The organism is Hydrogenovibrio halophilus DSM 15072 (assembly GCF_000384235.1).
GTDB classification, from domain to species: Bacteria; Pseudomonadota; Gammaproteobacteria; order Thiomicrospirales; family Thiomicrospiraceae; genus Hydrogenovibrio; species Hydrogenovibrio halophilus.
Window position 1 is genome coordinate 1208208 of the sequence record NZ_KB913033.1, and the last position, 113718, is coordinate 1321925.

General features: G+C 53.3%; 109 protein-coding genes, 3 tRNA genes, 2 pseudogenes and 1 riboswitch (2 of these 115 running past the window's edge). Of the genes and pseudogenes, 51 read left to right on the forward strand and 63 right to left on the reverse strand.

What is annotated here, in order from left to right; translation table 11 throughout:
* Both A377_RS0105800 and A377_RS0105805 read right to left on the reverse strand, forming a co-directional pair.
* Window positions 1-756, reverse strand: partial view of a glucosaminidase domain-containing protein gene (locus A377_RS0105800; RefSeq protein WP_019895277.1) — the 5' portion only. 12 nt of this gene lie to the left of the window's left edge; only the first 756 of its 768 coding nucleotides appear in the window; it begins with the start codon at window positions 754-756; the stop codon falls past the left edge of the window.
* A gap of 111 nt (window positions 757-867) precedes the next feature.
* Window positions 868-2082: a Calx-beta domain-containing protein gene (locus tag A377_RS0105805; protein WP_019895278.1), complete on the reverse strand. Its 1215-nt coding sequence runs from the start codon at window positions 2080-2082 to the stop codon at window positions 868-870.
* A 111-nt stretch (window positions 2083-2193) separates the two neighbouring features.
* Here A377_RS0105805 and A377_RS0105810 point away from each other — a divergent pair, with 111 nt between their 5' ends.
* The 3 genes from A377_RS0105810 to A377_RS12010 all read left to right on the forward strand — a co-directional run bounded on the left by A377_RS0105810 (window position 2194) and on the right by A377_RS12010 (window position 6838).
* On the forward strand, window positions 2194-3549 hold the full coding sequence (locus A377_RS0105810) for a TolC family protein (protein WP_019895279.1): 1356 nt from the start codon (window positions 2194-2196) through the stop codon (window positions 3547-3549).
* A gap of 46 nt (window positions 3550-3595) precedes the next feature.
* Window positions 3596-5302, forward strand: a complete 1707-nt coding sequence (locus tag A377_RS0105815) for a type I secretion system permease/ATPase (RefSeq protein ID WP_019895280.1) — start codon at window positions 3596-3598, stop codon at window positions 5300-5302.
* Between the two features lie 81 nt (window positions 5303-5383).
* Window positions 5384-6838 carry an HlyD family type I secretion periplasmic adaptor subunit gene (locus tag A377_RS12010; protein ID WP_019895281.1) on the forward strand — a complete coding sequence of 485 codons (1455 nt, stop codon included), beginning with the start codon at window positions 5384-5386 and terminating at the stop codon, window positions 6836-6838.
* Window positions 6839-7324: 486 nt separating this feature from the next.
* On the opposite strand, the gene A377_RS0105825 is transcribed toward A377_RS12010, so the two are convergent.
* The 3 genes from A377_RS0105825 to A377_RS12020 all read right to left on the reverse strand — a co-directional run bounded on the left by A377_RS0105825 (window position 7325) and on the right by A377_RS12020 (window position 9608).
* Window positions 7325-7525 carry a DUF6447 family protein gene (locus A377_RS0105825; protein WP_019895282.1) on the reverse strand — a complete coding sequence of 67 codons (201 nt, stop codon included), beginning with the start codon at window positions 7523-7525 and terminating at the stop codon, window positions 7325-7327.
* 73 nt (window positions 7526-7598) lie between these two features.
* The gene (locus A377_RS12015) at window positions 7599-8393 is read right to left on the reverse strand and encodes a SapC family protein (RefSeq protein ID WP_019895283.1); all 795 of its coding nucleotides are present in this window, start codon (window positions 8391-8393) and stop codon (window positions 7599-7601) included.
* Between the two features lie 294 nt (window positions 8394-8687).
* Entirely contained in the window at window positions 8688-9608 is a 921-nt protein-coding gene (locus A377_RS12020) for a hypothetical protein (protein WP_019895284.1), read from the reverse strand.
* Between the two features lie 24 nt (window positions 9609-9632).
* On the opposite strand from A377_RS12020, the gene A377_RS0105840 reads away from it, so the two are divergent.
* Both A377_RS0105840 and A377_RS12025 read left to right on the forward strand, forming a co-directional pair.
* Window positions 9633-10199: a site-specific integrase gene (locus tag A377_RS0105840; RefSeq protein ID WP_019895285.1), complete on the forward strand. Its 567-nt coding sequence runs from the start codon at window positions 9633-9635 to the stop codon at window positions 10197-10199.
* A 132-nt stretch (window positions 10200-10331) separates the two neighbouring features.
* Entirely contained in the window at window positions 10332-11204 is an 873-nt protein-coding gene (locus A377_RS12025; RefSeq protein WP_019895286.1) for an Abi family protein, read from the forward strand.
* Window positions 11205-11237: 33 nt separating this feature from the next.
* Here the strand turns inward: A377_RS12025 and A377_RS13105 are convergent, their stop codons facing one another.
* Window positions 11238-11408, reverse strand: a complete 171-nt coding sequence (locus tag A377_RS13105) for a hypothetical protein (protein WP_019895287.1) — start codon at window positions 11406-11408, stop codon at window positions 11238-11240.
* A gap of 14 nt (window positions 11409-11422) precedes the next feature.
* Window positions 11423-12337: an RpnC/YadD family protein gene (locus A377_RS0105855; RefSeq protein WP_019895288.1), complete on the reverse strand. Its 915-nt coding sequence runs from the start codon at window positions 12335-12337 to the stop codon at window positions 11423-11425.
* A gap of 306 nt (window positions 12338-12643) precedes the next feature.
* Here A377_RS0105855 and A377_RS0105860 point away from each other — a divergent pair, with 306 nt between their 5' ends.
* Window positions 12644-12847, forward strand: coding sequence for a hypothetical protein (locus tag A377_RS0105860; protein ID WP_019895289.1), 204 nt, complete (start codon window positions 12644-12646; stop codon window positions 12845-12847).
* A gap of 10 nt (window positions 12848-12857) precedes the next feature.
* Window positions 12858-13454, forward strand: coding sequence for a hypothetical protein (locus A377_RS0105865; RefSeq protein WP_019895290.1), 597 nt, complete (start codon window positions 12858-12860; stop codon window positions 13452-13454).
* 28 nt (window positions 13455-13482) lie between these two features.
* On the opposite strand, the gene A377_RS0105870 is transcribed toward A377_RS0105865, so the two are convergent.
* Together A377_RS0105870 and A377_RS0105875 are read right to left on the reverse strand one after the other, a co-directional pair.
* A complete protein-coding gene (locus A377_RS0105870; protein ID WP_019895291.1) occupies window positions 13483-13824 on the reverse strand; it encodes a hypothetical protein in 342 nt (113 codons plus the stop codon).
* Window positions 13824-14630 carry a hypothetical protein gene (locus A377_RS0105875; protein WP_157760768.1) on the reverse strand — a complete coding sequence of 269 codons (807 nt, stop codon included), beginning with the start codon at window positions 14628-14630 and terminating at the stop codon, window positions 13824-13826. The genes A377_RS0105870 and A377_RS0105875 overlap by 1 nt, the downstream gene beginning before the upstream one ends.
* 248 nt (window positions 14631-14878) lie before the next feature.
* Between A377_RS0105875 and A377_RS0105885 the strand changes: the two genes are divergently transcribed.
* Window positions 14879-16068 (forward strand): IS3 family transposase gene (locus tag A377_RS0105885; protein WP_096777468.1). Its coding sequence is split into 2 segments (ribosomal slippage): window positions 14879-15125 and window positions 15125-16068, totalling 1191 coding nucleotides; the frame shifts between segments, so codons are not numbered across the junction.
* Between the two features lie 425 nt (window positions 16069-16493).
* On the opposite strand, the gene A377_RS0105890 is transcribed toward A377_RS0105885, so the two are convergent.
* From A377_RS0105890 to A377_RS0105950, 13 genes are all read right to left on the reverse strand, one after another.
* Window positions 16494-17564, reverse strand: coding sequence for a transposase (locus tag A377_RS0105890; protein WP_028485308.1), 1071 nt, complete (start codon window positions 17562-17564; stop codon window positions 16494-16496).
* Window positions 17565-17712: 148 nt separating this feature from the next.
* Window positions 17713-18018, reverse strand: coding sequence for a transposase (locus A377_RS13265; RefSeq protein ID WP_019895298.1), 306 nt, complete (start codon window positions 18016-18018; stop codon window positions 17713-17715).
* A 321-nt stretch (window positions 18019-18339) separates the two neighbouring features.
* Window positions 18340-21321: a beta strand repeat-containing protein gene (locus tag A377_RS0105900; RefSeq protein ID WP_019895299.1), complete on the reverse strand. Its 2982-nt coding sequence runs from the start codon at window positions 21319-21321 to the stop codon at window positions 18340-18342.
* Window positions 21322-21630: 309 nt separating this feature from the next.
* Entirely contained in the window at window positions 21631-22701 is a 1071-nt protein-coding gene (locus A377_RS0105905; protein ID WP_019895300.1) for an acyltransferase family protein, read from the reverse strand.
* 6 nt (window positions 22702-22707) lie between these two features.
* Window positions 22708-23604 (reverse strand): NAD-dependent epimerase/dehydratase family protein, encoded by an 897-nt coding sequence (locus tag A377_RS0105910; protein WP_019895301.1) that lies wholly within the window; start codon window positions 23602-23604, stop codon window positions 22708-22710.
* Window positions 23605-23606: 2 nt separating this feature from the next.
* The gene (gene gmd, locus A377_RS0105915) at window positions 23607-24665 is read right to left on the reverse strand and encodes a GDP-mannose 4,6-dehydratase (RefSeq protein WP_019895302.1); all 1059 of its coding nucleotides are present in this window, start codon (window positions 24663-24665) and stop codon (window positions 23607-23609) included.
* On the reverse strand, window positions 24662-28489 hold the full coding sequence (locus A377_RS0105920) for a glycosyltransferase (protein ID WP_019895303.1): 3828 nt from the start codon (window positions 28487-28489) through the stop codon (window positions 24662-24664). The genes gmd and A377_RS0105920 overlap by 4 nt, the downstream gene beginning before the upstream one ends.
* Window positions 28486-29730: a class I SAM-dependent methyltransferase gene (locus tag A377_RS12030; protein ID WP_083919112.1), complete on the reverse strand. Its 1245-nt coding sequence runs from the start codon at window positions 29728-29730 to the stop codon at window positions 28486-28488. Before A377_RS12030 ends, A377_RS0105920 begins: the two co-directional genes overlap by 4 nt.
* On the reverse strand, window positions 29727-30926 hold the full coding sequence (locus A377_RS0105930) for an ABC transporter ATP-binding protein (RefSeq protein WP_019895306.1): 1200 nt from the start codon (window positions 30924-30926) through the stop codon (window positions 29727-29729). The genes A377_RS12030 and A377_RS0105930 overlap by 4 nt, the downstream gene beginning before the upstream one ends.
* Entirely contained in the window at window positions 30923-31708 is a 786-nt protein-coding gene (locus tag A377_RS0105935) for an ABC transporter permease (protein ID WP_019895308.1), read from the reverse strand. The genes A377_RS0105930 and A377_RS0105935 overlap by 4 nt, the downstream gene beginning before the upstream one ends.
* On the reverse strand, window positions 31702-32877 hold the full coding sequence (locus A377_RS0105940) for a glycosyltransferase (protein WP_019895309.1): 1176 nt from the start codon (window positions 32875-32877) through the stop codon (window positions 31702-31704). The genes A377_RS0105935 and A377_RS0105940 overlap by 7 nt, the downstream gene beginning before the upstream one ends.
* 9 nt (window positions 32878-32886) lie before the next feature.
* On the reverse strand, window positions 32887-34281 hold the full coding sequence (locus tag A377_RS0105945; protein WP_019895310.1) for a mannose-1-phosphate guanylyltransferase/mannose-6-phosphate isomerase: 1395 nt from the start codon (window positions 34279-34281) through the stop codon (window positions 32887-32889).
* 63 nt (window positions 34282-34344) lie between these two features.
* Entirely contained in the window at window positions 34345-35712 is a 1368-nt protein-coding gene (locus A377_RS0105950) for a phosphohexomutase domain-containing protein (protein ID WP_019895311.1), read from the reverse strand.
* 126 nt (window positions 35713-35838) lie between these two features.
* Between A377_RS0105950 and A377_RS0105955 the strand changes: the two genes are divergently transcribed.
* The 6 genes from A377_RS0105955 (at window position 35839) to A377_RS0105975 (ending at window position 42017) form a co-directional block, all read left to right on the forward strand.
* The gene (locus A377_RS0105955; protein WP_051083146.1) at window positions 35839-37194 is read left to right on the forward strand and encodes an undecaprenyl-phosphate glucose phosphotransferase; all 1356 of its coding nucleotides are present in this window, start codon (window positions 35839-35841) and stop codon (window positions 37192-37194) included.
* A 56-nt stretch (window positions 37195-37250) separates the two neighbouring features.
* On the forward strand, window positions 37251-39251 hold the full coding sequence (locus tag A377_RS12035; RefSeq protein ID WP_051083147.1) for a DUF6311 domain-containing protein: 2001 nt from the start codon (window positions 37251-37253) through the stop codon (window positions 39249-39251).
* 8 nt (window positions 39252-39259) lie between these two features.
* Window positions 39260-40234 carry a glycosyltransferase family 2 protein gene (locus A377_RS0105965; RefSeq protein ID WP_019895315.1) on the forward strand — a complete coding sequence of 325 codons (975 nt, stop codon included), beginning with the start codon at window positions 39260-39262 and terminating at the stop codon, window positions 40232-40234.
* The gene (locus tag A377_RS12970) at window positions 40231-40602 is read left to right on the forward strand and encodes a GtrA family protein (RefSeq protein ID WP_157760770.1); all 372 of its coding nucleotides are present in this window, start codon (window positions 40231-40233) and stop codon (window positions 40600-40602) included. Before A377_RS0105965 ends, A377_RS12970 begins: the two co-directional genes overlap by 4 nt.
* Before the next feature lie 148 nt (window positions 40603-40750).
* Window positions 40751-41188 (forward strand): Hsp20/alpha crystallin family protein, encoded by a 438-nt coding sequence (locus A377_RS0105970; protein ID WP_019895317.1) that lies wholly within the window; start codon window positions 40751-40753, stop codon window positions 41186-41188.
* A 373-nt stretch (window positions 41189-41561) separates the two neighbouring features.
* Window positions 41562-42017: a PAS domain-containing protein gene (locus A377_RS0105975; RefSeq protein ID WP_019895319.1), complete on the forward strand. Its 456-nt coding sequence runs from the start codon at window positions 41562-41564 to the stop codon at window positions 42015-42017.
* A 45-nt stretch (window positions 42018-42062) separates the two neighbouring features.
* Here A377_RS0105975 and A377_RS0105980 read toward each other — a convergent pair whose 3' ends face one another.
* From A377_RS0105980 to A377_RS0106010, 7 genes are all read right to left on the reverse strand, one after another.
* On the reverse strand, window positions 42063-42908 hold the full coding sequence (locus A377_RS0105980; RefSeq protein WP_019895320.1) for a MerR family transcriptional regulator: 846 nt from the start codon (window positions 42906-42908) through the stop codon (window positions 42063-42065).
* A gap of 100 nt (window positions 42909-43008) precedes the next feature.
* Entirely contained in the window at window positions 43009-44481 is a 1473-nt protein-coding gene (locus A377_RS0105985; protein WP_019895321.1) for a cryptochrome/photolyase family protein, read from the reverse strand.
* Window positions 44482-44526: 45 nt separating this feature from the next.
* Entirely contained in the window at window positions 44527-45042 is a 516-nt protein-coding gene (locus A377_RS0105990) for a chalcone isomerase family protein (RefSeq protein ID WP_019895322.1), read from the reverse strand.
* A complete protein-coding gene (locus A377_RS0105995) occupies window positions 45042-45605 on the reverse strand; it encodes a DUF3833 domain-containing protein (RefSeq protein ID WP_033422840.1) in 564 nt (187 codons plus the stop codon). Before A377_RS0105995 ends, A377_RS0105990 begins: the two co-directional genes overlap by 1 nt.
* 14 nt (window positions 45606-45619) lie before the next feature.
* Complete coding sequence (locus tag A377_RS0106000) at window positions 45620-46837, reverse strand: SAM-dependent methyltransferase (RefSeq protein WP_019895324.1); 1218 nt, start codon at window positions 46835-46837, stop codon at window positions 45620-45622.
* Complete coding sequence (locus A377_RS0106005; protein ID WP_019895325.1) at window positions 46806-47672, reverse strand: DUF1365 domain-containing protein; 867 nt, start codon at window positions 47670-47672, stop codon at window positions 46806-46808. The genes A377_RS0106000 and A377_RS0106005 overlap by 32 nt, the downstream gene beginning before the upstream one ends.
* A complete protein-coding gene (locus A377_RS0106010; RefSeq protein ID WP_019895326.1) occupies window positions 47669-49132 on the reverse strand; it encodes an NAD(P)/FAD-dependent oxidoreductase in 1464 nt (487 codons plus the stop codon). Before A377_RS0106010 ends, A377_RS0106005 begins: the two co-directional genes overlap by 4 nt.
* Before the next feature lie 455 nt (window positions 49133-49587).
* Between A377_RS0106010 and A377_RS0106020 the strand changes: the two genes are divergently transcribed.
* From A377_RS0106020 to A377_RS12040, 3 genes are read left to right on the forward strand one after another with little or no spacing between them, the layout of a single operon-like run.
* The gene (locus A377_RS0106020; RefSeq protein ID WP_245546788.1) at window positions 49588-50418 is read left to right on the forward strand and encodes an SDR family NAD(P)-dependent oxidoreductase; all 831 of its coding nucleotides are present in this window, start codon (window positions 49588-49590) and stop codon (window positions 50416-50418) included.
* The gene (locus A377_RS0106025; protein ID WP_019895329.1) at window positions 50411-50971 is read left to right on the forward strand and encodes a nuclear transport factor 2 family protein; all 561 of its coding nucleotides are present in this window, start codon (window positions 50411-50413) and stop codon (window positions 50969-50971) included. The genes A377_RS0106020 and A377_RS0106025 overlap by 8 nt, the downstream gene beginning before the upstream one ends.
* Window positions 50955-52259, forward strand: coding sequence for an MFS transporter (locus A377_RS12040; protein WP_019895330.1), 1305 nt, complete (start codon window positions 50955-50957; stop codon window positions 52257-52259). The genes A377_RS0106025 and A377_RS12040 overlap by 17 nt, the downstream gene beginning before the upstream one ends.
* Before the next feature lie 65 nt (window positions 52260-52324).
* On the opposite strand, the gene A377_RS0106035 is transcribed toward A377_RS12040, so the two are convergent.
* Both A377_RS0106035 and A377_RS0106040 read right to left on the reverse strand, forming a co-directional pair.
* A complete protein-coding gene (locus tag A377_RS0106035; protein WP_019895331.1) occupies window positions 52325-52576 on the reverse strand; it encodes a GlsB/YeaQ/YmgE family stress response membrane protein in 252 nt (83 codons plus the stop codon).
* A gap of 15 nt (window positions 52577-52591) precedes the next feature.
* Window positions 52592-52807, reverse strand: a complete 216-nt coding sequence (locus A377_RS0106040) for a DUF3185 family protein (RefSeq protein ID WP_157760772.1) — start codon at window positions 52805-52807, stop codon at window positions 52592-52594.
* Window positions 52808-53043: 236 nt separating this feature from the next.
* Here A377_RS0106040 and A377_RS0106045 point away from each other — a divergent pair, with 236 nt between their 5' ends.
* Both A377_RS0106045 and A377_RS0106050 read left to right on the forward strand, forming a co-directional pair.
* Window positions 53044-53487 (forward strand): hypothetical protein, encoded by a 444-nt coding sequence (locus A377_RS0106045; RefSeq protein WP_019895333.1) that lies wholly within the window; start codon window positions 53044-53046, stop codon window positions 53485-53487.
* 30 nt (window positions 53488-53517) lie between these two features.
* Window positions 53518-54381, forward strand: coding sequence for an alpha/beta hydrolase (locus A377_RS0106050; protein WP_019895334.1), 864 nt, complete (start codon window positions 53518-53520; stop codon window positions 54379-54381).
* Between the two features lie 24 nt (window positions 54382-54405).
* Here A377_RS0106050 and A377_RS0106055 read toward each other — a convergent pair whose 3' ends face one another.
* The 8 genes from A377_RS0106055 to A377_RS13385 all read right to left on the reverse strand — a co-directional run bounded on the left by A377_RS0106055 (window position 54406) and on the right by A377_RS13385 (window position 60609).
* Window positions 54406-55266 carry a DUF6279 family lipoprotein gene (locus A377_RS0106055; RefSeq protein WP_019895335.1) on the reverse strand — a complete coding sequence of 287 codons (861 nt, stop codon included), beginning with the start codon at window positions 55264-55266 and terminating at the stop codon, window positions 54406-54408.
* Window positions 55263-55796, reverse strand: coding sequence for a tetratricopeptide repeat protein (locus A377_RS12725; RefSeq protein ID WP_019895336.1), 534 nt, complete (start codon window positions 55794-55796; stop codon window positions 55263-55265). Before A377_RS12725 ends, A377_RS0106055 begins: the two co-directional genes overlap by 4 nt.
* 19 nt (window positions 55797-55815) lie before the next feature.
* Window positions 55816-56193, reverse strand: coding sequence for a thiol-disulfide oxidoreductase DCC family protein (locus A377_RS0106065; protein ID WP_019895337.1), 378 nt, complete (start codon window positions 56191-56193; stop codon window positions 55816-55818).
* A gap of 45 nt (window positions 56194-56238) precedes the next feature.
* On the reverse strand, window positions 56239-56679 hold the full coding sequence (locus tag A377_RS12050) for a hypothetical protein (protein WP_019895338.1): 441 nt from the start codon (window positions 56677-56679) through the stop codon (window positions 56239-56241).
* The gene (locus tag A377_RS0106075) at window positions 56679-57491 is read right to left on the reverse strand and encodes an FAD-binding domain-containing protein (protein WP_028485314.1); all 813 of its coding nucleotides are present in this window, start codon (window positions 57489-57491) and stop codon (window positions 56679-56681) included. The genes A377_RS12050 and A377_RS0106075 overlap by 1 nt, the downstream gene beginning before the upstream one ends.
* Window positions 57492-57878: 387 nt before the next feature.
* Complete coding sequence (locus A377_RS12055; RefSeq protein WP_211209285.1) at window positions 57879-59600, reverse strand: putative bifunctional diguanylate cyclase/phosphodiesterase; 1722 nt, start codon at window positions 59598-59600, stop codon at window positions 57879-57881.
* Window positions 59601-59693: 93 nt separating this feature from the next.
* A complete protein-coding gene (locus A377_RS0106090; RefSeq protein WP_028485315.1) occupies window positions 59694-60398 on the reverse strand; it encodes an SDR family NAD(P)-dependent oxidoreductase in 705 nt (234 codons plus the stop codon).
* 49 nt (window positions 60399-60447) lie between these two features.
* On the reverse strand, window positions 60448-60609 hold the full coding sequence (locus A377_RS13385) for a homocysteine S-methyltransferase family protein (RefSeq protein WP_083919115.1): 162 nt from the start codon (window positions 60607-60609) through the stop codon (window positions 60448-60450).
* Between the two features lie 32 nt (window positions 60610-60641).
* On the opposite strand from A377_RS13385, the gene A377_RS0106100 reads away from it, so the two are divergent.
* A protein-coding gene (locus A377_RS0106100) for an IS3 family transposase (protein WP_096777466.1) occupies window positions 60642-61819 on the forward strand; the annotation gives its coding sequence in 2 pieces (ribosomal slippage) (window positions 60642-60939 and window positions 60939-61819; 1179 coding nt in all).
* 161 nt (window positions 61820-61980) lie between these two features.
* On the opposite strand, the gene A377_RS0106105 is transcribed toward A377_RS0106100, so the two are convergent.
* The gene (locus tag A377_RS0106105; protein ID WP_157760774.1) at window positions 61981-62610 is read right to left on the reverse strand and encodes a hypothetical protein; all 630 of its coding nucleotides are present in this window, start codon (window positions 62608-62610) and stop codon (window positions 61981-61983) included.
* Between the two features lie 226 nt (window positions 62611-62836).
* Between A377_RS0106105 and A377_RS13390 the strand changes: the two genes are divergently transcribed.
* Window positions 62837-63073 carry a Y-family DNA polymerase gene (locus A377_RS13390; RefSeq protein ID WP_019895344.1) on the forward strand — a complete coding sequence of 79 codons (237 nt, stop codon included), beginning with the start codon at window positions 62837-62839 and terminating at the stop codon, window positions 63071-63073.
* Here the strand turns inward: A377_RS13390 and A377_RS12060 are convergent.
* A pseudogene (locus tag A377_RS12060) lies at window positions 63066-63770 on the reverse strand (ISNCY family transposase); the annotation flags it as partial. The gene A377_RS13390 and the pseudogene A377_RS12060 overlap by 8 nt on opposite strands.
* Window positions 63771-63919: 149 nt before the next feature.
* On the opposite strand from A377_RS12060, the gene A377_RS0106120 reads away from it, so the two are divergent.
* Both A377_RS0106120 and A377_RS0106125 read left to right on the forward strand, forming a co-directional pair.
* The gene (locus A377_RS0106120; RefSeq protein ID WP_157760776.1) at window positions 63920-64180 is read left to right on the forward strand and encodes an AbrB/MazE/SpoVT family DNA-binding domain-containing protein; all 261 of its coding nucleotides are present in this window, start codon (window positions 63920-63922) and stop codon (window positions 64178-64180) included.
* Window positions 64180-64542, forward strand: coding sequence for a type II toxin-antitoxin system PemK/MazF family toxin (locus A377_RS0106125; RefSeq protein WP_019895348.1), 363 nt, complete (start codon window positions 64180-64182; stop codon window positions 64540-64542). Before A377_RS0106120 ends, A377_RS0106125 begins: the two co-directional genes overlap by 1 nt.
* Before the next feature lie 292 nt (window positions 64543-64834).
* Here the strand turns inward: A377_RS0106125 and A377_RS0106130 are convergent.
* Window positions 64835-65176 (reverse strand): annotated as a pseudogene (locus tag A377_RS0106130) (transposase); the annotation flags it as partial.
* A 7-nt stretch (window positions 65177-65183) separates the two neighbouring features.
* Between A377_RS0106130 and A377_RS12980 the strand changes: the two are divergent.
* The 7 genes from A377_RS12980 to A377_RS0106160 all read left to right on the forward strand — a co-directional run bounded on the left by A377_RS12980 (window position 65184) and on the right by A377_RS0106160 (window position 68064).
* Window positions 65184-65366 carry a helix-turn-helix domain-containing protein gene (locus A377_RS12980; RefSeq protein WP_083919116.1) on the forward strand — a complete coding sequence of 61 codons (183 nt, stop codon included), beginning with the start codon at window positions 65184-65186 and terminating at the stop codon, window positions 65364-65366.
* A 119-nt stretch (window positions 65367-65485) separates the two neighbouring features.
* Window positions 65486-65561, forward strand: a tRNA-Phe gene (locus A377_RS0106135).
* 40 nt (window positions 65562-65601) lie between these two features.
* Window positions 65602-65686 (forward strand) — tRNA-Leu (locus A377_RS0106140).
* A 112-nt stretch (window positions 65687-65798) separates the two neighbouring features.
* The gene (locus A377_RS0106145; RefSeq protein ID WP_019895350.1) at window positions 65799-65984 is read left to right on the forward strand and encodes a hypothetical protein; all 186 of its coding nucleotides are present in this window, start codon (window positions 65799-65801) and stop codon (window positions 65982-65984) included.
* Window positions 65985-66169: 185 nt separating this feature from the next.
* Window positions 66170-66412: a helix-turn-helix domain-containing protein gene (locus A377_RS0106150; RefSeq protein ID WP_019895351.1), complete on the forward strand. Its 243-nt coding sequence runs from the start codon at window positions 66170-66172 to the stop codon at window positions 66410-66412.
* A gap of 22 nt (window positions 66413-66434) precedes the next feature.
* Window positions 66435-67748, forward strand: coding sequence for a type II toxin-antitoxin system HipA family toxin (locus A377_RS0106155; protein ID WP_028485317.1), 1314 nt, complete (start codon window positions 66435-66437; stop codon window positions 67746-67748).
* Between the two features lie 100 nt (window positions 67749-67848).
* Window positions 67849-68064 carry a hypothetical protein gene (locus tag A377_RS0106160; protein ID WP_019895353.1) on the forward strand — a complete coding sequence of 72 codons (216 nt, stop codon included), beginning with the start codon at window positions 67849-67851 and terminating at the stop codon, window positions 68062-68064.
* 177 nt (window positions 68065-68241) lie between these two features.
* Here the strand turns inward: A377_RS0106160 and A377_RS0106165 are convergent, their stop codons facing one another.
* Both A377_RS0106165 and A377_RS0106170 read right to left on the reverse strand, forming a co-directional pair.
* Window positions 68242-68697 carry a nucleoside deaminase gene (locus tag A377_RS0106165; protein WP_245546790.1) on the reverse strand — a complete coding sequence of 152 codons (456 nt, stop codon included), beginning with the start codon at window positions 68695-68697 and terminating at the stop codon, window positions 68242-68244.
* A gap of 3 nt (window positions 68698-68700) precedes the next feature.
* A complete protein-coding gene (locus A377_RS0106170) occupies window positions 68701-69246 on the reverse strand; it encodes a cytochrome b (RefSeq protein WP_019895355.1) in 546 nt (181 codons plus the stop codon).
* Window positions 69247-69489: 243 nt separating this feature from the next.
* Here A377_RS0106170 and A377_RS0106175 point away from each other — a divergent pair, with 243 nt between their 5' ends.
* The 8 genes from A377_RS0106175 to A377_RS0106210 all read left to right on the forward strand — a co-directional run bounded on the left by A377_RS0106175 (window position 69490) and on the right by A377_RS0106210 (window position 81352).
* Window positions 69490-71841 (forward strand): putative bifunctional diguanylate cyclase/phosphodiesterase, encoded by a 2352-nt coding sequence (locus A377_RS0106175; RefSeq protein ID WP_245546792.1) that lies wholly within the window; start codon window positions 69490-69492, stop codon window positions 71839-71841.
* A 35-nt stretch (window positions 71842-71876) separates the two neighbouring features.
* Window positions 71877-72809 (forward strand): ATP-binding response regulator, encoded by a 933-nt coding sequence (locus A377_RS12065; RefSeq protein WP_019895357.1) that lies wholly within the window; start codon window positions 71877-71879, stop codon window positions 72807-72809.
* Window positions 72799-75222 (forward strand): ATP-binding protein, encoded by a 2424-nt coding sequence (locus tag A377_RS12070; RefSeq protein ID WP_019895359.1) that lies wholly within the window; start codon window positions 72799-72801, stop codon window positions 75220-75222. The genes A377_RS12065 and A377_RS12070 overlap by 11 nt, the downstream gene beginning before the upstream one ends.
* 340 nt (window positions 75223-75562) lie before the next feature.
* A complete protein-coding gene (gene doeB2 / locus A377_RS0106190; protein ID WP_019895360.1) occupies window positions 75563-76738 on the forward strand; it encodes a N(2)-acetyl-L-2,4-diaminobutanoate deacetylase DoeB2 in 1176 nt (391 codons plus the stop codon).
* 24 nt (window positions 76739-76762) lie between these two features.
* A complete protein-coding gene (gene ectB / locus A377_RS0106195; protein ID WP_019895362.1) occupies window positions 76763-78016 on the forward strand; it encodes a diaminobutyrate--2-oxoglutarate transaminase in 1254 nt (417 codons plus the stop codon).
* A 6-nt stretch (window positions 78017-78022) separates the two neighbouring features.
* Window positions 78023-79318: an ectoine hydrolase gene (gene doeA, locus A377_RS0106200; protein WP_028485318.1), complete on the forward strand. Its 1296-nt coding sequence runs from the start codon at window positions 78023-78025 to the stop codon at window positions 79316-79318.
* A gap of 10 nt (window positions 79319-79328) precedes the next feature.
* Entirely contained in the window at window positions 79329-80702 is a 1374-nt protein-coding gene (locus A377_RS0106205; RefSeq protein ID WP_019895364.1) for an NAD-dependent succinate-semialdehyde dehydrogenase, read from the forward strand.
* Between the two features lie 563 nt (window positions 80703-81265).
* Window positions 81266-81352, forward strand: a tRNA-Leu gene (locus A377_RS0106210).
* A gap of 50 nt (window positions 81353-81402) precedes the next feature.
* Here the strand turns inward: A377_RS0106210 and A377_RS0106215 are convergent.
* The 3 genes from A377_RS0106215 to A377_RS12730 form a co-directional block, all read right to left on the reverse strand.
* Window positions 81403-81732 carry a helix-turn-helix transcriptional regulator gene (locus A377_RS0106215; RefSeq protein ID WP_019895365.1) on the reverse strand — a complete coding sequence of 110 codons (330 nt, stop codon included), beginning with the start codon at window positions 81730-81732 and terminating at the stop codon, window positions 81403-81405.
* Between the two features lie 355 nt (window positions 81733-82087).
* Complete coding sequence (locus tag A377_RS0106225; protein WP_083919117.1) at window positions 82088-83686, reverse strand: sensor domain-containing diguanylate cyclase; 1599 nt, start codon at window positions 83684-83686, stop codon at window positions 82088-82090.
* A 114-nt stretch (window positions 83687-83800) separates the two neighbouring features.
* Window positions 83801-87112 carry a putative bifunctional diguanylate cyclase/phosphodiesterase gene (locus tag A377_RS12730; RefSeq protein ID WP_019895368.1) on the reverse strand — a complete coding sequence of 1104 codons (3312 nt, stop codon included), beginning with the start codon at window positions 87110-87112 and terminating at the stop codon, window positions 83801-83803.
* A 181-nt stretch (window positions 87113-87293) separates the two neighbouring features.
* Between A377_RS12730 and A377_RS0106235 the strand changes: the two genes are divergently transcribed.
* The 3 genes from A377_RS0106235 to A377_RS0106250 all read left to right on the forward strand — a co-directional run bounded on the left by A377_RS0106235 (window position 87294) and on the right by A377_RS0106250 (window position 90551).
* On the forward strand, window positions 87294-88175 hold the full coding sequence (locus tag A377_RS0106235; RefSeq protein ID WP_019895369.1) for an SMP-30/gluconolactonase/LRE family protein: 882 nt from the start codon (window positions 87294-87296) through the stop codon (window positions 88173-88175).
* A gap of 918 nt (window positions 88176-89093) precedes the next feature.
* Window positions 89094-89555: a CopD family protein gene (locus A377_RS0106245; protein ID WP_019895371.1), complete on the forward strand. Its 462-nt coding sequence runs from the start codon at window positions 89094-89096 to the stop codon at window positions 89553-89555.
* 12 nt (window positions 89556-89567) lie between these two features.
* Complete coding sequence (locus A377_RS0106250; RefSeq protein WP_019895372.1) at window positions 89568-90551, forward strand: phosphotransferase; 984 nt, start codon at window positions 89568-89570, stop codon at window positions 90549-90551.
* Here the strand turns inward: A377_RS0106250 and pnuC are convergent.
* The 6 genes from pnuC to rimK form a co-directional block, all read right to left on the reverse strand.
* Window positions 90466-91152: a nicotinamide riboside transporter PnuC gene (gene pnuC / locus A377_RS0106255; RefSeq protein ID WP_019895373.1), complete on the reverse strand. Its 687-nt coding sequence runs from the start codon at window positions 91150-91152 to the stop codon at window positions 90466-90468. The genes A377_RS0106250 and pnuC overlap by 86 nt on opposite strands.
* Window positions 91149-91424: a YkoF family thiamine/hydroxymethylpyrimidine-binding protein gene (locus A377_RS0106260; RefSeq protein ID WP_033422843.1), complete on the reverse strand. Its 276-nt coding sequence runs from the start codon at window positions 91422-91424 to the stop codon at window positions 91149-91151. The genes pnuC and A377_RS0106260 overlap by 4 nt, the downstream gene beginning before the upstream one ends.
* A 955-nt stretch (window positions 91425-92379) precedes the next feature.
* Window positions 92380-93027, reverse strand: a complete 648-nt coding sequence (locus A377_RS0106270; protein ID WP_019895376.1) for a class I SAM-dependent methyltransferase — start codon at window positions 93025-93027, stop codon at window positions 92380-92382.
* A gap of 11 nt (window positions 93028-93038) precedes the next feature.
* Window positions 93039-95120: a TonB-dependent receptor gene (locus A377_RS0106275; protein ID WP_019895379.1), complete on the reverse strand. Its 2082-nt coding sequence runs from the start codon at window positions 95118-95120 to the stop codon at window positions 93039-93041.
* Window positions 95121-95207: 87 nt separating this feature from the next.
* Window positions 95208-95314, reverse strand: a riboswitch (TPP riboswitch).
* 77 nt (window positions 95315-95391) lie between these two features.
* Window positions 95392-96459: a succinylglutamate desuccinylase/aspartoacylase family protein gene (locus A377_RS0106280; RefSeq protein ID WP_019895381.1), complete on the reverse strand. Its 1068-nt coding sequence runs from the start codon at window positions 96457-96459 to the stop codon at window positions 95392-95394.
* Window positions 96460-97365, reverse strand: coding sequence for a 30S ribosomal protein S6--L-glutamate ligase (gene rimK, locus A377_RS0106285; RefSeq protein ID WP_019895382.1), 906 nt, complete (start codon window positions 97363-97365; stop codon window positions 96460-96462). It abuts the gene before it with no gap.
* Window positions 97366-97598: 233 nt separating this feature from the next.
* Between rimK and A377_RS0106290 the strand changes: the two genes are divergently transcribed.
* The 3 genes from A377_RS0106290 (at window position 97599) to A377_RS0106300 (ending at window position 99737) form a co-directional block, all read left to right on the forward strand.
* Window positions 97599-99044, forward strand: a complete 1446-nt coding sequence (locus A377_RS0106290) for a magnesium transporter (protein WP_019895383.1) — start codon at window positions 97599-97601, stop codon at window positions 99042-99044.
* A 119-nt stretch (window positions 99045-99163) separates the two neighbouring features.
* Window positions 99164-99421, forward strand: a complete 258-nt coding sequence (locus A377_RS0106295; protein WP_019895385.1) for a hypothetical protein — start codon at window positions 99164-99166, stop codon at window positions 99419-99421.
* On the forward strand, window positions 99402-99737 hold the full coding sequence (locus A377_RS0106300) for a type II toxin-antitoxin system PemK/MazF family toxin (RefSeq protein ID WP_028485320.1): 336 nt from the start codon (window positions 99402-99404) through the stop codon (window positions 99735-99737). Before A377_RS0106295 ends, A377_RS0106300 begins: the two co-directional genes overlap by 20 nt.
* A 57-nt stretch (window positions 99738-99794) precedes the next feature.
* Here A377_RS0106300 and A377_RS0106305 read toward each other — a convergent pair whose 3' ends face one another.
* The 6 genes from A377_RS0106305 to A377_RS0106330 all read right to left on the reverse strand — a co-directional run bounded on the left by A377_RS0106305 (window position 99795) and on the right by A377_RS0106330 (window position 106081).
* Window positions 99795-100409 (reverse strand): FMN-dependent NADH-azoreductase, encoded by a 615-nt coding sequence (locus tag A377_RS0106305; RefSeq protein WP_019895387.1) that lies wholly within the window; start codon window positions 100407-100409, stop codon window positions 99795-99797.
* A gap of 118 nt (window positions 100410-100527) precedes the next feature.
* The gene (gene adk / locus A377_RS0106310) at window positions 100528-101175 is read right to left on the reverse strand and encodes an adenylate kinase (protein ID WP_019895388.1); all 648 of its coding nucleotides are present in this window, start codon (window positions 101173-101175) and stop codon (window positions 100528-100530) included.
* Between the two features lie 62 nt (window positions 101176-101237).
* Entirely contained in the window at window positions 101238-102116 is an 879-nt protein-coding gene (locus A377_RS0106315) for a fructosamine kinase family protein (protein ID WP_019895390.1), read from the reverse strand.
* A gap of 61 nt (window positions 102117-102177) precedes the next feature.
* A complete protein-coding gene (locus tag A377_RS0106320) occupies window positions 102178-104706 on the reverse strand; it encodes a penicillin-binding protein 1A (RefSeq protein WP_019895392.1) in 2529 nt (842 codons plus the stop codon).
* A gap of 133 nt (window positions 104707-104839) precedes the next feature.
* Window positions 104840-105055 (reverse strand): hypothetical protein, encoded by a 216-nt coding sequence (locus tag A377_RS0106325; RefSeq protein WP_019895393.1) that lies wholly within the window; start codon window positions 105053-105055, stop codon window positions 104840-104842.
* A 156-nt stretch (window positions 105056-105211) separates the two neighbouring features.
* Entirely contained in the window at window positions 105212-106081 is an 870-nt protein-coding gene (locus A377_RS0106330; protein WP_019895394.1) for a YicC/YloC family endoribonuclease, read from the reverse strand.
* Between the two features lie 85 nt (window positions 106082-106166).
* Here A377_RS0106330 and rdgB point away from each other — a divergent pair, with 85 nt between their 5' ends.
* From rdgB to A377_RS0106350, 4 genes are read left to right on the forward strand one after another with little or no spacing between them, the layout of a single operon-like run.
* Window positions 106167-106811 carry an RdgB/HAM1 family non-canonical purine NTP pyrophosphatase gene (gene rdgB, locus A377_RS0106335; protein ID WP_019895395.1) on the forward strand — a complete coding sequence of 215 codons (645 nt, stop codon included), beginning with the start codon at window positions 106167-106169 and terminating at the stop codon, window positions 106809-106811.
* A gap of 12 nt (window positions 106812-106823) precedes the next feature.
* Window positions 106824-108584 (forward strand): DUF1538 domain-containing protein, encoded by a 1761-nt coding sequence (locus A377_RS0106340; protein WP_019895396.1) that lies wholly within the window; start codon window positions 106824-106826, stop codon window positions 108582-108584.
* Complete coding sequence (locus A377_RS0106345; RefSeq protein ID WP_019895397.1) at window positions 108581-108982, forward strand: P-II family nitrogen regulator; 402 nt, start codon at window positions 108581-108583, stop codon at window positions 108980-108982. The genes A377_RS0106340 and A377_RS0106345 overlap by 4 nt, the downstream gene beginning before the upstream one ends.
* On the forward strand, window positions 108979-109437 hold the full coding sequence (locus A377_RS0106350) for a hypothetical protein (RefSeq protein ID WP_019895398.1): 459 nt from the start codon (window positions 108979-108981) through the stop codon (window positions 109435-109437). The genes A377_RS0106345 and A377_RS0106350 overlap by 4 nt, the downstream gene beginning before the upstream one ends.
* Window positions 109438-109441: 4 nt before the next feature.
* On the opposite strand, the gene A377_RS12085 is transcribed toward A377_RS0106350, so the two are convergent.
* Together A377_RS12085 and xthA are read right to left on the reverse strand one after the other, a co-directional pair.
* Window positions 109442-110143, reverse strand: coding sequence for an FAD-binding oxidoreductase (locus A377_RS12085; protein WP_019895399.1), 702 nt, complete (start codon window positions 110141-110143; stop codon window positions 109442-109444).
* 14 nt (window positions 110144-110157) lie between these two features.
* Window positions 110158-110985 carry an exodeoxyribonuclease III gene (gene xthA, locus A377_RS0106360; protein ID WP_019895400.1) on the reverse strand — a complete coding sequence of 276 codons (828 nt, stop codon included), beginning with the start codon at window positions 110983-110985 and terminating at the stop codon, window positions 110158-110160.
* A gap of 118 nt (window positions 110986-111103) precedes the next feature.
* Here xthA and purU point away from each other — a divergent pair, with 118 nt between their 5' ends.
* The 3 genes from purU to A377_RS0106375 all read left to right on the forward strand — a co-directional run bounded on the left by purU (window position 111104) and on the right by A377_RS0106375 (window position 112622).
* Window positions 111104-111958, forward strand: a complete 855-nt coding sequence (purU, locus tag A377_RS0106365; RefSeq protein ID WP_019895402.1) for a formyltetrahydrofolate deformylase — start codon at window positions 111104-111106, stop codon at window positions 111956-111958.
* Between the two features lie 65 nt (window positions 111959-112023).
* A complete protein-coding gene (locus A377_RS0106370; RefSeq protein ID WP_245546794.1) occupies window positions 112024-112341 on the forward strand; it encodes a BrnT family toxin in 318 nt (105 codons plus the stop codon).
* Window positions 112338-112622 (forward strand): hypothetical protein, encoded by a 285-nt coding sequence (locus A377_RS0106375; RefSeq protein WP_019895405.1) that lies wholly within the window; start codon window positions 112338-112340, stop codon window positions 112620-112622. Before A377_RS0106370 ends, A377_RS0106375 begins: the two co-directional genes overlap by 4 nt.
* 135 nt (window positions 112623-112757) lie before the next feature.
* Here A377_RS0106375 and A377_RS0106380 read toward each other — a convergent pair whose 3' ends face one another.
* Window positions 112758-113054 carry a sll1863 family stress response protein gene (locus A377_RS0106380; protein WP_019895406.1) on the reverse strand — a complete coding sequence of 99 codons (297 nt, stop codon included), beginning with the start codon at window positions 113052-113054 and terminating at the stop codon, window positions 112758-112760.
* 108 nt (window positions 113055-113162) lie between these two features.
* A protein-coding gene (locus tag A377_RS13205) for an energy transducer TonB (RefSeq protein ID WP_028485322.1) crosses the window boundary here: on the reverse strand, window positions 113163-113718 show its 3' portion. 314 nt of this gene lie beyond the right edge of the window; the window shows 556 of its 870 coding nt (coding positions 315-870); its start codon lies beyond the right edge, outside the window; it ends in the stop codon at window positions 113163-113165.

Sequence of the window (113718 nt, forward strand, 5' to 3'; positions counted from 1 at the left end):
GTTTGCAGCGTTCAAATTAAAACGCGATAACTCATTGTAACGAATCATGGACCGAAGTTCTTCCACGTACGCTTCCCTGCGTTCAGAATAATGCAACAAGCCTTCTGCCAACGCAACACCGGTCACCGGTTGATTGGCGTTTCTCAATTGCGCGCGGATGCGGCGCAAATCGGCGTAAGCCGAATGGCTGTTGAGGTTGTGCAGATAACTTTTGACCGATTCATAAGGGTGATCGAAAGCCCGCACTTCATGATCGGCCCCACTGATACGTTGCTCGGGCACCAGTCCGCATCCGGGTTGGTAACACCATTGCCCAAAGTAATTGTGGGCTTTGCGGGCAAAACGAGACGTGCCCCAGGCGCTTTCATTGGCTGCCTGAGCGAGCGCCAGCGAAGTGGGAATGGTGTCAATGCGTGTGAGCAGCGCTTTCTGGTTCTCGGAACGGTCGGGATCAAAGCGGCCAGAGACCTCCAAGCCAAACAGCTCGGCCTGGGTTTTTAACCAGGCCTGGTCTTTTTCAGGCAGGCTGTTCTGGTCGATCAGCGTTTTCAACCGCTCGCGTTTGGTCTGAATGGATTGATTTGCCTGATGGATCAGTGGCGCAAAATACTCAAAAAACGCCTGCTTGCGCGGTGGGCCGGCGTCAAAGCTGGAAAAGTCCGGCGGTCGGTCAAACTGGGTTATTGCGGGTTGGCTGTCGGTCTGCTCAGAAGGTTCTTCCGAACAGCCGGAAAGCCAGAATGAAAACGCGGCCATTACCATTATGAGAGCCGCTGGGGCTTTCAGCAAAAGGAGCGAGGAGACATTGCGGGGGAAGTGATTTCTATGCATTCGGACTCTGACCAATGAAGTGACGTTGGTGGCAGTTTAGGCGATCAGCATGTCATCATCAACAATGGTGCGCATGGCGCTCAAGGTGTCAACGCCGTTCGGAAAGCTGCCACCGACGGGATTGGTGACATCCAGATAAAAGGTTTCATCGTCTTCCACCTGATCGTCGCCCAGAATTTCCACTGGCATCACCGCCTGGTTTTCATCCGGGTACAAAACCAAGGTGCCTTGTTGGGGCAGATAATCTTCTCCGGCCGTCGCAGTGCCGTCTCGGGTTTGGTAATCTACGCTCAGCCAGTCATTGGTAAAACGCTCGCCATGAAATTCGATCAGAAAGTAGGCATAGCTGATGTCACCGCTGTCGTTTTCAAAAATCTCAAAATCGATCTCTGAAACCTCTTTGGGAGCTTGACCATAAGCATCGCGGACACTTTGGTCAATCCATTGCTGGTGATCGTCATATGCCACGCGTTGCCAGAATCCCTGTTCTCCGAACGAACTGTTGTCATACAGATCAACGTCGGGCTCAAAGTCGTAGGTGCCAAGGCTGGATGTGTAACTGGCGACGCCTGCAATTTTCCCATCTATGAATGCAGGGCCACCGCTGTCGCCGGATGTGATCAGGCCTTCTTCGTCGCCCAGGCCGGTATCGTAAATGCCCAGCAACCCGCCTAATGCATCTTCGCTGGTATTACCACTGTCAAAATCAGCGACCAGTGTGGTGCCCGGTTTTGGGGTCCAGCCCATGGCGGCCCCCAGTACTTCCTTGAGGGTCGAGCCTTCGGTTTCAAAGCGATTGGCCGCGATCAAGCGAGGATTGTCTGTTGCGTTGGGGTCACTGCCTTCAAGGCCGGTGCCAGGCGTTCCATAGCCACCAAAGGCAAATGTCTGACCAATGGCATCGTCTTCCCGATATAATTCAAAACGTTGCGCAAACCCGGGGGCCTTCTCCGACAGTCGCACCAACGCGAGGTCGTGATTGTCATGGAGAGGCTCGTAAAAAGGGTGGATTTGATATTGCGTGGCTTGCACCGTTTTGAATTGCTGATGGCTGTTTTCAAAGATGACTTCGGCACGGTCAATTTCGGGATCAAAGAGGTGGGCGGCGGTTAAAACGGTTTGGCCATCCCATAAAAGTGTTCCGGTGCCACGGTAACCTGTGTCCGTTGTGATTTGCACCACACCCGTCATGGTCGAATAGTCTGAGGTTTGGTACAGGCTGTCTGTATAATGCCGGGTCGTGGCGACCATGTATGCCCCCTGTGGAAGAAGTTATGTTATGCTGTACCGTTAATTTTAAAAGTATGGTTTGTCATTATTAAACGTCAAAGTGACCTGCAAGACGGATTGGATTATAACACTATGAAACGACAGAATGCTTTGCTGGCTTTTATGCAGCGCCTGGGTTTGGTCGCATCGTTTGCATTGCTGGGGGGATACAGCGCAGGCTCGGTGGCGCAGCCGATTGATATGACCCAGGCTTATCAGCTGGCCCTGGAGCAGAATCAGGCGTTACAGGCCCACCGTGAGAATCTCTCAGCGGAATCCGAGAATATTGACCAGGCCTGGTCACAGGTTCTGCCCAATGTGTCGGCCTATTTGCGTCGGGGCAAAGCCGAATACACCACCGGCTTTGTCGAAGACGAACCGGCGGACTTTACCCGCTCCGGGATTTCGCTGGTTCAGCCTTTGTTTTCCATGAAACGTTTTGAAGGCATCAGTGCGGCCAAAGCCGGGTATCAGCGTTTTGCCAAAGACTTTGATCTCAAGCGTTTCCAGACAGGTCTGGAAACCTTGCACGCCTACATTGATGCGGCCAAAGCCAATGAGCTGCTGGCGCTTTCCCGTGCGGAAATCGAAGATCACAAAGTTCGTATGCGGCGCGTCGATGCCATGCTGGAACGTGGGCTGGCCACGGAGGTGGATCAGCTGGAAACGCAGTCCAAATACGATGAGTTGCGGGCCCAGGAGATCGCCGATACCAATACCCGTAAAGTGATGCTCAAGCGTCTGGAACAATATGTGGGGCAACGTGGGTTGGACATCGCTTCCATTCAGGGCGATTTGTGGCAACTTTCTGAAGGCATATTGGCTCAGGACAACTGGGTGAGTCGCATTGAAAACGCGGCTCTGTCGGTTCAAGTCGCGCAATCGGCACTGGAAGAATCGCGTCAAAAAAAGGACCTGAGTCAGGCCGAATATTGGCCGGAAGTGAACGCAAGGGTTGAATATCGCAAAACCGACTCCTATGAAACCGGCATGGAAAACGAATCCAGAGCGGTGCTGGAAATGTCGCTGCCGCTTTATGAAGGTGGGCGCACCAACTCGGCCGTTCGTCAGGCTCAAAACCAGATTGACCGAGATGCTTTCTTCCTGGCCGACGAAAAGCACAAGGCTTCGGTCCAGGCCGAGGAGTCCCTGTCCAAAATTCGTGGCTCCTATGAAAATATCCAGGCGTATCGCCGCTCTGTTGAATCGGCGAACGCCTATCTCGCGGCTGCAGAAAAAGGTCTTTCCTACGGCCTTCGCAGCGTTTATGAAGTGCTGGAAGCCAAAACCCGGCTTTATACTACCCAGAAAAAACTGGTGACCGAAAAACATGAGAATCTCAAGGCGCAACTGGAACTGCTTTTTTTGACCGGCCATTTTGCCCCACAGGATGTGGCGCAGCTGCTGCAGGCTAGACAGTTGCCCGAAGCCTTGCGCCAGCCCGCTTGACTCTGTTCAAGCCTTTTACCCGATTTATTGATGTTTAGAGAGACGTATGCAACCCAAAAAAGATGACCTGACCGAAATTCAGCGGGCACTGAAGCTAGTAAAACGCTCGTTTATCAACGTGGGCGTGTTCAGCTTTTTTATTAACATTCTGATGCTGGTCCCACCCATCTACATGCTCCAGATTTATGACCGGGTGCTGACCAGTCGCAGTGAAGAAACCCTGTTGATGCTGACCCTGATTGTGGTCTGGTTGTTTATCACCATGGGGCTGCTGGAATTTGTGCGCTCGCGAATGCTGATCCGAATCGGCAACAAACTGGACAATACTCTGAACGAGGATTTGTTCTCTTCCATGTTCAAGCGTTCGGTCAATGAGCCGGGGCAGGTCAATGCCCAGCCACTCAACGACATGACCTCGCTGCGTCAGTTTATGACCGGCAATGGGTTGTTTGCGTTTTTTGATTCCCCCTGGTTGCCGATTTACATTCTGATCCTGTTCCTGTTCCATCCTTATTTCGGCTATTTCGGCATTTTTGCTGCGATTGTGCTGTTTATTCTGGCCTATCTGAATGAACGCACCTCCAAAAAACTGCTGGAAGAAGCCAATCAGGAACACATGCAATCGACCAACTATGCCAGTGCCAGCGTCAAAAACGCCGAAGTGGTCGCGGCCATGGGCATGGAAAACAACCTGAAAAACAAATGGTTCGAAAAGCACCTGAGCTTTCTGAGCAAACAGAGTCAGGCCAGTGACCGGGCCAGCATTCTGACCAATCTGTCCAAGAATCTGCGTTTGATGTTTCAATCCCTGATACTGGGGCTCGGGGCCTGGCTGGCCATTTACAACGAAATCACACCGGGGATGATGATTGCCGGGTCCATTATTCTGGGGCGTGCCCTGGCACCGCTGGATTTGCTGATCGGCTCCTGGAAAGGTTTCAGTTCCGCCAGAACCGCCTACAGACGCCTGAACGAAATGTTTGCCAAATACCCGGCCAAAGACGACACCATGCCGTTGCCGGATCCGGAAGGGCGTCTGAGTTGCGAAGGCATTATGGTCACCCCACCGGGCGGTCGTACGCCGGTTGTGCGCGGCGTTTCTTTTGAACTGCAGAAAGGCGAAATGCTGGCCATTATCGGCCCCAGTGCGGCCGGTAAGTCCTCCATCGTTCGCGCCCTGCTGGGTGTCTGGCCATTGCTGGCCGGCAAGGTACGACTTGACGGCGCCGATATTCACAGCTGGGACAAATTGCATCTGGGTCAGCACATTGGCTATCTGCCTCAGGACATCGAACTGTTTGCCGGCACCATTGCTGAAAACATCGGTCGATTCGGCGAACTGGATCCAGACAGAGTGGTGGCTTCGGCCAAAATGGCCGGGGTGCACGAATTGATATTGCGCTTGCCTCAGGGCTACGATACCGAGCTTGCCAGTGGTACCAGCGGTCTTTCCGGTGGTCAGCGTCAGCGAATCGGTTTGGCTCGTGCCCTGTATGGCAATCCCAAGCTGGTGGTGCTGGACGAACCCAACTCCAATCTGGACGATCAGGGTGAACAGGCGCTTTCCGAGGCCTTGCAGTCCCTGAAAGAGCACGGGGTCACGGTGGTGATTATTTCTCACAAAAAGCCGATTTTGAAACTGGTGGACAAGCTGTTGCTGGTCGTCGATGGTCAGGCCAAAGCCTTTGGTGAGCGAGATGAAGTCCTGACCGCCATTCAGAACGGTCAGCTCTCTTTGACCAATCAGAAATAAGGCTGGATCTGTCGAACGCATTCAAGTCAACCCGATAATGACCAGGCCTGGTAACGATCAGGCCGAATCAATGGAACAACCATGACACAGAAACAACAAGATTTAAAAGAAAACCTAGACTTAGGCGCTGAAAGTCGTCGCGACACCCATCCGGGCGTTTACGATGGTGAAGCCAGGGTCAAACCTGGCAGTCACGATTACGACAGCCTCAGCGTCAAAAAACAACCCGAGTTCCCGGGCGTCAAGACCAATGATCACACTTATTACCGCTTTGGCTGGCTGGTGGTCATTCTGGTCTTTGTTGTGTTCGGTGGCTGGGCCGCGCTGGCTCCGCTCAGCAGCTCCGCCGTGGCGCCGGGCGAAGTTCAGGTCGAAGAAAGCAACCGCACAGTTGAACATTATGAAGGTGGCATCGTCTCTGAAATTCTAGTGGAAGAAGGCGAAATCGTTGAAAAAGGCGAAGTGCTGTTGCGACTCTCGCCCACTCAGGCGGCCTCCGAGTTGAACACGGTTCAATCTCAACTGAACAGCCTTCTGGCGCTGGAAGCCCGTCTGTTTGCCGAGCGCAGCGGAAAAGGCCAGGTCACCTTTCCACCCTCCCTGTTGCAGCAGGCCGAAACCAGCGACGACGTTCAGGAGTTGATTGAGGGCCAAAGAGCCTTGTTCGACGCCCGACGGAATGGCTTGAATCAGGAGCTGAAAATCTACGGCCAGCAGATTTCCGCCTTGAAACAACAGATTTCGGGGCTGCAGGAACAAATCAAAAGTCTGGATGACCGGATTGCCTCTTACGAAGAAGAGGTCGAAGACTGGCAGGCGCTTTACGATGAACGTTTTGCCGACAAAATCCGACTTCAGGAGATGAAGCGGGAGCTGGCAACACTAAAAGGTGAGCGTGCCGGTAACCTGTCGGAAACCGCGCGTTTGAAAGTGAAAGTGGCTGAAACCGAGTCACAGCGAGTGCTTCGAAAGCAACAGTTCCTGCAGGAAGTGGTGGCCGAACTCAAAGACGTTCAAACTCGAAAATTTGAACTTCAGGCCCGCAAAACCGCCCTTCTTGACCGTTTGAAGCGGGTGGAAATCCGTTCGCCTGCCAGCGGGAAAGTCAACGGTCTGAAAGTACACACGGTCGGAGCGGTGGTGCGCTCCGGTGATCCTTTGATGGAAATTGTGCCCAAAACGCAGAACTTTGTTGTCATGGCAAGAGTCAAACCTCAGGACATTGACAAAGTCCGGGTTGGGCTCATGGCCGACGTTGTATTCAGTGCCTTCAATACCCAAAGCACGCATGTGATTACCGGCGAGGTCACCAAGCTTTCGGCCGACAGCTTTACCGATGAGCAGAGCGGTGAGAAATACTTCGAAGCCCGCGTTCAGATCACACCGGAAGGGGTCAAACAGATGAAAGAGGACGGCATATTCATGCTGCCCGGCATGCCAGCTGAAACCATGATCAAAACCGGAGAGCGCACATTCTTCGGCTACCTGATCAAACCCATTTCAGACATGTTCAAACGCGCATTTAATGAAGATTGATCTCGTGCTCGTATAGTCACCCAAAGCAAGTTGAGCTGTTTGTACTGTCATGACGACCGCTTCCCCTTGTCATCCCGACCGGAGCGGAGGGATCTTTTTCAGGGTGGCACTGTCGGCTGGAGATCCTTCGGCTTCGCTCAGGATGACAGGGGGTGTCATACCAACCGTTCCCCTTGTCATCCCGACCGGAGCGGAGGGATCTTCTTCGGGATGGCACTGTCGGTTGAAGATCCTTCGGCTTCGCTCAGGATGACAGGGGGTGTCATACCAACTGTTCCCCTTGTCATCCCGACCGGAGCGGAGGGATCTTTTTCAGGATGGCACTGTCGGCTGGAGATCCTTCGGCTTCGATCAGGATGACAGGAATAAGTTGTGTATGTTATTTTTTCTAAATTACAGAATGTAAAAAACCCACCGAACGGTGGGTTTTTTACATCGCACATCACCTTTGGGAAAAAGGCGGTAGCCTGTCAGGCTTTTTGTGCGTTATGCATCGTCTTTGGGCAGCAATTCAGCCAATGCTCGAGCATAGGCATTTCGGGCTGTCTGAGCGATGGCGGTTTGCGTCTGCAAGCGGGCAATCTCCTGATCCGTGGCGCGTAGACTGGCCAGTTGATTTTTGGCTTCGTCTGAAAACTTGTCCACCGCATATTCTTTGCCATCGATTGTGATTGTTTGTTCTGCCATTTAACTTTCCTTCTTTTAAAAAATGTGCTCTTGAATAATGGTTCCGATTACGCTTTTTTCAACCTGACGACCTTTAAAATTTCAAACTGTCATCATCGTCTTCGCCAAACAGTTGATCCAGGTCCACTTCTCTGGGGTTGATTTTTTGCTGTTCCGTTTCATGCAGCTTATACAGCTGACTCAGACCTTTTAGCCGCGGCATGGATAATAATTGAGAATAAGCCACAGCCAAGGCATTACTTTGACTGAGCTTTTCCAGAGTCTCGCCGGGGAGTTTTTTTAAGCTCGCCTCGTCAATTTTGTACAGGCCTTTTACTGGCTTCTCAGTGTTCTCAGACGTTCTGGTCTGTATGGACCAAGGAGTGATGAGTTCGGCTTTATTCAAAGCGGTCACAGCCTGTTGAGTGGCTTGCCGGTTTTGTTCACATTGCTGCAAAAAGTCCACCACTTTTTGCATCGGCTCACTCAACTCCCCTTGCTCGGCGAATAAAGGTTGGCCTTTATCCCCTTTTTCTTCAGGCAGAAACAGCTTCGATTCTGTGTCCACGCACAAAATCGAATCGTTGGTCTCGGCTTTTAGCATTTTGAACGGATATCCGCGATACACGGAGGGTACATAAGGCACCCGCCACTTGCCTTGTGCATTCACAAACAAGTTCAAGTTTGGTTGCAGGCTTTGGACTGCCACTAGCTGAAACTCATCCTTGGGTGTTTTCACAAAGCCCATCGGATAAAAGGGCAGGGCATTGGCCATTTCCGCCATCAAAAGAGGGGCAGTTGTATCGTTTTTGGCAAACTGATAATCGGTATAGGGTTGCCAGCGAGCATCTTGATGAACGGTTTTTTGAATGGGTTTCCAAGTGGGCATAATTGCACTCTCAATCAAATAAATTAACTCAGAATTCTAACACAGAAGGAAGGGATTCAGGCCCGGACGAAAGTCTTTCCTGTCATTCCGATTCGTTCTTTTTGTCATGACGACCGTTCCCCTTTTGTCATGACGACCGGAGCGGAGGGATCTTCTTCAGGATAGCACTGTCGGCTGGAGGTCCTTCGGCTTCGCTCAGGACGACAGGGGGTTGTCATTCCGATTCGTTCTTTTTGTCATGACGACCGAAGCGGAGGCATCTTTAAAGGTGTTGACGGTTGATCGTGACGCATTTTAAGCCCCGAACAACATTTTGGCCGCGCTTTGTCCTTTGACAAACCGTTGATCACGCTCAGACCGGTGTTTGTTCAAACTCATCACCTGACCCACAGCCCCACCAAACTTGTTTAACCAGCTACTTTGAACAAAAGCTTCCATGTGTTTGTCATCCAAGCCCAATCGCTGCATCAAAGGCGGCAGATTTTCATTCATGTGCCCGGACTTATCCGGATGCACCGCACGGCCCAGAAAATCCACATACGCCATGTAACCCGTAGCCGAGCAAGGGATGGCGGGGTCTTCCAGACCAGACGCATCAAACGCCAGCAATGGTGCTGTGGGAATTTTCTCCAGCCGTTCCAGAAACGGTTGCGCAAATGCAGATTCTTTGTCAGACGTCTTTGTAACCAGGCCTGGTAGTTTTTCAGGTGCTGCCTCAAAATGATACACCCCCTGCAAACGTCGCTGCACAGAGGTAAAATCCGAATCCAACAACTCATGTGCGATATTGGCCCGCACCGGGTTCAAATCCACATACGCCATCGCCGCCAATACCGCCTGTTCATCCAACAATGCCTGAGACTTAAAGCGGCCTTCCCAAAACCGGCCCTTGACCTCATCTTCCTGATTGGCATAACGGGCAATCGACTCATTCAACACCCGCATATACCAAGACACATCCATCAAACGCTCACGGTAAATCTCAGCCTGTTCCTGTACTCGTTTTAATGACCCGGCGCTTAATGCTTTGGGATCAGCCAAATAATCCTGCACCAACTTGGGCGCTGCAAACAACTGGGTCCATTGAAGTAACACCTCATCCATTGACCAGCTTTCCGCTTTCACCTGATTGACCCGCACCACCAAATGATAATGGTTGCTCATTACCGCAAACGCCGCCACATCAATGGCAAACACCGATGCCAACTGCATCATCCGCTGTTCAATCCAGGGTTTGCGATGCTCGTATTTGAGGCATTGGAGACATCCAGCGCCAAAATGCTCAAATACATTGTCTCGATGTTGCTGCTCACCGGTGCTCGCAAGAATGAAGTCTTAACCACAAAGTGGGAAGATTTTGATTTGGAGCGGCGCATCTGGACCATCGAATTCACCAAGGCCGGTAAAACTCGGCATGTGCCATTATCCGATGGTGTCATCACCTTGTTAAGCCAGGTTCCAAAAATTGAAAACTGTGATTGGGTCTTTGCCAACCCTGACACCCAAAAACCTTACAAGCACATTTTTTACGCTTGGGATGTGGTCAGAAAGCGGGCAGGGCTGGAAGAGCTGCGCATCCATGACCTACGCCATTCGTTCGCTTCTTTTCTGGTCAATGGCGGTCGATCTTTGTATGAAGTGCAAAAGCTATTAGGTCACACCCAAATCAAAACCACACAGCGGTATGCGCATCTGTCGCACGACTCGTTATTGTCTGCGGCCAGCACCGCCATGAGTCATGTGCCCATGGCGCAATCGATGCCCAACAAAGCCGAGGCATTGCCGTTGGTTGAGGTCGATGGGTGAAATGGGTTGACTGCAAAGCGAAACAGAGTATAGTATTAATTAACAAACCCGCTACACGTCCTGTATTCGTATAGGGTTCTGCTTCGGCAGACGTGCAAAAAGCGGGTCTTTTATTTTCCCTCCTTCTTTTTTATGCCTCAGCAAAAACGTCACTTTCAAAAACAAGCGCTTACCCCAGAAAAACTGCTCAAAAAGTACGAGTCTAATGGTTTGATTGTGCCGGATGATCAAAGAGACCTAGCACTCAAATATTTTCGTTTTGTCGGTGCGTATCGGCTCAAAGGGTATATGTTTGACCATTTTGACGAAAGGACCAAGCAATTTACCCAGAATTATGAACTGGATGATCTCATCCAGCAATATGAGTTCGACAGAGAGTTAAGGCTGATTACGATTGATGCCATTGATCGCATCGAGGTCGCTGTCAGAGCCAGCATTTCAAATCATTTGAGCCTAAGCCATTCCCCGCATTGGTTTTTGGATAAAACCCTGTTCAAAAGCACACGCCACTGGGACTATGCCAAGCTGTGCAAAAAGCTGGAAGAGGAAGTGCGCAATGGACGAAAAAAGCGTTTTATTCAACACTATTACGACCATTATGAATTCCCGGAATATCCGCCCAGTTGGGCCATGAGTGAAATCATTTCATTCGGTTTCTGGTCAAAGACATACGCCATTTTAAAAAATCCCAATGATCGGAAAGCCATCTCTATGAAATTTGAGATTGACCAGCCAGAAGTTTTCAGGTCATGGGTCCATGCCTTATCCGTACTGAGAAATCACGCTGCCCACCACAGTCAAATCCTACGGACCCCGTTGCGCGTAAAACCCACCAACTACAAGCGCAAACAAATAAGGTTTCATAGACCCGATCAATTCGCTTCTATGGTCGTCATTATTAATTATTTTCTGGGTCAGATAGGGTTGAATGATGGCTGGGACAAGCAGCTTGAGAGACTGTTTGAGTCTTATCCAAAAGTTGATCGGGCTGACCTTGGATTGTAAAGCGCGCGTAACGATTCGCTTGGCGAATAAGTTCTACTTGGCTTGGTTGTCTTGATTAAGTCGCTCTTTGAGCTCATTCAATGGAATACTTAGATTATCAGCCACCTCTTTGTCAGACAGACCAAATTCTTTGATCATTTTTAAGGCTACCTCCAGTTTTCCTTCTTCAGCAGCAATACGCTCAACCGATGTGATATAAGCCATCAAATAAACCTTGGTTAATCAGAGTTTTTGTCTTGGTTGAGACGCTCTTTGAGTTCCTTCAAAGGCAGCTGGTATTTTTCGGCCACATCTTTTACAGACAGGTTTAAATCTTTGACCATTTGAATAGCCAACTCTAGCTTACCTTCAAGCTTACCCTCTTGAGTGGCAATACGTTCAACCGATGTGACATAAGCCATATGCATTTCCTCTTCAATTTGGTCGATGGTGTTTTTAAACTCAATCTCTAAATTATCCGGCAAACGAATCATCCAGTCAATGAACTTAAATAATTCAATGACTTGCTCCCGGCTGTAGCCGCGCTCATAAAGCAGACGGATCAGACGCGTTTTGGCATCCAGCCTTTGTTTGGGCTCTTTTAAAAGCTTGGCGTGGAGCTGGGCTGCCACAATCAGGGCAAACACGTTCTCACTGGCGAGCAGGGCATCCAGCTTGTTTTGCCAGTCCAGTAGTTTGGCGGTTGGGAATTCAAACAGAATACGGCAGCCACCCATTTCAAATGCATAGCGACTGGGACGAAAGCTCGGGTTGGTGTCACTCAACACCGCCAGACTGATCACATCCCTGTCGTACTTGTCACGAATGCGGTAATTGTATTGAAACATCCGTTGGGCAAACGCACGTTCCGGCTCGCCTTGCACTTCCACATGAATCAAGACCCAAGTCGTCTGGCCGTCTTTTAAATGCACTTGCACCAGCTTGTCAGCATAGGTGCGTCCGTTTTCAGACGTGGGCAGAATCTGCTGGAGTTCCTTGTCCAGAAAATCGATGGGTTTTGACCAGTCAATCAACTGGTGGACTTTTGGGAACAGTAGATCCAAAAACTCAGGAAAGCGGGCTTCTAAGGCTTCTTTCCAAGGGCTGTCGTGGTCTTGCTGAGCCTGTGAGCGATATTCGGAGTTGTCCATCATCTGGGTTCTTTTTGGTGGTCTGCGAACTTGGCAAATAATGGAAGATTGTAGCACGTAAAGTTATGCCTGAAAGTGGTCAAAAAAAGTGAGGTGACCATGTGAACCAGTGCATTCATGATCTGCGGCAAATACAGTCATGAATTGCGTGCCCAGGGGCCAATCCATGCTGAAAGAGTGGAATCATTGCCGTGGTTTAAGTGGGATGCCTGATTTTGACATTCGCGGCGTAAAAGAGTATGATTTTTAGGTTATTTCTGTATCAAAACTTTGGTGGCTGTAAAAGGCCTGAGATAAAAAAGAACCATTATGAATATGCACTCCATTTTGAACGCTTTCCGTTTACCGAGACCACTTTCTGTGGAGCAGGAGCGGGCTGAAACGCAAGCTGTCGAGAAAAAGATTGTGTCACGTTTAGCTCGTGGCAATGTATCTCTTCAGTCGGGCCGTTATTTAACTCGAGAAGAGTTATCATTGCGGGCTCAGAAAATTGCTCAGCATAAGTTTATCTGAACCTTTGACTATGACTCAGCACCATGAACGGCTTGAAGAACTTGCAACTCTTTTTGAGCAAGCTGAAAAACAAGTCAAAAAGGCCGAAGATGTCAATGGCAACATTATTGTTCCTTCGATCAATGAGCTAAGATACTTTGGCTATCACATTATTAAAGCGCTTCTCGCTGAAGATGATCAAGCCACTTTGGTCAAAGAGATTGAAAAAGCTGAAGGACATGCCAAACGCGCCATATACGATGCTTCTGAAGCGTTGATCATCTTTTACTTAGAAAAAGCTGAGCTTTTTCAGCAGCGCCATTCAAACAATGCTTCCACTATTGATGTTCTGCCCGATTATGTTGAGTGTTTAGAGCAACTCGAAAGTATCAACGAAAGCATTGGCCGCATAAGGCGCGATGGAAGTGCTTATAAGAATCGGGATCAATACTACGAGCAGACCCTTCCTTTTATCGAGCAGCTAAGCAAAATCATATTCAAATTTGATAAGGCCAATCCCATCATTATAAAAAAAGAGCGTGAAAAAACCACTGGTTTTATTCTTAAGGTTATGACTTTGATTGCCACCGTATTTGGCGCAATTGCTGCGATTGTTGCGCTTAGCTAGTTGCAGGAGTGTATTAAAACACACAAGATCAATTTAATATTTCCCATACATCCTCAACAGGTTTTACACCGTATCTTGACTGAATGAAATCAAGGTCGTTTACTGCAACGTTAATCTGGTCGTAATGCTTGGAGAGTTCAGCCATTTCAAATTCTCGCTGACATTCACTGACGTGATTGAGGGGCATATGTAATAATTCACTGTATTGATTGCATGCTTCGAGAGCATTTAGTGAAAGATGTATTTTTAAGTAGTCAATTTTAGCTAAAAGGGAGATGGAAATCGGCTCGCACCTTAAGCAATGATTACGTAAAGCTTGATAAATTTCTTGGTCTTGCTGATCATGAAAAATATTTGGTTCACAAATCATTATGCCTCTCCTTTTTTATCGTTTTTTTTGTCGGCTGTTTTTGTTGTCTTGGAGTTGGGAAGATATTTTTTCTGGAAATAGGAAGATTTGCCGGACGCCGTGATGAACTTCTTTTTTGAGTCGTCTGATGAGAATTCCTCCAGCCGAACAAACATCTGTTGGTCTTCGATGTAAGTGACGCCTAGTTCTTCCAGAAGTCCTTTCTCTGCAATCGCCTTTGCTTTTAACCGGCTTTTGACTTTCCGTAAATTTGTGCTGCTCATCTTTATGTGCTCAGGAAAGATCGTGTTTAGTACTTGGCACAAAGTGTGTCGATTGCCAGATTTGTGCGTTAAAACGAAACAGGCTGCTGCGTGCAGAGGACCGTCTTTGATCTTGTGGAGGTTCTGAACCGCCGTTTCTGTACCCATCACGTTGATGTCATCGCGAATGAAGTCAACAAATTCTCGGCTAAGGCGTATCAGAGAATAAAAACGACGGTCATTATCAAAGTTTTGTGCTTTAAATGATGTTGTCCTCTGCATCGGATGATGAATAGGCTTTGCGGGGATGTCAGGTAAATCTCTGTAATAGTCAAATCTCTCAAAAATAGAAAAAGTCTGACTGTCCGTGCCTGAGTGCTTGTTGTTTGAACGAGGCTTGCTATGTAAATATTCAATTTGAACATTCACCATTTCGATAAAACGTTCCTCAAACCATTCCAAAGATTTGATGTGTCCATGCTTGCTTTTTGAATAGGCTTTTGCAATTTTCTTGATATCGAAAACCACATCAAGATTTCCAGTGGTTGAGTCAAAATGATGCAAACGGTTGTTTTTAAATAAAAGGTAAAACAAGCGTCGATGTATCTGACAAATCTTTCCTGTGATTTTGACTATGCCCCACGGTGTATGACTTTCCCACTGTTGCGTCGAAGCGGGTATACGTGTGTTGGGTAAAAAAATTGCTGTCCTCGGAACGTGTCAACCTGTTTTGCACCAGTTCTTTATGTTGTGGTCCAATAATTTCGGACACTCTTGTAAGATAATGTTTATCAAACGCAGGAGTGAAGCCAATGGAGAACAAAAAGCCAACTCGCAATCGTTATACCGACGAGTTTCGTAAAGAAGCCGTTGCATTAGTCACAGAGCAAGGATACAGCGTAAAAGAAGCAGCCCAGTCGCTGGGATTGTCAGAACAGTTGCTATATCGCTGGAAACGTAAACTGACGCAACCTGAACCAGGCTTGGATGACAAAGAACGAGAAGAGCTCAAACAGCTACGCAAAGAAAATAAACGCCTTAAGATGGAGCAGGAAATCCTAAAAAAGGCCAGCGCTTTCTTCGCCAAAGACATGCTTTGAGATACCGGTTCATCCGCGAGGAAAGCCAGAACTACCCTGTCAAAGTGCTGTGCAGGGTGATGAGAGTGAGCCGGAGTGGTTATTACCACTGGTGCCAATACGGAGAAACCAACCTCATCCGTTTTGAGCGCATTCAGCTCATTGCAGCGATGAAACAACTGTTTAAGGAGTCCCGGCAGAGCCTGGGCTCACGGGGTCTCAAAAAGGCCCTGAAAAAGTATTATGAGATCAACGTTAGCCGAGGCACCGTCATCAAACTGATGAGAGAGCATGGCCTGGTCTGCCAGCAGCGTCGGGCGCATAAAGTCACGACCAACAGCAAGCACAGCAATACCATTGCCGACAATCTGCTGGATCAGGCCTTTGACGTGCCAGAACCTGATACAGCTTGGGCCGGCGACATAACGTATTTGCGTACCCGAGAAGGCTGGCTTTACCTGGCGGTGGTGATCGATCTTTATTCAAGAAGAGTGATCGGTTACGCCATGGACAAGCAAATGACCCAGGAACTTGTGATCAAGGCGCTGAAACAGGCAGCGGTGCTGCGAAAGCCCAAACATGACCAATGCCTGTTTCACTCGGATCGTGGAAGCCAGTACAGCTCAAAAGCGTTTCGAAAAGTGCTTGAGCGATACGGCATTCAAAGCTCAATGAGTGGCAAGGGGGCCTGTTGGGATAATGCCGTTGTAGAACGCTTCTTCGGCAGTCTCAAGCATGAATGGTTGAACAATGTGATTCACATTGAGCGCCAACACATGAAATCAGACGTTGATGGTTATATCCGTTATTACAACCATCGGCGACTGCATTCCACCTTGGGTGATATGAGCCCGGTGGAGTATGAACTCAGCGGCGGTGTCGCTGAGGATAATTTAACGGAAAAAGTGTCCGATTTTGGTTGACCGGAACAGGCTATTGAAAAAAACCACTTCTTAATCATAGCTAGTTTCCTTGCTTAAACTTTGTTTTAAAGAGGGAGTTCCACAGCAAAATAATATACGTAATTATGGCGATAAGTCAACGGTCTTTGTATTTTCGAAAGGTTTTTCTCAGTTGTGAAGGAGGTTCTGCCAATACCCCACGACAATAAAATGCATTTTATTCGTCTGGTGTATTCGACAACCAACGGGCGTCAGCAACCCCCATCCCTGGCCAGGAAAACAAACAACCACCCAACCAAAAGCCCCACACAACAGGAAAAACTCAATGGAAGGTCAAGAAACATGGGTGTCCTTTTTCTTAGCTTTTTGGCGTAGATTGATGTTTTTGTTATGCCGACCGAAGTGGAGGCATCTTTAAAGGTGTTGACGGTTGATCGTGACGCATTTTAAGCCCCGAACAACCTTTTGGCCGCACTTTGTCCTTTGACAAACCGTTGATCACGCTCAGATCGGTGTTTGTTCAAACTCATCACCTGACCCACAGCGCCACCAAACTTGTTCAACCAGCTACTTTGAACAAAAGCTTCCATGTGTTTGTCATCCAAGCCCAATCGCTGCATCAAAGGCGGCAGATTTTCATTCATGTGCCCGGACTTATCCGGATGCACCGCACGGCCCAGAAAATCCACATACGCCATGTAATCCGTAGCCGAGCAAGGGATGGCGGAGTCTTCCAGGCCAGATGCATCAAACGCCAGCAATGATGCAGTGGGAATTTTCTCCAGCCGTTCCAGAAACGGTTGCGCAAATGCAGATTCTTTGTCAGACGTCTTTGTAACCAGGCCTGGTAGTTTTTCAGGTGCTGCCTCAAAATGATACACACCCTGTAAACGACGCTGCACCGACGTAAAATCCGAATCCAACAACTCACGAGCGATATTGGCCCGCACCGGGTTCAAATCCACATACGCCATCGCCGCCAATACCGCCTGTTCATCCAACAATGCCTGAGACTTAAAGCGGCCCTCCCAGAACCGGCCCTTGACCTCATCCTCCTGATTGGCATAACGGGCAATCGACTCATTCAACACCCGCATATACCAGGAAATGTCCATCAACCGCTCACGGTAAATCTCAGCCTGTTCCTGTACTCGGTTTAATGACCCGGCGCTTAATGCTTTGGGATCAGCCAAATAATCCTGCACCAACTTGGGCGCTGCAAACAACTGGGTCCATTGAAGTAACACCTCATCCATTGACCAGCTTTCCGCTTTCACCTGATTGACCCGCACCACCAGATGATAATGATTGCTCATCACCGCAAATGCCGCCACATCAATGGCAAAGACCGATGCCAGCTGCATCATACGCTGCTCAATCCAGGGTTTGCGATGTTCATAGTTACGCCCGGAAATAGAATCCACGCCACACAAAAACGCCCGACGGACACAGCGATTGACCAGATGATACCAAGGGGTTTCAGAAAGATTGATTTGAGAATCACGGGCACGAGTCATAATGAGGGCTCCGAAATAAGATTAAGTTAAATGCAGTATAGAAAAAGAGCGGTGGGAATGCAAAGAAACATGGGTGTCCTTTTTCTATTTCAGAAAGATTGATTTGCGAATCACGGGCACGAGTCATAATGAGGACTCCGAAATAAGATTAAGTGAAATACAGTATAGAAAAAGAGCAGAGGGAATGCAAAGAAACATGGGTGTCCTTTTTCTTGTGATTGACCCGCACCACCAAATGATAATGGTTGCTCATCACCGCAAACGCCGCCACATCAATGGCAAACACCGATGCCAACTGCATCATCCGCTGTTCAATCCAGGGTTTGCGATGCTCGTAATTGCGCCCGGAAATGGCATCCGTGCCACACAAAAACGCCCGACGGACACAGCGATTGACCAAGTGATACCAAGGGGTTTCAGAAAGATTGATTTGAGAATCACGGGCACGGGTCATAATGAGGACTCCGAAATAAGATTAAGTGAAATACAGTATAGAAAAAGAGCAGAGGGAATGCAAAGAAACATGGGTGTCCTTTTTCTACCAGAATGCGGCCTTGTCGGTTGGGTTGGGTACGGTGGTTGATGTCATGTCATTACTCCTGTTGTTGTGACAGGTGCAAAAGGATGACAGTTGTTGTGGAAGGAGGGAAGTATGCGCTGGACCGGAGGCTTACATTTCAAAGTCCCCTTACAGAAAAACCCCGCTGGGCGAACCATACGGGGTTAAAGTGCTTTAACCTATCCGGAGATAGGCATCCTTACCTTGGGGTAGGGATTAGGCGAAGGTGAAGTCAGCATTGTTCAGTTCAGCTGTGGTCACACCTGTTAGATAGATTGTGCCGTCAAATCCATCTGATGTGATTGCAACATCATCACTTGTACTATCAGCATCCCAGTCACCATCGGTGAATGTTAGATCATCAGTGGATGTTAATGAGGTGAACGCTGACAAGTCTACATTGTCATCGGTAATGTTACCACCTGCTTCAAAACCTGTGATCAAGATATCATCATTTAGGCTATCTGCAGTGAACCGAACAATGTCATTCTGACTTGCGGTTAAAGCAATTGCTGAAACAGCATCATCAGCAGAAACATTATCAGTGGTGTCAATGTTGTCTCCATTTACACCATCTGCAATTTCTCCAACAATGTAAGTTGCGCCTGCCCCTGAATCTGCAAGGTCAAACCCACCTGTCATTGAAGAAAGGTCAATGGTGGCAACATCACCTGCATTAGCAAATGCTGAGATCACAAGCCCATCTTCACCGGTAACGTTCAATGTTTCCGTTCCAGTGATGTCAAAAGAGCTGATAGTAGTCACAGCAGTTGCATCATCATCTGTAACTGTCAGGTTGATGGTTTCAGCACTGTTAGTTGTAACAGCGTCGTATGTTGCTGTTGCACCATCAGCTTCAGAGACGATGTTCAGAACGTCTGAAGCTGTGGATGAAGACAAGTTCAAGTCAAGGTTAGCATCAGTATTGGTGGTTTCTGTAAAGTCACCCTTGATTGTCACAGTGCTACCTGAAGTAATGTTATCGACTATCAGGGTTTCTGCGCCAGAACCAGCACCAGCAGATACTGTAGCATTATCAACAACATAATTTACATTGCCGGACACATTATCAGCGTCAAAAGTTGATGTCTGAGCATTAGTAGCGGTTGCTGTAATATTAATGGTTGAAACATTAGAAATGTTAGCTGATGTAACAGTAGCCGCATCTTCAACAGTTACTTCAACCGTATCGTCGCCTTCTCCACCATCAACAGTGTCATTAGCATCCATTTCTCCAGCTACAAAGATGAAAGAATCATCTTCTGCTGTACCGGTAACAGTTTGATCTGCGTTGCCAAGGTTCAAGATAACGCCTGCAGTGTTAGTAGAGGCATTGATCGTATCAGAGGTCAATGGTGTTGTTGCAAATTCTACAACTGCATCACCGCCAATGTTCAAGGTTTGTTCCGCAGTGCCAGTCGTTGAGGTTGTCAAATCAATCTCAACCTTGTTGTTGGCATCTTCTGTCGCTGTACCGTCGATGTTCAATGTTTCAATATTATCCAAGGTTAAGGCTGCAGTGATGCGATCATCGTCTGAAGCAGAGTCATCGCCTTCGTCTTGGTTTTGAACCGTGACAGTTATAGAGTCAGATTCACCAGTATCATCGGCCAGAGTTGCGGTAAAGTCAGCTGAATTACTTGAATCATCAGTAGCATCATCTGTAGCAGTAACTGTGAATGTTTCATCAGAGACATTTGTAGCTGTGAAATCGTTACCATCATCAGTAACCAATACAGCGTTTACAGCGATATTGTCCAAATCAACTGAGTCTCCTGAAGCGCCTGTTGTTACAGACAAGGTTTCGAAGTTTAGAAGATCTTCTGTACGGTCAGCTCCAATCACTGCTCCACCAGCACCCGTTACAGCCAAGGTATCCTCACCTTCACCTGCATCAATCGAGTCATCAGTTGACAAGGTTGTTCCCAAGTCAACGGTATCATCGCCAGCACCTGTTGAGATAGTATCTTCACCAGCTCCAGATACAGTGATGGAATCATTACCAGATCCAGAAGTCACTGTTTTGTCAGAAGCCATGTCCATGTCAACTGTCAGACCGCCGGTAAAGTCGGCTGCAGAGATTGTTGTAACTTCTTCGTTAACAGTAAGATCCAAGTCTTGATCGCCAGCAACATTAACCGTAGTAAATGCGTTAACGTCAGCACCTTGTCCGGCGATGTCTGAGGTATCATCATCAATATCAAAGTAGGACGCACCACCTGAAGTGGTTACAGACAGAGTTTCAGCAGTTTGTGATTGGAACTGTGCAGTATCGCCTTCAATGCCCGCAGTATCCAAAGCGACGTTAACTGTATCAGTCGCTGAAACACCTGAAATCTCAACTGCAAGCGCAGCTTCAGTGTCTGACATACCAAATGTTGTGGTATTAACAGCATTTTCAAGCGTCAAGTCACCCGCTGAGCGATTAGACCAAGCCTGCTCTAGGCCTGATGCATCACCTAAGTCGATCGCAGTCCCATCAAGTGCACGCAGTTGCAAGATCTCAAGATCTGAAGAAGTCACAGGAGCGCCATCGTCATTAGCGTTATCGACTGTAGCTCGCAGAGTATCTATGCCTCCGCCTGCTTGAACGATAGCCCCATCGATTGTTCCACGAGTACCGATGAACAAATCGTCACCAGCTGTGCCTTCATTGATACCTGTAGTCAACGTGAAAGTTTCACCTGGGTTCTCAGGGCGATCAGCCTGCACAGAGTTTTTCGCAGAGGTAACAGTTGCCGCATTATCGGTCACGGTGTTGATGTAGTTCTTGAACTGGTCCAGGTTGTCACCGGCTTCCGTAATGTTGTCGGCTGTGTAATTGGACACTTCCACACGGTTGTTGAACTGGGCTTTCGCCGCATCACCGTCTTCAACGCCTTCCACAGCACTGATCAAGCTGGCCACGATTTCGCCTTTTGAAGTGCCTCCGTTCAGCGCCGCTGTCCAGAAATCCACGCCTTCCGGATCTTCTGCATAGGTTTTGCCAAAGGTGTTCTCGTAGATGAACTCGATGAATGCCTGGTTGTCATTCAGAGTGTCGCCAAAGTATTCGATGGCAGGATCAGTCGCCAGCATTGCTGCGGCTGCGCTTTCCATGGAGTCTTCTGCCTGCCAGAATTGGTTGCCGTTACCCTCTGAGGCGCGACCAAAAATACTGACATAGAGTTCAGAGACTTGAGTTTGTGTTAAAGCCATTTAACTTTCTCCTGTTTGCTTAAACATGGACTTACAATATTGTTTTAAGTCGATTCGTATTTTAACACCCAGTTGGGCGCGGTCAACTTAAAATTTTTCAATTCAAAACAACCTTTGTTCTGTTGCAATTTTGCAACAGTGTGCGAGTTTGTCAAGAGAGAATCCCGGTTGGTTGCTTGAATGGAGGTTCAGACGCCTCACATCGGGTGTGCATCCTAATGTAAAACCAATGATATACCTTGTCGAATAAGTGTCAATACTTTTTGACGAAAGTTTTATTAAATGCATTTTCCGGGGTTCAAGCATTTTTTATGGGGTTGGTCGGGTTCTGAGACTCTGGAAGCCGCGGTAATGGATTCGGTAGCGGTCGAGAGTGGTTTGCATTCGTGCGAGGAGGGTGGAAAGGAGCAGGGCCATGACCAGGCCTGCCCACCAGGCACCGGGACTGGTCAAGGGCAGGAACTGGCCGGTTGCGTAGAAGCAGACAAAGTGGCTGAGAAACAGTGGGTAGGCGAGGTTGCCCAGGAAACGGTCGGTCTTGAGTCGGTTGGGCGGTTGTGTGTGCTGCCAGCGTCGATTGGTGGCTTTTTTCAGAAACGGGTGCAGCAGGGGCAGAAGAAGGGCTGCGATCCAGACTTCCTGTTGCCAGGCGACCTGACCCCATGTGGCGACCGGGCCAAAGCCGATCCAGGCGGCCAGCCAGATAGCCAGCCACAGGAATAGCAAACGGTTTTTTGTGATGGTGGGCCGGGTGGACTGGGTGGTATTTGCCAACAGGTGGCCAAAGAGGAAAAACAGCAGCACCCCGGGAAGATAACGGTAACCCAGACTGTCGGCGGGCCAGTGTGTCCAGCCGCTGACGCTAATGAGCTGCAGCAGGAAAGAGATGCTGAAAATCGCGATCAGTGCCGGTTGGGGCAGCAGAAAGAGCAATGGCAACAGCAAGTAATAGTGAAATTCGGTGGCCAGGGACCAGGCAGGCGGAATAATGGGGTGTGGCAAAACGGACTGGAGAGTGAAAGGGTCAAAGACATAATTGACCGGAAGCAGGGCCAGATTGAAAAAAAGTCGGTCAAGCTCCCAGGGTTGGTTGAGGACTTGGAGTCCGGCCACGGGTTGGCCCAGGTTGACGATGGCGAAACTGCTTAACACCAGAATGAGGTAGATGGGCAGCAGCTTGAAGGCCCGGTCAATATAGAAGGCACGCAAGGGGGTGGCGCTGCGTTGCTGAAAACGCTGGTAGCTTTTGTGCATGAGGTAGCCGCTGATGGTGTAGAAACCGATGACGGCCATGACGCCGATGTTGAATTTGAGTTGCGCACCGGGGTAATGAGAGAGCATGACCGCGAGCGCCAGAAAAAAACGGATGTGTCCCAGCATGGTGATTCAGGTGGTTTCAGTCTGGTTGAGCATCCACTTCAGGGTGTCGTGGATGCGGTGTTGGGTCAGGGGGGCATCGATGAGTGTTTCGAGCCGACTGGGATCACCGGTTAAAACGGGCAGGTCGTTTTTGCGTTGCAGTGCCGGGTCGGTCTGAATGCGAATGCGGTAGCCGGACAGAGCGTTGAGGTGTTCGATGATGTCGTGCAGTTGTATGGCGTTGCCGCTGGCCAGGTTGTAGTGGGTGTGAGGCAGTGCCGGGGCTTCCAGCAGGGCCTGGTACCAGCGGCACACGTCGCGGATGTCGTTGAATTCGCGTGCCACCTGGGTGTTGCCCAGAGCGATTTCGCTCTGGTGGGTTTGAAAATGGGCCACCATTTTGGGGATCAGGAAGTGCTCTGCCTGACCGGGGCCTGTGTAGTTGAAGGGCCGGGTGAATACGATGGGCAGTCGGGACTGATGGCTTGCGCCCAATTGTTCCATGGCGAGCTTGCTGATGCCATAGTGGCCAGCCGGTTTGGGGCAGAGGGTTTCGCTGAGCTGTGCCAGGCCCTGATGGCCGTAGACGGTGGCGCTGCTGGCCAGAAGGACGCGTTTGGGACGCGGGATCAGGGTGAGGGCGTTGAGCAGGTTTTCGGTGGCGATGACATTGTGGCGATAATAGCCCAAAGTGTCTGCTTCGGCGGCGAAGGCGCGCCCGGCCAGATGGATGACCGCTTGGGGCTGAAGGTCCTGGATGATGGCGCGGGTGGTCTCGGCGTCGGTCAGGTCGCAGGCATGAAGCGAGGGTTGTGTGGGTCTGTGCGTCCGTGTCAGACCGGAAACCTGATGCCCGGCGTTGGTGAGATGGGGCATCAGGTGTTGGCCGGTAAAGCCGCCCGCCCCTGTGATCAGCACGCGCATGGTTAAAAGGTGTTTCCGTGTCGGTTTCGGTCCAGGTCGTGTTCGACCATTAACCGGCAAAGGGTTTCCAGGTCGGTTTGCGGCGACCAGCCCAGTTCGTCTCTGGCTTTTTTGGGGTCGCCGATGAGCAGGTCGACTTCGGCCGGACGATAGAAGGCGGGGTTGACCCGCACGAGGGTCTGGCCTGTGCTGGTGTCCTTGGCGATTTCGTTTTCGCCCTGTCCGCTGAAGGCCAGTTCGATGTCGGCCGCTTTGAAGGCCATGCGGACAAAGTCACGCACGGTTTCGGTGCGGTTGGTGGCCAGAACGTAGGTGTCAGGGCGACTGGCCTGCAACATTCGCCACATGCCTTCGACGTATTCTCTGGCGTAGCCCCAGTCGCGCTTGGCGTCCATGTTGCCCAGTTCGAGCAGGTCGAGTTTGCCCAGTTTGATTTTGGCAACGCTGTCGGTGATTTTGCGGGTGACGAATTCTTTGCCGCGCAGGGGCGATTCGTGGTTGAACAGGATGCCGCTGCTGGCAAAGATGTTGTAGGATTCGCGGTAGTTGATGGTCATCCAGTGGGCGTAGAGTTTGGCCACGCCATAGGGGCTGCGTGGGTAAAACGGGGTGTCTTCGGTTTGGGGGATGGCCTGGACCTGACCGAACATTTCGGAGGTGGAGGCCTGGTAGAAACGGATGTCGGGGTTGAGCAGGCGGATGGCTTCGAGCAGGTGCACGGCACCCAGGCCGGTAATGTGTGCGGTGGCCAATGGCTGGTCAAATGAGACGCCGACAAAGCTCTGGGCGGCGAGATTGTAGACTTCGTCCGGCTGACTGCGTTCAATCAGGCGGATGGCGCTGGACTGATCGGTGAGGTCGAATTCGATCAGATGCAGGTTGGGGTGGGTGTCGATGCCCAGTGCCTGAATGCGCCAGAAGTTGACCGAGCTGGTGCGGCGATAGGTGCCATAAACCTGGTAGCCTTTCTGCAGAAGCAGTTCGGCCAGATAAGCGCCGTCCTGACCGGTGATGCCGGTGACGACGGCGGTTTTTGAGGTAGAAGGTGTCTGTTGGGTCATGGTTGTCTGTTTGTCTTTTGGTTTGTGTTCTGGTTTGTGTCTTTGGACAGTGTTTCCAGCCAGATTCTGGCGGTATTTTGCCAGCGGTAGGTCGCCAGCTTTTGAGCCATCGCTTTGGGATCGGAGGGCGTAGGGGGCTGTGCTGACCAGTGTTTGAGACTATTGTAAAGGTTTTGCTCGGGTTTGTCCTGATCGAAAAAACGGGCATGGTCGTTGGCGATTTCGCGGAAAACCGGCAGGTCGCGCGCCAGAATGGGCAGGCCAGCCTGCATGGCCTCGAGCAGGGGCAGACCCAAGCCTTCGCCCAGACTGGGTGCGATCAGGCCCCAGGCCTGACGGTAGAGGGTTTGCAGTTGGCGGTCATTGACGTCGGTCAGCCAGACACAGCGGTCGGGATAACGCTTGACCATTTCTTTGAGCCTTGCATGGATTTGGGGCAGGTTGCGTTGTTGTTGCCCGGGCAGAGATTGCCAACCCAGTTGCCCGACAATGACCAGGCCTGGTGATGTCTGATCAGGCGTTGCGTCCTGCCAGAGGGTTTCGAATGCCTGCAATACATCGAGGTGACCTTTGCGTGGTTCAATGGTGCCGACGGTCAGGAAAAAATCCGGTGGCAAGGGAACGTCAAGGCCGGTGGCATTCGGTTGCGTCGCCGGATCGGTGGAGGCATCGTTCGCCAAGTCACTGCCAAGGGGCAAAGGCGTGATGACGGGACGAGCGTTCGTATCCGTTGTCTGTCGGTCAAGCCAGTCATGAATCTGACTGGCGACGGTATCGGATATGGTGAACAGGCCATCGAAGCTTTGGGTCATGCTCAGCCAGCGTTCAAAAACCCGGTCTGTGCCGGGAGGAAAACAGTCGGGCAGCTGGATGGGCAACAGGTCAAATACGGTGGCGTGCAATTGCGCGCCTTGTGCTTGCCATTGCTGGTACAGGCCCTGTTGGTGGGCCTGAAAGTGCTGGTGCATGGCCAGGTCCATGGTGACGAGTTGGTCGCCCGGCTGCGGGGCGATCCATTCTTCACCTGAGGCGTCGTCGGCCCTTTGCGAGCTGGGGCAGTGCAGTGCAAGCCAGTCGGTGTGGGCGCTTCGGTAGCGCCACTGGCCGTTGTGTTCACAGAGTTTGACCAGTTTGAGTTCGTAATCGGCAGGGGTGTTTTCGATCAGGCTTTCGATGAGACGGATGGCGTAACGTTCGATGCCGGTTTTGTGATTGTGGCTGAAGGTGGCGGTGGCATCGATGTGTATGACCGGGCGCATCCGTGCCGGCGTAAAGGTCTGGTTTAATGTCAAGGCCCATTGTTTGAGGTCTGTGTCGGACAGTGCTGGCCAGGTTTTGGCTGGCAGTTGCTGCAGTGTGTTGAGTAGCCTTTGATTTGGGTGCTCAGGTGCTTCGGTGATGGCTTTTCTGTAGGCCCGGGCGCAATGTTCAGGGTGGTGGTGAGTCCGGATGTGCTGGCGTGCCCGGTCGCTGAGGTGTTGCCGTTGTTGCGGGGAGTCAAGCAGTTGGTTTAAGGCTGTGATCAGTTCCTGGTCGGTGAAGTCGTCCCGGATGGCGGAGACGCTGTCTTCGGGCAGCTCGGCCATGGTGCCGTTGCGGTTGATCAGTGTGGGCAGTCCGGCGTTCATGGCATCCAGAACAGCCGCAGAGGTTTCTCCGCGGGTGTCGGTGCGCAGCTGTACAGCGATGTCTGCGGCGGCCAGATGGTTTTGGTAGGTGTGGTCATCGACCCAGCCGGTGACGGAGATGCTGGGGTCCTGGGCCTGAATGTCTTCGAGCGCCGCCTGATAGTCTGGAAGCACGTGTTTGCCGACAAAGATCAATTGTGCGCGTTGACCGATCTGGTGGGTTTGCCACAGTTGAGCCAGGCGCAGGTTGAATTTACTGGGGGCGAGCACGCCAAAGCTGCAGACCACGAGATCCGCCTGGGGGAGGTTAAGGGTTTGCCGAGCGGTCGTTTTGTCCGGAAACACTTGTGGCGTTCGCACGAGCGGAATGGTGTGCCAGTGATTGGGCGGTTGGCGATGGTAGAACGCCTGGTAGAGTTTTTTGGGGAAGTCGGCATGAACGATGACATTGCCGGCGTCTTCGAGCAGGGCAAGGTTACCGGGGTAGCGCTGCATGATTTCGGTGTCGCTCAGACGGCTTTTTTGGCTGGGTTGTGGGCATTTTCTGGCCATGATTGCAGCATAACCGTGGGCGTGATGCAGTGTATTGTCCCACTCGCTCATGGTTGTGTTCGAGGTGGCTTCGAGGCTGCTGTAGAGGCCGCCCAGAAAAAAGTCGTGTAAAACAACGGTGCCGGGGAAGCGGGAAATCCAGTTGGGCATGTTGCGATGAAAGGAGGAGTTGCCAACCTGATAAACACGATAGTCAAAATCCGGGGCATGGCATTCAAACCAGTCGCTGTCCTGAATGGGAAGGGTGGCGAGGGATTCGGGCAGTTGCGGTTCGGCTCCGTCGTTGATCAGGGTAATGGCAAAATACCGCTTCAATTCTTTCAGTAACTCGGCGCTGTAGGTGGCAATGCCGGTCTGTTGAGGGGGTAATGGTGTGACAAACGCCAGCGTGGGGTTGTCAGGGTTGGTTGTGTGGTCGGGACGTTTTTGACATTGGGCCGTCTGTTCGAGATGTTGCCAGGTCTGCTGGGCGGTCCGGGTCCAGTTAAATGACTGCGCACGCGCCAGGCCGTGATCCTTGAGCTGTTGGCGGAAAGCGTCGTCGTCATGCAGACGTTGCATTTTGGCAGCGATGTCCCGGGCGTCAAAGGGGTCGAATCGGGCGTCGGGCTGGTCCATGACCTCGGGCAACGAGGTGGCGTCGGCGACGAGGACCGGGGCGTGGCAGGCCATGGCTTCCAGCGCAGGCAGGCCGAAGCCTTCATGCCAGCTGGGGAATACGAAGCCCAGACAGGTCTGGTAGAGTTCGGCCAGTGTTGAATCGGAAACATAGCCGGTAAATATCAGGCGCTCGGACGAAAGCCCGTGTTGTTCGCCATGCTGAATGAGCTGATGCTGTACTTCCGGGTGTATTTTTCCTACCAGTACCAGTTGGGTGTTTTGCGCTTTGCCTGAGAGCCGGGCGAAGGCTTCGATCAGTTTTGGCAGGTTTTTGCGTTTGTCGGCCCCGCCGCTGTATATGAAAAAGGGGGCGGTGATTGGGTATGACGCAATGTTGTCGGATTTGCGTGCCTTTGTGGCTGGTTGAAAGACGGCATCGAACCCCAAATGGGTGGTCTGAATGCGTTCGGGCGGCAGGTTTAAGTGTTGGGTCAGTTCGTTGGCGCTGGAGTCGGAGATTGCCAACCAGCCAGAGGCCGTGCGCAGGTGTTCGAGTTTGTCGAGGTAAAAGGCCCGAAACCCCGGGATGTCGTTAAGGTAGGTGGCGGGGTGCAGGTATGGGATCAGGTCAAAGGCGGTGACGACACAGGGTATGCCAGCCTGTTCCAGGTCGCTGACTGACACCGCGACTTCATCAAAAAAACCTTCAAACAGACTGGGGATAAAACACAGGTCAGGCGAAATGGAAAGAATGCGTTCACGCCTTGTGGCCAGGGCGCACTGACGGCGCGGCAGGTTGGCCGGGTCGCTTTCGGCCAGAGGAGAAGGCCCTTGCCAGCGCAACAGTGTCACGCTTGGGTGGGAGGAGAACATTTGATCGATCTGTAACGTGGATTCGCTGAGGTGGCTGTTGACGAGCAGGTAGAGTTGGTGTTGTGCCGCATTGGTACGAATCAGGTGTTCGATCAGGGCTTTGACATAGCGGCCGATGCCGCGAAAGCGGCTTTCGGATTGCATGCCTTGTAGGTCGATGACGAGCTTCATTGGCGATCCTGACGGGGTTGTTTTTGAGTCATTGTCTGGTAAAGATTTTGGGCGCGTCCAGGCAAGAGGTCATGCTGGTTTTGCGGTGGCGGTTGATGACCGAGGTAAAGTCGAAACAAACGTGTTTTGAGACCTGGCAGCCGCTCCAGTAATGACCAGGCTGTTTTTTTCAGCCTGGGGTTGCGATCCAGAATTTTGGATTTGGTTAAGTGAAGCAGGCGCCGCCCTTTGTTGTTTATTCGTGTGCGCAGGTTTAATGATGGGCGCTGAACCATGAACCAGTGTTTGAGCTGACGTAAGTGGCGAGTCAGTTGTCTCAGAGGCGCTGTCCAGCGCCAGGAGCGACTGTTGAGTAATTGTCTGCAGTCGCTGTCGAGCTTTTCCAGCTTGTGGATTTGTGCGCTCAGGGTCTGATGGGTGCGCTGTTGCTCATTGTTAAGCTGTTCCAGTTGTTGGGCTTGAGTCGCCAGAACTTGCTGGAAGTGCCGGTGGGTGTTTCCGAGCCATTGTTCATGGCGGTCGATTAAATCAGCCAGTGTGTGACCGTTTGTCAGCTGAAAAGCTTTCTCGAAATCAATGAGGGCTGATTCATCAGTGGGTTTTTGGGCCAGCAGCGCGTAATCGGGGCTGACATGATAAAACACGTCAAACAGTGCAATGGGTTGGTCGGGTGTCAGAGCGCCGTAATTGTCCAGGCGAAGTATGTAGGGGTTTGTCAGGCGATAATGCCTCGCCATGAACGCGATCAGGTCTGGTGGCAAAGGCTTTTCATGGGTGGGGTCCAGATAAAAGCTATTGGTGGCGACCGTCAGGTTTTCCGGGTTTGGGGTTTCAAGCAGGATGATGCCGCCAGGCGCGAGCACACGTTCCATTTCCGCGAACAACGCCTGGAGCTGTTCAAAAGACAGGTGTTCGATCAGATGGAAAGCTGAAATGAAATGGAAGTGGTTGTCGGGTTGTTGTTGGAGAAAGGTCAGGGCTTCTTTCTGGTGTGCCCTCAGTTTTTTGTCCCAACAGGCTTGCAGCATGGAGGGGTCAAGGTCAACGCCTTCTCCGGAAATTCGGTGTGTTGCAAGCCATTGTAACCATTCGCCTCTTCCGCATCCCAAATCAAGTGCTCTGGGCTCTGGGAAGTTTGCCTGCAGAGCCTTAACCAGGGGAAGGTAAGCTTCCAGGCGCTGGGCAATGCTTTCACGAGAACCGCGGAAGGTGTCTTCAAGGTGTCGGTAAAAGTCGCTCATAATTTTGGGATGCTTGTGGTTGTGGGCAGCCAGGCGGTGCCGATGAATTCGGGGTGGTGGGTGTTATGCACTTCGAACACCAGTGCCCGGTCAAACCAGTCGATATTACCATGCAGGTGGCTGGCGTGTCGATGTACAGCGACGGTGACCGAATAGCTGCCCGGGCCGAGGTTGGCGGGAAAGGCGAAGTCGATGTGTTGCGATTTACCCGGCTGCAAGTTGAGGGGGTGACCGAGGTGAAAGGTGTTGGTGCCGAAAACGTCGTGGCCGACGCGGTTTTTGATCAGCAGTCCGATGGTGATGTCTGGGGTGGTCTGATGGGCTGAAAGTTTCAGGCGCAAGGTGACGGCCTGGCCGACGCTGATTTGCTCAACCGGTTGCAGGTTCCGGTCAAGCAGTTGCACCCGGTCGATGGTCACTTCTTTGCTGCCGGATCGGGTTTGGTTGTCGCTGGCATGTTCGATCAGGGCGTGGTCTTCTTTTTGTGCCACCAGCGCGTTGTAGTAGTCCATGACATCGGCGGGGTCACCGTCCATGGCCAGTCGACCCTGGTCAATCAGTAGGGCGCGGTCGCAGAGTTCGAGCACGGCAGATTTGTCGTGCGAGACAAATAATAACGTGGTGCCCTGTTGTTTGAACTGGCGGATACGGTCGAAGCTTTTGTGCTGAAAGTAGCTGTCGCCCACGGACAGCGCTTCGTCGATGATGAGGATGTCGGGACGCACGGCGGTGACGGCGGAAAACGCCAGACGCATCTGCATGCCGCTGGAGTAGGTGCGCAGAGGCTGTTCGAAAAAATCGCCCAGTTCACTGAAAGTGCGAACGTCTTGAAGCAGGGATTCCGGCTGGGGCAGGCCCAGCATTTTCAAGGCGTGCAGGGCATTTTCGCGACCGGTAAATTCGGGGTGAAAGCCAAGGCTGAGTTCGAGTATGGCGGCGACCCGTCCCTGGAAGGCAACGGTACCGTAGGTCGGGGGAAGGGTGCCGGCAATCATTTTTAACAGGGTGCTTTTGCCGGCCCCGTTCTGGCCGACCAGCGCCAGTGCCTGACCACCGGGGAGAGAGAAGCTGATGTCTTCGATCACGGTATGGACGCTGGCTGGTCGGGGCTGAAAGCCCAGCCATTTGAGGATGCGGTGCCAGCCGGAGGCATAGCGGGTGTAGCGTTTGGTGAGCTGGCTGATTTGAATGCTCATAGCTCTTCCACCATTTCTGCGGCCACTCGGCGATAAAGCAGGAAGCCAAGTGTGTAGAAAAGTACGATGGCACCCGCCCAAACGCCGAGTGTGGTCAGGGAGGGCGCGTTGCCATAAACAAAAATCTGCTGGTAGGTGGCCACCAAATGTGTCATGGGGTTGTACTGTAACCAGGCCTGGTACTTTTGGGGGAGGATGGACACCATATACACAATGGGGGTGAGCCAGAAGCCGATTTGCAGAAGCACGGGAATGAGTTGACCGATGTCACGGAAAAACACGTTGAGCAGTCCCAGTATGAGCCCCAGAGAGGAGGCCAGCATCAAGGTCAGGATGACCAGCAAAGGCAGCCAAAACAGCTGTAGAGTCAGAGGATGGTCAATGAAGGCGATGACCAGGGTGACGGCCGCGGCCAGCAGGATGCCAGTGACAGCGGTTTGTCCGATGACGACAATGGGGATGACGGCGCGGGGCATAATGAGTTTTTGGATTTGTTGGGCGTGGTCGATGAACATGGTCAGGGATTTGGACAGGGTTTCGGCAAAAATGCTCCAGCCGACGATGCCAGCCATGAGGTAAACCGGGTAGGCGTAGGCGGAATCGACGCCTTCGAGTTTGGCGCTGAGAATGTTTGACAGAATCAATGCGTATATCAGCGCCATGACCAGCGGTTGGACCAGCATCCAGAAAAAGCCGATTTTGCTGCGGATGACGCGCTGTCTCAGGTCACTGTGAATGGCGCTTAAAATGTAGGCGCGATAATGCCATAAACTTTTCAGCATTTGGGGGAGCGTCCCTGTTGGGTCAGTTGCTGTCGAAATTGGGCTTTGAAACGTGCTTGAGAAAAACGCTCGGCATTGGCTTTGCAGGCATCTTGAGTTATCTGCGATTGTGTTTCAAATTTTTGTACGGCTTGCTGGAGCGCCTGGGGTGTCTGGCTGTGGAACAGCACGCCACTGGGGGACTCATGGCAGTCCAGGTCACGAATGGTTTCACTGAGTGCGCCATGGGCATAGCCAATCACCGGGGTGCCGAGCGATTGGGCTTCGAGCGGGGCGATGCCGAAATCTTCGGTGGCCATGTGGACAAATGCTTTGGCGTATTGCATCCAGCGGGTGACTTCGTCGTCCTCAAGGTAGCCCAGAAAATGGGTATTGGGTTGGGCCAGATTTTTGAGTGATTCGGTTTGTGGTCCGGAACCGATCACAATCAACGTCTTGTCTGGCATTTTATTGAATGCTGCGATGATTCGATCAATGCTTTTGTAGGGCACCAGACGCGAAACGATCAGGTAGTAGTTCAGCATGGGAGCTGGCGTGGCAACGGGTTCGCGTTTTGGAACCGGTGGGTAGACAACCGGTGTGGTCAGGTTGGCTACGTGTTGCAACCGCTTGCGGATGAAGTGGGAGGTGGCAATGACTTTGTCCGGTCGCATAAAACTGACGCTGTCCCAGATTCGGAAACGGTGCAGCCAGCGTCGAATCAACCAGGCTTTGAGGCCTTTGCCAAACGAGCCGTCCCGAAAGTGGGCGAACGAGAGGTCCCAGGCGTGGCGCATGGGCGAGTATATGTAGGCCAGGTGTGTTTGGTGCGGGTGGGCGATCACGCCTTTGGCAACGGTGTGTGAGCTGGAGATGATCAGGTCATAGTCGCTCAGGTCAATGTTCTCGATCCACCGGGGCATTAACGGAAGAAACCAGCGATAGCGTTTGGCAAAATGTCGGGTTAACCAATGATTGTAGTGATAAACCGGGGTGTTGCCAAGCCAGTGTCTGTCCCGGTCCGGGAGGGTGTCAACCAGTGTCACTAGGTCAGCTTCGGGAAACATTTCCAGTAATGTCTGGAGAACAAATTCGGCCCCCCCTTTGGCTGTGAGCCAGTCATGGACAATCACAATGCGCCCGAATTCCGGGTCGGGATGGGCTGGCTTGGGATGAGGGGCTAAATGCATAAGGCGTTGTTAACGTCCAAAATCATCATCATAGCGAATGATGTCGTCTTCGCCGGTGTATTCGCCTACCTGCACTTCCATCACCACCAGGTCGACCTTGCCGTGGTTTGCCAGACGGTGTTTTTCGCCAATGGGGATGTATGTGGATTCATTGCTGCGCAGCATCTGAATCTGTTCGCCGACTTGCACATGGGCGGTGCCACTGACAACGACCCAATGCTCGCTTCGGTGCAGGTGCTTCTGTAAAGACAGCTTTTTGCCCGGATGGACAATGATGCGTTTGAGTTTGTATTCGCTTGTGCTCATCAGGGTTTCGTAAGACCCCCAGGGGCGATAGACCAGTTGATGCAGTTCGGTGAGTTCGGAATTGTGGCGTTTGAGTTCGGCCACGACTTGTTTGACGTTCTGGCTGTGTCCGCGTTTGGTGATGAGCAGGGCGTCGGTGGTGTCGACAATGATCAGGTCGTCGACATCGACGGTGGCAATGGTGTGGTTGCGGCTGATGATCAGGTTGTTGCGGCTGTTGAAGTTGAGTGAGGGAAAGGTGTTTTGACCGCGTTCAAGAACGGCATTGCCCTGATCGTCTTTGTCGATTTCTTCATACAGGCTGTCGAAGCTGCCCATGTCGGACCAGTCCATGTCGGCAGGAATGACCGCAATCTGATCGGATTTTTCCATCAATGCGTAGTCAATGCTTTCGTCAGGAATGGCTTGCATGGCTTCGAGGTCAATCCGAACCAGTCCGTTTGCGTCGGTTTTGGCGGTTTTCAGGGCTTTCTGGCAGGCGCTGTGGATGTCCGGTGCGTGCTGTTGCAGTTGATCCAACACATGATTGACCTGAAAGCAGAACATGCCGCTGTTCCATAGGTAGTGCCCGCTGTCCAGATAGCTCTGAGCAGTGACTTGGTCGGGCTTTTCTTTGAAGGAGAGCACGGTCTGGCCGTCGTGTTCGATGTAGCCAAAGCCGGTTTCCGCTGCATGGGGACGAATGCCGAAGGTGACCATTTGGGGGGTGTCGGCCACACTCAGGGCTTGCTCCACGGCTTGTTGGTAGGCCTCAGGGTCCTCAATCAAATGATCGGAGGGGGTGACAAACATGCGATCTTCGGGGCTCAGGGACATGGCGGCCAACGCAATGGCGGGGGCCGTGTTACGCCCGACCGGTTCCAGAATAAAGCGCGCATCGGTGATGCCGATTTCTTCGAGCTGGTCTTTGATGATGAAATAATGCGCTTCGTTGGTCATGATGATGAACTCATCGACCAGAGTATGGTTGCGCGCTATGGTTTTCTGAAACAGCGATTTCTGGTCAAAAAGCTTGACGAATTGTTTGGGCAGGTGTTTGCGACTCAGAGGCCAGAGCCGGGTGCCGGATCCGCCACAAAGGATCAGGTTGGTGATCACGTTTTTACCCTTTGTCTCGACATGGAAAATGATCGGTAAATTATAGCATAGCTGTTCGTCGCTTTATGACGACTCACGCTTGGTTTGCTGGATAATGGCTTCGACTTCTTTTAACTTTTCCTGCACCAGATCGGCATTGCCTCGGGTTTCAATGTTGATACGCAGCAGTGGTTCGGTGTTGGAGGCGCGAACATTCAGACGCCAGGAATCAAAATCCAGACTGAGACCATCGATCTGACTGATGCTGGGCGCTTGTCCCTGAAAGTGGGTTTGAATGGCGGCCAGTGTGGCGGGAATGTCGGCGACGGTGTGGTTGATTTCGCCACTGCACGGGTAGGCTTTCTGGCAGTGCGCCACCAGTCGGGAAAGCGGTTGTTGGGTGTCGCTGAGTTGTTGCATGATCAACAGCCACGGAATCATGCCGGAATCGCAGTAGGTGAAGTCTCTGAAATAATGGTGTGAGGACATTTCACCGCCGTAGAGGGCGTTTTCTTTGCGCATGCGTTCTTTGATGAAGGCGTGGCCGGTTTTGGATTCGATGGGAAGGCCGCCGGCTTTTTCGACCAGCTCGATGGTGTTCCAGGTGAGGCGAGGATCGTGCAGGATTTTTTCACCGGGATGGTCTTGAAGCAGGCGCTCGGCAATGAGCCCGACCAGGTAGTAACCTTCGATGAACTGGCCTTTTTCATCAAACAGAAAACAGCGGTCGAAGTCGCCGTCCCAGGCGACGCCAAAGTCGGCCTGATGTTGCACAACGGCTTGTGCTGTTTCCTGACGGTTTTCGTGCAAAAGCGGGTTGGGAACGCCATTGGGGAAGTGGCCGTCTGGCTCGCAGTGCAGATAAATAGGGTCAATGGGAAGTTGGCTGATCAATGATTCGATCATGGCGGCGGCTGAGCCATTGCCGCAATTGAAGACGATTTTCTGACGTTTGAGGGTTTGGGGCGTTACGTAGCCGAGCAGGTGCTGAATGTAGGCGGTTTTATCAGGCAGGGCGTGGTGCTGGCCCGGTTTGGCGGCTGGGGTAAGCGCTTGGTCTTCGATGCGTTGGGCAATCGCCTTGAGTCCGGTGTCGCCGGAGATCGGGCGTGCGCCTTCTGTGACCAGCTTCATGCCGTTGTAACCTTTTGGGTTGTGGCTGGCGGTGACCATAATGCCGCCGTCAAACCCGTGATAAAAGGTGGCGAAGTAGATTTCTTCGGTGCCGCAGAGTCCAAGGTCGTAGACATCGGCCCCGCCCTGAATCAGCCCCTTTGTGAGCGCTTCGGCGAGTTCCGGGCTTTCCAGACGAATGTCGTGCCCGATGGCCACGGTTTTGGGTTGCAGGTGGTTGGCGTAGGCCAGGCCGATTTTGTGGGCAAGGTCGGTATTGAGTTGATCGGGCACTTTGCCGCGGATGTCATAGGCTTTGAAGCAGGGAATGGATGGCATAAAACAGACCTTTGGAAGTTGTGATTACTGTGCGCATTATAACGTTTTGGCTGTGGGCTGAAATTGTGATGTAAGAAATTAGTGGGTAAGATAAGGCGAAGTTTTCGCGAGGGCATAGGCATAGAAATGGTTTGGTTACAGCGGGCATTGGATTTGTTGCTGCCTTTTTTGATTGGGCTTGGTTGGTTTTTGGACCAGGCCTGGTTAAAAAGCGAGATGCCGTGGGCCTGGCTGGCTTTTCTATACGGTGGTTTTTTTGTCATTGTGGCTCAGTTGAGCGGGGTGTATCGCCAGTGGTTGCGGCGTTCGGCGTTTACCATTATGAGGCTGGTTTTTCAGTCGGCCTTGGTTTCACTGTCGGTGGCGGCGGTGGTATGGGGTGTTTGGTTTGACAGTCGTCTGGCTGCGTTGGATGTTTTGCTGGGTTGGTGGCTGGTTTTTTTATTATGGCTGGTCGGATACCGGTTGTTGATTTACTTTTGGGTGTGGTTGGTTCGCTGGCGTTTCGGTCAACAGCGCCGGGTGGTGATTTGCGGGGCCGGCCGGGTAGGACAAACTCTGGCAAATGTATTGCAGAACACCCCCGGACTGGGCTATCAGGTAGTCGGTTTTTTTGATGATGCGCCCTTGCCTGCGTCATTGCAAAATCAAGGTTATAGGCATTTAGGTTCTTTGAGTTCGGTGATGTCCACATCCATGCAGTCGGCATTTGATGAGGTCTTCATTTGCCTGCCGTTACAGGATGATCTTCAGATCAAAGCGTTAATGGATGGGTTGGCCGATTCGACCAAGGTGGTGAAGTTTGTACCGGATTTGTTTGCGTTTGATCTGATGCACAGCCACTTTGTGGATTTGAAGGGGCTGCCGGTATTCAGTGTGTATGATTCGCCGCTGACCTCACTGACCTCGCAGTGGCTGAAGCGGGGGCTGGATGTTGCGGTGTCGGTATGGGTGTTTGGCTTTTTATGGCCTTTGCTGCTGGGGATCGGCGTGGCGGTAAAACTGTCTTCGCAGGGGCCGGTTTTGTTCAAGCAGGTTCGTTACGGGATGGATGGGCGTGAGATCAAAGTCTATAAGTTTCGGACCATGACGGTAATGGAAAATGGTGAGAAGGTTGAGCAGGCCAAAGCCAATGATCCACGTGTGACAGCGGTGGGGCGTTTTTTGCGCCGGACCAGCCTGGATGAATTACCGCAGTTTTATAATGTGTTGCAGGGGCGGATGTCGGTGGTGGGACCGCGACCGCATGCGAAAGCGCATAATGAGCTTTATCGGGACTTGGTACCTCGCTATATGCAGCGTCATCTGGTCAAGCCGGGGATTACAGGCTGGGCGCAGGTGAACGGCTGGCGTGGGGAAACCGATACACTGGATAAGATGCAAAAACGGGTGGAGTTTGACCTGCATTACATCAAGAACTGGTCTTTGTGGCTGGATTTGAAGATTATGGTGTTGACTTTGTTTGCACTGCGCGGGGGTTAAGTGAATTTCAGTTGGTTTTTTAAGGGAATGGGGTTTTTGACCCCTTATGAACGATTATGGATTTTAATATGAGAAGCGCTTCGCCCTCAAGCTTTTACGGCTTGATCGCATTGCTGGTTTTGGCCGTCTGTTATCTGGTGGTCTTGTTTCCGTTGAACTTTTTTGCGGGAACGTCGAGTTTCTGGCAGGCACAGGATCAGGATATCACTCAGTATATTGCAGGGTTTAATGCCTTTTTTCATGAGCCTTGGCAGTTTCCGATCCTCTCTATTGAGTCCATTAATACCCCGGATGGCACCAGTGTGACGTTTGTGGATGCGATTCCTCTTTATTCAGTGTTGTTGAAGCTGTTTGTGCCGAGTTCTTTTTATCCATTCAACCCTTTTGGTATCTGGGTCGGTCTGTCTTATCTGTTTTCTGTGGTCGGCGCTTGGGTGTTGTATCGACAAGCTGATTTGAAAGGTTGGATACCGCTTTTTGCTTTGGGGGTGTTTGTTCTGGTTTTTCCAGCTCTTGGGGCCAGGCTGGGTCATATTTCTCTGATGTCTCACTGGCTGATTCTGTTTGCGATCGCACTGTACCTGATGTCTGCCAAAAACCGTCATGCTTTTTGGATGTGGACGCTGCTTCTTTTCGTCGCTTTTTATATCAATGTTTACATTTTTACAATGGTGTTGGCCATTTATGTTGCAACCATTGTGACCCGGTTGACTCAATCGGGTTGTTTTAAAGAATGTCTGTGGCAGCTTTTTGTGCCTATAGCGATCATTTTCAGCAGTCTCTGGCTGACTTTGTTGCCTTTGTCCGATGGTGCGGTCAGTAAGGATTTTGGGTGGGGGTATTATTCGATGAACATACTGGCCCCTATTTATGGTGGGGATTTCATTCGAATCCAAAATGCTGAAATGCCGGGTCAGTATGAAGGATTTAACTATCTGGGCATTGGTGTAATACTGTTATTGATTTATGGTTTTTATCTGCAAAGAAAGTATGATCCGGAATGGGTTCGCCGTCATCGCTGGGTTATTTTGTTGTTTGGGTTGTTTGCTTTGTATGCGTTGTCGGATAAGGTATATTTAGGTACCGTTCATCTTTTTGATATTAATTATCCGGGTGTTCTGGAGCCATTGTTTGAGCAGTTTCGGGCTTCGGGGAGGTTTTTCTGGCCTGTCGGGTATGGGTTGACGGTTTTTGCTGTCGTGATGGTGGCCAGGCATCATCCGGGTCCTGCTCATTGGCTTATCCTGGGAGCCGTGGCCATACAGCTGGCGGACTTGAATCAGCGTCAGAAATTTCTTAAATCGGTTGCTGAAAGAGAATCTGAACAAAAAATACCTGAGCAAACGTTAAACAACGAATTAAATGGCATTCAAAATGTTTATTTCTATCCCAAGTTTCGTTGTTCCGGTCAGGTGGCTTTGCATGACACGGTGCTGCCAGTCATGTTGTGGGCAGCAACGCATGAGAAAACCCTGAATACAGGATATGTTGCACGCTTCAAACCGAATTGTCGAGATAAAGGGCATGAAATTAAAGCGGCGAGAAGTCAGTCCGCGTTTTTGTTTGTTAAGCAGGTTTATCCGGATGCCGATTGGTTGAGGTTGTTTTTTCCACCTGAGAAATCCGTTCGTTGTCGTGACACTGAGTCTCTGTGGATATGCACTGAAAAAGAGTCCGCCGGTAAACAAACGGTGAGACTGCCGGTTAATGATGAAACCTTTTCTACCATCAAAGGGGTTTTTGACAAAGGGGGGCTGAAAACGACCCAAACGTCTGAAACGCTTATGTATGGCCCTTACTACCCAATGGTCGCCGGGGATTATAAAATTGAATTGCTGGGACAGGCGTCGTCGGTGGAGGGTGCTGTTTTAGAGTTGGTTAGTCAGGGAGGGCAGAAAGTTCATGCAACCACGTCACTTTACACTGCCTCGGATCAGACTCTTGCCAAAATGTACGTTTCTTTGGAAGAAGATATTTCAGCCGCAGAATTGCGGGTGCAGGTGGATCGCTCATCTGAATTAAACATCCATTCAGTCATTTTGACACGATTAAAATAGTTGGAATTATGGAAAATCATGAACGCTTTCTTTTGATACAGCTGGTTGTGCCTTGCTTTAATGAGGAGGCGAATATCATTCCGTTTTTTGAGGAACTGGATAAGGCCGACCTGGCACAAGCGGAATCCGATCTCAGGTTTGAGGTGATTGCGGTTAATGATGGATCTAAGGATCAAACATTAAAAACATTGCTTGAGATCCAGAAAGAGCGGGATGATCTGACCGTCATAGACTTGTCTCGTAATTTTGGAAAAGAATCCGCTTTGACTGCGGGACTGTCTGAGGCTGGTGGCGATGCCGTGATTCCTATTGATGCAGATGGTCAGCATCCTTTTGCAACCATATCCGAGATGGTTGCACTGTGGCGGCAAGGGTATGATGTGGTTTTGGCGAAACGCAATACCCGTGATACGGATACCAGGCTGCAAAAATGGACGGCCAGGCTTTTTTACAAAGCTCATAATCAGTTGAGTGATATCAATATCCCGGCTGATGTGGGGGATTTTCGTCTTATGGATAAAAAAGTGGTGCGTGTGCTCAACCAGTTGCCTGAGAATCGTCGCTTTATGAAGGGGTTGTTTGCCTGGGTCGGGTTTCGGACAGCGACGGTGATTTATGATGTCCAGCCAAGAAGCTACGGCCAGACACGTTTTAATACCTGGAAACTGTGGAATCTGGCATTGGAAGGTATCACAAGCTTTAGTATTTCTCCCTTGAAAATATGGACTTATGTTGGTGTTGTTGTTGCGTTTCTGTCGTTTTTATATGCCAGTTATCTTGTTGCGACCACGTTGATTTATGGAACCGATTTGCCTGGCTACCCTTCTATTATGGTCGCTGTCCTTTTTATGGGTGGCATTCAATTGATCAGTATTGGTATTATCGGTGAATATTTGGGCCGCGTCTATATAGAGTCTAAAAATCGGCCCTCTTACATTATTGCGGATATTTATAAACCTGAAAGTAAGACCGATTCATTTTGAAAACCCATCAACAGGCAATGCGTTTTGGTGTAATCGGTGTTTTTAATACCGCTGTTCACTCTCTAGTCGTGGTCGGGGGTATTGAAACGTTCTATTTGAATCCTGTATTCGCAAATATATTAGGCTTTTTTGTTGCGAATACAGGCTCTTTCTTTCTGAATTGTCGCTACACGTTTGATCACACCCCGAGTGTTAAGAGTTATCAACGGTTTTTGAGCGCTTCAAGTTTGTCACTTGCTCTTACGATTGCGCTTTCCGGTTTGGCAGAGTGGATGGGATGGCATTATTTGGTTGGTTTGTTGTTGGTCATTATTTTTGGTCCTGTATTGAGCTTTTTCATTCATAAGGCATGGTCATTTCGATTGTGACCCTAAGCGTTTGGTGCGTTTGATTTTGCTTAGAAGCGCCTGTTGAGGTTTGAGGTGTGAAATTGGCTTCAGGGTGTTGAATATTAACAAAAGATCGTTATATAAAAATTGAGCTTGATTGGTATGAGAACTGTCAAAGAGGTGCAAGATGGCTCGATTTTTAACCACTTTTGATCCATTCAGGGAAATTCGTGATATGCAGTCGCGTTTGCAGCAGGCGTTTCCGGCTCAGGCGGACGCTGGGGAGTCTAGTGTGGCCGGGTTTGTGCCCACGGTGAACACGCGCGAAGGCGATTACGCCTATCACATTGAGGCGGATTTGCCCGTTGTGAAAAAGGAAGACATACAGGTGGAAGTCAAGGACGGGCGCGTGGCCATTTCCGGTGAACGCAAGGTCAAGAATGAGGTCAACGAAGACGATTATTACCGCGTGGAAAGCCGTTATGGCAAATTTGAGCGCAGCTTCGCACTGCCGGACAACGTGGACGAAGAAAACGTGAATGCCCGCTGCGAAGACGGTGTGCTGGAAGTGGTGTTGCCGAAAAAGCAGGCCGATGACACCAGCAAAAAAATCACGGTGGAGTGATTCGGGTGTTGCATTGTCGATAAAAGATGCTTCGGCTTCGCTCAGCATGACAGTGCTTTTGTTACCCGACCGTCCCCTTCTGTCATCCCGACCGAAGCGGAGGGATCTTTTAAGGTCCGCGTGGTAGGTCGGGAGATCCTTCGGCTACGCTCAGGATAACAGTGGGGCGGCAGGAGGTCTTCGGCTTTGCCTGGAATGATCGTTTCTCCTCTCGCCCTGTTCGAAGATTCGAGCGGGACGTTTTTGTGTCAATTGACCAGGCCTGGCAATCTGTCGGACTTAAGCCAATCGGCTGCTAGTGATTTTTAAGTTTTTTTTTGGGATCGCAGTTGGGTAGAATGGATGCACTCATTCGTAAGCATTTAAGGCCGTCATGAAAGATACAAAACTACGCTATGCCACATTATTGCAGTTGGTTGAAAAAGCCCAGGATGGGATTGTGGTGGCAGAAAAAGAAGACCACGATACGATTCTGATTTATGTGAATCCGGCGTTTGAGAAGTTGACCGGGTATTCGTCGGATGAGATTTTGTATCAGGATTGCCGTTTCCTGCAGGGGGATGACACCGAAAAAGACGCGGTGCGGGTGTTGCGCTCGGCCATTGACAGCAGTGAACCGGTTCGCACGGTGCTGAAAAACTACCGCAAGGACGGCACGCCTTTCTGGAACGAACTCAGTGTGACGCCGTTTCACGACGAAGTGGATCAATTGACCTATTACATCGGCATCCAAAAAGACGTGACCGATCTGGTGCGTCTGCAGGACGAACTGACCGAGGCCAAAGCCCGGATTGCGGAATTGGAAGCGCAGTTGGATTCCAAAGGCTGATCGGATATTCGTCTTCAGCTTGACCTGGTGACGCAGGCGTCGGTTTTAGGGGTTGAGCGGATAGTGGTGGGCGAGGAGGGCCTGGCTGGCGGAGCCTGGGCTTTGGTCCATAAAGAAATAGAGTTCGAAACTGCCGTGTTGTTGGTGCCAGTCGTGCCAGCGGTGAATGTCGCATTGGCCGCTGGCGTCAACCACGCTCACGCCCAGACATTGCAGTGATTGCAACAGACTCACCAGTTCGGTGTCGGGGGTGAGCGGGGCGTGTTGAATAATGGGGTAGTAGCCTTTCAGCACCAGTTTCAGCGCGCTGATCAGGGCGTAGACGGGCGAGGTGTCAGGCTGAATGCCCAGCAACACCGGACGAGAGGGTTGGGTCATTTCGCGCAAGGTCAGATACAGGCGACTGTATAGCCGTGGCAGTATGGCCGCTTCCCAGAAAACGCGCTGGGCCTGATCGGCGGTGTTGTCGTGGCGCAGGGATAACTGGTGCGTGGTTTCGGCCAGGGTGTTCTGCCACACGGGTTCCGGATAATCGGCCAGCAACTGGTCGATTCGCTGCGACAGGCCGGTCAGGTCTTTGCCGGCACAGAGTTCCTGCAAGCGGTTTCCCATTTGCGACGGGGTTTTGGGGTCGGTGGTTTCCGGGCGGCGCGATTGCAGCAGGCCTTTGACCCGACCGATGGGAATGCCTTGGTGGGTCAGACGCACCACTTCCTGCAAGGTGTCGATGTTTTCTTGAGTGTAAAGCCGGTGGCCGGATTCGGTGCGGATGGGTTCAATCAGGCCGTAGCGCCTTTCCCAGGCACGCAGGGTGATGGCGTTGACCCCGGTTAGGCGGGAGACTTCGCGAATCGGGAAAAGGGCATTGTCATCAATCGGTTGGCTACTCATAGCGGTATCTTAGTCAATAACCCTGTTGGGGTCAATTCAATCTGTAGAAGGTTGGGGCAGCGTTTGTACAGCCGAACCGGCGCGTTGCGAGACATGGACGTTATGCGATGGGTTTCTTTTGTTTCAGTTGTTCCACTCGATGCAAATGCTGTTGGCGTGACGCGACCAGATCCATGCGCGGCGGCGGATAATCCAGCGCTGTCTGCAACAGGTCTGGCTGGTCGGTGGGGGGTGCCAGCCGTTGTTTGGACGGCAGGCTGGCCAGTTCCGGCACCCAGCGGGCAATGTAGTCACCTTGAGGATCAAAGCGCTCGCTTTGGCGAATCGGGTTGAACAGCCGGTAATAGGGCGAGGCATCGACCCCGGAACCGGCCACCCATTGCCAACCCATGGTGTTGTTGGCCGGGTCGGCGTCCACCAGGGTGTCGGCAAACCAGGCGGCGCCGTCCAGCCAGTGAATGTGCGCGTTTTTGGTCAGCCAGGAGGCTGCCACCATGCGCACCCGGTTGTGCATCCAGCCGGTCTGCCAGAGCTGGCGCATCCCTGCATCAATCAAGGGCACCCCGGTCTGGCCCTGGCACCAGGCCTGGTAGTTTTTGTGGTCTGCGTCCGACAAGGTTTCAAGCCGGGGGTAAAAGCCTTCGAATTTGGGCTGGAAGGCTTGGTGTTCGCTCTCGGGAAAATGCCAGAGAATGCTGCGCGCAAACTCGCGCCAGGCCAATTGGCTCATCCAGACCTGTTGAGAGGCATTCTGTTGGGGTTTATTGGTTCCCTGTCTTTTTTGGCTTTCCAGCAAGGCAAACAACAGCGCACGCGAATGAAGATGGCCGAAGTGCAGGGCGGCGGATAATCCGCTGGTACCGTGTATGGCAGGGAAATCGCGCTGGTCACTGTAATGGGGCAAGCCCTGTTCCTGAAACGCCTGCCATTGTCGCCAGGCGGCGGTTTCACCCACCTGCCAGTGACGCAGGATGTTTTGTGTCCAGGGTTGCGCCAGAATGGTCTCCAGCGACCCCGGTCGTTGATCCAGACCTTTGGGTGCGGGCAGACAAAAAGCAAAATCCTCCGGTGCCGGCGAGTCCAGCGGTTCCAGCTCATCAAAACGGCTCTGCAGGGATTTGAAAAACGGGGTGTAGACTTTGTAGGGTTTGTGACTCTGGTTATGCAGCCGGGCGTAGGGCAGCCAGTTTTCGGTTTCAAACGGCGTCAGCGCAGTCCGGGTGCGCCGACAGACGCTTTCGGCCTGTCGTTGCATCGCATCAAAAGGCGAGCCGGGTTGATAGGTGTAGAACAGTTCCTGAATGGCGTGCTGTTCGATCAGATTTTGCAACTGGGTGGCAAAGTCGCCTTCGATCAGCCACAAATCGCCGCCGCGTTCGCGCAAATCCTGTTGCAGTTGCGGCAGGGCCTGGGCCAGCCAGGCGCTGTTGGCCGAACCGATGATCTGGGCCGGGTCGTGAAAGTAGGCCACAATGACCTTTGATCGGTTTCTGCGCGCACGCGCCAGCGCCGATGCCAGAGCCGGATGGTGTTGGGTGCGCAGTTCGCGTTGCAGCCAGACAAGCGTGGTCATGGGTTTGTTTTCCCTGTTTTTTATATGGCTTTTTTGTGTAAACCGTCATTTCAACGGGGCGAGCAATGCGTGTTTGACCTCGGTCGACAGCGCCGAATCGCCCAGCCACAGGCCCAAATACACGGCTTTGAAACCGGGGGTGTCGTTGACAAAGACTGTACGGTCGTTGAGGCGCAATTGCAAACCCTGCCCTGGTTGGTGCTCCAGTTGATAGCAATCACCGGCTTCGACCGCCTGGTAGCGGGCATGAAGCCGTTCCACCGCCAGACGCTGCGCCGTGGGCAGGGTTTTGGGCAGTCCGGATTCGGCTGCGGTCACAAAATCGTCCGGGCTCAGGGCGCGGTGATAGCACAGTTCCAGTTTGACCGGAGTGTCATCGGCCAGCAGGTTGGCGCGGGTGACCTCCGGGCCGACCCAGAGTCGCGCGTCGTAAATGTCGATCCAACCCAGCCACTTGGCGGTGGCGCTACCCTGCGGCTGCCAGTCGGTGTCTGCCATCACCAGGCCTGGTAAAAACAGCACCGCCAACAGCGGGAAACATCGCCAGAAATGCATGCGCATCAGGATGACGCCACCTGGCTGGTCGGTTTGCGGAAAAACAGCGTGACTTCGCCCACTTTGAAGCCCCATTTGCTGACGGTGGCCCGGTTGACCAGTGTGCGGTCATTGTGCAGGAACATCCAGTCGTCAAACTGCACGTGAATACTGTCGTCTTTGTATGGCAGGTCCAGAGTGTAGCGCCAGTTGAGGGCCGGACCGGCGGCTTTGCCTTCGGCCTGGCCGATCACGTCGCCTGCCGTGCCGATGTAGGTGTCCGGCGCGGTTTCGGTGATTTCCCAGACGCGGGTCTGTTTTTCGCCATCGTCATAGACAAAACGTTCGTCCAGGGTCAGTTGGCGTTGACCGTTGTGGCTGGAAACGGTGCCGGTGATGTCGACCTCAAAGCGTCGGATCACTTTGCCGCTGCGGTCCTGAAACTGACCCCAGGCGAAGGTGTGACCCTGGAAAAAGTGCATGATGTCGAGTTTGGGCGTTTGCCCGGCGTAGTCGTCCACCGGCACTGCCGAGCAACTGAGCAGCAGCCAGGGAAAGAATAACAGGGCGATCATTCGGGTTGGGCGCATGGGTGGGTTCTCCGTTACAGACGTTTCTCGAGGGTGATCTGGTAGACATTGATGTGTTCGCTTTCAAAGCCGACCCGGCAGTAGTCGAGGTAATAGCGCCACAGGCGCTGAAAGGTCTGGTCGTAGCCCAGGGCTTCCAGATTGCGGCTTTGCTGGTTGAAGCGCATCAGCCATTTGTGCAGGGTGTGGGCATAGTCCTGACCGAACGAAAATTGATCGGTGATCTCAAACCCGTGATCCATCGCCAGATGGTGCAATTGACTGAGACTGGGCAAAAGGCCGCCCGGAAACACATAGGCCTGAATGAAATCCACCTGGCTCTGGTAGTTTTCGGCCTGATCGTCGTCAATGGTGATGATCTGCAAGGCGGCCTTGCCCTGAGGTTTGAGGTTTTTCTGCAGTTGGGCGAAGTAGGTTTGCCAGTATTCCTTGCCCACGGCTTCGAACATTTCGATGCTGACAATGTGGTCATACTGGCCGGTTTCGTGGCGGTAATCCTGCAGGGCGATGTCGGTGTTTTCTGCCAGGCCTGCCTGTTGCAGACGCTGGTCGGCCCAGCGTTTCTGCTGGTGCGACAGGGTCAGGCCCTTGACTTTGTGACCGCGGGAGGCGGCCAGTCTCGCAAATGCGCCCCAGCCGCATCCGATTTCCAGAATCGATTCGCCCGGTTGGACCTGCAGTTGATCCAGAAGACGTCCGTATTTGGCTTGCTGCGCTTCGCCCAGATCCTGCGTGTCGTCAAACAGGGCACTGGAATAGCTCATGCTGTCGTCCAGCCACAACCGATAAAAGTCATTGCCCAGATCATAGTGGGCCGCGATATTGCGTCGCGCATTGCGCAGGCTGTTGTGACGGCGCTGGTGACGCCATTTGTGCCAGCGCCCGACCGGTTTGTCGTTGTCGAGCAGGTGGCTTAATGCCTCGCGGTTCTGGTGGGCAAAGTGCATCAGGTGATAAAGCGAGGGGGTGTCGATGCTTTGTTCCAGATAGGCCTGGGCAAACCCGAGTTCGCCCTGGGTTTTGACCAGCCAGGCAAACCGGAGCATGCGGTGAATGGTCAGGTCGGCGCTGTGCCCGGCAAAGTCGCCTTCAAACCGGTGCGTCTGCCCCAGATAAGACACCGACAGGGTGCCGTGGGTGAGTTGGTGAAAAGGCAGTTTGGCCAGGGCATTCTCCATCAGGCGTGCTGGCAGCAGCCATTCAATGGGCGTGGTGAGGTGTTTGATCAACATAAGCGTCTCCTTGCGGATGCGTTGGGGAATCGAAGTGAAATAAGGGGCGCATGGCCGAATGACTGTAGGCAATGTGGATCAGGGACTTGGGTGTTTTGTGAAAACGTCCGCCCTTGAGCCAGATTTTGAGCGCCCACCAATGGATGCGCCAGAGCGTGCGCAGTGAGTCCAGCGGAAAACGACGGCTGGCCTGTTGCAGCATTGCATCGGTCAGAGGCCGGGCTTTGCTGACCTGAGTGGCCACCAGTGTGGGCTGGCCGTTTTCGGATTGGTAGATGCCCAGTCTGTAGGTGTCGCCGGGCAGCGCAAACCGAAAACGGTAGCGACACTGCATGCCCAGAAACGGCGACACATGAAAGGCCTTGTCAGCCTCGGCCTGCAGGGTGTTTTGGTCTTTCCCCAGTAACGGCTGTCCCTGGTCACTGAGCACATAATGATGGAACTGGCCGTAAGTGTTGCTGACTTCGGCAATGATCGCAATCAGCTGGCCTTGGGCATCGTAGGCATACCACGCCGCCAGCGGGTTGAATACGATCCCGAACATGCGCGGGGCGCAGACGAGTGCCACTCTGGCTGGCGGTTCGCTGTGGCCGTAACGTTCCAGCATCCCATTGATCCAGTCACGCCAGCTGACTTCCGGGTTGCGTGCCCCGAAATCTTTGGTGTAGAGGCTGATCCGGCCAAAGCGGTTGAGCGACAGCGATTTGAGCGCGTCGGCTTCGTCATCAATGCGGTCGATGTCCACTTTCAAGTGCAACGCCGGATAGCGAAAGCGGTAGGTGAAGGGCCGCTTGCGCTGGTGCATGATCTCGCTGAAATAGATCTGACTGCTCATGGTTTCAGTCCGTTTGCACCGACCATGGCGGCGCTGGGCGTCTGCCAGTCGGCGTGGCTTTCCGGGTCATTGGCCGAGGCGAACGGCCCTGATTGCGATGTGGTCACCGAGCCGGTATCGGGCGCTTCCCACGGCAAATTCAAGTCAAACTGACGCGCAATGTGCACGGCGCTGCGCAGGCCATCTTCGTGAAAACCATAGCCAGTCCAGGCTCCGGCAAACCAGAGACCGTGCAATCCCTGAATCTCTCCCAGACGTTTCTGCGCCGCCATGGCGACTTGATTGAACACCGGATGTTCGTATTCCATGGATTTAACCACTTTGGCCGGATCCGGCGCCTGGGTCGGGTTGAGGGTGACCAGCAATGGCTGGGCACTGTCAATCGACTGCAAGCGGTTCATCCAGTAGGTCACGGCCACCCGATCCTCGTTTGCGCCGTCCTGGCGCAGGTAATTCCACGCCGCCCAGGTGCGTCGCCGTTTGGGCATCAGGGCCAGATCTGTGTGCAGGTAAGCCAGGTTTGTCTGGTATTCGAACGCATTCAGCAAGCTGAAATCCGGCCGCCAGGCCGGTTCGATCATCTGCAGGGACTGATCGGCGTGGGAGGCAATGACCACCTGATCAAAGGTTTCGGTCTGGCCTGTCAACGTGGTCAGCTCCACGCGCTGGGTTTCGGGTTTGGGTTGAATGCGGGCAATGGGCGTGTTCAGTCGGTGTTTGAATGCCTGTTTGGCCAGGATTTTTTCCACGTAACGGCAACTGCCGCCGCAGACGGTCTGCCATTGCGGGCGGTCATGGATGTTCAGCAGCCCGTGATTGTCAAAAAACTGCAGAAAGCTGCTGGCCGGGAATTCGAGCATCGAGCCGGTCGGGCAGGACCAGATGGCGGCGGCCATGGGCAACAGGTAATGATTGCGCATTTTGGGTGAAAACTTGTGTTGATCCAGATACTCGCCCAGGGTCCATTGCGCCAGTTGCGACCGATTCAGGCTCAAATCGCGTTTGGCGATGCGGTTGAAGCGCACGATCTCGGTGAGCATGTTCCAGTGTGCGGGCGATAGCAGGTTGCGCCGCTGGGCAAACAGGGTGTTGAGGTTGTCGCCGGAATACTCGATCTGACCCTGATTGATCGAGACCCCGAAACTCATGGTGGTGGCCTGGGTGGCCACACCCAGGTGGCGCAACATGGCTGTCAGGTGAGGGTAATTGGGTTCGTTGTACACAATGAACCCGGTGTCGACCGCGTGGCGACCGAATTGGGGATGGTCCATTTCCACTGTATGCGTGTGGCCGCCGGTGTAGTCGTTCTTTTCAAACAGGGTGACATCGTGCTTCTGGCTCAAAAACCAGGCGCTGGCCAGGCCGCTGATGCCGCTGCCGATGACCGCGATTTTCTGAGGTGTGGAGGGGGGGCGGGCGCTGTTGGGAAACGTTTTTGGCTGTGTTGTGTCAGGGTTCATGCAAATTCTCCTTTGCCTGTGCGACATTCTTTGATAACATTTATACATAAGTTGTACAGCAATGCAATATTTTTTAGCCAATTGCGATTCTGGTCGAAGCCAAAACCGCTTGTTCTGCGGTGCGACGCCTTGGAGATCCCTCCGCTTCGGTCGGGATGACAGGGGGGTGCTCGGGATGGCAAAGAGGTGGTCGGGTGAGAAAAGGCTGTCATCCTGAGCGAAGCCGAAGGATCTTTGGACGGCGGTGCGGCTCTTTGAGGGCGTCCCGTATTTGCTGACGGTGCCAAACTTTGAAAGATCCCTCCGCTTCGGTCGGGATGACAAGGAGGGAGAGGTCGGGATGACGTGGGTGTGTCGGGATGGCATGGTGGTGGTCAAGAAGACATGAGGTTGGTCGGGATGACAGTGGGTAGCCGGGATGGCAGGGATAACAATTCAAATAAAGCGAGGGGCGTATGACGGAATCGAATCGAATGGCTTCCGGGGCTGAGGCCAGCGCCGGGGGCAAACGAATCTGGGTGGTCGGGGCCAGCACCGGCATCGGGTTGGCTTTGGCGGCCCGACTGCTTTCGGCCGGGTACCGGGTGGTGGCCTCGGCCCGCCGGGCCACTGGCAGCAGTGCATTGAGTGATCTGGGGGCGCAATACCCCAAGCATTTGCGTTGCGTGGACATGGATGTGACCCACACAGAGAATTCAGAGGAATTGGCCCAAGCGGTGGACCAGGCCTGGTCAAAATTCGAGGGGTTGGATCTGTGGTTTTACAACGTGGGCGTGTATGAGCTGGCCTCTTTCAAAGACAGCCGGTTTGAGGATTACGCGCGCATGAATGCCAGCAATTATCTGGGGTGTGTGGCGCTGATGCACGCCTTGCGCCCGAAAGTATTGGCCGGAGAGGGCCCGGCGCGCTGGGTGTGGAACCTTAGCATTGCCAATCAGATTGGTTTGCCGTATGGCGGCGGTTACAGTGCGCCCAAAGCGGCGTTGCTGAATCTGGCCGAAGCTCTGCAGCCGGAGCTGCGAGGGTTAGGGGTGCGCCTGCAGGTGGTCAATCACGGTTTTGTCAAAACCCGCCTGACCGCCAAAAACCCCTTTACCATGCCCGCGCTGATGACGCCAGAAACGGCGGCAGAACGGATTTTCAAACTGATTGATCGACCCTTGACCAGGCCTGGTCCTTTTGAGACCCACTTTCCAAAACGTTTGACGTTGTTTTTGAAACTGATGCGCCACCTGCCTTATGCCTGGCAGCTGGCACTAACAAAGAAGATGCTTCCCCATGACTGATGCCACGCTTGACCGCCCGGACCTCGTTGATTCACTTGCCTTGCGGAAGGCCGCTGACAGACAGCCGCCTGACACTCGTACACCTTCTGTACAGCCATTGGACCCGGACAATCGGTATTGTCAGGCGTTGCTGATGTATGTGCATGCCTTTGAAAACCTGACCCCGACCAGCCTGTTTGAACAGCTGCTGCCATTGTTTGCGACCAACGCTTACTTTGAAGACCCGTTCAATCAGGTGGTCGGACGTCAGGCGATCGGTGACATTTTCGAGCACATGTTCGAACACACCATCACGCCCCGGTTTGTGGTGATGAATTACGCCATCAATGGCCGGGTCGGTTTTTTACGTTGGGAAATGAGTTTTTACGATCAAAAGCTGAAATTGCACCGGATTGTGGGCACCTCTAAAGTCGGCTTTGACCGTCAGGGGCAGGTACTTTCGCACACCGATTACTGGGACACGGGGCGTTATCTCTATCAGAAAGTGCCATTGCTGGGGCGGGTGATTCGCTGGATCAATCGCAAACTGACACCGCATGCCGGCAAACGCTGAGCCGCTGCGGCGTTCAGAAATGCTGCGCTATGGCCTGCCGGGGTTTGTGTTAACCCTGCTGGGGGTACCGCTATATGTGTATCTGCCCAATTATTTTCACGACAATTGGCAGGTCAGTCTGGGTGTGATTGGGGCCGCTCTGCTGGTGACGCGCTTGCTGGATATGGTGACCGATCCGCTGGTCGGTGTCTGGTCGGACCAATGGCAGGCCCGGATCGGGCGGCGCAGTCAGATGGCTCTGGGTGCGATGGTATTGCTGGTGGGGCTTTATGGGCTGTTTTTTCCGTTTGAGGTCTGGCTGCAAACCATGCCTTTTGTTTATCTGTTTGTGGTCAGCAGCGTGGCTTTTCTGGGCTGGACCCTGATGTCGGTGCCCTATCAGGCGCTGGTGGCGGATTTGACCACAGACCATCATGCCAAAACGCGGCTGACCCTTTCGCGGGAAGGGTTCGGCCTGCTCGGCGTGGTGGTCGTACTGGCCTTGCCCACCATTCTGTCCCTGGCCCCGACCGCGCCGAAATTGTTTGAATGGGTCTGGTGGCTGGTTCTGGGCGGGCTGGTGGTTTCCCTGTCGGGATTGCTCCGGCTTGATACGGTGCAACGCCTCGATCCTGCGCCTGCAACAACGACGTCTCTGTGGCAATCGCTTTACGGCTACCGGCGCTTGTGGCAGCAGCATCGTCAGGCCTATGCATTGATGGGGCCATATTTTGTCAATAATCTGGCCAATGCCTTTCCCGCCACCCTGTTTCTGTTGTTTGTCACCCATGCACTGGCACTGGAATCTCAAGCGGGGCCGTTGCTGCTGGTGTATTTTGCCTGTGGCCTGCTGGCGTTGCCCTTCTGGTTGTGGCTGTCGAAACGACTGGGCAAATTGGCCGCCTGGCGATGGTCCATGATCACCGCGGTGATCGGGTTCAGTGGTCTTTACTGGGTGGAGGCGGGCGACTATGAGCGCTATCTGCTGGTGTGCGCGGTCACCGGCCTGAGTCTGGGGGCCGACATGGCGCTTCCGGCTTCTCTGCAAGCCGATGTGGTGCAACGCCTGCGCGAACAGGGCATGGATGCCGCCAGCCGTCTGTTCGGGCTCTGGGGGCTGCTGACCAAACTGGCGCTGGCAGTGGCCGTCGGGGTGGCCCTGCCCTGGCTGGATGCATTGGGATTGGACCAAGCCACGCCCGAGGCTGTTTCCGCGCTGTGGGTTTTCTATGCCCTGGTTCCGATTTTGCTCAAACTGATCACGCTATTCTGGTTGCACCTTGACCAGCCAGAAAGAGCGACTGGGTGATGTCGGTTGGCCCGGCACTTGTAAGCTTGCGCGTTGTGTCGAATTAGTGAATTTTTTCGGGTGAATTACGTTCTGTTGATTCGGTTGATCAGGAACAGCAAAATCACCGCGCCAATGGTGGCCATGATGATCGCGCCCAGCAATCCGCCGGTTGTGATGCCCAGCAAGCCGAACAGGAAACCACCCAAAACTGCACCGACAATCCCGACGACCATATTGCCGATGACACCAAAGCCACGACCTTTCATGATTTGGCCAGCAAGCCAGCCTGCCAGAGCACCAATCGCCAGAAATACGATTAAGTTCATGATTTCCATGATTGCCTCCGTTTGTTATTTTTTAGCGAAAAAGAACAGACCGATGACGAAACTGACCGCCCCGCTAATGTAGTAAGCCATGACCGTATCCGTCTCCGAACCGGTCACAGCTTGCGTCACTTCCGAACCGATGGATTGCGATAATTGAAAACCGTATACGACAATCCCGGCACCGACGACCATTAATATGATGCCGATGATTTTCATGGCACTGTTTGTGTTTGTTTCCATGGCCAACTTCCTGTTGTGATCCCTCAGTGGTGTGCCGCGTGTTTTTATGTTGACGACTTCACAATCAACCTTACACCTTCAAGTCTCCGTTTGCACGGGAATTAAAAAGGTCTGAATCAAAAAGAATTTGCGTGTGATCAGCGTCTGCTGGCAGCAGTGCTCACAAGGGTTTTATGTTTGTATAAACTGTGGATAATATGTGGATAATAATTTGAGTTTAAAAGGGTTACCAGGCTGTGAATAAGTTGATCTTTCGTTTTTACTGGCTGCTCATTTTGGCGGCGCCAATGGTCGGCTTTGCCGAAACATACCAGTATCAGGATGATTATATTACCCGGGCAAAGGTCGGCGATCAGATCGACAGTGCCTGGCTATTGCCTGAAGGCGGTTTGAGCAAACGATACGGTTTCAGTTACCCCGTTGTCATTGAATCGGTCCAGACCAAGTCATTGGAAGCAGTTTTTTCTGATCGAGTGCTCAGAAAGCTCGGCTCTTTTTCTGCTTTCCAGGCCATTTATTTCAAAGCGATTGAGGGGAACGGGCATCGTCGTCTATGCCTGTACAGGCAGGAAAAGCCACTGGCTTGCTCAGACAGTGATTTATCATCCGATAAATTGACGCCAGTCAGAATCGTGTTCAGAAGGGTCGAAAAAGGGACGTCAGCTTTTTTGATTCATTGAGCGGTAAACACCATTGGGTTTGGAATAGTCATGCTCTTAACCATTATTGCGGTTGTTGTCTTGTTCACACTGGCGTTTCTGCTGGCTGTGCATCTGGGCTTTCGGGCTCCCAGACTGGCCAACAGACAAACGCCACAGGACTTTGGTCTGTCTTATGAAAACATCGCCTTCGCAGGTCATCAGGGTTGCCAATTGTCCGCCTGGTGGTTGCCAGCCAAACATCCATCACAGACCACGGTGGTTTTATTGCACGGGTGGGGAGCAAACAAAAGTTTGATGCTGCCACTGGCCGAACCGTTTCATCGGCTGGGATGGCATGTGATGCTGGTGGATGCGCACAATCATGGCGACAGTGAGCATCGCGGGGTCTCCACCATGCCCAAATTTGCGGAAGACCTGGAATCGGCATTGGCATGGCTGAAACACGATAAACCGAAAGAGGCCGAAGATGTCATTGTTATGGGGCATTCTGTGGGCGCGGCGGCCACGCTATTGGCTGCATCAAGAGGTTTGGCAGTCCGGGGCGTCATCAGTCTGGCCAGTTTTGCCCACCCGAAAGCGGTGATGCAGCGGCAACTTCAAAAGGCAAGGTGGGTGCCGGGACTGGTCTGGCTGGTCATTCATTACGTTCAGTGGGTTATTGGTCATAAACTGGATGACATTGCACCGATAAACGCTGTGAAAAAAATCTCAATCCCTTTTTTGCTGGTGCATGGCGATCAGGATCAAATCGTTCCTTTGTCGGATCATCGAGAGCTTTGCAAAGTCGCCAGCGACAATAAAAATGTCCGCTGTCTGGTTCTGCCCGAGACCGATCATGCGAGCATTGAAACCATTCAAATCCACTTTGCTGATCTTGAGCGATTCATTGATTTCTTGAGATTAAGTCGGTAGAAACCCCAAGTGTCTTTACCTGGATCACTGACGAGACAGTGCCACAAAATCCGTTTGATAGCCATCGAGCTTATCCAGTAAATGCTGCTTTTGTTCGGCGTCCATTGAGCCGATCATTTTATTCAGCAGCGTGGCAAGCAAAACACGGTTTTTCTCGAATTGTGCCTTGAGCCGTGGGCTCCAGAACATTTTCCGGTTTTCGAAGAGTTTCAGAACCCCTGAGCCAGGGTTGTTCGAATGTGGTGGTAAAAGCGATTGGTTCAATGCTTTAGTCCATTGTTGTCTGGCGTGAAGAAGCCCGGGCGACATCCATTCAGTGGATTGGGCAAACCGTTCGATCATGAAAACCTGGTCATCGGTCAGGTTTCCCAGCCAGTCCGTGAAAATGTCCGTCATTTTCTGTGCACCTTTTTCACGTGCGGTGGCCTCGCCGATATTGACATACTCAGCAGCGTATTCGATGTTTTTTTCAGTCAGATTGTCAATGAACTCGGTTTTCTGTTCCCTGCTGAGGGTTTCTGCCAGTAGAACAAAGTGGTTGCCAACCCCCAGATAGATGGCATCGATGAAGGCATCCAGATCATCTAGAGCGGTTTCTACTTTCTTGCTGGAGGGCGGAGTGTTCACTAGGGACTTCAAGTCCTCCACAAAAGTGGCATACTCCGGAAGCTGTTGGGTGCGATGCCATAACAGAAGCTGATCTATTTGTTTTTCTAGTTTTGGTTCCTGATGCGTTTTCACTGTGACATAGTCATCAATGTACCAGGGCAGCATCCAATCCAGTTGGTTGTATACAAACCGGGATGAACAACCGGTCAACAACAGCGCCATCCCCAAAAGCAGCAGGAATGGGAGGGAGGTGCCGGTCAAGCGGATAAAGGTCATTTGGTAGCTACTTTGTCGAGTCGTTTCAGATGCAGGCATCCATCCGAGCACCGGTTGCTGCAAGCCATGCGATACCAGTTGCGAGCCGCGTCAGCATTGGCGTCTACGCCCAAACCCTGCTCGTACATTTCGCCCAAATGCGACATGGCCACAGCGTAATTCTGTTGCGCGGCTTGCAGATACCACTTTAATGCTTTTGAGTAATTCGGGTCCATGCCTAAGCCATAGCGGTACATTTTGGCCAGACCAAACTGGGCAATTCGATCGCCCTTGTTTGATAACCGTTTAAAAATGACGGAAGCCTGAGCATAGTCCTTTTGGCCAAAAGCGTCTACACCTTTTTTGAGGGTCAGCGCATCGGCGTGAACCTGACTGGCCATCATGAGCAAAAGGCCAAGCATAAAAATCGTGTGTCGCATGTTGCGTTCCTTTGTTATCGCACCTGAAAACGGATAAACCGTCTCAGATTGATTGCAGAAAGTAGCCCTGCAAGCCCCGAAGTGTTCAGCAAAAGCCAGTACTTTTTTCATGCATGGTCATGGGGTATCTTCAGGTCTGGTTGTTTTGGCTGGCGATTTGACAGTGCCCCAGTCGCTGAAAGCGCCATTTGGCAAAGCCCCGGTAGGCGAATGCGGCCAGGGCGTAGAGTCCAGGAAGTGCGACCAGTCTCGCAAGCCAGCGCCAGCGTGCCAGCGATTGCCAAATCAGTAAAAATGCATCGACGCCAATGTGAATGTTTCCCTGAGAATCCTTTGCATGCAGATGCTTCAAGCTTTGAACAAGATCGAGACCTTCGTCTTCTAATTGGCTTTGAGGTAGAGCCGTGACGTCTTGCCACTCAAAGACACCTTCCGGCGCTACGGCCTGGTAGTGGCGAATCTCTTTGGAGCAAAGCCCGCATTTTCCGTCGTAAAACACCTTGATCACGGCGCTGTTTCCTTTATTCAAAATATGTCGAATGGCTTATTATTGTCACTTGACACGATGACTTGTCTGTCGGTTTCTGCCGCCTGTCAGGGTCGCTTCCGTTCGCTTCCAGTAATGGAAAAAGCGTTTCACGGGTGGCCGAATGTTCATGTCCACCATGTTCGGTTGCGGACGTACCTGCAAGTTCGGGTGGCAACATTTGGCATTTTCGATCATCCGGTTCAGGCGGGGGTCCTGAGCTTCCCAGGTAACTATCTCTGAAACCTCCGGCCGGGCGCTCAGGTGAGTGAGCACTTCGTTGATGTGGGCCTGATAAATATCACAACCCAGACTGCACAAACTTTCGTACAGAAAGACCAACCTCTTTAATGACCAGGCCTGGTCAAAAAGGTACTGGTGGTCCCAGACAGAGATCAGACGATCACTCTCAGTGATCGCATCCGGCCTCTTCAGGCATTCGTCGTGTAGCCAATAAACGGTGCTCATCAAGTGCCCTCTGGTGTCAGGTTCGGAAACAACTTCCATTGCAGTTGTTCATACGAGGCGTCAAAGCACGCATTGGATGGATGGTCGACATCAAGCTTGCTGTCGGCAAACTGGCGGACATTATCCAGATTGAAGATATAAGGTTTGTTGCTGAAGGTCGAAGCGACCCACTGCCAGGAATGGTTGTTGGAAGCGATGTCGCCATCCAGCAGGTGTTGCAAGAACCATTGTGCACCGGCTTGCCAGGCAACTTGTCGCCAGTGGACGACGTAAGAGGCCAGATACAAACGGGCTCGGTTATGGAGGTAACCTTCGGTTAAAAGCAAGTCAATCAGTTGATCAATGATGCGAATGCCGGTTTGGCCCCGGGCAATGTCATCGGGTAACGCCTGGGCATAATCGTCGGTTTGCCAACCCGTTTTGTAGGGTTCGGCATCCTGCCAGATCCGGTGAGGCTGGGCCGAATGGATCTGATGAAAATAACTGCGCCAGCTCAGTTGTTGAATCAACCGGACTGCTTGGTCGGCGTCATTGTTCTCTTTTATCTGTGCCAAAAATGTTCGGTCGGTCAATAAGCCGTGTCGAAGATAAGGAGACAGCTTCGTGACTGCGCCACTCAAGGCATTGCGTGTTCGTGCATAACCCTTTATGTCCACTTGATGTAATCGGTTTGTCATTGACGTTAAACCTCCTTCAATGGCACTCACCGGTTCATGGGCCCGTTCAGGATGCAGTTCCTGAACGAATGAGATTAAGGTGTCTCGGTGATCGAAGTGATTGATTAAACGTCGCATGGTTGAGTCTGCTGCCATAAGTTTCTTTTGATTGTACACAAATTGTTCAATTGTTGTTCGTGTGAAAGGGCGGGTGCCGTTTTAGAGTGAAATGTTTGAACCCCTGGCGTTTGGTTTAAGACAGAACCTGTTGTTATTGACCTTATTCAAAAGGCGTGCAATGGATCAGGCTCCATCGGAATCGCTGAACATGGAACTCTCACAAAAAGTCGTTGTCGAAACCGACCAAATGATGTGAGAAGGCAGCCGGGCCGATAACGTCCTTCGAAAATCGCTGGAAAGGGCGTTTCGCGAATCCGAGCGCGCGACCAGTTCAAGGGGGCTGGTTTGGATGTCGTACAGCTTTTTAGGACTAGAAGCGGATAGCTGGCGACTGGGTATTGCGTTTATTATTTAAATTCAGTTTTATTTAAGCGAATCCAATAGTAGATTGAAAGGCATGGGTCTGTCAATTCTGAAACCTTGGGCCAGATCACAACCTGCATTTTTCAGAAGTTCTATTTGATGAGTCTGTTCAACCCCTTCTGCAACCACCTGCAATTCCATGGCCTTACCAAGCGAGATGACTGCGTGGACAATTTCCATTTCTTTTTGGCCACACACCATGGCAGCAATGAATGAACGGTCAATTTTTAAGGTATTGACGGGAAAATCTTTCAGGTAAGACAGGGAAGAGTACCCTGTCCCAAAGTCATCAATTGCTAGCTTGACCCCCAGCTGCCTAATGTTTTTCATGGCGGTTTGAGCATCATCAATCTTGTCAATCAGCATGCTTTCAGTGATCTCAAACTCGACCAATTCAGGATTTATGCCGGTTTTTTTGAGTGCGTCTTCGATCACACTTACCAATCCATGGTTCAAAAACTGGCGAGCGGAAAGGTTAATCGCGATTTGGTAATTTTTGCCCGTTTGCTGGTTAAGTGTGCACGTGTCATGTAAAGCCTGATGAATAATCCAGCGACCAATTGGGTTAATCAAACCGGTGTCTTCCGACAAAGGGATGAAAGCATCAGGGGGCGTCATGCCGCCATCAGGGTTTGGCCAGCGAAGCAACGCTTCCATGCCGGTATAGTGTCCGGTTTCTAAATCCATTTTGGGTTGGTAGTAGAGCATGAGTTCACGGTTGGTAACTGCATGACGTAAGCGGGTTTCGAGTCTGACACGTTCTGCGCTTTTTCGGTTCATATCATCGGAGAAAAAACGATACCCTCCTTTACCGTCAGCGCTGACCGCTTCCAGTGCGGTTTCAGCACACCCCATAAGTATTTCCTCATCCTTTGCATTATCTGGGTATACAGCAATGCCGATGCTGCAAGACAGAAAAACTTCTTCTTCATTGATAATAAAAGGTTCTTCAAAAACACTGAGCAGCCGTCTGGCCACCACATTGGCATCTTCAGGATAACGCAATTCACTCAGGATAAAGCTGAAGTCATCACCACCGATACGAGAGACCAAGTCTGCATCACGAGCATTGCGCTCTTCTTTTCTGGCTAGAAGGTCGGTTGAACGTACACGGGTCTTCAGTCGCTTGGCAATGTGGATCAATAGCTCATCACCAAAAGAGAAACCAAATGCATCGTTGATTAGCCGAAAACGGTCGATGTTTAACACCAACAGGCCGGTACGTGCATTGTGTCGATTGGAAATGTTGAACTCATGTCGCAAACGGTTGTGAAATAAAATACGGTTGGGTAAGTCAGTTAAGGGGTCGTAATGGGTGATTCTTTCCAACGCTTCGTGTGATTGATGCTGTTCATTAATGTCGCTGAAAAAAGCAAAGTAGTGGCTGATTTCGTTTTGGTCGTTTCGAATCGCTTCGATAGAAAGTTGTTTGAGGAAAAAACTGCCATCTGGTCGACGATCCCATACTTCTCCTCGCCAGTACCCGTGTTCTTTCAATATTTGCCACATTTTTTGGTAAAACGCATCGGTATGGCGGCCGGACTGATTGATTTTTGGTGTCTTTCCAAGAACTTCCGATGCTGGAAGACCTGTTAAGCGCTCATAGGCCTGGTTGACGTAAATAATTTTTTGGCTGACATCTGTGATCAGGACAGCAAAGCTCGCTTTATCCAGACCTTTTTGAATAATGGCGCTTTCTGAATCTGTGGTGGAAGTTGTCAAGTTCGTTGTCATGATCAATGCTTGTTGCCCACTATTTTGTACGAATAAACAAGAATCTTTATTTTACATAACCGAGCTCTTCGGTGCAGAGGTTTAAGGGGCTATAATCTGGCCTTGGAAATCGATGAGTTCGCCACTGACGTCTTTCAAATCGGATGCCAGTAGCTTCCAAAGATATTCTGCTGTTTCTTGTGGGGTTTGTAATTGACCATCCGGCAAATGGGATTGAAACGGTTTGGACAAGGCGCTATCCGTTGTCCCAGGTTGAAGGGCTATGATATAGGTATTCGGGTACTTGTTTGTAAATTCCAAAGCAAAGTTTTTCACGAGCATGTTTAAAGCGGCTTTGCTGGCGCGGTAACTGTGCCAGCCACCCATGCGATTGTCGCTGATACTGCCAATTCGGGCCGAAAGAATGCCGATGTTCAGAGCATGTCTTTTCGGTAGGGATGCTATACAGTGTTTGACGATAAGGCTCGGTAAAACGGTGTTAACACGAAAAGAGGCCAGCAGTTGTGCCTCAGTCATCGTCTTAAATGTTTTTTCTGGTTGAAATTCGTCATTGTGAAGCAGACCGGTTGCAATGAGAATCTGATCTGGAAGGCCATGATCCAATGCCTGTTCAATGGCGGATGACAGCTTTGATTCATCCAGAAGGTCGCCGACAACGATTGTGTAAGTCGCTGATGATTCTTGAACCGATTTTCTGAAAAAACCAACACTCTCCACACCCTCGGCATCCGCTTTTGCAAGCATGGCTTGACCGATTGCACCGGATGCACCAAAGACCCAAATCAATGTTGAATCCTCTCAAGAAACGTATTTCGAGTTAGCCAATTATCATGCTTCATTTAGACAACTCCGAAAAACGAACCAAACGGTATCCATCCTGTCTGAGATCGTCTGACAATCGTTGAATGTGTTCCGGGGTGATTTCACAACAGCCACCCACAACCCGGGCACCGGCTTTCAGCCAGTGTAATGGTCTAATAAAGTTGGAAGTTGTGATAGCCTTCCCAAACTGTTATTCAGGAGACCACAATGTCAAAAACAGGATCTAAACGCAAAGGACGACTCAACATCAGTCCAAAACAAAAACTGGAATATGCCAAGCTCATGATCGAGGATGGTTATACCAACAAACAGATCATGGAATTGTCCGGTGCCTGTGCCTCGGCGGTGACTCGCTGGAAACGACAATACCGTCAGGAGCTTAACGGCGAGATCCCTGAAGGCAAAACCGCGCTGACCGAAGAGCATCGACGCATTCAGGAGTTGGAACAGCAACTGGCTGACGCCAAGCGGGACAATGCCCTGTTAAAAAAGGCCACCGCCTTTTTCATTCGCGACAATCCAGCATTACAGTGATTGGGCAGATGAAAAAGGCAGACCCAAAACTGACCACTCACCAGCTGTGCAGGCTGTTTGACGTGGCGATCTCGACCTACTATTACCAGATGCAAACGAAACCCGCCAACCGATCAGATCAAGAGGTCATCCAAGCGATGCACAGGCTTCATGAACAGACCCATGGCACCTATGGTCGCCGACGCATGAAAATCGCTCTGGCGCTGGACGGGATGCAGGTGGGGCACTTTAAAATCAGTCGGTTGATGAAAGAACAGGGACTGGTTGCCAAGGCACCTAAAAAGCCCCATTACTACCGCGGCGGCAATGCACACCCGACGACCGCCAACCTTTTAGACCGTCAATTTAATCCCGGCACCGTGAACACCCACTGGGTTGGTGACATCACCTACATTCGAACGCATCAAGGCTGGAGTTACCTGGCTACTGTGATGGATCTGGGCAGCAGAGAAGTTGTCGGTCACGCTCTGTCGACAACGCCAGATGCTCATCTGGCCAAACAGGCATTGACGGATGCCATTACCCGAATACAGCCTAATACCAGAAACCTGATGTTTCACTCAGATCAGGGCGTGCAATACAGCGCCACAATCTTTACCAATGCTTTGGCATGGCACGAAATTACCCCCAGCATGAGCCGACGGGGCAACTGTTGGGATAATGCCGTTCAGGAACGATTCTTTCGCAACCTGAAAACCGAGCGTTTAAACGATCTGAGTTTTATCAACCACCAATCTGTCGTGACGGCTGTTGAGCAATACATTCGATTTTACAACTATCGCAGATTAAATTCCGCCATAGGTTACTTGACGCCAAACATGAAGCGGCAGGAAATGGCCAATGCGGCTTAGAACGCTTCCAAAAAAACTTGACCATTACAGTTTTTTGGCAATCAAAGCTGAGTGTGAGCGGGATATTGTTGAATGGGTCCGACACAATAACCTATATTTCCTGACATGCTCGGTACAAGTGTAACCATCGCAGCAATGCGATCAACCATTTCAAACAAATCTCATTCCTTACGGGCTGTTTTGGAAGTTCCTTTTTGCCCCAACGCCCATTGATATTGGGGCATGAACACATTGGCCGAATACCCTAAAAGCACCAGCCAGCTCAGCCAACCGATGACCAGAAAAAAACCAGACAGCAAAAGACGACCATAGGTCCCATCCATTCCCAGTTGCCGCTTTTTCTGTTCAAAGGCCACAGCATCACACTTGGGGTCGCCCGCATAAGGCAGCAAGCCTGAGTCATTCTTCTGCGGATAGTGCAAGACCCCAACATAGCATTCAACTCGGTGGACTTGATCGGTGCGAGCAGAGACCTCATAGGTGGTTTCAATCCACTCGACAAACCGTCCGGTGTTGTACTCATATTGGCTCACGGCATGGATCTGGTAGGCTGTAAACAACATCAAAACCACCAGGCCTGCCACCTGGGCAAACCGAAGCCAAAGGTTGGTGATTTGCATCTCACCCACTTCGCGTTTGCTGGGCCAGTCCTGTTTTTGTTCACGTTCCTCTCGTGCTGCTTTATCCTCCTCCATCTTGAGAGAAATCATCAAGGCTGAGAACAGCAAAATAATCGAACCCAATACAAAAAACTCAACCGCCATCAGCGTCCAAATATCCATTGCCTCCACAGGCCATCTCCATCAGTTTGTTCGCTTTCAATATAGTGAAAGCAGAGCGTGTTTGTAAAGCGAAAAATAAAAATAACTTCATGATTTATTTATATATTCTCGTTGAGAATCAGAAATCAAATTCTGGCTCTCGATGAGAATCTGAGCGTGTTTTTATTTCTCAGTGAGATTTCTCAATTGAAACCTGTTACAGTTTTGCTTTTGATAACGGTAACAGGTGTTTGCGATGACATGTTTTGCACTGATCGATGGCAATTCGTTTTATGCGTCCTGCGAGACGGTGTTCCAGCCGCATCTGGCCAAAATCCCCGTGGTGGTGCTCTCCAACAATGACGGGTGCATTGTCGCCGCCAACCCCGTGGCCAAAGCCCTGCAAAAGGAACTGGCCGAGACCGCCCAACGCGTCAACCGATTCAACCCCGGTGCCCCATGCCGGAAAAAAACTTGCTTAACCGGGTTTTAAGCGCACGAGAGAACTGAGTCAGCTCTCCTTCCCGGTCAGGGTGATTGACCCGGAAAATACTGTGTTTGTCCGAGTACAGGGCCACTGGACGACCGTGCTCAGCCAAATATGCCTGCAACGTTTCCATGTAGACTCGAGTGGTCTCGGTTGGGGCAAAACGCAAGGCCATGAGTTTGGACGTCGCATCGTCGATAAAGACAATCAGTGTGCAGCGTGGACCGCGCCCTTCAAACCAATCGTGGGGCGAACCATCAATCTGCACCAGATCCCCCATGCAGGGGCGACGAGCCCGGCGCTGATGAATCCGCGCCTGCTTGCGCCCTTTGGACTGCCACAGTCCTTCGGCGATCATCCACTGGCGTAACGTCTCTGGCGACAGAGCATGACCATGATGTTCGACTAACTTCTCGCAGGCCAGGGTAGGGCCGAAATCATGGTAGTGTTCGCGAACCAATGCCATGACGGCTTCGCGAATCGTCTGCTTGATCGCATTGTTGGCAGGCCTGCCACGATGACGTGAAATCAGCCCGACTGCTCCGTCGGTACGGTAGCGGCGAACCAGACGTTTTATCTGGCGCACACTCAATTCCAGGCGGCGGGCTGCTTCTTTTTGAGTCAGGTGCTTGCGCGTGACCGCTTGAATGGTTTCAAGACGGTCTATCTCCTTGTGGCTCATCGTAATGTGATCCTTCGTCATGCGGCCCCCGGAAAGCAAAAGGGGACATTTTAGAATTGGACAAAGGGGACATTACAGCTTTGGGCTAACACATGTATATACAAATGTTGACATTCGGTGTGGTGATTAATTATGATACATTTGTATCTACAAAATCAACGGAGGCTGGTATGCAAAATGAGATCAAACGCTGGGGTAACAGTGCTGCTGTGCGTCTTCCCAGTAAGATTCTGGCTCAGGCCAGACTTGATGTGTCCAGTCCGATAAGCATTAATGTAAAGGCCGGAAAAATTGTCATCGAAGCTGTTCAGAAGTCTCCACGTAAAGTGAACCTGCCTTTTTCTGAAGCGGATTTACTGGAAGGACTTGATTCTTATGGTGCTCATGCTGATGAGATTGCTCAACCTTCTGTCATTGAGATGGGGGATTGATGGCTCAGTATGTCCCTGAACGAAATGACATTATCTGGCTTGATTTTGAACCCACCAAAGGCAAGGAAATAGGCAAGTACCGACCGGCACTGGTGCTGTCATCAAAGCAGTATAACAAGCAGACCGGTCTCCTGATTTGCTGTCCTGTCAGTACAAGCATCCGTGGCAACGCCACCGAGGTTGATGTGTTAAAGTTGGATCAGCCTTCTGTGGTGGCTTCGAGCCTTATTCAAACATTGTCATGGAAAGACCGGAAGGCCAAATTTATCACCAGTGCAGAAGATGGGGTGATGGATCAGGTTCTGGTTCGTATTCTCCCTATGATCGGGGCGGATCGCGTGATTGAAAAATTCATTGGATGAATGGGGGATGGAAATTGACCTTAAAAAAATGCAGAAATCGCATTTAGCCCAAATTTTTCATAAACCCAATTTTAGCGCATTGCGCGGCGCATGATTTTCTTGGTTGTGAGGACAAAACATCAACAGCAAAGAAAAATGACCGCGTTTGCCTCAATCTGACTGATTTGGATGGGTGTCATCACGGGCATTTTCTGCTTTGAATCGGCTATTTCCAGATTCAGCGTACCCCCCGACCTCAGGTCATTGCCTGATTTTTATGGTTTGAATGAGTAGTGCGCTGGTCGGTGATCCGTCAGGCTGTGTTGGGCGGCCTGGCAAGGTACAACAGTTCCGAGACCCGGTGCAACAGTCCTTTGACCGGACAACTGGTCGGCAGATGCAACTTGATCCTGTCCTTGTATTGCACGACTTTCACCGCCAGCTTGAACAGCTTTAAAATCAGCGTCATCGGTTGCGCCTTGCCCAGTGGCGTGTGACACAACGTCTGTTCACGCAAGCTGTGAATCAGGCTGTAGGCCGCGCAGGCATAAAACAGACGCAGGTGATTGGCAATAAAGCCGTGACAGGATGTGCGGTCACTGGCCAAATCGTTTTTTACCGCCTTGATGTAATTCTCATCCTGACCTCGAGCGCATTATAATATCGATGTCGCTAGAGCGATCGATGTTCACAGAAATACGATTTCCTTACTTTACAAAGAAGAAGCAAAGCGAATCGAGTTAGACACTATGAATAAGCTATGCGAGCTTTTTGAATGTACGCCAGGTGACCTGTTTGAGTATAAAGATGATTGTTTTCAGTCATTTGCTCAAATCGCTAGGTAGAAGGAGTTTGTCTGGCACACAGTTGGCACATATTTGTCACAGCCAAAACTGAAGCTTGTTATCAGAAAAGTATTTGACAGGCTCTAAGCCCCTCTCTATAATACGCGCATTCACATTTTGGCCTGATAGCTCAGTTGGTAGAGCAAGGGATTGAAAATCCCTGTGTCCGTGGTTCGATTCCGCGTCAGGCCACCATTTTCTATATCAGAAGCGCCTCGCTTCAACCTCCTGTCTTGCGGAAGTGGTGGAATTGGTAGACACGCCAGATTTAGGTTCTGGTGCCTTACGGTGTGAGAGTTCAAGTCTCTCCTTCCGCACCAATTGTTTTTTCTCTCTATTTTCATTCTGATTTTCCCGTTTTTGACTCGTGTATTTTTGTGCGCAAGCGCGTTATACTGATTTTTATTTATCAGAATGACCGTTTGAGTGCTCATGGACGAAAGCGTAACGCGCGGGTTGATTGACCTCAAAAACGGCCTGAATCTGTCAGTCGTGTTGGTGGATGGCCAGAAACTCGCCGAACTGATGATCGAACCCAACCTGGGCGTCAACACCAAAGCTATGAAATCAGCGAAGCTAAACCTACCAAGTCAAAACCCTCAATTCCGATTACTTTGACGGGTTTTCAGTCTAAAAATCACCAGGCCTGGTGGTTTTTGGGTCTGTGTTCGGCTTGTCTGTCATTTTTAAACAGTGCTTTTATAAAGAAATGATGTCTATACGCTACAGCGTATATATTGATTATTATACGGTAAGGCGTATAATGGTGATTTAATACGGTATGGCGTATAAAGGGATTGCTGATGAGAGTGAATTCGCCGACGGAGTTGGCCGTCTATTTTCAGGATCGACGTGGATTGAGCGGTATGTCGCAGGAAAAGGCGGCGGATTTGGCCAGTGTCCGTCAGGCGACGGTGTCCGCTTTTGAATCCAGGCCCGAATCGGCCAAGTTGGAGACACTGTTTAAGTTGTTGTCTGCCTTGGATCTGGAGCTGGAAGTGCGCCCCAAAGGCGAGGCAGATGGGTCTGCTGAGTTGGATTGGTGATTGAGCTGTGAAGTCCAAGCGCATGAATGAGCTATTTGTTTCAATGAACGGCTTGCGGGTTGGCACCTTGTCAAAGTTGCAAAGTGGCGCTTTGCGTTTTGTCTATGCCGAGGAATGGTTGCGTTCTCGATCTGCCCGGTCATTATCGCTTTCGCTGCCGTTGACGCATCGCCCTTATGAAGGGGATGTGGTTTATAACTTTCTGGATAACCTGCTTCCGGACAATGAAGCCATCCGTGCCAAAATGCAGGCACGTTTTCATACCTCTACGACCCAGCCGTTTGATCTTTTGGCGGCTGTGGGCCGGGACTGTGTCGGGGCCATTCAACTGTCGTCCGAGTTTGAGCCGGGTCTGTCTGAACTTAAAGCAAAGCCTTTAAATGAAGGGCAAGTCGCGGAATTGTTAAAAGGCTATGCCAGCAGTCCTTTGGGAATGCAAGAGGCGGAAGAGGATTTTCGAATTTCCATTGCCGGGGCGCAGGAAAAAACGGCGCTGCTAAACATGGACGGCAACTGGTATTTGCCGCAAGGTTCAACGCCTACCACGCACATTCTGAAATTGCCGATTGGGGTGCTGGCCCATCACAATTTGGATTTGTCACAAAGCTGTGAAAATGAATGGTTGTGTATGCACATCGCCGAGGCATTTGGACTGCCTGTGGCGAAAACGGAAGTGCTGACGTTTGAAGATCAAAAGGTGTTGTCGGTCGAGCGTTTTGATCGAAAGTGGCTGGATGGTCAGCGCTGCGTTCGCCTGCCTCAAGAAGATATGTGTCAGGCTTTAGGGGTTGCCCCTGCGTTGAAATATGAAAGTGATGGTGGCCCAGGGATTAAATCGATCATGCAGGTCTTGAGGGGCTCGAAAAATGCACAAGCCGACCGGGCAACCTTCTTTAAAGCGCAAATTCTGTTTTGGTTGTTGGCCGCACCCGACGGGCATGGCAAGAATTTCAGCCTGTTTATTGAACCCAATAACGGCTATCGCTTAGCGCCTTTGTATGACATTATTTCGGCTTACCCATTAATGGGGGGAACGGGGCTGCAAAAACAGAAAGTGAAAATGGCGATGTGGTTGCACGGTCAGAATCGCCACTTTAAATGGGATGAGATGATGCCGAGACATTTTATCTCCACGGCCAAAGCGGCAGGTTATTCCGAAACATTGGCTTTTGCCCATTTGGAAGAAATGTTGGGCAAAGCATATGAGGTGGTCGAATCCGTTCAACGGACGTTGCCGAAACGTTTTCCGGCAGACATTTCGCAGCCGATTTTTGACGGCTTAATCAATAAAACGGAAGCGGGTTTACGATACCTCGAATCCGCTTCAGGGAAATAAGAATCATTATGTCGAATGTCACCGCTTCGGACACGAAATACTTGGCGACAAGCCAAGAAACGAAGAACTTGGCGACCAGCCAAGAAATCGTCAGTAAGGTTTGGAACTACGCGCACGTGTTGCGAGACGACGGCGTTCTTACCGCTATGAGGAACTGATTGCGCGCGACAAAACCAATCTGGACATCTTCTGGTTGCGCGATCAGACATTGACGGATTCGGAAAACCTGCCACCGCCGGACGTGTTATCGGCCGAAATCGTCGAGCAGCTGGAAGCGGCACTGAAAGAATTCCGACAGGTGGAAGCGGCGTTATAAAATGCACAGCTGATTCAGGCAGCCATCTCGACCGGAGGGTTCTTTGTTTGCGGGCTTGGTCTCTGGGTGGTGTTTGAAAGGTCCTTCGGCTTCGATCAGGACGACCTTGTGGTGGCAGTGGGGGAGATCCTGAAACTGACCAGGCCTGGTTAAAAAGGCAGGGACACGGCCTGTGCGTCAGCACTGGCCGATGTCTTCGTTCCAGATTTCTGGGGATTGCTGGATGAATTGTTGCATCAGGGCTTTGCAACGGTCGTTGTCGAGCACCACCACTTTGACGCCCGCATCGCGCAGCCAGTCCAGATGCCCTTCAAAGGTGTCATTCTCGCCCACGACCAGGGTGCCGATATGGAATTGGCGGATCAGGCCGGAGCAATACCAGCAGGGCGCCAGCGTGGTGACCAGAATCTTGTCGCGGTAGCAGCGTTGGCGTCCGGCTTTGCGAAAGGCATCGGTCTCGCCATGCACGCTGGGATCGTCGTCCTGCACCCGTCGATTGCGCCCGCGACCCAGTACCGAGCCGTTGGCGTCAAACAGGGCCGCACCCACCGGCACCCCACCTTCGGCCAGGCCGATTTCGGCTTCTTCCAGTGCCGGTTGCAGCAGAGCCAGATAATCCATTACTTGTGACACGGATCAGTCCCGGCCCAGCATGCGGTTCAGGGTGTTGTCCTTGTAAACGAAGTGGCGTTTCAGCGCTCCGGCGATGTGCAGAATGATTAGAGCCGGGAACAGGATTTTGCCGACAAACGCATGCACGGCTTTGGCGACGTCGCCGATGGCCTCGCTTTCCGGTGCCAGAGCGGGCAGGGTAAACAGTTCGAAAAAGGTGACCTCATGGCCGCCGGCGCTGGACATGACCCAACCGGCAATGGGCATGGCCAGCAGTGACAGATACAGGAGCCCGCGCACACTGTGCGCCAGAATCTCTTCCCAGCGTTTGCCCGGCAGGATCGGAGGGTTGGGGGAGATTTTCAGCCAGATCAGTCGCAGAATGACCAGAGCCAGAATCCCGATGCCCACGCTTTTGTGGACGTCATAGAGGGCGAACTTGTCGGGAGAGTCGGGCAGGCCTGCCATGTAAATGCCCAATGCAATCATGCCAATGACCAATATGGCGGTCAGCCAATGGTTGGCGCGGGTAACCAGTCCGAATTTGCTGTCGGTGTTGTAAAGAGCCATCTCTGCATCCTCTTGTTTGTCTTTTCCACATTGTAGCGAAACCGTTCTTGAAAATGCATGAAAAATGCGTAAAAACTGTGTAACAATCCTGCAAGTTGTGTTGGAATGCTTGGCGAGGGCTTTGCCCATTAAATCTGTTATGGCAGGCCATAAGGGTTTTGATCTCGTTTGCACCGAGAAAATGCTGTGATGGAGACTGAGAGTCGATAAAATACCGCCATGATTTTTAACCTGCAACCTCGCGTGTTCATTCGTTTTCTGATTGCCAGTTACCTGCTGATTATGTTGTTGGTGGCCGGGGCGTTCGGCCTGTTTTTCTATTTTGAGAAAAAAATCCAGACCGCCTTTGATGCCTACATTGTCAGCACCACCAACCAGAACCACATTGAAGACCTGATTTCCGGGGCCACAAAGCGCAGTGTTCTGATGACAAAAATGGTGCATGCGAAGGACGTTTTCCGGGTGGACCAGCTGCACATGCGCATGCTGGAACAGGAACAGCGCATTATTCAGAGTCTGATGGCGATGCGCGGAGACACGCTCAGTCCGTCCGCCACCCAAAAGCTGGATGCCATTGCCGAGGTCATGACCCGTACCCGTTACATTCAGGAGTCGGTGTATCATCAGTTGATGGACGACCAGCCCATTCGGGCATTTGATACGCTGGTGGAAGACGCTTTGCCCTCGCAGGATAAAGTGTTTGCGCAGCTGGATGGGCTTAAGACGGTGTTTGAAAACGAGGCCGAGCAGGCACAGGACGATTTTTCCGACGAGGTGGCGGCGTTTCGTCAGATGTCGGTGATGACGGCTTTGCCCGCTCTGGCGGTGTTGGTGCTGGTGGGCGGTTTGAGTGTGCTGCGTATCCGCCACTATGCCCGGACGCGCGAGGAGTTGCTGGCCACGCTGGAACAACGGGTGCAGACTCGAACCCACGAGCTGATGCTGGACCGCAATCTGATGCAGAATCTGAACGAGGCCATCGGCATTTTTGACGCAGAAGGGCGGTTGCAGATCAGCAACAAACCTTTGACCCAGATTCGCCAATCCCTGCCTCTGGAAGACCCGGATTCGGTCTGGGAAATGTTGCAGCAGGGGTTTGCCGAGCTGGAGCCGGATGAGGTGCGCCAGACACTTCAGCGTCATCACAAATGGCGGGGCGAGGCGGCATTGGTCACCGGCGCCCGGGGCTATTACATGATCGACATGGCGCGGCTGAATGACCCGAGCCTGCCGCAGGAATATTATTCTCTGATTCTGACCGAAATCACCGAACTCAAACAGATTCAGAATCAACTGACGCTCACGGCCAAGTACGATGCCATCACCCAGTTGCCCAATCGCCATCACTTCAATCACCAGATCGAACACCGTATTCACGAGCAACCGGATGTGCCGTTCCATCTGTTTTATCTGGATCTGAACGATTTCAAATGGGTCAATGACCATTTGGGTCATGCGGCCGGGGACGCGTTTTTGCAAGCGGTGGGTCAGGCGTTTAAACAGCATTTGTCGGGCGAGGCCTTTATTGCGCGCATTGGCGGAGACGAGTTTGCGGTGATTGTGCCGGGCTCGCTCAATCGTGAGGCTTTGTACCGTCTGGCCGGACGGTTTCTGGAGACCATGACCGCCATCAACCAGAAACAGAACACCGGCCACGACGTCGGTTGCAGCATTGGGGTCAGCCATTACCCGGAACACGGGCAGACGGCCGAGGCCTTGCTGACCAAAGCCGATTATGCCATGTATCACGCCAAATCGTCCGATGACACCGGATATTGCGCCGTGTTTGACGAAGAGATGCAAGCGACCTTGCAGCGCCAGAGCGAGCTGGAGGTCAATTTGCATCAGGCGGTGAAGGATCAGGCGTTTGCCGTGCATTATCAGGCCCAGTTTCATTTGCACGATTTGTCTCTGTCGGGCGCAGAGGCGCTGATCCGCTGGTCCACGGACGAGGGCATGATTTCGCCTGCCGAGTTCATTCCCATGGCCGAAAAATTCGGTCTGATTGACCGCATTGGTCAGTTTGTGCTGGAAACCGCCTCGGCTCAGCTCCAGGCCTGGCAAAAAACCGCCTGCGTTTTGCCCAAAGTGGCGATCAATGCTTCCTGCTCCCAGTTGCTGTCGTCCAACTTTTATGCGCAGGTGACGGCCGTTCTGGACAACCATGCCTTGCGGCCATCGCAACTGGACATCGAAGTGACCGAGTCGGTGATGATGCGCAACATCGAACACCACAGCTTTGATGAAGAAGCCACCAGTCTGCAGCTTCTGCAAGGCGCCGGGGTGGAAATTTCGATTGACGATTTTGGCACCGGCTATTCTTCGCTGGCCTACATCAAGCATCTGAACATCGACCGGATCAAGATTGACAAACGCTTTGTGGAGGACATCGATCAGAACCCGGAGTCGCGCTCCATTGTCGCCGCGATTATTACCATGGGGCACAGTCTGGGCCTGCGGGTGCTGGCCGAGGGCATTGAAACCCAGACCCAGCTGGATTGGCTGCGTGATCTGGGCTGCGACGAAGGTCAGGGCTTTTTCCTGAGTCGCCCGGTGGCAGCGGAAACCTTTGCCCAACAACATCTGACTGTTTAAACTCTCTTTGTTAATGTTTAAGGATCGCATGCATTATGTCTGACAAGGCGTTTCATCGATTATTATTGGTCGACGACCACCCTCAGGCCCTGAAACTGCTCAGCCGCCTGGCTGAGAAACTGGGCTACCCCTATGAAACCGCCACCGACGGGCGCGAAGCCTTGCAGAAAGTCTCGGATCAGTCGCCGGGGCATTTCAGTGTGGTGGTCACCGACCGAATGATGCCGAAGATGGATGGCATGGCGCTGCTCAAGGCGGTGCATCAGCTGCCGGGGCGCGAGCACTTGCCCGTGGTGTTGCAGACGGCGCTGAGCGCCGAAGAATCGGTGCGGGAAGGCATCGAAGCCGGGGCCTTTTATTACCTGAGCAAACCGCTGAACCTGAAAGTGGTGGAACAGGTCATTGCGGCCGCGGTGGCCGATTTCAAGACCCATCAGGCCCTGATCGAACGGCTTGCCCGGCTGGAAGACACCCTGTCGCTGCTCAGCGAAGCCCGCTTTCAGTATCGCACCCTGGAAGAAGCCGGTCAGTTGGCCGCCGTGATCTCGCGCTTTACCCGTCAACCCAAATCCAGTGTGATCGCCCTGTACGAACTGATGGTCAATGCGGTCGAACACGGCAATCTGGGCATCCGTTATCAGGAAAAAACCGACCTGATTCGGGCCGGCGCTTTGACAGACGAAATTCGCAAACGGCTGACGGACCCGGTTTATGCACAACGTTGTGTCACGGTGGTGGTGACGCGCGAGGCCACCAAGGTCAAGGTCGAAATCACCGACATGGGCGAAGGGTTTGATTATGAACCGTTTATGAGCTTTCAGCCCGAGCGGATGATGGACACGCACGGACGCGGCATTATGATGGCCAATGCACTGGGCGGCACCGAACTGGCTTACAATCAGGGCGGACGCAGGGTGACCTGTTGTTTTGAGCAAAGCGAAGAAGCGCGGTTGGCCGATGATTCGTAAGCTGTACCAGAAAGGCTGGCACGAATGGCTGTTGGCCATCGGGTTTGCGCTGATTCTGGGGTCGGTGTTTGCGTTGTACCAGGTGCACCGCGAATACGCGGATCAGGAGAGTCAGCGAATCAATACGTTTGCGATTGAGCAGGGCAAGCTGGAAATCGTCTCGCAGATGTACGGGTTGCGCAATCAGCTCAAGGTCCAGCTTGAAGGGCTGGTGCAGCAAAAGGCCAGGGACAGACGCCGGGCATTGCAACAGCAACTGAACATCACCCGCAAGGCCATTGTGGAAAAAGGCCAGCAACTGCGGGCGCTGGAAGACGATCCGGAGCGTACGGCCATATTGCAGAATCAGTTGCAGCTTCTGAATGCCGGTCTGGACGAACAGCTGTATTTTCAGTCGCTGGTGAATGACTTTGGCGAGATTGACGCGGCCAAAAATGTGCTCTATACCCGCATTCTGCCGATTCAGAATCAGGCCGACATGCTGTTGACCGATTACAACGATCAGGTGTTGGCGACGTTCAACCGGATCAAAAGCAATTTGATCGGTTATCAGCAGACCAAAAACCGTGACATGACCCAGTGGATCTTCTGGGTGGTGGTCTGGGTGTTGACCGTCAGCGGGCTGGTGTTCTGGCTGGTGGTTCAGGCCCGATGTCGCGAGCGGCGCCATGCCGAAGAACTGGAATCGCAAGTGGCCGCACGCACCCGGGAGCTGGAGTCGGCCCGCCATGAGTTGCAACGGGCGCTGGCCGAACAGGAGGCGATTTTTCATTCTGCGCCGGACGCGATCATCAAAACCGACCGGTCTGCCAGGATCGTCGGGGCCAATCCGGCGGTGCAGACGCTGTTCGGTTACGCGCCCGATGAACTGATTGGGCAGAATGTGAAGGTTTTGATGCCTGATGAGGCGCGCCATCTGCACGACGAGCGGGTGCGTCAGTTTGATTCGGCGCGTTTGCAGCACAGCAATATGATGGGCCGGGACGGCCGTGTCGAAGGGCGACACAAAAGCGGCCGGGTGTTTCCAGTGGAAGCGGCCATTGGTGAAATCAAGCAGTGTGATCAGCAGGGCTTTACCGTTCTGATTCGAGACGTCAGCCGTACGGTCGAAATCGAACGCACATTGGTCCGTCAGAAAGACATTCTGGAAGCCTTGTGGCAGGCGACCAACGAGTTCATGGTTACCCGCAACATCAAAAAAGTGGCCGATTTTTTATTGGCAAAAGCCATTGATGTGACCCAGAGCGAATACGGGTTCATCGGCGAAGTGCGTCATGACCGCGAAGGCGCGCCTTACCTGAAAACATTGGCGTTGACCAACATCGCCTGGAACGATGAAACCCGCGAACTGTACGAACGTCACGAGGCCGAAGACCAGGCGCTGGAATTCAGCAATCTGGACACCTTGTTCGGCGAGGTGTTGACGCACGAATACGTGGTCATCAGCAATGACCCCGAAAACGATCCCCGCGCCAGAGGCTTGCCGGAAGGGCATCCACCCCTGACCGCGTTTCTGGGGATTCCGGTCTTTTACGCCAACCAGCTTGTGGGTATGATCGGTCTGGCTAATCGGCCCGAGGGCTATGACGACTCGCTGGTGGAACTGCTGCAGCCATTCAATCAGAATTACGGGGCCCTGATTTATGTGCGCCGGATGCTGACCATTCAGGAGGAGATGCATCAGGAAATCGTGCGCGAACGCAATCAGGCCGAAAAAGCCAGTCGCGCCAAATCCGAATTTCTATCCAGCATGAGCCATGAGCTGCGCACCCCGCTCAACTCCATTCTAGGGTATGCTCAGTTGCTCGACATGGACACCCTGAGCGATGACCAGCAGGAAAACGTGCAGGAGATCGTGCAGGCCGGGGAACATCTGCTGGAGCTGATCAATGTGGTGTTGGACCTGTCCAAAATCGAGGCCGGAAAGGTGCAGCTCAAGCGCGAACCCGTGGCTCTGACCGGGGTCGTGGATGACTGCCTGTCGCTGGTTCGATCGCTGGCCAACTCGGCCGAGGTGACGCTGGAAATGACCGGGATGCAAGACATGACTCTGATGGCCGATCGGGTGCGCCTCAAACAGGCGTTGCTGAACCTGCTGTCCAACGCGATCAAGTACAATCATCCCGGTGGACGGGTCAGCCTGACTCTGGACACGGAAGCCCCCGATTCGGCCACTTCCGGTTCTGTCACTTTATGGGTCACCGACACCGGCGAGGGCATCGACCCCGACAAAGTGCCCGAATTGTTCGAACCCTTTAACCGTCTGGGGCGCGACAGCGGGGTCATTGAAGGCACAGGTGTCGGCCTGGCCATTTCCAAGGAACTGATCACCCTGCAGGGCGGTGATTTGATTTATCGTCCCAATTCCCCTCAGGGAAGCTGTTTCGGCATTCGCCTGCCCCTGGACGAATAACATCCGCCGCCTGTCGGTGTCAGTCTGACGGATGGGTTCCAAAATATCGCAGCCGTGCGCACTTTTGGTGCCATGCGTGCCTTTCTTTTTACCAGGCCTGGTAAACTTTGCCTTTAACCTTTTGTTTTTCTATTCGTTTTCGGATTGGGAACGGCCTTCGCAAGGGACGGGTGTTCTGTCTGAAAGTTCCGGCTCCTTCCCGGTTTGTTCCAGGGGGCTGCTCAGGTTCTGGACATGGTTTTGAACCCGATAAAAAAAATCAATGCCGGATTTTTAGCGGGCGTGTTTTTTTTGCGCACGATCTGTGCAAAGATGAAGAAAGGCTCCCAACGGAGGGCGTATGACGCTGGACTGGCAAACGCACCTGAACGATACGCGGGCAACGCGGCACTGGTTGCATCAGCATCCGGAATTGACCTGGCAGGAAGCCGGAACCGCTCGGTTTGTGCGGGCACAGCTGGATGCGTTGGGCATTGCCTGGCGGCCCTGCGCCGAGCATGGCTGCGTGGCCACGCTTGCGCCCCATGCGGCAGGACGGCATATCGCCTTGCGTTCGGACATGGATGCCCTGCCCATTGTGGAAGCGACGGGGTTGGATTTCGCCTCGAAACAAGCGGGGGTGATGCACGCCTGTGGCCACGATGGGCACATGGCGGCCTTGCTGGGCGCGGCCAAGTGGCTCAAAGCGCATGAATCCGCCTTGCCGGGGCCGGTGTCATTGCTGTTTCAACCCGCCGAAGAAGGCGGACACGGTGCCAGAGCCATGATCGAAGACGGCGCGTTGGAAGGCATCGATGAAATTTATGGCTGGCACAACTGGCCGGCCCTGCCACTCGGCACGGCCGTCTGTCCCACTGGGGCGGTGATGTCGGGCAACGGCACCTTTCACATTACCCTCAAAGGCCATGGCGGCCATGCTTCGCAGCCCGAGTCCACCTCGGACGCGTTGCTGGCGGCCAGCGCCCTGATCCTGAATTTGCAGCAGATTGTCAGCCGCCGTTTGCCGCCGCAGGTGGCGGCGGTGGTCAGTGTCACCTCCATGGACGCGCGCAATGCCCTGACGGTGATCGGCGACAAGGTGCTGTTGGAAGGCAGCATCCGCTTTGCCGATCCGGCGTTTCAGCGCCCGATCAACGATGCGATTGACACCATCGCGCACGGCACCGCCCAAAGTTATGGCGTGACCGCCGAGGTGGAGATCCGTCCACGTTACAACCCCACACTCAACCATGCGCAACCGGCGGCGATTTATCGTGATGCCCTGCGCGCCGAATTGGGCGCGGATTCGGATCAGGTGGACCTGCGTTTGCCGCTGATGGCGTCCGAAGATTTCAGTTATTACCTCAATCAGATTCCGGGAGCGTTTGCCTTGGTGGGCATGGCGCAGACGAATGCCAAAAATGACCAGGCCTGGTACAGCGCGCCCTGTCACAGTCCGCAGTATCAGTTCAATGACCGGGTTCTGGATTCGGTGATGCGTGTTTTTTGTCGTTTGGCCGGGGTGCCGGTGGTGTGAGAATTTGTGTAAAAGGAGAGAACAATGGATTGGTTTGAACAGTATGAATCCGAAATCCGCGCCTACAGCCGCGCGTACCCTGCGGTGTTTGTCAAAGGTCAGAACGCCAAACAGTGGGACGAAACCGGAAAGGAATACATCGACTTTTACGCCGGGGCTGGGGTGCTGAATTTCGGCCACAACAACCCCAAGCTCAAAGCCGCGATGATGGACTACCTGGCCGAAGACGGTGTGCTGCACAGTCTGGACATGATGACCGCGGCCAAGCGGGATTTCATTCAGGGCTTTGTGGAAACCATTCTTCAGCCACGCAAAATGGATTACAAGTTGCAGTTTATGGGCCCGACCGGCACCAATGCGGTGGAAGCGGCGCTCAAACTGGCGCGCAAGGTGACGGGGCGTCAGAATGTGATTGCGTTTGCCCAGGGCTTTCATGGCATGACGTTGGGGGCGCTGGCCTGCACCGCCAATGGCTATTTTCGTCAGGCGGCCGGGGTGCCGCTGAACCACGTGTCGCACTGCCCGTTTGAAACCAATGTCGGCGGCGGACTGGCGATGCTGGACACCTTGCGCGCGCTTTATGACAACACTTCCGGCGGCGCGGAAAAACCGGCGGCGATTCTGGTCGAGCCGATTCAGGCCGAAGGCGGGGTCAATGTGGCTTCCGCTGAGTGGTTGCAGGGATTGGACAAACTGGCCAAGGATCTGGGAGCACTGCTGATTGTGGACGACATTCAGGCCGGTTGCGGGCGCACCGGGCAGTATTTCAGTTTTGACGAGGCGGGCATTGATCCGGACATTATCACTTTGGCCAAGGGCCTGGGTGGTCTGGGCACACCCATCGCCATGAACCTGGTCAAGCCTGAGCACGACCAGCACTGGCAGCCGGGTGAGCACACTGGCACTTTCCGCGGCCAGAACCTGTCGTTTGTGGCCGGGCGCGAGGCTTTGCGCTATTTTGAAGACGACCAGCTGATGAACGCGGTGCACGACAAGGGCGAAATCATGGTCGGGGCGCTGGAGCAGATGGCGCAAACCTACCCGGATGCGGGTTTCAGTGTGCGCGGCAAAGGCATGATGCAGGCGCTGGACGTGGGCGATGGCGCTCTGGCCAAAGCCGTGGCGCGTGAATGTTTTGAGCGGGGCATGTTGTTTGGCCCCTGTGGGGTCGGCGGTTCGGTGATCAAGCTGATTCCGCCTTTGACCATTCCCGAAGACGAACTGGTCGCGGGGTTGGAAATATTGTCTGAGGCCTTGGCCGCTTGCATGAAGGGGTAAGAAACGATGAGAAAGCGCGATGACATGACCTTTCCGTATGAGGAATACGAACGCCGCATTGACGGCCTGCGCCAGCGCATGGCCAAGCGATTGCTGGATGCGGTGATCATTTCCGACCCGGAAAACCTGATGTATCTGACCGATTATCAGACCACCGGCTATTCCTTTTTTCAGGCGCTGGTGGTGCCGCTCGAAGACGAGCCGTTTATGATCACGCGCAAACTGGAAGAGTCCAATGTGCACGCCCGAACCTGGGTGGAAATCACCCGCCCCTATCCGGACACGGGCGATGCGATTCAGATGCTGATTTCGTCCTTGCTGGAATTCAATTTGGTGGGCAAATCCATCGGTTACGAACGCAATTCCTACTTTTTTCCGGCGTATCACCAGGACACCTTTCATACCAGCTTTACCAAAAGCCGTTTGATGGATTGTTTCGGAATCGTGGAAGAAGGGCGTGTGTGTAAATCGGCCTGCGAACTGGAGGTGATGCAGAAAGCGGCGATTGCGACCAAAGCCGGGATGCAGGCAGGCATTGACGCCTGTCAGCCCGGGGTGACCGAAAACGAAATCGGTGCCGAAATCAGTCGCGCCATGTTTGCCGCGGGCGGCGAAATTCCGGCGGTGATGCCCTATGTCACCTCCGGACCGCGAACCATGATCGGGCACGCGTCCTGGGAAGGGCGCGAAGTTCAGCCCAACGAACACGTGTTTCTGGAAATCGCCGGGTCCTATCGGCGTTATCACACCGCGATGATGCGCACCGTGGTCTGTGGTGAGCTCACCGACAGCTTTTGCAAAGCCCAGGAAACCATGAAAACGGCGTTGGCCCATGCGCGCAAGGAATTGCGTCCGGGCATGACCGTGTCCGATGCCGACAACATGCTGCGCAACATCATTGCCGACAACGAACTGGGGGCCAAACTGATTACCCGTTCCGGCTATTCGATCGGGATTGCCTTTCCCCCCAGTTGGGATGAGGGCTACATTCTGAGTCTGTATCAGGGCCACAGTGCGGTGCTGGAACCGGGCATGACCTTTCACGTGATTCCCTGGATGTGGGGGGTGGACGGTGACAAGTCCTGCGGCATCAGTGACACTTTTTACATTACCGAAGACGGCTGCGGATCGTTTTTTGAAGACGTGCCACAGGATTTCAGCATCAAAACAAACAGCATGCTCGACCGCGAAAAGCTCAATCAACCGCGACCGGTTTTGCCGCCGACGGCGTTGAAGTTGGACGTAGAAGGGGTCAGTCAACCCGCAAAAAGCGCGAAAAAGAAGCACAAAAAAGGAAAATAAGGAGTCGTCTATGTTTGTCGCCACCAACCCCACGACCGGGCAGGCCATGGAAGGGTACCCAGCCATGAGTGGTTCTGAGATCGATGCCGCTGTGGAACTGAGTCAGCAGGCGTTCCAGGGCTGGCGCAAAACCGGTTTTGCCGAACGGGCCACATTGCTCCATCAGGTCGCCGATTTAATGAACGAAGACGAAGAGCGTCTGGCCCGCCTGATGACGGTGGAAATGGGCAAACCGATCAAAGAAGCCCGCGGCGAGGTGCAAAAAGCCATTTGGTGCGCACGCCATTACGCCGACCACGCCGAGGGCTATCTGGCACCGGTCACGCTGGCGTCCGATGCCAGTCACAGTTATGTGCAGCATCTGCCGCTTGGTCCGCTGTTGGGGATTCTGCCCTGGAACGCGCCTTTCTGGCTGGCCTTCCGTTTTGGCGCTCCGGCCCTGATGGCGGGCAATACCTGTCTGATGAAACACGATTCGCATGTACCTGCCTGCGCGGAAGCCATCGCCGAACTGTTTGAAAAGGTGGGGGCGCCAGAAGGCCTGTTTCAAAACATGCGGGTACACAACGAACAGGTAGCGCGCATCATTGAGCACCCGGCTGTGCAGGCGGTTTCTTTGACCGGGTCCAGTTCGGCCGGTTCGCAAGTGGCGTCACTGGCCGCCCGACACATCAAACCCGCGGTGCTGGAACTTGGCGGCTCCGACCCGAGTCTGGTGCTGGCCGACGCGGATGTCAACAAGGCCGCCGAGGTGCTGGCGCTGTCGCGCATCATCAATGCCGGTCAGTCCTGCATCGCAGCCAAGCGTTTGATTGTGGAAGCGCCGGTGTACGATCAATTTGTCGAACATTTGACCAACCAGCTGGCGGCATTGAAACTGGGCGATCCCTGTGAGGAAAGCACTCAGGTCGGCCCCATTGCGCGGGAAGATTTGCGCGAAGGGTTGCATCGTCAGGTGACCGAGACCGTCAATCAGGGCGCGCGCTGTCTGCTGGGCGGTGAAATGCCGCCCGGCCCCGGTTTTTTCTATCCGGTGACGGTGCTGGCGGATGTGACGCCGGGCATGCAGGCCTCCTGCGAAGAAACCTTTGGGCCGATTGCGGTGGTGATGAAAGCCGACAACGCCGAGCAGGCGCTGGCCATGGCCAATGACAGCGACTATGGGCTGGCGGCCTCCATCTGGACCGCCGATACCGCCAAAGCCGAAGCCATGAGCCGTGAGATCGAAGCGGGGCAGGTGGCCATCAACGGCATTGTCAAAACCGATCCGCGTCTGCCCAGTGGCGGGATCAAGCGTTCCGGGTACGGGCGCGAACTGGGGCCACATGGCATTCGCGAATTTGTGAATGTGCAACAGGTTTGGGTCGGACCGGCGCAGAGCTGAGGGCTGTATTTTTAACCAGGCCTGGTGGTTTTGTTGATGATTCATCCAAGTTAATGGTTGTGCTCGCTCTTTTTTACAGCGCAAGAGCAGATGTGTTCATTTTTTCTCGGCTTACCCCTGCGGGCGCCGAGTTCTTCGTTTGCTTGTGCAAAAAACGAACCAAAAAAGCACACCCAGCACACGCTTTCTGTGCATTCTAAGCCCTGCCACAGGGCCCTTGCGAACTCGCTTCGCTCGGACAGCGCAAGGGACATTTCCTGTGGCAAGACCAAGAAGCACAACGAAATCTTTGTGATGGGACCCTGACAACCCCAGCGGTTGATCACCGGTTTTTTCGGTTGTTATTGGGTTTTGGTATCGCGATCATAAATTTTGTCATCCCGACCTCAGCGGAGGGATCTTTGGAGTCCGGCTCCGTCTTTAAAGACCCTTCGGCTTCGCTCAGGGGGACAGTCTTTTTGACCAGGCCTGGTGGTTTTGGATGTGTTTTTGGCAGGAGATCGTTGGAATTTTTGCTTGACAAGGCAAGGCGGTTCACGGATAATTCGCGGCATCCAATTCAAGCGGATGTGGCGGAATTGGTAGACGCGCAGGGTTCAGGTCTCTGTGGGGTAAAACCCGTGGGAGTTCAAGTCTCCCCATCCGCACCAACAGCAAACCCCAGTGATGGATGTCACTGGGGTTTTTTACTTTCTGGCTTTCATGCTTCGGTGGAAACAGTCGCTCCAGCTTGGTTTGCGGCTTTGTTGACGCGCTCAACAAGCCGGTCTGTTGGTTTGTAGCTTGCGCGTTCAATTTTGCCTATATAGGCCTGGGACACACCCAAACGTTCTGCCAGTTGCACCTGAGTCAGATTGGCCTTGATTCGCGCGCTCTTGATGGGATTATCAATATAGTCGGCCACATCAAAGGCAATCAGTTCATCTTCAGGGGTGGCATCCTGCGTGACCAGTCGTTGGTATTCTTCCCACGGAATAACCGCATACTCAGGTTTTTTGCCTTCCGGGTCAAAAATGATTTGTGCATTCATTGGTAACTGTCCTTTCTGTGTCCCATTTTCTCAATCGCGATCACCCTCAGCTGATCTTCCGGTCAAATAAAATTCGATATTGCTCTACTCGCAACCTGTACTGTGCTGCCGGGTGATTCTTTAGCGGTTTGACGTCCAGCGCTTTATTGTTCGGGTTGTTCCCCAATTGCTGAATCGACTCTGCAATGCGCTCTCGCTGCCTGGCCTGCAATGCTTTCAGTGCCTTGGCCGCTTTGCGTCGGATCTTGATTTGGTACATAGGTTATATTGTAAAGGTTATAAAACCGTTCTGAAACGTTGTTTTCAGTTTTGTGTTTGAAAGAGCGTGTGCTTGGACTTTGAATCGGATGGGTTTTTATGTCTGCTCGTCGGGCTCAGACGGGCCGAAACTGATTTGGTCTCGGCCCTGGTCTTTGGCCTGGTAGAGGGCGAGGTCGGCGCGTTTTAGGACGTTGTTGAGGGATTCTTCCGGTTGACGTTCGATGCAACCGATGCTGGTGGTGATTTGGATGTTCTGATCGGAAATGCGCTTGTGACGCAAGGTCTCGAGTAAACGTTCTGCCAGGATGGCGGCCTGGTCGCGAGGGGTGTTGGGCAGAAACATAATGAATTCTTCGCCGCCCATGCGCCCGGCCAGATCGGATTTGCGTGCGTGTTCGGTCAGGTGGTGGCCGAACTCCGCGATCACTTTGTCGCCATAACTGTGACCATAGGTGTCGTTGACCTGTTTGAAGCGATCCAGATCCAGTGACAGCACGCTGACGGGTTGTTGCTCACGATCCGCCAGGTCAAACAGCCATTCGGCTTTCTGTTCCACCCCGCGCCGGTTCAGAATGTGGGTCAGTTCATCGTGGATGGCAATGCGATTGATTTTCAGGAAGATTTCAAACAGCCAGATCAACAGCATCAATACCAGAATCAGGGAGGTGAAAAAGAGTCCCTGAAGCTGCATGGTTTGCAGAACGGTTTTGACGTGCCCGTTCGGATAGAGGTAATGCACCAGATACATTTGGTCATCGATCACCGGCATCACGATTTTGTCGGGGTTGAATCCATGGTCGTGCTGTCTGGCCAGCTCATGTAACGGTTTTTTCAGCGCGATTTTGTCGCCTGGGGTGAAATCGTAGGGCGCAGAAACGATCTGACGTTCATTATTGACCAGTAGCGTGGCACCATCCAACCGGTTTTCCAGTGTTCTTCGGATGGAGGTGAGCGTGTGATCCAGCGAGACCACGCCGTAGAAGACATCGTTCACATACACCGGCAGCGAAAGCGAAATCATATAGCCCTTGCCCGCCGCATCAAGATAAATGGGCGAAATGCGGAACTGGCGCTGTGGGTTGTTCTGGGGCGTGGCAATGGTCCAGAAAGGCTTTTCGTACAGGGATTCGGAAAACTGGAACGCTTTGGGATCAATGGCCGGTGCGTAGAGTATGAAGTGGTTTTTGGAGGTGTAATAGGACCAGGCAAATTCAATGTGGTTGATGGGATCGGTGTCCAGATCGATGTCCAGAGCCAGTGCCGCATCAATCTCTTGCCAGATTTCGGGTGTGAGCGCATCGAAATGGCCTGATCCGGAGATGTTGGCTTCCAGGCAGTGATCCAGATCGGTCAGGTCATAGGGCGACAAACCCCAGGTCTGGTTGTATTGCACAAACCGGTCTGAGCAGTAGGTTTGCAAATACCCTTTTTGGGCCAGTTCGATGTTTTTCTGCATCTGCTCGGTCATGCTGTAAGCCAGCATGTAACTCAAGCCGATTTGACGTTGGGCAGAGGCACTTTTTTCACTGAGTTCGGCACGAATTTGCTGGTAGGCGTCGTGCTTGGCCGCGTTAAACAACCAGAACATGCCCATGACCCAGCAGAGGATCAACGCCCATTGCATGTAGGGTTTGATTTTGGGGAAATTACGGGAAAAGGTACAGTTTCGGTTGAAAAAGCGATGTAGAGTCATAGTTGGCCTGTGTAACGGGCGCTTATGGGCAACCCATGATGTCACTTTACTGATTTGTTGGCGGCTTTAGAAATAAAAGTTTCTAATCCCAAGCGCGAATTTTGCTTGGGGTGCTCAGCGCCGCAGCAAATCGGCAAAGGCCTCGGCCGACAGAGGCCGGGCGAAATAATAACCCTGATAAAAGTCGGCGCCGTGTTCGGCCAGGAAATCTCTCTGCTCCAGGGTTTCAACCCCTTCGGCCAACACTTTCATGTCCAACGAATGGCCCATGGCGATGATGGCATCAATGATCTGTTCGGTTTGCAGGTTTTGGCCAATGCCATCAATAAAGGTTTTGTCGATTTTCAGAATGTCCAATGGCAAGTTACGCAAGTAGGCCAACGAGCTGTAACCGGTGCCGAAATCGTCCATGGCGATGGAAATGCCCATGGCCTGAAGTTGCGCCAGACGTCTGGAAGCGCGTTCCTGCGAGCGCATGAGCGAGCTTTCGGTGATTTCAATTTCGAGCACGTGAGGCGGCAACAAGGTTTGCGCCAGAGTGACTTCAATGGTTTTGACCACATTGGCATCCTGAAACTGACGGCTGGAGAGGTTGATGGCCAGACGTCCAATGTCCAGGCCCTGGTCCAGCCATTGCCGTCCTTGCCGGCAAACGTTTTTCAAAACCCAGTCGCCGATGTCAATGATCAGGCCGGTTTCTTCCGCCAGACCAATAAACTGGTCGGGGGCGATGGTGCCACGTTCCGGGTCCTGCCATCGAAGCAGGGCTTCGGCACCGATGATTTTGCCCGTGTCGAGCGCAATCTGTGGTTGGTACATCATTTCCAGTTCGTCGTTTTTCAGCGCCTGCTTCAGGCGGGTTTCCAGCCCGATCCGATGCTGCGCCAGGTCGGTCAGTTCGCGGGTGTAATAGGTGTAGCGTTCATTGTGTTGGTCGCCCTTGATTTTGTGCATGGCCGCATCGGCATTCTGAAGCAGTGCCTGCGCCGTCTTTCCGTGAAACGGGTAAAGACTGATGCCAATGCTGGCGCTGGTGGTGATTTCGGTGTGGTCGGCGAGCTGGAAGCTTTCCGAGATGCTCTGGATTAACGCTTCGGCCAGACGGGCGGCGTCTTCCTGGTGTTTGAGGTCCGGCATGACCACAACGAATTCGTCGGCACCAAACCGTGCCAGCAACTGTTCTTTGTGCAACTCACGTTTCAAGCGCTTGGTCACGGTTTGCAGCAGTTCGTCGCCAATGTCGTGGCCGAAGCTTTCGTTGACGTACTTGAAGCGGTCCAGATCCAGCAGCAAAACGGCCAGGTGTTTGTGTTCGGTCTTGTGCCGGGCCAGCAAGCCGTCAAGTTGATCGGTCAATAACGTTCGGTTGGCCAGACCGGTCAGGGCATCGTGGTGCGACAGATAATCCAACGCGGCTTCGGAATTCTTCATGCTAGAAATGTCGCTGAACACCCCAACGTAATAGCGCACGTCATCCTGTTTGTTGCGAACCTGGGTGATGCCCAGAAGTTCGGGATAACGTTCGCCGTTCTTGCGTCGATCCCAGATTTCCCCTTGCCAGTAACCTTTGGTGGTAAGTTGATGCCACAACCGGTCATAAAAAGCCTTGGCGTGTTCACCCGATTTCAAAAAGGCCGGGGTCTGGCCTTTGATTTCTTCAAGGGTATAGCCGGTAATGCGTTCAAACGCCGCGTTCACATTAATGATGCGCTGTTTGTCATCGGTGATGACAATGCCTTCCTGAGTGGCATCGTAAACAATCTGAGCCTGTTCCAATCGGTTTTTTTGTTCCACCTCAAGGGTCATGTCCTGAAGACTGCCGACGATTTCGATTTGTCCATTGGGCAGATGGAAAACCCGAAATTGATCTCGAATGTTCATATAGGAATGATCAGGGTGCCAGAAACGGTATTCCTGAACATGGTCCTTGTGGTCGTCCGTGCGGGTAAGTACGTCCAGAAAGCATTGCGTTACTTCTATGCGGTCTTCCGGGTGCAGGCGGTTTTTCCACCATTCGATCAGGTTGTCCGGGTCCGGGGCTTCGCCCAGCAGGCTTTCCGCATTGGGGCTGATGTATTCGGCCTGCAGATTGTCCGGCGCGCCGGTAAACACATAGAGCACAGTGGGACTGATGCTCAAAAAGTGGTTGAGGCGGTTGCTGGATACCGCCAGTTGCAATTGGTAGACCCGTTCCTGCTGGCGCCACAACAGCCAGATGGCATAACCCAGCGCACTCATAATAATCAGGCTGATCAGAGCCACCCAAATTACAATCTCGTACAGTTTCTGCACCAGAAATTCGCGTTTCACCCCGGCGACCAGAATCCAGTCGGCGCTGTCAAACGGTTGCAGTGCAACAAGACCTCTTTCGCCGTCGCAGAAAGAGGGTTGCAAGGTGGTTGCTGACATGGCTTGCAGAGCTGGCTGCAGTGCCTTTACCAGGCAGGGATGGTGCAAAAAGTTGCGGGCGTCGTTGCGCTCAGGGAACAGGGGCGAATAGTCTTTGTCATCGGAACGGTGCATCAATGCCAACTGCATTGGGTGTGGGCGGTGCTCTTTTTGTGCGAACAATGGGTAAATGAATTGTTTGGGTCCGGCGTGAATCAGAATAAAGCCCTGATTGTGGGATGCGCCATTGGCCAGGGATTGAATCGGGATGACCCAGTCAAGATGGGTGTGGTTCGTTTTGGGTTCAAAATAAAATGGGGTGGTCTGTATCTGGCCGGAAGCGGCCGCTTTGTTCAGAACCCGTTTGAGTTCCGGCAGATCGTCGATGCTTGACTGGTTTGTGCGACCGAATGCCATCTGTGTCTGAAAATTCCGGTCGAGTAGTACCACCCCTTCGTAGTGGTAAAAACGGTACAAATCCTGCAAGCGCTGGCGAATCAGAGCGCTTGACTGTTCGGAGGGGTTGGTTTGAGAGAGGAAGCGATTCAGGTGAGCGTCAAACCGTTTGTCATTCTGAAGTACCTGGGCATCGGCCTGGCGTTCCTGATACCAGCGGTTGAGCTGGTGAGCCTTGTTTTGCACCAATATCTGCAAATGGTCATGCGCCTTGTTCTCCAATACCGGAGTTTGCATAAACACAATCAACCCGGCGATCAGCGGAATAAACCCGACAATGCCCGCCAGTGTTAGAATCAGGCCCCGGTTCAGAGGCTTGTGATCCTGTTTGATCGGTTGAGTGGGTGGCAGCCAGTAGGTCAGCAGGAGAAAAAGCAGGCCAGCTGTGACCAGCACAAACGCCAGGCCCTTCACGGTCTGGCTCCATTCGCCGAAAGCGGTGTCAAGGATTTGGTTTGACACCAGCCGGTCCGACACCAGAATCCAGATGCTGGCGATCAGCGCATAAATGCCAGCGAGTCTCAGGGCTTTCCATTTGTGCGGTTTTTCAGCTGCAGCAGAGGCGTGGTTGGGTCGTTTCATTCAGTGAACTCGGTAACCTTTTATATCTTTCTCGTCCCTGACTCGGCAAAGGAGTCATATCCATTTATCTTACCCATTTTTTGCGCATTTTGAGGAGGGATTGCGCCAATCTTTGAAATGGATCATCGTATAATCATAAAATCATGATGAAATAAGGTGGACATCTCAACAGGAGACGAGGATGAAACAGTTAAAAATCTGGATGACCGGGGCGCTGATGGCCCTGAGTGCGGGGGCCTTTGCCGCAGAAGGTGAGGCCATTCACGTCAAAAACGCCGGGTTTGCCACGCCGGAATCGATGGAGTATGTCGCCGGTCAGGACGTGTATCTGGTGGCCAATATCAACGGCAGTCCGTTTGCCAAAGACGACAATGGTTTTATTTCCAAAGTCAGCCCAGAGGGCAAAGTGCTGGATTTGAAATGGATCGATGGGGCCAGCAACCAGATTCATTTGAATGCGCCCAAAGGCATGGTGGCGACGGAGAAATTCCTGTTTGTGGCCGACATTGACCGTGTGCATCAGTTCGACATCGAAACCGGTCAGCAGATTGCGAGCATGATCTTTTCCGGAGTGAATTTCCTCAATGGTCTGGCGCTGGCGGAGGAAGGCGGTTTGTATGTGACCGACAGTGGCGTGGCCCCCGGGTTCAAACCGGCTGGCACCGACGCGGTGTATCACCTGACCTTTGACGGCAAAATCACGCCGATCTATCAGGACAGTGAGATGGGTGTGCCCAATGGCGTGGTCTCCGATGGCGGTGGTCTGGTGGTGGTCACCATCTTTTCCGGCGAAGCCTTTCGTCTGGATGCCAATGGCACGCGCACAGAGCTGCCCAAGCCGCCGCACAACCGTCTTGATGGCTTGTTGAATATGGGCGAGGGGCGCTTTATTGTCTCGAGCTGGACCGGCGAAGCCATTTATGAAATCGATGCCGGAGAAGGCACCGTGACCGAGTTGTTCGGTGGCTTGACCTCACCGGCCGACTTGGGGCTGGACACCAAACGCCAACGTTTGCTGATTCCCCTGTTCCAAAAAGACGCGCTGGTGATTCAGCCGCTCTGAATCCAGTTTGAGCTGGTTGGACGGGCTTAAAAATTATCAAGCCTGGTGATCTTTGATGATTGCTTTGATTAGGTTTTACGCTGTGCTTGAACGTTGATGGCTGTGCGATCCCGGAGATGTTCATTTTTTACTTGTGTAAAAAACGAACCAAAAAGCACACCCAGCAGAAAATTTCTGTGCCACTAGGGCTTGTCGCTGGCCGCTTGCGAACTCGCTTCGCTCAGACAGGCGCAAGCGGTGATCCAGCGCCTTCACCCAGTGTCACGACGAAATTTTCTGATGGGACCCTGACAACCTCAGCGGTTGATCTCAGATTTTCTGGTTGGTATTGGGTCTTGTCGTCGCGATCAAAAGCCTGTCATCCCGACCGAAGCGGAGGGATCTTTGGAGTCCGGCTCCGTCTTTAAAGACCCTTCCGCTTCGCTCAGGGTGACAGTGTATTTTGACCAGGCCTGGTGGTTTTGTTGATGATTCTGCCAAGTTAATGGTTGTGCTCGCTCTTTTTTGCAGCGCAAGAGCAGATGTGTTCATTTTTTCTCGGCTTACCCCTGCGGGCGCCGAGTTCTTCGTTTACTTGTGTAAAAAACGAACCAAAAAAGCACACCCAGCACACGTTTCCTGTGCGTTCTAGGCCTTGCCACAGGGCCCTTGCGAACTCGCTTCGCTCGGACAGCGCAAGGGGCATTTCCTGTGGCAAGGCCAAGAAGCACGACGAAATCTTTGTGATGGGACCCTGACAACCCCAGCGGTTGATCACCGGTTTTTTCGGTTGGTATTGGGTTTTGGTATCGCAATCAGAAATTTTGTCATCCCGACCGAAGCGGAGGGATCTTTGGCATTCGGCGCCATGTTCAAAGACCCTTCGGCTTCGCTCAGGGGGACAATCGATTTTATTCACGTTAAAAAAAGGACAATACAATGATCAGCGCGTTTTGGTTGAGTTTGCATGTGATTGCGGCCGTGATCTGGGTTGGCGGCATGTTTTTTGCCTATCGGGTGTTTCGTCCGGCTGCGGCGGCCACTCTGGAACCGCCTGAGCGGTTGCGTTTGTGGCGGCAGATTTTCCGGCGATTTTTCTTTTTTGTCTGGTTGAGCATTCTGTTTCTGTTTGTCAGTGGCTACGCCGATTTTTTCTGGCGCTTTGGCGGCCATGGCCCGCATTACCTTTTGACCATGATCGGCATTGGCTGGGTGATGCTGGCCCTGTTTGCCACCCTGTACTTTGTGCTTTACAAGCGTTTTGCCCGCCAGGTGGATGCCGAAGAGTTTGCCGAGGCCGGAAAGACCCTGAACACCCGGATTCGTCCGGTGATTGCGGTGAATCTGACCTTGGGGATGATTGCTTTTGTACTGGGCGCGGCCGGACCGTTTATTCAGTGACGTTGACGCGTTTTGCAGACCGATAAACACCATCAGGCCTGGTTAAAACGGTTGGGCGATCATTTCGCTCAGCCGGTTCGGCTGGCTCCTTTGCCACAGGCGTTTGCAGACAGTTCGCACAGCCTTTACCGCGTCTGGCTGGGCAAGGGCGTGTCTTCGATGCAGTCTCCCGATTTTGTGCTCAAGAGGCCCAATCCGGCCGCGATTGATCAGGCCGATTTCTGGCAGGGCTTTGCGGCGGTTTTTGGCAGCGGTTTTGCCCAGCAAACGCGGAATTTGCCAGCGCTGTATCAGCGGGCACAGGCCCTGACGCCTCTGGCGGTGCCCAAGCTGGAAGCGGTGTTTGCCACGGCGCAAGGGGAAAGCGTCTCGCTGACCCGTTTTGTGCCCGGGCAGCAGCCGGATGTGGTCTCCATCAGTGCTTTGTTGCCGGAGCTGGCACGGCATTTTGCGGCCATGCATCAGACCAGTGTGGCAGCGATGCCTGACTGGCCGCAGTGTGTCTGTGATTGGTTACGCCGCTTTTTTCAGCAACCGGCTCAGGCCGAAAACCTGATGGCGTTGCGGGCCTTTGGTGCACAACACGGGCTGGGGCAGGAGCTGTCGGCCATTCTGACGCAGGCTCACCGCGTCTTGCAGAACACGTCTTCGGATTGGGGCTGGTCGCTGCCCGATTTGCGCTGGGATCAGTTTCTGTTGGGCCCGAGCCAGAGCGCCGACGAGGCCATGGTGCTGACGCTGGTGGATTGGGATGCGTTGACGGCCGCGCCGATCGTGCTGGACTGGGTCCTCTTGGAATACCTGTTTCGTTCTGATCAGGCACGCGCATTCGTCGCAGAATATCGGCTGACAGGGGCTGACCTACCAGCGGATTTGCACTCGGTCCGCTGGGTGTATCGTTTGCTGCTGTTCAGCTTGAATGTGCTGGGTGAGGGTTCGCTGCATGACTGGCTTCAGCGTCCCGCGCACTTTGACGCCATTGATAAAAGCCAATGATGGCCATCCCGAAATAGACCGCAAACATGGCGACGGTAAAGTAAAAGCCGTTGTCCCAATACAGCCACATCGCCGCCGAGTTGATCACCAGCCAATAAAGCCAGTTTTCCAGCACCTTGCGCGCCATCAGATAGGTGTTGAGCATGGAAAACACCGTGACTCCCGCATCCAGCCAGGGCGCACGCGACCATTCATAGTATTGCATCAGGCTGGCCATCAACGCGGTCAAAACCACGCCTGCGCCTAAAAACAAGGCATGTTGCCCGCCTGTCAGTCGATGCACTCTGAGCGGGGGGTTGTCGGTTGGCCAACCCTGTTCCGTCGTTGTTGCCGTCGTTTTTTCCGGCGTTCTGGTCGACCAGAGCCAGAAACCGTACACAGCCATCACCAGATAATAAGCGTTGAGCAGGGCCTGCATCGGCAGCTGCCCGTCCCAAAACAGCCAGGAGTAAATCAGGGTGCTGAAAAAAGCACAAGGCCAGGCCCAGAGGGATTCCCGGATCGCCAACACGATATAGGCCAGCCCCAGCAGGGTCGCCAGCGCTTCCCAGCCGGAAAGCGTCTGCACTTGTTGCCAGACCTGTGTCAGCGTGTCGATCATTCGGCCGGGTCCGAATCAAAGCCACAACGGTTGGTGCCCACCAGTTTCATCACAAAAACGGTGTGCGGGTTTTCCGTGAACACGGCTTCCAGCTCCGCGGTCATGGCGCTCATCACCGTATGGTAATCGCCAAAGACCTGGGTGCTGAGGGTATTGCAGGCCACCTGCACCCCGTCGAGGGTTTTCAGACGGTCGATGAAGGTTTGGATCGGGCGCAGGTAATCGTCGCTGAGCGGGTACATGCTGATGTCGATTGAGACTTGGAGTGCCATTTGTTTTTCCTTTTTTTGGTTGGGTCTTGTCGTCGCGATCAAAAGCCTGTCATCCCGGGCCGAAGCGGAGGGATCTTTGGAGTTCGGCTCCGTCTTTTAAGACCCTTCGGCTTCGCTCAGGGTGACAGTCTTTTTGACCAGGCCTAGTTGTTTTGTTGCTTCGATCAAGTTTGCTATTGTGCTTTTGATTTATGTTAGTGCGATCCTAGGGATATTCATTTTTTACTTGTGTAAAAAACGAACCAAAAAAGCACACCCAGCAGAAAATTTCTGTGCCACTAGGGCTTGTCGCTGGCCGCTTGCGAACTCGCTTCGCTCAGACAGGCGCAAGCGGTAATCCAGCGCCTTCACCCAGTGTCACGACGAAATTTTCTGATGGGACCCTGACAACCCCAGCGGTTAATCGCCGATTTGTCCGCTGGTATTGGGTCTTGTGATCACGACCAGAAGTCTGTCATCCTGACCGAAGCGGAGGGATCTTTTAATCCCTGCGCCATCTCCAAAGACCCTTCGGCTTCGCTCAGGGTGACAGTGTATTTTTACCAGGCCTGGTTGTTTTCAAACAGAACAAGCAAAACGGTTCATCGCCAATCGTGCCAAAAGCAATGCATGGCCCAATCCCCATCACAAAGATTTCGTTGTGCTTCTTAGTCCTGCCACAGGAAATGTCCCTTGCGCCTGTTTGAGCGAAGCGAGTTCGCAAGGGCCCTGTGGCAGGGCTTAGAATGCACAGAAAGCGTGTGCTGGGTGTGCTTTTTTGGTTCGTTTTTTGCACAAGCAAAAAATGAACACATCTGGGCTTGCTGAAGCAGTAAGTTGAAGCCAGTCATGAACCTTGGCGACAACATGAAACGCTTGTCATCCCGACCGAAGCGGAGGGATCTTTGGAGTCCGGCTCCGTCTTTCAAGACCCTTCGGCTGCGCTCAGGGTGACAGTCTTTTTGACCAGGCCTGGTTATTTCTGCGCTTTGATCACCACAAACGCGCCTTCGTCATGCCCATTCATCACACTGGGCGTGATCGCCTCATCTTTGAGTGCCTTGAGCTGGTCGGCGGTCAGGGTTTGCACTGAGTCAAAGTGGTGGAAACCGATTTGTCCCAGCAGCCCCAGCACGTCGTCGGCGCACATAAAGGTCGCGTCTTTGTAGAACGGGCTTTGGTCCTTGTGGGCTTCGTACTGGCGACCCAGTTCGCTGTTTTTTTCCAGAAACGCGATCACAATCTGACCGTCTTCGCCGAGTACACGGTGGGCTTCGGTCAGTGCTTTCATCGGGTCGTCAACGAAGCAAAGCGAGGTGACGAACAGCGCCCAGTCGTAGCTGGCGTCTTCCAACGGCAGTGCTTCGGCGCTACCGGCTTTGACGGTGAGTCCGCGTTGCTCGGCGCGCTGGCGCATGGCTTTGGACGGTTCCACGCCCAGGTCAATCTTCAGCGGACCCATGAACTGCCCGCTGCCGCAGCCGATTTCCAGACGCCGACCGGCATCGTCGGTGGGCATCAGGGTTTCAATCGCGGCGATTTCCGCTTTGTGCAAATGCGGGTTGTCGGTAAACCACTGGTCGTACATCTCGGTGTACTGGTCAAATCCCTGGGTCTTGGCCATATAAATTCTCCTTAAAAATACACACGGGCGGTCAAGCCGAATTGTCTTGGGTCGCCCAGGCGAATATAGGTCTGATTCTGTGAAAAGGCGTTGTAAAAGCCGCGGGTGGCGTAACGCTCGTCGGTCAGGTTTTTGCCCCAGGCATAGACTTCCCAATCTTTGGCCTCAAAGCCGATGCGGGCATTGTACAACTGATAAGCCTCGGAACGGGCATTGTGGACATTGTCAAAGTAAAAGCTGTCCAGGCCACGCATGTCGGCACGGGCAAAAAAGCCACTGCCATGACGGTACTGTGCCCCGATCTGAAACTGGTAGTTGGGCGCGTGCGACTGATCGCGACCGGAGACTTCCAGCGAACTGTTCAGCGGCGTGCCTTCGACGTCGGTGTAGAGCAGCCCCAGCGAGCCGAAGGTTTGCCATTGCGGCGTCATTTGCCAATCAAAGCGGGCTTCCAGACCGTAGTTTTTGGCCGAATCCAGATTTTCCTTGTAGAAGACGTATTCTGCGCCCAGGTAAGTGTAGCCGTCCATTTGCGGGTTGTCGCGATCCATATAGAAGGCGGTCACGTCAGTGTGAAGGGCCTTGTCCAGCCAGTCGGCTTTGATCCCGGTTTCATAGTTCCACAGGGTTTCGGCGTCGTACCATAGTTGATCGGGGTCAGTGACATTGCTGCCGGTGTTAAAGCCACCGGCCTTGAAACCGCGGGTGACGGAGGCGTAACCGGTCAGGCTTTGGGTCAGGTTGCGGGCATAGGCCAAAGAGCCGCCCCAGAGCGTTTCATCTGTGTCAAAGTCGTTGCTGACGGGGGTGCCGTAAGACACCTTGTCGAGCGTAAAATCCTGACGACTGGTTTCCACCCGCAGCGCATAGGAAAGCGTGTCGCGCGAAGTCAACGCCTGATCGATCTGAGTGTAGGCCGCCAGTTTCTGGTGGTCGTAATCTGACTGGCCGCGTTCTTCGCCGTAATACACACTCAGGGTGTCATTGCTTTCCGCCATGCCCGAGGCATACACCCCCGCCAACCAGTCAAACGATTGCTCCCCAAGTGTGACTGGCTTGGAAGAAACCAGTCGCAAGTCCTGGGTCCACTGACGATGGTGTTTCTGGTTGTCGAAGAAAAAGTCGTCCGTGTCCCAGTCGTAGTCGTAGCCATAGTCGATGTCGGAATTGGTCAGGCTGGTGGTGGAGATCAGGTCAAATGCTTCGGCCCCGGTGTGCGTCACTTTGACCGATCCGGCGTTGGATCTTTGATTGTCTTCGCCCGGCTGATTGGACAGGGTGGTGAAGGTGTTGTCCTTGGCCCAGGCGTCATAGCCGTTATCGAAATTGGCGTGCAGCAGGCTGAGGTCAATGGTGGTGTCCTCACTGGCAAACACGCGCAATTTGCCGCGCAGGGTCAGTTCGTCTTTCTGGTTGGTGTCGTTGCGATTGAGGGTGTCGTTTTCATAAAACCCGTCGCTTTTGTGCTTGAACACGGCAATGCGGTATTGGCTGGCGTCCGGGGCGTCGCTGACCGGGCCGGAGGTCATCAGACCCACTTCGGTATGACCGTATTCGCCCAGGCTGGTTTCCACCATGCTTTCCCGATAGGGCGTGGGTTCGTTGGTCTGGATGTTGACCAGGCCAGCGATGGCCGCTTGTCCGTAGCGGGTGTTTTGCGGGCCGCGCAGGACTTCGACCTGCTTGACGTCAAACAGATTGCCGATCCCGCCCAGACCGCTGAAGTCCATGCCGTCAATGGCCAGGCCTACGCTGCTGTTGGGGGCGCCGGTATAGTCGTCGCGTGCGCCGATGCCGCGAATCTGGATGTGGCGAACGCGTGCGTTCTGGTTGGAGACATTGACATTGGGCGTGGTCAGCAGAATGTCATCGGTGTGGCTTGCGCCCTGATCCTGCAGATCCACGCTGTCATAAACGTGGAGGCTGGTGGCCATGTCGTCCGCTTCGCTTTGGCGCAGATCGGCTTGCACGGTCACTGGCGTTAGCTGGGTTTGGCTGGAATCCGGGTCCGTTTGCGCAAAGGCCATGCTGGCCGGCATCAGAGCAATCAGGGCGGCGGTCAGCGGTTTGAGTAAAAAATGCGTTGAGGTCATTGTGTATTCCTTTTTTCGATGGATCACGAAAAAGGAACAGGGAAATGCAGAGTCTGCGTCTGTGTAAGCTGGAAATCCACTGAGACAGAGATGGGCTGCAGCCTGTTCCTACGCCAGTATTAACTGGATCAGGTTTAAAGGGTTCCCACTCAATGATGGATCTCAGGCCGTTACGGCCACCCCTCGGCTTGTGCGTTGTGAAACGCATTTGAATTATAGCCTCACCAGGCCAGGATTGGCAATGGGTGCTAACCCGTAGTCAGCGCGTGAATTACGGGAAATCGGGGATGTCGTCGGTGTCGTAAGGCAGTTGTTCGTCGGTTTGAATGTCATCGGCAAAACGCTCGACATGGGCTTCGGCCAGGTCGCTGCGCGCAAACCGGGCAATGTGAAACAGTGCCTCGCCTTCATTGACCAGCGGACTCATCATCTGGCCGATCACAATGCCGGTGTAGGGCGAGACAATTTCGGCCTGATCTTCGCCGAAGGGGTCGGACACCACGCCAATCAGGGTGACGCCTTTCTGCACCCGTTCGCCGTCTTTGACCAGTGCGCGAAAAATACCGCTTTGCGGGGCACGGACCCAGCTGCTGCTGCGGGCCACCACCGGTTGGTGACTGGGTTTTTTGCGCCGTTGCGGCGTGATCATGCCCAGCGATTTCATCACGTTCAGAATGCCGCGCACACCGGCCCGGATCGACATTTCATCAAAACGCAGGGCTTCGCCGGCTTCGTACAATAAAATGGGGATGCCGTTTTTCACCGCGGCGGAACGCAGCGAACCATCGCGCTGCGGCATGTTCATCATCAGCGGCGCGCCAAAGGCCTCGGCCAATGCCAGCGTTTCCGGGTCGTCCAGATCGGCACGGATTTGTGGCAGGTTGGTGCGGTTGATCGCGCCGGTATGCAGGTCAATGCCGTGGGTGCACTGACAGACCACTTCCTGCAGGAAAAAATGCGCCATGCGACCGGCCAGTGAGCCTTTGGGCGAACCGGGAAAACTGCGATTAAGGTCGCGCCGGTCGGGCAGATAACGGCTTTGGTTGATAAAACCGTACAGATTCACGATCGGCACCGCCACCAACGTGCCTTTGAGGCGTTTGAGCGATTTGACCTGTAACAGGCGGCGGATGATTTCCACGCCATTGAGCTCATCGCCGTGAATGGCCGCACTCACCAGCAGTACCGGGCCTTTCTGGCGGCCATTGATGACTTGCACCGGCATGTTGAGCTCGGTGTGGGTATAGAGCTTGCCCATTTGCAAATCGACGGTTTGGCGCTCACCGGGGGCGACGCTGACCCCGCCGATCTGAAACGGCGTGTTTTTGCTCACCGGCATTCAGCCTTTCCCCTTGGTGCGGGTGTTATTGGGGCGGGCGTTTTTTTCGATGAAGGTGATGATCTGGCCAGCAATGTCTTTGCCGGTCGCAGTTTCAATGCCCTCGATGCCCGGTGAGGAATTGACTTCCATCACCACCGGGCCGTGGTTGGAGCGCAACAGATCCACGCCGCAGACATTGAGGCCCATGATTTTGGCGGCGCGCACTGCAGTGGCCCGTTCTTCCGGGGTGATGCGGATCAGGGTGGCCGAACCGCCCTGATGCAGATTGGAGCGAAATTCGCCTTCCTTAGCCTGACGTTTCATGCTCGCCACCACCTTGCCGCCGATGACAAAGCAGCGCAGATCCGCGCCCTTGGCTTCTTTGATGAATTCCTGCACCAGAATGTTGGCTTTCAACCCCTGAAAGGCTTCGATCACCGATTCGGCGGCAGAATGGGTTTCGGCCAATACCACGCCTTTGCCCTGGGTGCCTTCCAGCAGCTTGATCACGACCGGTGCGCCACCGACGGTTTGCAGCAGATCGTCGACGTCGTCGGGCGAGTGAGCAAAGCCGGTCACGGGCAAGCCCACGCCGCGTCGTGAAAGCAGCTGCAGACTGCGCAGTTTGTCGCGCGAGCGTGAGATGGCGACCGACTCGTTCAGCGGGTAGACGCCCATCATTTCAAACTGACGCAACACGGCGGTGCCGTAAAAAGTGACGGAAGCGCCGATGCGGGGGATGATTGCATCAAACCCGTCCAGCACTTCGCCCTTGTAATGCACTTTGGGGCTGTTGGCGGTGATGTTCATGTAGCAGCGCAAGGCGTCGACGACTTTGACCTCGTGACCGCGTTCTTTGGCGGCTTCGATCAAACGGCGGGTTGAGTAGAGTTCGGCGTTGCGCGATAAAATGGCGATGTTCATAAAATTCCAGCAATGACAGATCCATGAGGGTGCAATAAAGCACGTCTGATTGTGTGTCAACACACAGGTTTATAGTAGCGCCAAACCCAGGCAAGAACATGGAAAAAATCGTTGGCGCAGCAAATTTTTCAGCGTTTTCTGTCATTGTCCGTTAAAACGATAAAACATCATGTCTGATTCAATGGAACCCAGTAAAATGGCGTTCACTTGTGTCCGTATTTCTGGAGAAGCTCATGACAGCCGATCACCACTCGCCAACCGACCCAAACCCTGATCCAACCTCTGATCAGAATGCGGAGACGCCGTCGGTCGATTACGCCACCGCCGAGGCGTCGGCTGACAGCCAATCGTTGCTGCTGTCGTTGCAGCAGATACTGGCCGATCCGGAAAATCAGAAAGACGTTTGCGCGTTTCTGGACGGCCTCAGTGACACCGAAATTGCGTTGTTGCTGGAGTCGTTTCCGGCGGCGGACCGGGATCGGATCTGGGTGTGTGTGCCCCAGAGTTTGCGCGGCGAAGTGCTGGCCGAAGTCGGGGGCGATGCCCGCGCCAATCTGATGGCGGAAATGCCGGCCGAGGATGTGACCCTGCTGGCTCAGGATCTGCCTCCGGAGGACGTCACCGAACTGTTGGAAACCGTGACCCCCGAGGTCAAAGAGGCGGTGATCGAAAGCCTGGACGAGCAGGTGCGCGATCACGTTGAAACCCTGCAGGGCTATGCGGACAATCAGGTCGGGCGCTATATGGACCCGGGTACCACCAATGTCAAACAGGACGTGACTCTGGAAACGGTTCAGCGCTTTGTGCGCATCAACCATTTGCTGGATGAGCAATCGCAGGAACTGATGGTCACGGACGCGGACAATCATCTGGTGGGATCGTTGAGTCTGGTGGATCTGGTCAAGCAGCCGCAAGAGGCCAGCGTGGATCAGTTTATGTACATGCCCACTTATGTGACCGACAGCATGGACACGCACGAAGCGGCCACTCTGTTGCGTTCCAAGGAACTGAACTTTGTGCCCGTGATCAACGAAGCCGGGGTGCTGGTCGGCCAGCTCAACAGTCAGCAGATTATGGAACTGACCCGGGACGACTCCGACGCCACCTTGCTGGGCATGTCTGGGGTCAAGGAAGAAGACGAGCTGTTCGCGCCGATTCGATCCAGCGCCAAAAGCCGTGGCGTGTGGCTGGGCATCAATCTGGCCACCGCGTTTCTGGCCGCTTGGGTGATCGGGCAATTCGAAGCCGTGTTGTCACAGGTGGTGGCGCTGGCGGTGCTGATGCCCGTGGTCGCTAGCATGGGCGGCATTGCCGGCAGTCAGACACTGACCGTGGTGATTCGGGGCATGGCCATGGGCCAGATCGGCGGCAACAACCGCTGGTGGTTGATGCAGAAAGAACTCTGGGTCGGCATGATCGGCGGCTTCATCTGGGGTTCCGTGGTCGCCATTGTCGCCCAGCTCTGGTTTGAAGACGTGATGATCACGCTGGTGATCGGACTGGCGATATTGATCAATATGACCGTGGCCAATGTGGCGGGGATTTCGGTGCCGCTCATGCTCAAGCGCATGGGCATTGACCCCGCGCTGTCGGGCGCGGTGATCCTGACCACCGTTACCGACGTGGTAGGGTTTATGTCCTTCCTCGGCCTCGCAACCCTGCTGATCCTGACCGTTTAACGGTCTGAATTCAGGCCGCTGGAACCCTGTTTTTGACCAGGCCTGGTGAGTTTTGCCTTTTATGGGATTGGCTTGTATAGTTGATTGGACAAAACAGTTTGTCAAAATGGAGTGTGGCAATGATTGAAGCGACTCTGGCAGATTTACGTCAAGCAAATCGCTTAACGGAATGGGACGATGTGGTGCATCTTGTGGACGCACGCAAAAAAAACGAGGTGGGTTTTTTTGTTCCGGCGCATTTGGCGGAAAGTTTTCTTCCCTTCTTGCAGTCCTATGAAAACCGGAAAAAATCTCAACTGCTGCAGCGCGTTGCCAAGGCTCAAGCGGATGACCCGATAGAAGAAGGAGGGATGGCGGATGGTATTGACCAGAGGTGAGATTGTTTTGGTCAACTTTAACCCGGCAAAAGGGGCAGAAATGGGCAAGTATCGTCCGGCGGTCGTGATCAGCGATGAGCTGGATAATGAGATTTTGCCGACCATTATGGTCATGCCGCTTTCCACCTGCCTGGAAGACAACGCTTTGCCTTATCGATTCCGCATTCCCGCAAGGCAGGATCTGCTACAGGATTCGGATGCGTGCATCAATGAGATCCGATCACTCTCAAAAGACCGGGTCAAAACTTCTCTGGCAAAAGTGTCAAAGGAAGAGTACCAGATACTGACCCAAAGCTTGTGCCAGCTGGTGTTGTGATCGCTGGCGCTTGAGTACAAGCCGGGTGAATCTTTTTTAAAGGACTCTTAAAGACGGCTAGCCAAAATTGGCCAGCCATTCGTCCACTTGTTTTCTGGCTTTTTCTTCGCCTGCGTTTTGGGTGGCTTCGTCTGCGGCCATGCTGGGCAGCTGGATCACGGTGACGTCTTCGATGCCGATGAATGCGAGGGCGGTTTTGAGGTAAGTGCCATTAAAATCCATCGCATCCATGGGCGGCTGGGTGTAGTCACCGCCGGAGGCGGTGATGACCACCGCGCGCTTGTTTTCCAGCAGACCCTGAGGACCGTTTTCGGTGTAGACAAAGGCTTCGCCCACGCGCATGATGTGATCCAGCCAGGCTTTGAGCGTGGAGGCAATCGTGAAATTGTACATGGGAGAACCGATCAGCAGTACGTCGGCGGCTTTGAGTTGGTTCAGGTAGTGATCGGACAGCGCCAGCGTTTGTTTTTGTTCGTCACTGCGTTTTTCCGGGCGGGTGAAATAGGCACCGATCATGGGTTCGGTCATGTGTGGCGGCGGGTTTTGGGCGAAATCGACCTGTTCAATGGTGTCAAAACCGGCTTTTGACCAGGCCTGGTGAAAATAATGGGTCAGGGTTTTGGTGTGCGAGCCTTGGCTTAAAGCGCTGGCATCCAGTTGGAGTAATTTCATTTGATACACCTTCGGTTATTGAAAGACTCTTTCAGTGTAGCGAAACGAAGGGGAAAATCCGAGGGGGGTATGTGGAAAAGACCGTTGCCGCACGGGCAACAGTCTGGCGCGGGACGGCTTATTTCAAACCGTCAAGGATGTCTTTCTGCACCTGATCGATCGGCTGGGTGCCGTCAACGCGGATGTACACCAAGTCGGCATTGGAGCGTGATTCGCTCTGGTAGTATTCGACCAATGGCGCGGTCTGGTCGTGATAGACGCTGAGGCGGTCTTTGACCACCTCGGGTTTGTCGTCGTCGCGCTGGATCAGCTCTTCGCCGGTCTGATCGTCCTTACCGTCGGTTGCGGGCGGGTTGTATTTCAGGTGGTAGGTACGTCCGGAATTTGGGTGAACGCGGCGTCCGGCCATGCGCTCGACAATGGTTTCATCCGGGACGTCGATTTCGACTACGGCATCAATGCTGACGCCAGCGGCCTTGAGGGCGTCGGCCTGAGGCACGGTGCGGGGGAAGCCGTCGAGCAGAAAGCCGTTTTCGCAGTCGGGCTCGGCAATGCGGTCTTTGACCAGTCCGATGATGATGTCGTCGGTGACCAGTTTGCCTTCGTCCATAAAGGCTTTGGCTTTTTTGCCCAGTTCGGTGCCAGCCTTGATTGCCGCACGCAGCATGTCGCCGGTGGAAATCTGCGGGATGTCGAAGGTATCGGTCAGAAATTGGGCTTGAGTGCCTTTGCCGGCGCCGGGTGCGCCCAAAAGAATCAGTTTCATGGTTCGTCCTTTTAGCTCGTTTACGTTTTGGTGAAAGTGTATCAAATCTGGCGGCCGACAGCCTACGACTGATCCAGCAGGGTTTGCATCATCGAAAGCGCCTGACGCTGGTAATGCCCGCCGAACAGGTTGAAGTGGTTGAGCACATGGTACAGGTTGTACAACGGTTTGCGCTGCTGGTAACCGGCGTCCAGCGGAAACACTTCGTTGTAGCCACGGTAAAAATCGGCGCTGTAGCCGCCAAAGAGTTCGGTCATGGCGATGTCGGCTTCGCGGTCGCCGTAGTAGCTGGCCGGGTCAAAAAACACCGGGTCGCCGTCCTGGTCAAAGGCGCTGTTACCGGCCCAGAGGTCGCCGTGTAAAGGGGAGGGTTCGGGCTGGTAGTGGCTGAAAAAGCCGTCCAGCTGGTCGATCAGGCGTTGTCCCAGCTGGTCGAGTTGTTGGGTGCCGCCGGCTTCTAGTGCCAGGTTGATCTGATGGCGCAGCCGATTCTGGCCATAAAAGCGCACCCAGTCGGTGTCCCAGCCATTGGGCTGAAGGGTGTGGCCGATGTAATTGTCCTGATGCCAGCCGAAATCGCCGCTGGGGTTGACCTGATGGTGGAGCAGGGCCAGATCCTTGCCGCGCTGATAATCGTCGCCCTGTGCGCGCATGGGTAGCCAGTTCAAAATCAACCAGGCCTGGTTGTTTTGGCAGCCGACGGCGATCACTTTCGGGGTCTGGATGCTGCCGGTGGCCTGAAGCCGGTTGAGGCTTTCGGCCTCGGTTTCAAACAGTGGCAATTGATCGGCGTGGTTGAGCTTGACGAAAAAATCGCCGACCGGCGTGTGCAGATGGGCGGCCTGATGGATGTCGCCGCCGGACACCGGCGAGGCGGAAGTGATCTGAACCGATTGGCCCAGTGCCTCGGAAAGCGGCGCGTTCAGTGTCTGCCAATCCATAAAGCTCCTTTTCTCATTCCAGCGATCGGTTGTTTCCGTTAGGGCGTGTTTCGCCTATGGGTTATTGAAACAGTTCCTGGGTGATCTTTTCCATCTCTGTGGCTTCCACGCTGGGGATTTCGGGCGCGTTGTCTTCGCGGAAAATTTCAAACACGGCCCCTGGCGTGTCGGCGGGCACGGCCTGTCCGGTATTGGGATCAATCGGAATATTGACCAGGCCTGGTGGCGTGGGGATCGGCGTATTGGCATAAGGTTCGAGCGCTGCCTTCATGTAGTCGATCCAGATCGGCAGCGCCGCGCGCCCGCCGACTTCCGAGCGACCCAAACTGGTCGGGCTGTCAAATCCGACCCACACGGTGGTGGCAATGTGCGGGTTGAAGCCTGAGAACCAGGCGTCCACCTGATTGTTGGTGGTGCCGGTTTTGCCGGCAATGTCGTCGCGTCCCAGCTGCTTGGCCTTGCGCCCGGAGCCATAGGCAATCACGTCCTGCATCATCGAGGTGACCAGATAGGCATTCTGCGGGGTGATGGTGCGCGGTGCATAGGCGGGGTCGTTGTCTTCGCACTGGTATTGGCAAGCGGTTTTGGGATTGGCCTGATAGATCAGATCGCCATTGAAGTCGCGTACCCGGTCGATCAGATAAGGCTCGATCCGGTAACCGCCGTTGGCAAAGGTGGCATAGCCGCGCACGACTTCCTGCGGGGTGAGTTGAACGGTGCCCAGCGCCAGCGACAAATTGCGGCTGGCGTCCAGTGCCGGTTCCGGAAAGCCGAAACGGCGGAAGTAATCGGCTGCGGCGTTGACGCCAATGCGCTGCAACAGCCGGATTGAGACCAGATTGCGCGAATAGGCCAGCGCCTTGCGCAGGCGTGTGGGCCCGTAAAAACGACCGGAATAGTTCTCCGGCTTCCAGGTGGCTTCCAGGTTGCGGTCCTGAAAGACCACGGGCGCGTCGTTGATCACGGTGGCGACCGTCATGCCTTCTTCCAGGGCGCTGGAATACAAAAAGGGTTTGATGTTGGAGCCGACCTGACGCTTGGCCTGAGTGACCCGGTTGTATTTGCTTTTGAAATAATCGTAACCGCCCACCAGCGCCTGAATGGCGCCGGTACGGGCGTTGACGGAAATCAGCGCGCCTTCCACTTTCGGGTTTTGCGCCAGCTGCCAGCGTTGATCTCGTTGATGCACGTACATCAGATCGCCGGAAGACAAGACGTCATTCATGGCTTCCGGTTTTGAACCTGTTTTGTTGACGCTGATGAAGGGTTTGGCCCAGCTCAGGTCTTCCAGCGACAGGGTGGTGGACTCGCCGTTTTCCAGTAGCAATTCGGCGCTGTCTTCGCCGGTGGCGGTGACGGCGGCGGCCAACAGGTCCCCGTAAACAGGCATCTCATCCAGTCGTTCCAGCAGGGCATTCTGATCGCTCATCTGGCTGGGTGACAGGTGGTCGCTGGGGCCGCGATAACCGTGGCGGCGTTCATAAGCCTGAAGTCCCTGACGCAATGCCTGGTTGGCAACGCCCTGGAGCTGACTGTCAACGGTGGTGACAATGGTCAGGCCGTTTTCCAGCGCCTGTTCGCCGAATTGTTCCAGCGCAAAGCGCCGGGCCAGTTCGGCAATGTAGCCGGCTTCGATGTCAATGCGGGCCCCGGTCAGTTTGGCGTGCACCGGCGTGGCTTTGGCGGTCTCAAACTGTTCGTCGGTGATGTAGCCGTTCTTGTGCATCTGGCGCAGCACGTAATTGCGCCGGATCATGGCCCTTTCCGGGTCGTAAATGGGATTGTAGTGCGAAGGGGCTTTGGGTAGGCCGGCGATCATCGCGTATTCGTTCAGGGCGAGTTCGTCGATGGGTTTGCCGTAATAGGTTTGTGCGGCGGCCGCAGCGCCGTATGAGCGATAGCCCAGAAAAATCTTGTTCAGGTACAGCGCCAGAATTTCCTGTTTGCTCAGATAGTGTTCGATTTTGTAGGACAGCACGATTTCATTGAACTTGCGCAAAAACGTGCGTTCCCGCGACAGAAAGAAGTTGCGCGCCACCTGCATGGTGATGGTAGAGCCGCCGGACTGTTTGCTGCCGGTGGTGATCAGCTCGAACACCGCGCGGGCAATCCCCATGTAATCCACGCCGCCGTGCTCGAAAAAGTTGTCGTCTTCGGCGGAAATGATCGCTTGGGTCATCAGCGGCGGAATTTCGTTGTAGTCGAGAGGCAGGCGTTTCTGGGTGCCGATTTCGGTGATCAGTTGGCCGTCCTGGGTTTCGATGCGCAAAGGGACTTTGTAGGTGACGTCTTTGAGATCACGCGGATCGGGCAGGGTTGGCAGCAGTGTCCAGACATACGCGCCCACCACCAGCGGTGGTACCACAAAGCACAGTATCAGCGCGGCCCAGATGATCCGGCGACGTCTGCGACGACGCCCGGGATCTTTTTTCTGATCTTGCTTTTGGTCTTTCTCCGTGTCTTCCTTTTCCGGCGGCGTAGACGGCGGCTCCGTTGGGGCCCCCGTGTTTTCCGAAGGGGATGGCGCGGACGAATCCGCCAGTCGGGTCAGATCAATGCGTGGGTCGGGATTGGGGTCGGAATGACTCATGAGACGGCTGCCAGCTCATCCTGTGAAAACAAAGACGTTATTATATGCAATCTGGTGGCAGAATCACAGTTGTTGAACGGACACAAAAAACCCGGCGGGTGCCGGGTTCTGTTTGAGCCGATGCGTTGCAGGGTTACGAACGCTTGGAATAACGACCGGTTTTGATGTCGCTCCACATCAGATACAGGTTGCCGCCCACAATGAACACAATGGAGGCGACCACGGCCGCGACCGAAATGTAAACCTGCAAGGACTGTGGCAAGATGTTTGCCCAGATACCCAGCACAATGACCAACGGGATCACCACAGTGACCACCAAAACCCCTAGCAATTTAATAAAATTATTCATGTGCTTTCCTCAGACTTTGTTGTGAAAATAACAACACGTCAAAACTATACTCAGCTTTCAGAAAAAATTCAATTACCAAACTTGATCCGGATCAATAAACCGGTTCTCAATATGGCGTAATTGTGTCCTGCCCCCGTCAGCAGGCGCAACATGCATTTACTCAATGTTCTGAATCTGCTCGCGCATCTGTTCGATCAGCACTTTGAGTTCGATGCTGATCTGGCTGATCTCGGTGGCCGGGGATTTGGAGGCAATGGTGTTGGCTTCGCGGTTGAGTTCCTGCATCAGAAAGTCCAGTCGGCGTCCCACCGGGCCGTCGCTGTCCATGACTCGTTTGACTTCGGTTAGATGCGCGTTGAGGCGGTCGATTTCTTCATCAATGTCCATTTTCTGAATCAGCAGTGCGGCCTCCTGTGCCAGCCGTTCGGCGCTGACATCCAGAGACGTGCTTTCAAATCTCTGTTTGAGTTTCTGTTGGCTCTGCTGGCGAATCTGGGGCATTTTGGATTGCGCCTGTTTGACCTCGGCCCGAGCCTGGTCCAGGCGTTGCATCAGTCCGTTTTTCAGAGCCACGCCTTCGCGTGTTCGGGTCTGCACATGCTCGATCAGCGCTTCTTTCAGTGTGTCTTGCAATCGACGCTTGAACTGTTCGGGCTTGAGGTCGCCGAATGCGGATTCTTTGACCAGGCCTGGCCATTTCAGCAGTGCCACCGGGTCAACCTGACCGGCGTCGCGCAGGCTGTGTTGAATCTGTTCAAGGTTGTGGCTGAGCTGGGAAAGCAGGCCGCGATCCAGTTGCAGGCTGTCCTGTCGGTTGGCGGGTTGCAGTTGCAGGGTGAGGCTGAGCCGTCCACGGGCAAGGTGCTGTTTGACCAGGTCGCGCAGGGCCGGTTCGGCAAAGGCGGTTTCGGGCGGCAGCTGGTATTGGGTTTCGAGGTAGCGATGATTGACGCTGCGCAAGGTCCAGACGATTTCGCCCCAGTTGTCCTGGAAAGTGCGGTGGGTGTAGGCGGTCATACTTTTCATGGGGTTGAAACCTTTTGCTGCGTTGGGTTTGCTATAATTGTGCCGCTTAAGTAAAACGATGTAAATTGAAATTGGGCGTTTCTTTATGGCGGAACACGATGTGAGCGAATGGGTGCTGGCCACGGGCAATCCCGGCAAACTGGCAGAAATGCAGTCGTTACTGACCCCACTCGGGGTGACGTTGCGCCCTCAGAATGACTTTTTCAGCGAGCAGGCCGAAGAAACCGGCCTGTCGTTCATTGAAAATGCGCTGATCAAGGCGCGGTTTGCGGCGGAAAAAACCGGACTGCCCGCCATGGCCGATGACTCGGGGCTGGAAGTGGCCGCACTGGCTGGCGAACCGGGCATTTTTTCGGCTCGCTTCGGTGAAGGCTTTCGTGGCCAGCCAGCCAGCGATGCGGTCAACAACGAAAAATTGCTGGACGCCCTGTCTGAGGAGCCACCGGAAAAACGCCAGGCTTGCTATTATTGCGCGATGGTCTGGGTGCGTCATGCCAGAGATCCGGTGCCGCGCATCGGACTGGGGCAGTGGTGTGGCGAGGTGCTGACGCACCCTCGCGGCGAGGGCGGTTTTGGCTATGACCCTTTGATCTGGTTGCCCGATCAGCAATGCTCGGTGGCGGAATTGTCGAAAGCCAGCAAAAACCGGCTCAGTCATCGCGCTCAGGCCACCCAGGCGCTGCTGAAACAGCTTGCCTCCCACCCGGACACAACCGATTCGAACATTTAATTTGGTCTGATTATGGAAAACAGGAAAATCCCCTACCACGAGGTGGTGCAGCGAGAACGGTTTGATACCCGGGTCATTGCCTACAGCGAGCTGACCCGCTCGCCGGAGGCCGCATACAGCAAATTCCGGATTACGCCGATGGACGCTTATCGGTTGCTCAAACCGTATTTGAGCGACCGCATTGGCGATCAGTTGCGCGCGGTTTTGCCTCTGGCGCTGTATCTGGCCCTGTTCCAGATGATCATTTTGCGCCAGCATGTGGTGGATGCCGGGGTCATTACCGCCGGGTTGATGGCCGTGGTGATTGGCCTGATGCTGTTTATGGAGGGGCTGCGCCTGGGGTTGATGCCGTTTGGCGAGACCATCGGTAACAAGCTGCCGCAGAAATCGACGCTGCCGGTGGTGCTGGGCATTGCCTTTATTCTGGGGATTGGGGTGACCTTTGCCGAACCGGCCATCGGGGCGCTGAAGGAGGCCGGTTCCAATGTGGTCCCGGAGGACGCGCCCTATTTGTACGCGATGCTCAATTTTTATGCCGAGCGGCTGGTACTGGTGGTGGGAGCCGGTGTGGGGCTGGCAGCGTTGCTCGGCACCTTGCGCTTTCTTTACAACTGGAGCCTGAAGCCGATGATTTTTGCCACGGTCCTGCCGGTGCTGGCGCTGACCGTGTATGTGTCGCTGGACCCGGAACTGATCAAGGTCATTGGCCTGGCCTGGGACAGTGGCGCGGTGACCACCGGGCCGGTGACGGTGCCGTTGGTGCTGGCGCTGGGCATCGGCATTGCTTCGTCTGCGGGCAGTGGCGATCAATCCTTGTCCGGCTTCGGGATTGTGACCCTGGCTTCTTTGTTTCCGATCATGGCGGTGTTGCTGCTGGGGTTGTATGTGCAGTCGGCGATGACGGTGCCGGAAATTCTGGAACAGGCCAGAAACATCCAGACCGCCGATCCGAGCTGGTATCAAAAGACGCCGACCGCGGAAATCCTTGGCGGGGTGCGTGCGATTGTGCCGCTGATTCTGTTTCTGGGACTGGTACTGACGTTTTTGCTGCGTGAAAAAATGCGTGACAGCAAGGTGGTGATGCTGGGGCTGGGCTTTGCAATCGTGGGCATGATCATTTTCAATCTGGGGCTGACTTATGGCCTGGCCAAACTGGGTGGTCAGGCCGGTTCCATGATTCCGGCGGCGTTCACGCAAATGGACGGCGTGGACGAATCGCCGTTTTACTGGTTCAGCCTGGGCATTGCGATCACGCTGCTGTTTGCGTTTTTGCTGGGCTTTGGCGCGACCGTGGCCGAACCGGCGCTGAATGCGTTGGGGATGACGGTGGAAAGTCTGACCAATGGCGCGTTTAAAAAGAAAACCCTGATGACCGCTGTGGCCGTCGGGGTGGGCATTGGCATTGCTGTCGGCGTGGCCAAAATCATTTTTGACTGGCCGCTGGCCTGGCTGTTGATTCCGACGTATCTGTTCGCGCTGGGACTGACGCTGCTGTCGACAGAAGAATACGTGAACGTGGCCTGGGACAGCGCCGGGGTGACGACCGGGCCGGTGACGGTGCCGCTGGTGCTGGCCATGGGGCTGGGGCTGGGCTTGGCCGTGGGCGCGATCGAAGGCTTTGGGATTTTGGCCATGGCCTCCATCGGGCCGATCATTTCGGTGCAGCTGACCGGTCTGGCGATTCGTTTGCGTCTGTTCCTGCGGGAGCGTCGGCGCTTGAAACAGGAAAAGGCGCAGGAACAAAGCTATCAACAAGGGAGTGTGAAGCCATGAGCGCAGAAAAGGAAATGACCATCCTGACCGGTGTGTCGCTGATTACCTGCATGGTGCAAAAGGGCAAGGGCGAAGAGGTGGTGGCCGCCGCGCGTTCGGCCGGGGCTCAGGGCGCGTCGATTCATTATGGCCGGGGGGCCGGGGTGCGCGAGCGTCTGGGACTGCTCAGCATCACCGTGGAAGCGGAAAAGGAAGTGATTCAGATCATGGTGTCCAGACAGCAGGAAGAAGAGGTGTTCGCCGAAATGTTTGAAGCCGGTCAGTTGGACACACCGGGCATGGGGATCATGTTTGTCACCCCGCTGGACAAGGCCGCGGCCTACATTCCGCCCAGTGTATTGGAACGGATTGAAAAAGACCGGGTGGTCGCCAAAAACAAGCGTCAGGAAATTCTATGAGTGAGCCGCATTCCTCTTCACAAAGCAAAAAGCGTTTGCCACCGTTGCTGCATGCCAAGCTGATTGGCGCTGTGGTGGGGCGGGGCGAATCCAAGCGGATCCTTGAGTCGCTGCCTGCCGACCAGGTGATGGCATCGGAATATGTGTCGGTGCGCAATGCCCAGTCCACCATGGCCGGACAGAGCTGGGAAGAAATGGATTTTCTGCGGCTGGTGGTGCGTCTGGATGACGCTGAAACGGTGTTTTCCCAGGTGTATGACTTGGCCGAAGTGGCTTCACGCGAAGGGGTGTACGTCTACCAGCACGATCTGCCCCGATGCACCGAATACACTCTGCCGTTGCTGCCGCAGGACGGGCTGGCGGTCAGTGTGCTGAAAGACCCCGAACAGGGACACGAAGCCGGTCTGGATGATGAACAGATCGAACAGCTCAAAATTCTGGCCAAGAACGAATAAATTCTCAGTTAAACAGGGTTTCGTCGAGCCCGGCGGCGACAAAATCGGCTTTGGCCGCTTCCTGCATGGGCCAGGGCCCGCACACCAGTACCCGGCAGCCGCTCAGGTCGGGCCGGTCAGCCAGTACTTGCTGATGCACCAGTCCGGTGTAAAAATCCGAATCCTTTTCTTCCGATAGCACTGGGGTGTAGTGCAACAAGGTGTGCGTGTCGGCCAACTGAAGCATGCGTTCGTGGTCATACAGATCCTTGCGGGTGCGGGCGCCCCAGTAAAAGACAATGGGCGGATGCGTTTCCAGTGCCAGCAATTCGTCCAGCACCGCTTTCATCGGCGCAAAGCCGGTGCCGCCGGCGATCAGAATGATCGGGGAAAAGGTCTCCGCCTTGACCGCTTCGGCGTCCAGATGGTACTGGTCGTTGGGGCCTTTGACCCGCAAGGCCGCTCCCGGTTCCAATGCGAAAAGCTGCTGCATCCAGGCGCTTTGTTCGTGATCACGGATGTGCAATTCGATCAGGTCGTCCTGATGATGTGCCGCCGCTATGGAAAAGGGTTTGAGTTCGGTGTCATTGAATCCCAGCATCACATACTGACCGCCACGATAGTGAAACGGTTCGGATGGCTGCAAAAACAGTTTGCAGGTGTCGTCGGTCAAAGACTGACGACGAACCAGTGTCATGTCCTGCAGATGGGGGGTGCTTAAAGCCATGAGGCGTTGGTCCTTTATTTCAGTGCAAAGTCGGTCCAGACCGGCGCGTGGTCGGACGGTTTTTCCATGCCGCGAATGTCGTAGCAGACGCCGCTGTCGGTGGCCTTTTTGACCAGGCCTGGTGTCGCCAGCAGGGTGTCAATGCGCAGGCCGCGCTTGGGCTCGGCCTGAAAACCACGGGAGCGGTAATCAAACCAGCTGAAAGTGCGGTCTTCGTCCGGGTGAATCTGACGGAACGAATCTTTCAGCCCCCAGCCGATCAGCGTCTGCCACCATTCGCGCTCTTCGGGCAAAAAGCTGGCTTTGCCATCGCGCAGCCAGCGTTTGCGGTTCTGTTCGCCAATGCCGATGTCTCTGTCTTCCGGCGAAATATTGAAGTCGCCCATCACAATCACATTGTCCTCGGGCGAACAGGCCTGGTTGAGATAGTCCATCAGGTCCTGATAGAACTTTTCCTTGGCCGGAAATTTGGTCGGATGTTTGCGGTTTTCGCCCTGCGGGAAATAGCCGTTCAATACCTTGAGCGTTTCGCCGCCGGGGGTTTCAAAGCGACCGATGATCATGCGTTTTTGCGCTTCGTCCGTGTCGTGATCCCAGCCGTACTGGTAATCGACCAGCTGCACCTGATCCGGATCGAACAGCAGGGCCACGCCGTAATGGGTTTTCTGGCCCATAAACACAGCCTGATACCCCAGTTTTTCCAGGTCCTGAACCGGAAATTCATGGTCCTGGACCTTGGTTTCCTGCAGACCGATGATGGCCGGATGCAGTTCGGCTTTGAGCGCATCCAGCTGATGCAGACGCATGCGCACGCTGTTGACATTGAATGAGACGATTTTCATAAGGAAATGGCTCAGCTAAATAAAAAATGATTATACCAGAGCCCGTTGTCACATTCAGGCACATGACGGTTCACAACCACAATGCTAAAATGCCTTTAACCATAAATAAGGAATTGCCATGAGCCGTGTGTTTCGTTTGATTATTTCATGCCCCGATCAGGTCGGGATCGTCGCCAAAGTGGCCGGGTTCATTGCCGAGCAGGGCGGCTCCATCATCGAGGCCAATCATCACACCGATTCGGTCAACCGCTGGTTTTTCATGCGTCACGAAATTCTGGCCGAATCGTTGAACAATGATCTGGACGGCTTCAAGCAGGGTTTTGAGGCCATTGCCCGGGATTTTGAAATGCAATGGCAGATCACCGATTCGGCACGCCCCAAAAAGATCGCGCTGTTTGCGTCCAGGGAATCGCATTGCCTGGCGGATCTGCTTTATCGCTGGCATGACGAAAACCTGCCCGGCGACATTGCCTGCGTGATCGCCAATCATCCCGATCTGGAGCAGATGGCGCAGTGGTACGAGGTGCCGTTTCATCACGTTCCGGTCACGCCGGAAACCAAGCCGGAAGCGTTTGCCCGGGCCGAAGCGCTGGTGGCCGAATACGAGGTGGATGTGATTGTGCTGGCGCGTTACATGCAGATACTGCCGCCGCAGATGTGTGCCGATTACGCCGGGCGGGTGATCAATATCCACCACAGTTTTTTGCCGTCCTTTGTCGGTGCCAAGCCCTATCATCAGGCGTACGAGCGCGGGGTCAAGCTGATCGGCGCCACCTGCCATTATGTGACCGAAGAGCTGGATGCCGGTCCTATTATTGAGCAGGACGTGATCCGTGTATCGCATTCACACACCATTGACGACATGCGTCGTCAGGGCCGGGATGTGGAAAAAACCGTCCTTTCCCGCGGCCTGCGCTACCATCTGGAAGACCGGGTGCTGATCCACGGCAATAAAACGGTGGTGTTTGCGTAACGTGCTGGATATCTTGTCCGTAAACTATGAGCCTCATTTTTTGAAGCAGGCGTTTGTTATTTCTGATGACAAAAGGCAGACACTTTGCTAGTATCAAAAGTATGACAAAACAATTTAACTGGAATCCAGACAAGAATCGCCGGTTAATTCAAGAACGCCGCATCTGCTTTGAAGATGTGGTTTTTGCTGTTCAGCAAGGAAAATTGTTGGATGACTTGATTCATCCCAATAATCAGAAATACCCTGAACAGAGAATCATGGTCATTGAATTGGATGGGTATGCTTACCTGGTGCCCTATGTCGAGAATGAGGAAGAGTTCTTTCTCAAAACCATCATTCCAAGCCGAAAAGCTCGAAAGCGGTATTTAGGAGAAAGGTCATGACACACGAGAATGGCGAAATGTTAGAGGAAGAGGAAACAGCCGTTTTAGAGGCATTCAATGCCAATGAATATGAGTCAGTTCTAACGGAACAAAGAAAATCCACGTTGGTTGAATCCGCAAACGCCAGCGTTAAGAAAGACAAACGCATTAATATTCGTATCGCTCAGCGTGACTTGGAAGCGCTGCAGCGAAAAGCGATGCAAGAAGGGATGCCTTACCAAACCCTCATTGCCAGTATTTTGCACAAATACGCCTCTGGCAGCCTGACAGACTCTCGTTAGAGTTGGTTATGTTTACAGGCCTTGCCTGTTGAAAAATGCTTGCTTTGAGTGAAGGCAAAGCGCCTTCTTCCAAGTCGGACGACAGGAAAGCGCTCAGAGCAATGGTGCCCTCTCGGCTTTCCTGTTTTTGACGGGTTAGTTGTTTTTACTGAATCTGGATTTTGCTTTTTGCATGGCGGCTTTCAATGATTCAAATGCGCTGTTTGCGCCGTCCTTGATGTCTTCCCAGGCGTCGGAGCTTGAATTTTGCACTTCCTGCAGTTTTTCCCGGGCTTTTTCCTGCGACGCTTCCAGTTCTTCGATTTTTTGCTCGTATTCGATTTTTTTCTCCGCTTCGGCCATTTTAGCTTTGGCTTTCAGCTGGTCAATTTCTGCGCGCCACTCATCCAGTTGGGCTTGCAGCTTTTGCTCATAGGCTTCTTTCTTGTCCATTGCATCTCTCCTGGTTTGGGATGTCCAAAGGCCACATAGTGGCAATCCTCTCTTTCCATTAAGCCTATGTGAATGCGGACTGTCAACAGCGGGTGGCGACGGGGCTTTTTAGCGCAGCTGGAACTGGATGGGGACGCTCAGGCGCCAGCTTTGTCTTTGGATGTCTTTGAAAAACGGTTTGAAACGCATTTTCAGGCGCTGTTGCAGGATTTCCCGCGCGGCATCGTCGAGCGGTCGGTGACCGCTGCTTTCCACGATTTGCAAATCGCTGATGCGGCCGTTTCGATGAATGGTGAAACTTAGCATGACCTCGCCCTGCATTCGGCGTCTTTGCGCCCGGCGCGGGTATACGTCCTGCGCCAGTTTGGCCAGGGTCTGGTTGAGCTGGTTGAGGTAACGCTGTTCGGCGGCGTCGATGTCGGCCTGGGAGACGGCCGGTGGTTTGGGCACCGAGGCTTTGGGCACAGGTTTGGGGGCGGTGTCCGGCTTGGACTCTGGCTTGGGTTCCGGCTTGGGCTCTGGCTTGGGTTCCGGTTTGGGCTCTGGCTTGGGTTCCGGTTTGGGTTCTGGGTTGGGCTCCGGTTTGGGCTCCGGTTTGGGCTCCGGCTTGGGTTCCGGTTTGGGCTCTGGCTTGGGTTCCGGTTTGGGTTCTGGCTTGGGCTCC

Excerpts from the sequence above, each read along its gene's own strand:
- A377_RS0105805 (WP_019895278.1), bottom strand. The coding sequence starts at position 2,082 with ATGGTCGCCACGACCCGGCATTATACAGACAGCCTGTACCAAACCTCA.
- A377_RS0105810 (WP_019895279.1), top strand. The coding sequence starts at position 2,194 with ATGAAACGACAGAATGCTTTGCTGGCTTTTATGCAGCGCCTGGGTTTG.
- A377_RS0105815 (WP_019895280.1), top strand. The coding sequence starts at position 3,596 with ATGCAACCCAAAAAAGATGACCTGACCGAAATTCAGCGGGCACTGAAG.
- A377_RS12010 (WP_019895281.1), top strand. The coding sequence starts at position 5,384 with ATGACACAGAAACAACAAGATTTAAAAGAAAACCTAGACTTAGGCGCT.
- A377_RS0105825 (WP_019895282.1), bottom strand. The coding sequence starts at position 7,525 with ATGGCAGAACAAACAATCACAATCGATGGCAAAGAATATGCGGTGGAC.
- A377_RS12015 (WP_019895283.1), bottom strand. The coding sequence starts at position 8,393 with ATGCCCACTTGGAAACCCATTCAAAAAACCGTTCATCAAGATGCTCGC.
- A377_RS12020 (WP_019895284.1), bottom strand. The coding sequence starts at position 9,608 with ATGATGCAGTTGGCATCGGTGTTTGCCATTGATGTGGCGGCGTTTGCG.
- A377_RS0105840 (WP_019895285.1), top strand. The coding sequence starts at position 9,633 with ATGCTCGTATTTGAGGCATTGGAGACATCCAGCGCCAAAATGCTCAAA.
- A377_RS12025 (WP_019895286.1), top strand. The coding sequence starts at position 10,332 with ATGCCTCAGCAAAAACGTCACTTTCAAAAACAAGCGCTTACCCCAGAA.
- A377_RS13105 (WP_019895287.1), bottom strand. The coding sequence starts at position 11,408 with ATGGCTTATATCACATCGGTTGAGCGTATTGCTGCTGAAGAAGGAAAA.
- A377_RS0105855 (WP_019895288.1), bottom strand. The coding sequence starts at position 12,337 with ATGATGGACAACTCCGAATATCGCTCACAGGCTCAGCAAGACCACGAC.
- A377_RS0105860 (WP_019895289.1), top strand. The coding sequence starts at position 12,644 with ATGAATATGCACTCCATTTTGAACGCTTTCCGTTTACCGAGACCACTT.
- A377_RS0105865 (WP_019895290.1), top strand. The coding sequence starts at position 12,858 with ATGACTCAGCACCATGAACGGCTTGAAGAACTTGCAACTCTTTTTGAG.
- A377_RS0105870 (WP_019895291.1), bottom strand. The coding sequence starts at position 13,824 with ATGATTTGTGAACCAAATATTTTTCATGATCAGCAAGACCAAGAAATT.
- A377_RS0105890 (WP_028485308.1), bottom strand. The coding sequence starts at position 17,564 with ATGACTCGTGCCCGTGATTCTCAAATCAATCTTTCTGAAACCCCTTGG.
- A377_RS13265 (WP_019895298.1), bottom strand. The coding sequence starts at position 18,018 with ATGACCCGTGCCCGTGATTCTCAAATCAATCTTTCTGAAACCCCTTGG.
- A377_RS0105900 (WP_019895299.1), bottom strand. The coding sequence starts at position 21,321 with ATGGCTTTAACACAAACTCAAGTCTCTGAACTCTATGTCAGTATTTTT.
- A377_RS0105905 (WP_019895300.1), bottom strand. The coding sequence starts at position 22,701 with ATGCTGGGACACATCCGTTTTTTTCTGGCGCTCGCGGTCATGCTCTCT.
- A377_RS0105910 (WP_019895301.1), bottom strand. The coding sequence starts at position 23,604 with ATGCGCGTGCTGATCACAGGGGCGGGCGGCTTTACCGGCCAACACCTG.
- gmd (WP_019895302.1), bottom strand. The coding sequence starts at position 24,665 with ATGACCCAACAGACACCTTCTACCTCAAAAACCGCCGTCGTCACCGGC.
- A377_RS0105920 (WP_019895303.1), bottom strand. The coding sequence starts at position 28,489 with ATGAAGCTCGTCATCGACCTACAAGGCATGCAATCCGAAAGCCGCTTT.
- A377_RS12030 (WP_083919112.1), bottom strand. The coding sequence starts at position 29,730 with ATGAGCGACTTTTACCGACACCTTGAAGACACCTTCCGCGGTTCTCGT.
- A377_RS0105930 (WP_019895306.1), bottom strand. The coding sequence starts at position 30,926 with ATGAGCATTCAAATCAGCCAGCTCACCAAACGCTACACCCGCTATGCC.
- A377_RS0105935 (WP_019895308.1), bottom strand. The coding sequence starts at position 31,708 with ATGCTGAAAAGTTTATGGCATTATCGCGCCTACATTTTAAGCGCCATT.
- A377_RS0105940 (WP_019895309.1), bottom strand. The coding sequence starts at position 32,877 with ATGCATTTAGCCCCTCATCCCAAGCCAGCCCATCCCGACCCGGAATTC.
- A377_RS0105950 (WP_019895311.1), bottom strand. The coding sequence starts at position 35,712 with ATGCCATCCATTCCCTGCTTCAAAGCCTATGACATCCGCGGCAAAGTG.
- A377_RS0105955 (WP_051083146.1), top strand. The coding sequence starts at position 35,839 with ATGGTTTGGTTACAGCGGGCATTGGATTTGTTGCTGCCTTTTTTGATT.
- A377_RS12035 (WP_051083147.1), top strand. The coding sequence starts at position 37,251 with ATGGATTTTAATATGAGAAGCGCTTCGCCCTCAAGCTTTTACGGCTTG.
- A377_RS0105965 (WP_019895315.1), top strand. The coding sequence starts at position 39,260 with ATGGAAAATCATGAACGCTTTCTTTTGATACAGCTGGTTGTGCCTTGC.
- A377_RS0105970 (WP_019895317.1), top strand. The coding sequence starts at position 40,751 with ATGGCTCGATTTTTAACCACTTTTGATCCATTCAGGGAAATTCGTGAT.
- A377_RS0105975 (WP_019895319.1), top strand. The coding sequence starts at position 41,562 with ATGAAAGATACAAAACTACGCTATGCCACATTATTGCAGTTGGTTGAA.
- A377_RS0105980 (WP_019895320.1), bottom strand. The coding sequence starts at position 42,908 with ATGAGTAGCCAACCGATTGATGACAATGCCCTTTTCCCGATTCGCGAA.
- A377_RS0105985 (WP_019895321.1), bottom strand. The coding sequence starts at position 44,481 with ATGACCACGCTTGTCTGGCTGCAACGCGAACTGCGCACCCAACACCAT.
- A377_RS0105990 (WP_019895322.1), bottom strand. The coding sequence starts at position 45,042 with ATGCGCATGCATTTCTGGCGATGTTTCCCGCTGTTGGCGGTGCTGTTT.
- A377_RS0105995 (WP_033422840.1), bottom strand. The coding sequence starts at position 45,605 with ATGCGCCCAACCCGAATGATCGCCCTGTTATTCTTTCCCTGGCTGCTG.
- A377_RS0106000 (WP_019895324.1), bottom strand. The coding sequence starts at position 46,837 with ATGTTGATCAAACACCTCACCACGCCCATTGAATGGCTGCTGCCAGCA.
- A377_RS0106005 (WP_019895325.1), bottom strand. The coding sequence starts at position 47,672 with ATGAGCAGTCAGATCTATTTCAGCGAGATCATGCACCAGCGCAAGCGG.
- A377_RS0106010 (WP_019895326.1), bottom strand. The coding sequence starts at position 49,132 with ATGAACCCTGACACAACACAGCCAAAAACGTTTCCCAACAGCGCCCGC.
- A377_RS0106020 (WP_245546788.1), top strand. The coding sequence starts at position 49,588 with ATGACGGAATCGAATCGAATGGCTTCCGGGGCTGAGGCCAGCGCCGGG.
- A377_RS0106025 (WP_019895329.1), top strand. The coding sequence starts at position 50,411 with ATGACTGATGCCACGCTTGACCGCCCGGACCTCGTTGATTCACTTGCC.
- A377_RS12040 (WP_019895330.1), top strand. The coding sequence starts at position 50,955 with ATGCCGGCAAACGCTGAGCCGCTGCGGCGTTCAGAAATGCTGCGCTAT.
- A377_RS0106035 (WP_019895331.1), bottom strand. The coding sequence starts at position 52,576 with ATGGAAATCATGAACTTAATCGTATTTCTGGCGATTGGTGCTCTGGCA.
- A377_RS0106040 (WP_157760772.1), bottom strand. The coding sequence starts at position 52,807 with ATGGAAACAAACACAAACAGTGCCATGAAAATCATCGGCATCATATTA.
- A377_RS0106050 (WP_019895334.1), top strand. The coding sequence starts at position 53,518 with ATGCTCTTAACCATTATTGCGGTTGTTGTCTTGTTCACACTGGCGTTT.
- A377_RS0106055 (WP_019895335.1), bottom strand. The coding sequence starts at position 55,266 with ATGACCTTTATCCGCTTGACCGGCACCTCCCTCCCATTCCTGCTGCTT.
- A377_RS12725 (WP_019895336.1), bottom strand. The coding sequence starts at position 55,796 with ATGAAAAAAGTACTGGCTTTTGCTGAACACTTCGGGGCTTGCAGGGCT.
- A377_RS12050 (WP_019895338.1), bottom strand. The coding sequence starts at position 56,679 with ATGAGCACCGTTTATTGGCTACACGACGAATGCCTGAAGAGGCCGGAT.
- A377_RS0106075 (WP_028485314.1), bottom strand. The coding sequence starts at position 57,491 with ATGGCAGCAGACTCAACCATGCGACGTTTAATCAATCACTTCGATCAC.
- A377_RS13390 (WP_019895344.1), top strand. The coding sequence starts at position 62,837 with ATGACATGTTTTGCACTGATCGATGGCAATTCGTTTTATGCGTCCTGC.
- A377_RS0106120 (WP_157760776.1), top strand. The coding sequence starts at position 63,920 with ATGCAAAATGAGATCAAACGCTGGGGTAACAGTGCTGCTGTGCGTCTT.
- A377_RS0106125 (WP_019895348.1), top strand. The coding sequence starts at position 64,180 with ATGGCTCAGTATGTCCCTGAACGAAATGACATTATCTGGCTTGATTTT.
- A377_RS0106145 (WP_019895350.1), top strand. The coding sequence starts at position 65,799 with ATGGACGAAAGCGTAACGCGCGGGTTGATTGACCTCAAAAACGGCCTG.
- A377_RS0106150 (WP_019895351.1), top strand. The coding sequence starts at position 66,170 with ATGAGAGTGAATTCGCCGACGGAGTTGGCCGTCTATTTTCAGGATCGA.
- A377_RS0106155 (WP_028485317.1), top strand. The coding sequence starts at position 66,435 with ATGAATGAGCTATTTGTTTCAATGAACGGCTTGCGGGTTGGCACCTTG.
- A377_RS0106170 (WP_019895355.1), bottom strand. The coding sequence starts at position 69,246 with ATGGCTCTTTACAACACCGACAGCAAATTCGGACTGGTTACCCGCGCC.
- A377_RS12065 (WP_019895357.1), top strand. The coding sequence starts at position 71,877 with ATGTCTGACAAGGCGTTTCATCGATTATTATTGGTCGACGACCACCCT.
- A377_RS12070 (WP_019895359.1), top strand. The coding sequence starts at position 72,799 with ATGATTCGTAAGCTGTACCAGAAAGGCTGGCACGAATGGCTGTTGGCC.
- doeB2 (WP_019895360.1), top strand. The coding sequence starts at position 75,563 with ATGACGCTGGACTGGCAAACGCACCTGAACGATACGCGGGCAACGCGG.
- ectB (WP_019895362.1), top strand. The coding sequence starts at position 76,763 with ATGGATTGGTTTGAACAGTATGAATCCGAAATCCGCGCCTACAGCCGC.
- doeA (WP_028485318.1), top strand. The coding sequence starts at position 78,023 with ATGAGAAAGCGCGATGACATGACCTTTCCGTATGAGGAATACGAACGC.
- A377_RS0106205 (WP_019895364.1), top strand. The coding sequence starts at position 79,329 with ATGTTTGTCGCCACCAACCCCACGACCGGGCAGGCCATGGAAGGGTAC.
- A377_RS0106215 (WP_019895365.1), bottom strand. The coding sequence starts at position 81,732 with ATGAATGCACAAATCATTTTTGACCCGGAAGGCAAAAAACCTGAGTAT.
- A377_RS0106225 (WP_083919117.1), bottom strand. The coding sequence starts at position 83,686 with ATGACTCTACATCGCTTTTTCAACCGAAACTGTACCTTTTCCCGTAAT.
- A377_RS12730 (WP_019895368.1), bottom strand. The coding sequence starts at position 87,112 with ATGAAACGACCCAACCACGCCTCTGCTGCAGCTGAAAAACCGCACAAA.
- A377_RS0106235 (WP_019895369.1), top strand. The coding sequence starts at position 87,294 with ATGAAACAGTTAAAAATCTGGATGACCGGGGCGCTGATGGCCCTGAGT.
- A377_RS0106245 (WP_019895371.1), top strand. The coding sequence starts at position 89,094 with ATGATCAGCGCGTTTTGGTTGAGTTTGCATGTGATTGCGGCCGTGATC.
- pnuC (WP_019895373.1), bottom strand. The coding sequence starts at position 91,152 with ATGATCGACACGCTGACACAGGTCTGGCAACAAGTGCAGACGCTTTCC.
- A377_RS0106260 (WP_033422843.1), bottom strand. The coding sequence starts at position 91,424 with ATGGCACTCCAAGTCTCAATCGACATCAGCATGTACCCGCTCAGCGAC.
- A377_RS0106270 (WP_019895376.1), bottom strand. The coding sequence starts at position 93,027 with ATGGCCAAGACCCAGGGATTTGACCAGTACACCGAGATGTACGACCAG.
- A377_RS0106275 (WP_019895379.1), bottom strand. The coding sequence starts at position 95,120 with ATGACCTCAACGCATTTTTTACTCAAACCGCTGACCGCCGCCCTGATT.
- A377_RS0106280 (WP_019895381.1), bottom strand. The coding sequence starts at position 96,459 with ATGCCGGTGAGCAAAAACACGCCGTTTCAGATCGGCGGGGTCAGCGTC.
- rimK (WP_019895382.1), bottom strand. The coding sequence starts at position 97,365 with ATGAACATCGCCATTTTATCGCGCAACGCCGAACTCTACTCAACCCGC.
- A377_RS0106290 (WP_019895383.1), top strand. The coding sequence starts at position 97,599 with ATGACAGCCGATCACCACTCGCCAACCGACCCAAACCCTGATCCAACC.
- A377_RS0106295 (WP_019895385.1), top strand. The coding sequence starts at position 99,164 with ATGATTGAAGCGACTCTGGCAGATTTACGTCAAGCAAATCGCTTAACG.
- A377_RS0106300 (WP_028485320.1), top strand. The coding sequence starts at position 99,402 with ATGGTATTGACCAGAGGTGAGATTGTTTTGGTCAACTTTAACCCGGCA.
- A377_RS0106305 (WP_019895387.1), bottom strand. The coding sequence starts at position 100,409 with ATGAAATTACTCCAACTGGATGCCAGCGCTTTAAGCCAAGGCTCGCAC.
- adk (WP_019895388.1), bottom strand. The coding sequence starts at position 101,175 with ATGAAACTGATTCTTTTGGGCGCACCCGGCGCCGGCAAAGGCACTCAA.
- A377_RS0106315 (WP_019895390.1), bottom strand. The coding sequence starts at position 102,116 with ATGGATTGGCAGACACTGAACGCGCCGCTTTCCGAGGCACTGGGCCAA.
- A377_RS0106320 (WP_019895392.1), bottom strand. The coding sequence starts at position 104,706 with ATGAGTCATTCCGACCCCAATCCCGACCCACGCATTGATCTGACCCGA.
- A377_RS0106325 (WP_019895393.1), bottom strand. The coding sequence starts at position 105,055 with ATGAATAATTTTATTAAATTGCTAGGGGTTTTGGTGGTCACTGTGGTG.
- A377_RS0106330 (WP_019895394.1), bottom strand. The coding sequence starts at position 106,081 with ATGAAAAGTATGACCGCCTACACCCACCGCACTTTCCAGGACAACTGG.
- rdgB (WP_019895395.1), top strand. The coding sequence starts at position 106,167 with ATGGCGGAACACGATGTGAGCGAATGGGTGCTGGCCACGGGCAATCCC.
- A377_RS0106340 (WP_019895396.1), top strand. The coding sequence starts at position 106,824 with ATGGAAAACAGGAAAATCCCCTACCACGAGGTGGTGCAGCGAGAACGG.
- A377_RS0106345 (WP_019895397.1), top strand. The coding sequence starts at position 108,581 with ATGAGCGCAGAAAAGGAAATGACCATCCTGACCGGTGTGTCGCTGATT.
- A377_RS0106350 (WP_019895398.1), top strand. The coding sequence starts at position 108,979 with ATGAGTGAGCCGCATTCCTCTTCACAAAGCAAAAAGCGTTTGCCACCG.
- A377_RS12085 (WP_019895399.1), bottom strand. The coding sequence starts at position 110,143 with ATGGCTTTAAGCACCCCCCATCTGCAGGACATGACACTGGTTCGTCGT.
- xthA (WP_019895400.1), bottom strand. The coding sequence starts at position 110,985 with ATGAAAATCGTCTCATTCAATGTCAACAGCGTGCGCATGCGTCTGCAT.
- purU (WP_019895402.1), top strand. The coding sequence starts at position 111,104 with ATGAGCCGTGTGTTTCGTTTGATTATTTCATGCCCCGATCAGGTCGGG.
- A377_RS0106370 (WP_245546794.1), top strand. The coding sequence starts at position 112,024 with ATGACAAAAGGCAGACACTTTGCTAGTATCAAAAGTATGACAAAACAA.
- A377_RS0106375 (WP_019895405.1), top strand. The coding sequence starts at position 112,338 with ATGACACACGAGAATGGCGAAATGTTAGAGGAAGAGGAAACAGCCGTT.
- A377_RS0106380 (WP_019895406.1), bottom strand. The coding sequence starts at position 113,054 with ATGGACAAGAAAGAAGCCTATGAGCAAAAGCTGCAAGCCCAACTGGAT.